Raw genomic sequence first — 115343 nt, 5'->3', positions numbered from 1 at the left:
CAATATCTTTGCCGGCCTCACGGTCGGCGTTGTTGCCCTGCCCCTTTCCATGGGACTGGCCATTGCCAGTGGAACCCCGCCGCAGCACGGCCTCTACACGGCCATCGTGGCGGGCATCGTCATCGCCCTCAGCGGCGGTTCCAAAGTCAACATTTCCGGCCCAACCGCCGCATTTGTCGTCATCCTCCTCCCCATCGTTCACGAACATGGGATGGGCGGCCTCCTCCTGAGCGGCTTCATGGCCGGGTGCATTCTCGTGGGGATGGGTTTCCTCCGCCTGGGCGCCCTGATTCAGATTGTGCCCTATCCTGTCACCGTAGGCTTCACTTCGGGCATCGGCGTAGTCATCGCCACGCTCCAGATGAAAGATTTTCTCGGCCTGGAAGTGGCCGCGCCCGGCGAAGACTACATCGAAAAAGTGGCGATCCTTTTCAATGCCCTGCCGACGATGCGCTGGGAGGAGGCGCTCGTAGGCTCATTTACCCTCGCCGTCATCCTCTTGTGGGCGCGGATGAAGTCCCGATTCCCCTTCCATCTGGCGGGAATTCTTGCGGGCTCCATCGGCGCCTGGGCCGCCACCCACTACGTGCCAGGATTCGAAGTCGCCACCATTGGTTCACGCTTTCACTTTGAGGTTAATGGCGTTCAGGGCAGCGGAATACCTTCGGTGCTCCCCCAACTGGTGCTGCCCTGGGCACTCCCCGGTGGTGGTGTGGATCCTGGGCCGGTTGGTCTTTCTTTCCGCCTGATCCAGGAGTTGATCGGTCCGGCCTTCGCCATCGCCATGCTGGCCGCCCTGGAATCCCTGCTCTGCGCCGTGGTGGCCGATGGGATGTCGGGCAAACGCCACAACCCGAACGATGAGCTGATCGGCCAGGGCCTGGGCAACATGATCGTGCCCTTCTTCGGCGGGATCCCGGCCACGGCGGCCATCGCGCGCACTGCGGCCAATGTGCGCGCCGGGGCCACCATGCCCCTCGCTTCCGTGGTTCACTCGATCTTTATCCTGCTTTCCATACTCGTTTTCGCCCCGCTGCTGGCTTATGTTCCCATGGCCTCCATCGCCGCCCTGCTTCTCGTAGTCGCGTGGAACATGAGCGAGGCAAAGCACTTTCTCCGTATCGTGCGCGTGGCCCCCAGCCGAGATATTTTCACCCTGCTGAACTGTTTTTTTCTCACGGTGCTCTTCGACATGCAAATCGCCGTCGCCGTGGGAATGGGCCTCGCCGCGGTGCTCTTCGTGCGGCGCAGCATTGAGGTGACCGGTGTGGAATTGATCGCCCACAAGTCCAATGACCATCCCCGATCAAGGGACCTGCCGGATTCAGTACTGGTCTACGACATTGACGGGGCCATGTTCTTTGGCTCGGCGCAAAAAGCCCTGAAGGCGCTGACCGACGTGCAGGGCGACATACGGGTCGTGATCCTCGAAATGTCCGATGTGCCCATGATCGACATGACGGCCATGGTGGCCATGGAATCCATTATCGACAATTTCCGCAAGCAGAAGATTAAACTGATCATCAACAATCTGAAACCGGAATTGATTCAGGTCGTGGCGAAGGTGGGGATACGGGAAGAAGCGGGCGTGCTTAAGTTCACCCAGTCCATGGACGATGCCGTGGATCGCGCGCTGCTGGCCGTCGCGGCGTAGACGGGGGCAAAGCAACAAGGACCCCTTGTGCACGACATGGTAATGCAACAGGCCCGGCGTACTTCGCGAGAACGCCGGGCCTGTGTTTCTTGCACCGAGTTGCTGCTACGACCGTCGATCCAGAGTGCCGAATAGAGTCAGGGTGGTCACAGACAGCGCGAACAGGAACAGGTCACCCAGGCGAGCCCCGGAATTGCTCGCCGAGGTGAGCTTGGAGCCAGGACAACCGCCGGGAGTTTCGCCTTCACCTTCACCTTCACCTTCACCTTCACCCTCACCCTCACCCTCACCCTCACCTTCGCCTTCACCTTCACCTTCGCCTTCACCTTCGCCTTCTCCTTCGCCTTCTCCTTCGCCTTCACCCTCGCCTTCACCCTCGCCTTCACCCTCGCCTTCACCCTCGCCCTCGCCTTCACCCTCGCCGGCCGGCACCAGATCGCTGATATCCCACAAGTTTGCGGTCTCGTCCCACGCCCCTGAGAGCACCTGTCTGCCGTTCGGCGCGAAGACCACTGCATTCAGCCAATCCGTATGCGCGGAGAAGGTTCGGAGCTCTTCACCCGTTGCAACATCCCACAATTTCGCGGAGTTGTCGCGCGAGCCCGTGAGGGCGAGCGCGCCATCGGGCGAGAAGGCCACGGACGTCACATAATAGGTGTGGCCCGTAAGGGAGAGGATTTCGGCGCCTGAATCCACATCCCACAACTTGGCGATATTGTCGTTTGACCCGGTGAGTACCTGAGTACCGTCGGGTGAAATGGCGACGGAATTCAACGCATAGGTGTGCTCAAACGAACGAACCTCGTCGCCCGTGGCGACATCCCATAGCTTCGCGGTGTTGTCCGTAGACCCCGTTAGCACCTGCGCCCCATCGGAAGAGAAAGCGACGGACACGACCGTGTCCGTGTGGGTGAAGGTCCGCAACTCCGCGCCGGTAACCCGATTCCAAAGTTTCGCGGTATTGTCGTTCGATCCGGTGAGCACCTGGGTTCCATCGGGTGAAAACGCAACGGCGTTAACATCGAAAGTGTGACCGGAGTAGGCTCGAAGTCCTACGCCCGTATCAACGTCCCACAGGATGGCCGTTGCATCGCGGGACCCGGTAAGGACTTGTTCGCCGTCGGGCGAGAATGCCACCGCATAGACCGGCAACGTATGGCCGGAAAAGGTCTGAAGCAACAGGCGGTTGGACTTGTCCAGCAGCACGGCGCCATCATCGGTGCTGAGCAGAACGGCCTCGCCGTCGGGTGAGAACGCTATACCGCCGCCGTTAAACCCCGAACCGAATTCCCGCAAGGAATCCGTCACGGTGTCGGCATGCCCCCGGGGAGGCAGTGACAGCACTGCCGCCAGGATGCCCAGCGCGGCGATCACGCGCACGAGCCGCCGGCTGCTGATGGATACACGTCGCTTGTTCACTTCTTGGCACAGGCACATAGAATCGGAACCTCATCCAGGTCGAAACACTGGCTTCTTGTTTGCTCCGGGCTGGAGCGTTTCCCGCTGCTCACCCCCGGCAGTCCTGTGGCTGATCGCCGACAAGCTCCGCCGTCAAGTCGGCGGGAGTGTATACTATGGATTACTTTCCCCTCAAGAACGAAACCGGCTCAAAACTGGACGCGGCACTTCTGAAAGCGTCTGGAAACAGGTCGAGCGCCAGGCGACCCTGGTGTGGATCGCCATGGCGCTCGTCGATGGATTCGATGGGATAGGACTATGGTCGTGTGGTTGTGACGATAAGGCTATTCCATCTTGAACACGTAAGCGTGCTTGCAGGGCGCCTCGTCCACCCCCAGCGCGGGAACTTGAATCACGACGCTGGGGCCGCTCTGAATGAAAGCCACGGGCTTGTCGTAGCCCAGAAGCGAGACTTTGGTCACCGTACCCGCCACGGGCAACTCCAGTGTGGCGCCGGGCCATTTCAGACAGATCGCATAGGTCGCCTTGTCTTTCGCCGTGAAGCGAACCTGCTCCAGCTTCGGCGCGTCGGCCAGCCCATGGGTACCATAAATCGCTTCGCCGTTCACCGAGAGCCATTCGCCCATTTCCAGCAGGCGCTGCTCCATGACGGTGGGAATACGCCCGTCCGCGGAAGGCCCGATGTCCAGGAGCAGGTTGCCGCCCCGGCTCACATTATCAATGAGCAGATGGAGCAGCTCCGTGGTGCTGCGATAGTTCTCGGCGCGTTCGTTGCGGTTGTAGCCGAAGGACTTGCCCATGCCCTGGCACTCCTCGAAGCGGCTGTTCTGGATAAGTCCACCCTCGGGAATGTGGCCGTACTCGGGCGTGGCGAAACCGCCGTGAACATTGCGGCACTCCTTGCCCCAGCGATCATTGATTACTACGTCCTTCGGCGCTTTACTTTCGTTGAAGAGCCAGGCCAGAAACTCGGTGCTGCGCCAGGTGCTGCTGGGGTGGCCCCACTCACCGTCGGGCCAGATGATATCGGGCTGGTAGCGCTGGACCAGATCTTTCATCTGGGGCAGCATATACTCGTCCACATAGCGATCCACATCCGAGAGATAGAGGGGATTGAACCATTCGTACATGGAGTAATAGAAGCCCATCTTGAGCCCGGCGCCGCGTACGGCGGTCATGAGATCGCCCGCCAGATCGCGATGGGGCCCGATGTCCATGGCGTTCCAGTTCCAGTTGGTGGGATCGGGCCAGAGGCTGAAGCCCTCGTGGTGCTTGGAAGTCAAAACCACGTATTTCGCGCCGGATCGCTTGAAGATGTCGGCCCAGTCTTCGGGCGCGAAGAGCTCCGCCGTGAACTGGGGGGCAAAATCCTGGTACTTGAACTCGGGGCCGTAGGTGGCGTCGTGAAACGCCTTCGTCTGTCCGTCGCCCTCGATGAGATCATGCCAGTACCACTCGGAATAGCGATCCTTTGGTCCCCAAGACGGTACGGAATAGACGCCCCAGTGGATGAAGATGCCGAACTTGGCGTCGCTGAACCAGGCCGGATTGGGGCGCTGGTCCAGAGATTCCCAGGTGGCCTCATAGGGCTGGGAAAGCAGGGTGAGGGGTGCCAGGGCGGCAAAGAGGAGCGCATTCATGGGATTCTTCCTTTCCGTGGCGCGGAGGGATGGTGTACCATCGGCCCGGACCCGCGCCGGAATGTGGTTGGAGCGGTCTCGTCCATTATCATATTCCTTTGCTTGTGGAAAATACACGCACGGAGCGTTTTTTGATGAAAGCCGTTGTTTTTGCCGCCGGAAAATCCACCCGAACCTATCCCCTGACCCTGACGCGGCCCAAACCGCTGCTTCCAATCGCCAACAAGCCCATCCTGGCGCACCAGATGGACGCGCTGCCGCCGGAGGTGGACACGGTCGTGCTGGTGGTGGGCTACAGGCACGAGATGATCCGCGCCGCCTTCGGCGAGGAATATCAGGGCCGAAAGCTGATTTATGTGGAGCAGACCGAACAGAAGGGCACGGGCCACGCGCTGCTCCAGTGCGCCCCCCACATTGCGGAACCCTTCATGGCCTTCAATGGCGATGATCTTTACGCGGCGGGGGATTTCGCCCGGCTCGCCCGGCAGCACCAGGCCGCGCTGGTGAAGACCGTGGCCGACCCGCGCCTCTTCGGCATCTACGAAGTGGCTGAGAATAACAAGGTCATCCGGCTGGTGGAAAAACCGACCGAGGTCTTTTCAAACCTGGCCAACATCGGAGCCTACAAGTTCACGCCGGAAGTGTTTGAAGTCCTGGAGCACACCGCGCCGTCGGTGCGCGGGGAAATCGAAATTACCTCGGCCATCCAGACGCTGGCGGACATGGGTGACTTCTTTGCCGTACCGGCCGAGGGCCACTGGCTGCCCATCGGCTATCCCTGGGACCTGCTGGACGCGAACCTCTTCATGCTGGAGAATTTCATGCCCAGCGAGATCCACGGCGAAGTGAGCCCGGCGGCCCACGTGAACGGCCCGCTGTATGTGGGCCGGGGCAGCGTGGTGCGGCCGGGCGTCTATATCGAGGGGCCGGTATACATTGGCGAAGGATGCACCGTTGGCCCGAACTGCTATTTGCGCCCCGGCACCGTGCTGGGCCGCGGCGCCAAGGTGGGCCAGGGCTGTGAAGTGAAGAACAGCATCCTCTTCGACGGGGCGGCGGTGCCCCACCTGAGCTATGTGGGCGACAGCGTCATCGGCGAGAAGGCCAATCTCGGCTGCGGCACGATCACCGCCAACTTTCGCCACGACGGAAAAAACCACCGCAGCCAGGTGAAAGAAGATCTCGTGGACACCGGGCGGCGCAAACTGGGCGCAATCATCGGCGACGGCGTGCACACGGGGATCAACACATCGATCTACCCCGGCCGCAAGCTGTGGCCCCACACCTCTACCCTGCCGGGGGCCGTGGTGGGCAAGGATATCATCGAATGACAAAACCGTCGGTCCAGACCTTGTTTGCCCCGGATGGCCTGTGCCATAATCCCGAGAATGACCGCCCGTCCGTACAGGTTGGCAGTGTTTTGGCCTGTGCGGCAGGGGCTTGACGGATTCCGCACACCATCACATTTCGACAATGTTACAGACCCACCACGGGAACGATGTATGGCCTTGCATGTTGTAAAGAAAGGCCTTGATCTGCCTGTTACCGGGGTTCCGGAGCAGGTAATCGAGGCCGGTTCTTCCCCTCGACGCGTCGCAATCCTCGCGGATGACTTTCATGGATTGAAACCTTCCTTCAGGGTGCAGCCGGGCGATGTTGTGCGTCGTGGCCAGGCCCTCTTTGAAGACAAGAAGACCCCCGGCGTGCTCTTCACCGCGCCGTGCGCCGGAACCGTCACCGCGATTCACCGCGGTGAGCGCCGTTCCTTCCAGTCCCTGGTCATCGAAGCCACCCCCGGCGGCGGCGAGCAGGTGAGCTTCCAGTCCTACACCGGCAAGAGCCCGGTCGCCTGTGATCGGGCCGAGGTGCGGGAGTTGCTGGTGGAATCGGGACTCTGGCCCGCATTTCGCACCCGGCCGTTCACCCGCGTCCCCCAGTTGAACTCGGCCCCCTACGCCATCTTCGTGACGGCGATGGATACGAACCCCCTGGCCGCGGATGTGGACCTGATCGCGGGTGAGCGCCTTCCGGACATGGAGGCGGGGCTGCTCGTATTGGGCAAGCTGACCGACGGCAAGGTTCATTTCTGCAAGAAGGCGGGCGGCGCACTCCAGCCCACGAGCGCCTCGGGCGTAACGGTGCAGGAGTTCAAGGGCCCCCACCCCGCCGGCACGCCGGGGCTGCATATCCACCTCATTGCCCCGGTGGGACACCACCGGACGGTCTGGCACATTGGAATTCAGGACGTGCTGGCGATTGGACGCCTCTTCCGCACCGGTGAGCTGGACACGGAACGCGTAATCGCCCTGGCCGGCCCCGTGGTGAAACGCCCGCGCCTGCTGAAAGTGCGCCTGGGCGCCTCCCTGGACGATCTTACCGCCAACGAACTGGAAGACGGTGAAAACCGGGTGATTTCCGGCTCCATCCTCTCCGGGCGCAAGGCCAGCGGCGAGATCTTTGGCTACCTGGGGCGCTACCACTCCCAGGTAAGCGCGCTGAAGGAAGACCGGGAGCGCGTGTTTCTGGGATGGCTGGCCCCCGGCGCGGAGAAATTCTCGGTCGTGTCGGCGTTCGTATCCAGCCTTATTCCCGACAAGAAATTTGACCTCACGACCACGACCAACGGCGGTGCCCGGGCCATGGTGCCCATCGGCACCTACGAGCGGGTCATGCCTTTTGACATCCTGCCCACCTTTCTCCTCCGTTCGCTGGTTGTGGACGATATCGAGCAGGCGGAAGAACTGGGATGCCTCGAATTGGATGAAGAAGATCTGGCCCTGTGTACCTTTGTTTGCCCGAGCAAGTACGATTTCGGACCTATTTTGCGCCGCAATCTGAACACTATTGAAAAAGAAGGATAATCGAGCGGTCCACCTATGAAATTCCTTCGCGACTTACACGATAAGATTGAGCCCCACTTCCACAAGGGGGGGAAGCTCGAAAAGCTCTATCCCCTCTATGAAGCTCAGGACACCCTGCTCTTCACGCCCGGGCATGTGACCAAAGGGGCGTCCCACGTGCGCGACGCCCTCGATCTCAAGCGGATGATGGTCACGGTGGTCATCGCCCTGATTCCCTGCATTCTGGTGGCCATGTACAACACGGGCTACCAGGCCAACGCGGCGCTGGCGGAAGGCGCTTCGGCCTTCGGATGGCGCGGCTGGATCATGGATCTCCTCAGTTTCGGCTACAACGAGGCCAACCCGCTCGCCTGCATCTTTCACGGAGCGCTCTACTACTTTCCCGTGCTCATCGTGACCTTTGTGGTTGGGGGCAACCTCGAAGTGCTCTTCGCCGTCGTGCGCAAGCATGAAGTGAACGAAGGGTTTCTGGTTACCGGCATGCTCTTTCCCCTGATTCTCCCTCCGGCAATCCCCCTGTGGCAGGTGGCCCTGGGCATCGCCTTCGGCGTAGTGGTCGGCAAGGAGGTCTTCGGCGGTACCGGGATGAATATCTTCAATCCCGCCCTCACCGCCCGCGCCTTCCTCTTCTTCGCCTACCCGGCCCAGATTTCGGGCGACAAAGTATGGACCGCGGTGACCGAAGCCAATCACATTGACGGCTTCAGCGGCGCCACCGCACTGGGACGCCTGGCCAACATCGCCGGCCCCGCCCCTACCGACGCTTGGCGCGGCGCCATCGACAGCATGGGCATTACGTGGGTTGACGCCTTCATGGGCCGAATCCCAGGCTCCATGGGCGAGACGTCCACACTGGCCTGTATCATCGGCGCGGGTATCCTGATTGCAATGGGCATCGGCTCCTGGCGCATCATGCTCGGGGGCGTGCTGGGCAGCCTGGCGGTCACCCTGCTCTTCAACAGCCTGGGCTCCGAGACGAATGCTCTCCTTAACGTGCCCTTCCACTGGCACGTGGTGCTGGGCGGCTGGGCCTTCGGCCTGGTCTTCATGGCCACGGACCCCGTTTCCGCCCCCTACAGCGACCGGGGCCGCTTTATTTATGGTTTCTTCATCGGCGTCTTTGCCCTGCTGATTCGCGTGGTGAATCCCGCCTATCCCGAAGGCATGATGCTCGCCATCCTCTTCATGAACATGTTCTCCCCGCTTCTGGACTGGATGGCAAAACGCGCCAATATCAAGAGGAGACTGGCCCGCAATGCAGCAGTTTAGCACCAAGTACACCTACATCTTCTCTTTCGGGCTCTGCCTCATCTGCTCGATCCTCCTCTCGGTGGCCGCCGTCTCCTTGAAGGATCGCCAGGCCGGCAACATGCAACTGGACAAGCAAAAGAGCGTCCTGATGGCCTGCAATATGGTCAAGCCCGGCGAGTCCGTGAGCGCCAATCAGGTGCGCGAGATGTTTAGCGCGATTGAGCCCGTGGTAATCGATCTTGCCACCGACGCGGTGGCCGAGGGGGTGGATCCATCCACCTTCGACCCGAGCGCGGCCCCACTGGTGATCCCGCCGACCAACGCGGCGCAGATCAAAGAGATGCCCGGCCAGGTCCAGATATTCAAAGTGATGAAGGACGGCAAAGTGGACATGCTGGTGCTGCCTATCTTCGGCAAGGGCCTCTGGGGCACGCTGTATGGCTTTCTGGCCGTTGGCGAGGACACGAACACGGTGGAGGGCATCACTTATTATGACCATAAAGAGACTCCGGGTCTCGGCGGTGAAGTGGACAATCCCACGTGGAAAAACAAGTGGCCCCACCGACAGATCTATGACAAAGACTGGAACGTCGCCATCAAAGTAATCAAGGGCCACGCGGGCGAGCCCGCAGGCGACCCCCACAGCGTGGACGGCCTCAGCGGGGCCACGATTACGAGCCGCGGCGTCACCAACATGCTCGATTTCTGGTTGGGCGAAGAAGGCTTCGGCCCTTACCTCAAGACCTTCCGTGAAACAGGGAGTGCATAAGCCATGCAATTCGGAAAGAAGGAACGCGAGGTCGTTCTCGACCCCTTGTTCAACAACAATCCCATCGCCCTCCAGGTGCTGGGCATCTGCTCGGCCCTCGCCGTCACCACCAAGATGGAAACCGCATTGGTCATGTGCCTCGGTGTGACCGCGGTTACCGCGTGTTCAAACTTCGTCGTGAGCCTGCTGCGCAACAACATTCCCCCCTCAATCCGCATCATCGTGCAGCTCTCGGTTATCGCCACCTTCGTGATTCTGACGGATCAGATCCTCAAGGCCTACGTCTTCGAGATCAGCAAACAGCTCTCGGTGTTTGTCGGCCTCATCATTACGAACTGCATCGTGATGGGCCGCGCCGAGGGCTATGCCATGCAAAATGGCCCCCTGCTCAGTTTTCTCGACGGTCTCGGCAACGGACTCGGCTACAGCGTGGTCCTCATGAGCGTGGCCTTCATCCGCGAGCTTTTCGGATCCGGCTCCGTATTTGGCGTCACGCTGCTCAAGTCCGTAAACGACGGCGGCTGGTACACCACCAACGGCCTGATGGTTCTCTCACCCGGCGCCTTCTTCCTCATTGCAACCTTCATCTGGATCGTCCGCACCTGGAAGCCCGAACAGCAGGAGGAGAGCTGAGTCATGCTGCAACACCACCTGAGTTTGTTTACCACCTCAGCCTTCCTGGAAAACATGGCCCTCGCCTTTTTCCTGGGCATGTGCACCTTCCTCGGATGCTCCAAGCGGGTGGATGCCTCTTTCGGTCTGGGCTGTGCCGTAGTCTTCGTACAGGCCGTCACGGTTCCCCTGAACAATATAATCTACACCAGTTTTCTGGCCCCCGGCGCCCTCCACTGGACCGGTATTGCTTCACTTGCCGAAGTGGACCTGAGTTTCCTCGCCTTCCTGACCTTCATCGGCACCATCGCGGCCATGACGCAGATCGTGGAAATGGCGCTGGATCGCTACATCCCCTCCCTGTACGCATCGCTTGGTATTTTCCTCCCGCTGATCGCCGTGAACTGTGCGATCCTGGGCGGCTCCCTCTTCATGCTGGAGCGCTCCTACAATTTTGCCGAAAGCGTTACCTACGGCTTTGGCTCTGGATTCGGCTGGATGATGGCGATTGTCTCCATGGCGGCCATTCGCGAAAAAATGCGCTACAGCAACGTGCCGGCCGGCCTGCGTGGACTGGGGATCACCTTCATGCTGGCGGGATTGATGGCCATTGGCTTTATGGCCTTCTCCGGCATCCAACTTTGATGATTTTTATGAGGAATTTCGCCAGGGAGTTCATGCGATGACAACAATTGTCATGGGTGTTTTCATGTTCTGCGCCGTCATCCTTTTCCTCGTGTGGGTGGTGCTGTCGGCCAAGGCCAAGCTTGTCGCGGCCGGGGACGTGACCATCACCATCAACGGGGATCAGGATTCCGCCATCACCACCGCCGCCGGCGGCACCCTGCTGGGCACCCTCGCAGCCAACAAGATCTTTATCCCCTCCGCCTGCGGTGGCAAGGGCAGTTGCGGTGTGTGCAAGGTCAAGGTCAAGTCGGGTGGCGGATCGTTGCTGACCACAGAAGAGAATTGGATTACACGGGGTGAAGCCAAAGAAGGCTGTCGTCTCTCCTGTCAGGTCAAGGTGAAAAATAATCTGAACATTGAGATTCCCCCCGAGGTGTTCTCTGTCAAGAAATGGAAGTGCAAAGTGCGCTCCAACGACAATGTGGCCACCTTTATCAAGGAACTCGTGCTCGAACTGCCCGAGGGCGAGAGCGTCCCCTTCCGCGCGGGCGGCTACATTCAGATCGAATGCCCGCCCCACCACGTGAAGTACAAGGACTTCGACGTGCAGGAGGAATACCGCCCCGACTGGGACAAGTTCAACATCTGGCAGTATGAATCCAAGTGCGAAGAGACCGTCACGCGCGCATACTCCATGGCCAACTATCCCGAAGAGTTTGGCATCATCATGCTGAATGTGCGTGTGGCCACGCCCCCGCCCCGTACCCAGGGTATCCCCCCGGGCATCATGTCTTCCTACATCTTCAGCCTGAAGCCGGGCGACGAAGTGACCATCTCCGGTCCCTTCGGCGAATTCTTTGCCCATGACACGAATCGCGAGATGTGCTTCATCGGCGGCGGCGCCGGCATGGCGCCCATGCGCTCCCATATCTTTGATCAGTTCCGGCGCATCCACACCGATCGCAAAGTGACCTTCTGGTACGGCGCGCGCAGCCTCCGCGAAATGTTCTACGTTGAGGACTTCGACACGATCCAGGCGGAAAACCCGAACTTCACGTGGCACACGGCCCTTTCCGAACCGCTTCCGGAAGACAACTGGACCGGCTATACGGGATTCATCCACCAGGTGCTGCTGGAAAACTATCTCAAGAACCATCCCGCTCCGGAAGATGTGGAGTACTACCTGTGCGGACCTCCCATGATGCTGGCGGCCGTGACCAACATGCTCCACGACCTCGGTGTGGAAGATGAAATGATCGAGTATGACGACTTCGGGTGACGCCCCGTCGATTTCCCGCCGGTTTCTGGTGAAGAGCGTGGCTTCGGCCACGCTCTTCCTTTGCCTGGCCGCCGGATGCGCGCCTCCGCCCTCCCCCGCGCCGAATCAGATCGAATTCACCGGCGCCATCATGGGAACCACCTACCACATCAAAGTGGCGGCAGTGATGACCGACCCGGAATCCACGGAAACCGCCAAGGCCATCGAGAATGCCCTCAAAAACGTTGATGAGAAGATGTCCACGTACAAGCCGGACTCCGAGGTTTCGCGGTTAAACGCGTCGCCGGCAGGCGTGCCCGTTACCCTTTCGAACGAAACCTTCGCGGTATTCGAGAAAGGACTGCAAGTGAATCGGGAATCCGATGGCGCCTTCGATATCACCGTGGGACCCCTCGTGAATGCCTGGGGCTTTGGGCCGGACGGCCCGGCGCACTCACCCGGCGACGAAGAACTGGCCGCCCTTCTTGCGCTCGTAGGACCCGACAAGATTTCCCTCAATGCCGAAACGCGCACCGTCACCAAGGCCCTGGATGGCGTCTACTGTGACCCCGCCTCGGTCGCCGAGGGCTACGCCGTTGATCAGGTGGCGGAACTCCTCCTGGCGCGGGGCTATGGGAACTACATGGTAGAGGTGGGTGGAGAAGTCCGCACGGCCGGAAAGAACGCCAGTGGCGCCCCCTGGAAAATCGCCATCGAAAAACCGGTGGACGAGGGCCGGTTAATCCAGCGGGTTGTCGGCATCTCCGACGTCTCCCTGTCCACATCGGGCAATTATCGCAAGTTCTATATCGTCGACGGCCGACGCGTGTCCCACGCGATAAATCCGAAAACAGGGCGCCCCGCGGAGCACAGCCTCGCATCCGCGAGTGTGATTCACCCGAATTGCGCCCTCGCCGATGCCTATTCCACCGCCATCATGGTGCTCGGCGAAAAGGACGGTCTCGCCTTCGCGGAAAAGCTGAAGCTGCCGGTGCTGCTGCTGATCCATGGGGAGCAGGGCGAGATCATCGAACGGCAGACTCCGGAGTTCGGGTCCTACCTGCTGGAAGAGTAAGGCGGAAGGCGTTGTCATCGGCCTGAATTTCCGCCCTGAAATCGGCTACACTAGGGGCACCCCACAACCCATTTAAGAAAGTGCACTACCCATGAGTTCTATAACCTTCGGTCGCGGCGATGCCGTTGGCCTCCGCGCCGCGGTGAACAATGCGGTGAACAAGACCGCCATCACCGATATCCACACCCACCTCTACGCCACCGACTTTGGCGGGCTGCTCCTGTGGGGTATCGACGAGCTGCTCACCTATCACTACCTCATCGCCGAGTTCTTTCGTCTTTCCGACATGTCCTACGACCAGTTCTGGTCGCTGTCGAAGAGTCAACAAGCCGATATGATTTGGGAAACGCTGTTTATACGCAACAGCCCCCTGAGTGAAGCCTGCCGGGGCGTGATCACCGTGCTCGACTCCCTCGGGCTGGATGTTTCGGCGCGCGATCTGAAGGGCTACCGCGCGTGGTTCAACGCCCAGGAGACTGGCGCGCATGTGGATCGTGTCTTCGCCACGGCCAACATCAAGTGTGCGGTGATGACCAACGACCCCTTCGACCCCCAGGAGCGACCGGCCTGGGAAGCGGGCTATCAGCCGGATGACCGATTCTACGGTGTGCTGCGCATCGATCCCCTGCTCAACGGATGGGCCGGGAGCTATCAGTATCTCCAGGGCTGGGGCTACGACGTGGAAGTCACGCTGAACGACAAGAGCAAAGCCGAAGTGCGCCGCTTCCTCACCGACTGGGTCAGGCGGATGAAGGCCCTGTACATGGCTGTGTCGCTGCCGCCCGATTTCGCCCTGCCGGAGCAGTCCGCCCGGGCCACGCTGATCGAGGAGTGCATCCTGCCCGTTGCCCGGGAGTTTAATATTCCATTCGCCATGATGATCGGCGTCACCCGCCAGATCAATCCACTGCTGCGCCTCGCGGGCGACAGTGTAGCCCCCTCCAGCATGAAGCCGGTCGAGTACATCTGCGCGAAATATCCCCAGAACAAATTCATGATCACCACACTCTCCCGCGAGGATCAGCACAGCCTCTGCGTCACCGCGCGAAAGTTCCGCAATCTTCTCGTCTTCGGCTGCTGGTGGTTCCTGAACAACCCCAGCCTGATCCAGGAGATGACCGAGATGCGTCTCGAATTGCTCGGCCCCTCCATCATCCCTCAGCACTCCGACGCGCGCGTGCTCGATCAGGTGATCTACAAGTGGAAGCACTCCCGCGAGGTGATCGCAAGAGTCCTGCGTCATAAATACGCCGACCTCGTCGAGTCGGGGTGGAGCGTTTCGGAGGACGAGATCAAGCGCGATGTTGAACAACTGCTGGGCGGCAATTTCTGGCGATTTATCGACCTGAAGCTTTAACCGGAATTTTCGAAGCGGCGGCAATCGTTGCCAGCGCGTCAGTCTTGCTGCAAGCTCGCCGCCCGTCGCGCGAGGGCGGCGCGGGAGACTTTAAGTCCGACCTCGGCGTGCTCGTCCGGCCACGGATAATAGTGGCGCGGCACCTTGAACCGGGGCAAGATCCGGAGCAGGGCGTTGGAAATTTCCGCCGCGTCCAGCGGGCCTGAGCACGCCACGAAAGCAACGGGCGTCGTCCCGAACTCGGGGTGGGCCACGGGCACCACGATGGCCTGGATGATACCGGGAAGCGCACACAGGGCCCGCTCGATTTCCTCGGGTTGAATGTTTTCACCGCCTGCTATGAAAACGTTGTCTTTGCGACCCGTTACATGTAGAAAACCCTCGTCGTCCAGATAGCCTTGATCGCTGGTGGTAAACCAGCCCGCGTCGTCGAAGGGGCGCTGAAGCGCGCCATCGCGCCAGTAGCCCAGAAAGCGCGTCGGGCCCGCCACCTGAATACAGCCGTCCTCATTGATGCGTACAGCGCCCGCAACCAGGGGACGACCGGACGAGGCCAACTGCGCACGGTTTGCACCCGGCGGCGTCGCGGCGATCTGACTTGCCGTCTCCGTCATACCATAACTCGTGTGAATTGGCAGACCCGCTGCCAGCGCGCGATCAATGAGCGGCGCGGGAATGGCGCTGCCGCCGAGGAGGAGCGACTTCAGTCTCTCCAGGTGGGCATCGGCACCCAGCACCTGGGCAAGCTGTCGCGCCACAAGAGAAATGTGGGTGGCGCCGGAAGCTTTAACTGCAAGGGCCAGCGGTGCTCCCGGCTCTGGCAAGGCAATGGTCGCACCGGCAACCAGGCAACGAAAGAGGACGCCAAAGCCCGCCACGTGATGCATCGGCAGCGAAAGGAGCCAGGTATCACCCAGCGCCAGGGGAATGTTGGCGTTAGAGATACGCGCATTTTCGAGATGATTACGCAGGCTGAGCACGGCGGCCTTGGGTGTCCCCGTGCTGCCCGACGTGAAGATGATCGTGGCTGCCGGGTCGATGTGCCAAACCGAGGCCGTCGTCTGAGGCGTGGGTGGTTGAGACAGGGAATCGCCAGCGCCGCTGGTGTATACGCCCCCTGCCCCCCCGCAAGCGGGGGGAAGCGGAACGTCAAGCTCATGCCGGGAGTTCGAGGTCTCACGCGAACCAGCGAATCCTGGAAGCCCATTCCCCCCCGCTTGCGGGGGGGTAGGGGGGGTAGCTGCCGTCACGGAAGCACCAAGTCCCCAATTGTCTCCCTGCTCTTCTCCGATCACCAGTGCGCAATCCAGGTCCGCCAACAGGCCCTCTCGATAGTCCGAGGGAAACTGGGGATTCACGGGGCATGCAACCGCCCCGATGCGATAGAGAGCCAGGAGTGTGGAAAGCAAGTGCTCTCCGGCGGGCATGATAAGGCCGACGCGGGTACCACGGGCAGCGCCCGCCGCTCGCAACTGCTTTTCCAAGTGCCCGATTCGCCCGTGCCACTCGGCCCAGGTGATCTCAATGGCTTCACGCCGCAGGGCGATCCCGTCCGGCGCGGCCGACGCCCAATAGGCCACCCGACACGGCACGAACGCAGGTTCATTCATAGCGGCCAGATCCGCTTGAGTCGCTCCCCGTCCACGGTGCGAGCCGCCTGGTTGATCGCGTGGAGATCGACGGTGCCGCCATTCAGAGGAAGCCGCTGCTGGAGCACATCGGGCACCATCCAGGCGTAGGTATCAAGACCGGCGGGGGTATCGGGTGCGGCGAAGAGCGCCGCATAGTTGGCCAGCGCGGCAATTCCCACGCCGCTTTCGAAGGCCGCACTGATCACCACGCGGTTGGAGTGGCCATGGGTCACGTCACGGAAGAGCAACTGGCCCAGGATCGGCGTGTGAACGAGCGTGGGTTTCCACACGAGCGCGGCAGCCCCTTCAAAAACGTCAGCGACTATCCGTTGCGCCAGCGGCGGCGAACTTCGGCCATGAAGCATGTCGTGCAGCGCATGGATGGACTCATCGATGGCGTAAGGTATTCCGGTCTCGCGTCGAAACGCGGGCAGATCGACGGGGGCGCTGCAAGGTTCCTCAATGTAGGCAATGCCCGCATCTGCCGTGGCCTTTCCAAAGAGCACGGCGTCGTCCAGGCTCCACGCCTGATTCGCATCGAGCCGCAAGGAAACCTCGGGGCCTACGATAGAACGTACTTCGCGCACCAGCCGGATATCTTCCGTCATGCTCTCGCGGCCCACCTTCAGCTTCACCGCGCGATAACCCAGGGCGGCGGCGCTCACCGCCTTCCCCCGAATCTCATCGGGCGTTCCTGCAAGCAGGGCATTCAGGTGAAGGGTCGCGTCCCGGGATGGGTCCTTGCGGTGCCAGGGAGACTTGTTCTCCGAGGCGTCCACAAGCAGGTGCCACGCGGACTCGACGGCAAAGTAGGCTGCGCTGTGGGCCGTCTTTCCGCTGAACGCCTTCAACCGTCTCGGGAAGTCGGAGTCCAGCGTGTCGTCTTTATCGAGTAGATCGGCCGCGGCCGCAAAGAGGGTCTTGCGGCATTCCTCCGTCGACTCTCGACTGAAGCCGGGGAGGGGTGCGGCGTCACCCCAGGCCGTGTGGCCTCCCGTGGAATACAACTTAAGAAGAAACCCGGTACGCTCGTTGAGCAGACCATCCCGCAAGGGTATGGGTCGCGCCAGAGGCAGGGTATATTGAAAAACTTCGGCTTTGGCGATTCTCACACGGCCCACCCGACTGAAAAGAGTACGCTGAAAAGCAGCAGCACCTTGCCCGTACCCGCCAGGGTATTATTGAGCACCACCCCGTCGTTGCTTGTGAAAACATTGCGCACCAGGGGAACGGCGGGCAACAGGGCCGCGCACGACGCCAGCGCAAACCAGTGTCCGCCCGCCTGAATGCAAAGATACACGGGTAGAATCGCCCCCGCCACCACGATGCAGAGCAGGTACTCCCACCGGGCGAAAGTTTTGCCAAAGCGGACCGCAAGCGTGCGCTTACCCGTGCGCACGTCGGTATCCGCGTCGCGCAGGTTATTGACGGTGAGTATTGCTGTGGAGAATAACCCCGGCATCAGCCCGGCGATGAGCACGTCGTTGCTCAGGCTCAGAGCCTGCACGTAGCAGGTCCCTCCCACCGCCACGGGGCCGAAGAACACGAGCACAAAGAGATCGCCCAAACCGAGGTAACCCAGGGGAAAGGGGCCGCCGGTATAAAGCACGCCGCAGATGACCGATACGATACCGATGGCAAGGATGGGCCATCCGCCGCGATACACCAGATAGGCGCCCGGCACGAAGGCCAGCGCGAAGACCAGCACCGTGGCGAAGAGCATCGTGCGGGGCGACACAAGACCCGCCTGCGTGGCCCGCTTCGGCCCGATGCGCTCTTCGGTGTCCGTTCCTTTTACGAAGTCGAAATAGTCATTGGCAAAGTTGGTGCCTATCTGGATCAGCAACGCGCCCAGCGCGGCGCAGAGGGCCGACGCCAGGTGAAAACCACCGGCGGCCCCGGCCATGGCCGTCCCGATGAGCACGGGCGTCAGACCGGCCGCCAGGGTCTTGGGCCGCGCGGCCATGAGCCAGATTGTCACAGGATGCACAGAAAAGCTTTCATACTCGTGAAGGTGAAGGGCATCTTCGGACTGATCGGGCGGATCAGACTCACCTGATCGGCCCGATCGGTCCGCTCAGTCTGATTCCTCACGGATTCCTCGGAAACTTCGAGAAATCCGGCTTGCGCTTTTCGTTAAAGGCGTTGCGGCCTTCCTGGCCCTCTTCCGTCTGGTAAAAGAGCGAGGTGGCGTTGCCCGCCAGCTCCATCAGGCCCGCCTGGCCGTCTTCGTCGGCGTTAAGCGCCGCCTTCAGGCAGCGAATGGCCGTGGGCGAATTGGCCAGTATTTCACGGCACCACTGGACCGTTTCGTCTTCCAGTTGATCATAGGGCACGACGGTATTGACCATCCCCATATCGAGGGCTTGCTGGGCGTTGTATTGACGGCAGAGGAACCAGATTTCGCGAGCCTTCTTCTGGCCGACCATGCGCGCCAGGTGCGATGAGCCGTAACCCCCATCGAAAGAGCCAACCTTGGGTCCCGTCTGGCCGAAGATGGCGTTGTCCGCCGCGATGGTGAGATCGCAGACCATGGCGAGGATGTTGCCGCCGCCAATGGCATAGCCCGCGACCATGGCGATCACCGGCTTGGGCAGGGTGCGGATCTGGCGGTGCAAATCGAGCACGTTCAACCGGTGCACGCCCGTCCCGCCATCCTTGTACCCCGAATCACCGCGAATCTTCTGGTCACCGCCGGAGCAGAAGGCTTCCTTGCCCTGGCCGGTCAAGATGATCACGCCAATGGAGGCGTCGAAGCGGGCGTCGCGCAGGGCATCACTGATTTCGTCGTTGGTGGTGGGGGTAAAGGCATTGCGCACGTGGGGACGATTGATGGTGATCTTTGCGATGCCTTCAGCCTTGTGATAGAGGATCTCGGTGTATTCCCCGGCCACGGTCCATTCGATGGATGCCATGCTGATTCCTTCCTGAAAAAAAGCCCGTGGTCGCAGAAAAAGGAACGCGGGCCATGGTGATTGACATGATGGGTAGTACCCTTAGTTTAGCAAGAACCCGCCCCCCCTCGCACGCACCAGCTCAGTTTGCGAGCAGGAAGGCCCGAACGACCGTAAGCCAGGCACCGGGATTCTCCAGATGGACATTGTGCCCACAGCCGCTGAAGACTTCCTGCGCCATCGCCGGGCAGGCGCGGCACATGTCCTCCGCGATGATGGAGAATTTCCGGTCCAGCTCGCCGGTGATCAGCAGGGTCGGTGTGGCATACTCCGGCAGCGAAGGCCAGAGATCCGGTTGAACGCCCGTGCCGAGGGCGCGGATGGACCGGGCCAGCAGCGCGGGCGAACCATGGGCGTGTCGCCGGGCGATCAGAATCGCCAGGGTTTCGGGATGCTGCTTCAGGGTCGCGAAGAGGGGCTGTTCATACCATTCTTCGAGGAAAGCGCGGAATTCGGGGCTGCGCGGCGCCATGGCTGCGAGGCGAAGGGCCATTGCGGCATCCTGGGCGGCCCGGGTCTTTCGCTTCTCTGGAGTATCGAGGCCGGGCGAAGCCGATTCCAACACCACGCGGGTGAAGCGCTCGGGATAGTGCACGGCAAGATAAAGGGCGAGGCGCCCACCCATTGAGTAGCCCGCAAGGGCAAGCCTATCAAGGCCCAGAGCGTCCAGCCCGGCGACAATGCCGGCGGCGCAGGCGGCCATGCCCTGGGCCTCCACGGCCCAGCCCCGCCAACCGGGACCATGACCGGGCAGATTGACCGCGAGCACGTGAAAATTACTACCCAGGGATTGGGCGACGGCCATCCAGTCTTCCGTTGCGCCGAGAAAGCCATGGAGCAACAGCAGGGGCGGCTGGTCCGCCGTGCCCGCCAGTGTTACGGGGACGATGGGCTCGAGGCCGCGCTCGCCCGGAATCTCCCGGCGGTTCATGGCTTCGCGCAGACGGGCATGAAGGGCCTCGTGAACGCCGCGCGACGCGTAACGATCGGTGGTAATTTCAATCAGCGTGGGGCCCGAGGCGGCAACGGCCTGATCGAGGGCCGCGCTGAATTCCGCCAGATTGGAGGGCCGCCGGTAGGGCAGGTTGAACATGGTGGCCGCACCGGGAAAGCTCAGGCCGTGGGGCGTGCCGAAGCACGATTCAAAATACTCTTCAAAACGCGCGATGGGCAGATGGTGAAAAATACCTCCACCATCATTGTTCAATATGACCACTACAAAAGGGCTATCGATCTGCTTGATCAGCGCGAGGGAGTTGAGGTCATGAAGGGCCGTGAGATCACCCAGCAACGCGATGGCCGGTCTGCCGGACGCGAGGGCCAGACCCGCGGCGGTGGCAAGGTTGCCATCGATCCCGCTGGCGCCCCGGTTGGCCACCATGGCCACATCGGGATGGGGCGGCAGACCGTAGCTGTCCATCAATCGGACCGGCATGGAATTACCCAGGAACAGGAGCCCGTGGGCCGGTGCCTGCTCCGCGATAAGCCGGGCCACGCCGATTTCGGAAAGGGACTCCTGCCCGGCATGCCACGTGTTCAGGGCCGCGCGGCACTGTTCATCGCGCCAGGCCAGGGCCGGGGGCAGCGCAGCCGCAGGCGGGTCGTCCAGCGCGGTAGCCAGGCTGGACACGAGTGCACCCACGGAAAGGGGAATGCGAACGGAAACGAGATGCCCCGGATCGAGACGATCCGAACCGGGCGCGACCCGCACATAGCGAGGCCGGATCCGGGCGATGAAGGATTGGAGACGTTTGGAGGTGACGGGGCCACCCACGTGGATTACCGTCGATGGTCGCCAGTCGTCCTCAAGCGAAGAATCAAGAAGGAGGAGATCGCCACACGCCAGAAGGAGGGGCATGTCCAAGTGGCCGCGCAGCCCGGCGCAGGCATCGGCAAACACGGGCCAGCCCAGTTTTCGGGCCAGGGTCGCGGCCTGCGTGGTTTCCCCGGCATGATTCAGCGCGCCCACCACCAGTAGTCCCGACGAGGTGGTCCGGATTGTGGCGAGCAGCTCGGCGCGGGTGGATTCTCCCAGCGCTCCCGGCGCGGTCAACACGCGGGTGTAGGGGGATCTTCCGGCACGCCAGAGGGCCAGAGAATCGGAATAACCTGGCGGAATCGAATCATCGGAAATGGGCGCCAGCGGTTCACGAAACTGGATATTGAGATGTACGGGTCCACTGTCGGGACCAAGGCAGCGGGCATGCGCCTGATCCACCGTGGTCAATAGAAAGGCCGGATCAATCTCCGCGGTCGGACACGGAATCTGGGCGTCCCAGCGCGTATAGCGCCCGAAAAGCCCGGTCTGCCGGATGGCCTGATTCGCGCCGCAGTCGATCAATTCCGGCGGACGATCGGCGGTTATGACTATCAGGGGTACCCCGGAAGCTTCCGCCTCCACAACGGCCGGCCAATAGTTCGCCGCAGCGCTGCCCGAAGTGCAAATCAACACGGCGGGTCGCCCGGATCGGCGCGCAAGACCCAGAGCCAGAAAGCCCGCGCCCCGTTCGTCAAAGTGAACCCAGTGGGGTACACCGCTTTGCCGGGCGGCGCTCAGCATGAGCGGAGAATTTCTGGACCCGGGGGAAAGCACGAAACCCGACACGCCCAGGCGAACAAACTCCTCCACCAGCAGCCCGCTCCACGCATAGTTGATGTTGGGCCAATCAGGCGGATTCGTCATAGAGGGCCTCCAGGAAACTGCTCATCTTGGCCTCAATCTCTTCCCATTCCGCAGCGGCGGAGGAACCAGGCACGATACCCGCACCGGAATAAAGGGCAAGGGTGTTACCTTCGATGAGTCCGGATCGAATCCCCACGCAGAATTCGGCGTCGTCAAAGCCTACCCAGCCCACGGGCGCGGCATAGACGCCCCGGTCGAAGGGTTCGTGGGCCGCCAGCCAGGCCAGAGCCTTGTGGCGTGGCGCGCCCCCCACGGCGGGCGTGGGGTGAAAAGCCTCAATCAATGCCGCGTCGGCGTCATGATTCTTCAGGATGCCTTCAATATAGCTGTGCAGATGCTGCACCTTGCGCAATAGCATCAGCGACGGAGCCAAGTCGTAGCTCATGGACGAGCACAAGCGACCGAAGTTCTCCCGCAGCATGCGCACCACAAAGCGGTGTTCGCGGAGTTCCTTGTCATCGCCAAGGAGCTCCTCGCCCAGCGCCGCGTCTTCATCCGGCGTCGCGCCCCGGGGCCGGGTGCCCGCCAGGGCCTCGCTCTGAAGATAGACATTGTTCCTGTGGTACAGGCGCTCGGGCGAGGCCCCCAGAAAGGCACGGTCCGGCTTGGGGTGAAAACAGAAAAAGTAGGCCTGAGCAGAATGGGCGACGAGCCTGCGCAGCATGCCCACGGCGTCCAGAGGCTCCGTGGTGTCGAACTGAAACTCCGTTTCCCGGGCCAGCACCACTTTTTCCATTTCGTGCCCGGCCAACGCCTCCAGGGCGCTGTCAATCAGGGTATTCCAGCCCTGTCGATCCGGCAAGTCGACGCGGCCCGACAAGGGCGGTAGAAAGCAGCGGGGTGGGTTTTCATGGCCCCCCCATTGCCTGGCCAGGGCTTCGATACCAAGAAGCGCTTCAGCATCGGCCTCAGGTGTTCCTTTGCGCACGGTGCAGGCGAGCCAGTACTTCTGGTCACAGCGAATAATTTCCACGAGCGGTGCGATGAAGCGGTAGGCCTTGAAGTTCCGCCAGCGCCCGGAGGCCTCTTGAACTTCTCGAAATCGAAAGCCGCCATAGTAACGCAGATTCGGCCACTCGATGGACAGGCACCGGCGCATCTGGGCAAAGAGCCCCGGCAGATCCACCCGAGACTCGGGCACGAGCACATGGGCCTCGCCTATGCCGGCCATTTCAAATTGACCATCGCGACTCGCCCAGTAATAGTGGCTGGTATTCTGTTGGGCGTGGAGCCATTCCAGGGGGGCCAGCGGCGCGACCCGGAGTTCCGCGCGCACGAGCACGCCGGGACCGTCATGATCTGAAACGAGCCGATCGCGCAGGCGGGCGGTCAGCTCCAGAAGCGCGACTCCGGAGGCGATACAGTCCACACCTTCGGCATCTTGAAATGTGGTCATGGGCACGGAAAGGGTATGGACTCCGGTCTGGAAGGGGTACAGGGATTGGCAGTTGTACCGACGCGGAACGTGCGGTCGTATTCCAATTGTAGGTCATGCCCGCCGGAGCGCGCAACTCACCCCGGACCTTCGGCAAGGAAGCGCCACCGGTTTTTTGTCTGTTTTTGACTTTTTGGCCCCGAAGCCGGTATAATTTTGAGTTCTATGGACTCTGCAAAAACGATTCAACTCACCGTGCTGGGCGGCGGTGGAGAGGTGGGAGCTAATTGCTTTCAGCTCTCGATAAATGGCCAGCACCTCTTGCTCGACTCCGGCACCCATCCCAAGAAGGATGGACTCGGAGCCCTGCCTGATTTCTCCCTGATCCGGCGCGCTCCCGAAGTGCTGCTGGTGACCCATGGGCATCAGGATCACTGCGGGTCCATCCCCTATCTGATGCGCCAGTATCCCGGTATCACCGCCCACGCCACACACCCCACGGTGCGCGTAGTGGATCGCATGTTGCACAACTCCGTGTCGGTCATGGGGCTCCTCGCCCGGGAACGGGGCGTGGCGGACTATCCCCTCTACGAGCACGAAGACGTGGACTACGCCATGCAGCGCTTCGAGGGCCACGATTTCGAAGAACCCTTCAAGCTGCCCCTCTCCACCCCGATTACGGCGACCTTCCGCCGTGCCGGCCACGTACTGGGCGCGGCAAGTATCCTGCTCAAGGCGCCGGGACATACCATCTACTACACCGGCGACATCTGCGAGACGGCCCAGGAGCTGATCGACGGATTCTCCCCGCTCGACCCCTCGGTGAAAGTGGACACGCTCATCATCGAAGCCACCCATGGCGCCAGTGAACATGCGGGGGTGCATCAGTATCAAGATGAAATTTACCGCATGGGCGAGGACATCAACGCCGTGCTGGAGCAGGGGGGCGCGGTCCTGATTCCCAGTTTCGCCCTCGGGCGCACGCAGGAAGTGCTCAACTTCATGGCGCGCCTCCAGGAGGAAGGCCGAATTCCCCAGGTACCCATCTACGCCTCCGGTCTCGGCCGCGCGGTCTATGAGCTCTACGACAAGTACTTCGAGTATCTGAAACCGGGCGCGGTCCTCCGCCCGTTGGACGATTTTGATCGAATTGGCAACGTCTGGAAGCCGGGTGTGGCGAAGAAGCTCGTCTCGGAGCCCTGCGTCATCGTGGCGACCTCAGGCATGATGCTCGAAAACACCCCCTCCGCCATGATCGCGGAAGAAATGGTCCAGTCCACCCACCACGGCATATTCTTCGTGGGCTATCTGGATCACGAGACGCTCGGCTATAAGCTGCTTCATTCTTCGCCCGGCGACGAGCTCCTATTTGGCTTGGAAAACGCCCGCGTTCCCGTTTCGCTCACCAACATAAAGCGCTTCTCCTTCAGCGGCCACGCGCCACGGGAGACCCTGCGCGGCGTGATCGAACACATCAAGCCGAAGAATGTAATTTTCGTCCACGGCGATCGTCCCGCGATTGATTGGATGAAAGAGCATGCGGGCGCCGGTTACAACGCCTACGCGCCCGGTATCGGCCAGTCGATCACACTGGAGGCCTGAGTCCATGGAGCGCCGAAGGAATCCCCTCACGGGGGCCCTCGCCGCGGGCTTCACTATCGTGTTTCTCCGCGTCTCGCGATGGCTCCCGCTCCGCTTTAATCGAGCCCTGGCTGTGCCGGTGGGCCGCGTTCTAGCCCGGCTCGTTCCCCGTGTGCGCACCGTCGCCATGGCCAACCTCGACCTCGCCTTTGGCGATTCCATTTCGCGCGATGACAAAGAGCGCATTTATCGAGGTGTCGTGGACAATATCTCCCTGATCGCAGCCGAATTCTCGCACATAGCCCATATCGCGAGTGGCAAAGCCGACGAGGTCGTCGAAGTTCAAGGTGCCGATTTCCTGAAAAAAGGTCAGGGCTACGTCTGCGTCGGGGCCCACCTTGGCAACTGGGAACTGATGGGGCCGGCGATGGCCGCCCATGGCTTCAAAGTGGCCGCCGTCGTGCGCGAATTCGACAATCCCCGGGTGAATCGCCTCATCGACCGGATTCGCCGGGGCGGCATGGTCACCACGATCCCGAAGGACAATGGCGGCAAGGAAATTGTTCGTCAATTGCGCGAGGGCAGCCTGGTGGGCATTCTCATCGATCAGAGTCCCCGCGAGAACGGCGTCCCGGTCACCTTCTTTGGCGCGCCCTGCTGGGCCACGGTGGCGCCCGCCATGATCGCCGTCCGGGCCAAGATGCCGGTGGTGCCCGTGGCCCTGACCAGGAAGCCGGGTAACGGCGGTTACTTACTTCGCTTCTACGAGCCGCTTTCCATGATCCGCACCGGGAATCTGCGCGAGGACCTGGTAAACTATTCTCAGGCCTGCCAGGATGCCCTGGAGCGCATGGTGCGCGAAACCCCCGAACAGTGGCTCTGGCTGCACCGCCGCTGGAAGGCCCGCCCCCAGCTCGCCGCCGAGTGGGACCGTAAGCCGGTCCATGAACGAAAGGAACCAGCCTGATGACCCGTCTTGGCCCGATCACGCTCGGCGGGCGCCCGGTCGCCGCCATCGCAATTCAGGACATGGTTGACCCCGCGCAGATTCGCGCGGCCGGGGATGTTGTGGTGGAGTTGCGGCTGGACGCACTGGCCGATCAGTCCACGGGGGCCCTGGTCGCCTTTGCCGGAAATTTCGCGGAGTTCCCTCTGTTGGCCACGATCCGCCGCCGCGAAGAGGGCGGCGGATGGAAAGGTTCGGAGGAGGAGCGGCTGGCCTGCTATACGGCCGTATTGCCCCATGTCCATGCGGTGGATGTAGAAATTGGTGCGGAAATGATCGCCCCCCAGGTGGTTTCGGCGGCGCGGGCGCTGGGCAGACTCAGCATAGGCTCCTTTCACGACTTTGCGGCGACACCGTCGCGGGAGGAACTGGAAAGCGTCCACGCGCGGGGCCGGGCGCTCGGCGTGGATATCGTCAAGGTCGCCGCACGATGCAACTGTCGCGAGGACCTGCAGCGCCTGGCCTCCTTCACCCTGGCCCACCGGGATGAAGCCATCATAACGATCGGCATGGGCGGTCACGGTCTGGTTTCCCGTATTTTCTTTCCCGCCCTGGGCTCTCTATTGACCTATACCTTTCTGGGTGATCCGACCGCCCCCGGACAGTTGAATTGTACCGACACTCTCAAGTATCTTGGTGACTTCTACCCAGAGGGGTGCGGTTGAATCCCGGGGTGCACCAAACACATTGGCCAGTCTTGGCCTGGATTTTCAGGAGGTAGCATGCAGCGCGCGTTAATTATTCAGTCCAACGGCTCGGGAAAGCACGATCTGGAGGAGTTGCTTCAGAAAGGCTGGAAGGTGGTTTCTGTGACGGCCAACAATGGCCAGAGCTATAACGATTTCCTGGTGATCCTGCAGGAGGGCTGACCCTTCGCTTCGCTTCGGTCGCACCGTCATCACCAGGTCACGAAATGGGCGCCGGTTACCCGCACGGGTGACTGGCGCTTTTAAGTTTACGCCAGGACGTGGACGCTTTTGAAGCGGCTTGGCCTTCCTCCGCGCCAAAACAAGAATGCCCTTCCCCCACGCCTGGGAGAAGGGCATTCGGCTGAATGATCCGAATCAAGAGGCCAGCTTCGCGGTCCCGGTGTTGTTCTCAACCAACGTCGATTCCTCAAACTCCTCCAGGAAGGCGTCAATCTGGGCCTGGTTGGCGCCCGCGAGCTGCCCGTTGGAAAGACCCACGACACCGCCCACATTCTCGCTCACCACGGGATAGCTCAGCGCCAGATCGCCGTCTTCGGCACCGGAGACGAAGAACTCGGCCTGGAAAGAGTTGCTGGTGTTGCCCACCAGAATATTGGCAAAGGTCACCACAATCTCATTGTCGAATATCTGATACGTAACGGTGCCATTGTCATTCGTCGCGTCCACCGGAAGGAGGGATACCTGGGTGGCGCGGAAATGGTCCACCCCGGTGGCGTTGCCCGTACCGGGCTCTCCGAGGGCGATGGATCCGTCGCTGGATATGAACAGGCGATCATAGATACGACCGTAGTAGATGATCTCCAGGCCCTCGTCCAGCACCACCTCGAAAGGATCGGCCTCCGAGAAGTCCACTTCCTCCGCTTCGTCGGGAGATACGGGGAACTCGGTGACGCCGTCGATGACGGTCCGGCTGTAGAAATTGAGACTACCGTCGGGCATAAAGTAAAGGGTCTTGCCCTGTAGTTCGTTCTCGCCGGGGGTAATGACTTCCGTGTGATTGTCAACGGCCGGCGGAAGAGGGCAACCCGCCAGTGTGGCCGACGCGAGTAGCGCACCGGCAAGGCAGTAGCCCGAAATTTTCTTGAACCCAAGCGCGCGCATTTCTATGTCCTCCAATGGGGGTGCATCGTTCCAAATTGCCGGAGCCCTCTGAATGAAATGCCCCTGACCGTCGCCGATCTTCGACGAGTCATTATAGGGGAAAACAACGAGGCATAGTCAAGCGGTTTGAGGGGATTTCGGGACGCGGCGCGTACATTCGCCCCGGCTTCGTCTGGCGCGGCGCCACCGAGATCGGCGCGGCATGCAAAAAGGCCCTTCCTCCGACAGGAGGAAGGGCCTCAATTATTCAGGAGCTATTACTTGGCGGTGTCCGTGTTGCGGGAATCTTCGTTCAGATTCGAGCTGCGGAAGCGACGAACAAACTGGTCAATCTCGTCCTGAGAAGCGCCAGCCAGTTCGCCATTGGACAGACCGACGATACCTTCGGCCGTCGTGGCAACCTGCGGGTAGCTCAGGGCGATGTCGCCATCGATACCGCGGGTCTTGAAGAACTCAACCTGGAAGGCGTTGTCCGTCGTCTCGCCGACCGTAACGTTGTTGAACGTTACAACCACGGAGTCTTCGAAGTTGCCAACCGTGACGGTTCCGCCAGCGGTCGCATCAACAGGAAGCAGCGAAATCTGGGGCGAGGCGAAGTGCTCGGCCAGCGTAGCGTTACCGGCACCGGGGGCGCCAAGGCCGACGCTACCGTCGGCGTTGATGAAGATCATGTCGTAGTATTCACCGAAGTAGAATACGCCGCCATCGCCAAGATCAACCGCCACGGTGCTCTCTTCAGCGAAGCTAATCACCGTGTGGCCGGAGGGATCGGCGGGCAGTTCGGCAAGGTCGGTAGCCGTGATAACGCGGCTGTAGAACTTGTCACCGGCACGCTTTTCCGTGTCGCTCGGGACGAAATAGATCTGCTTTCCGTCGATCGAGTTGGGGCTTTCAAGTACTTCAGTGTTGTAGTCGGTCGCAACGGGGCAACCGGCAAGGGTAGCTGCGGCAAGCATGGCGGCCGCAACCGTGTAACCAGAAAAATTCTTCATCCCTATCCCTTTCATAAGCGAATCTCCATTCCTATTACGAGCTGAGAGACCAATACAGTAGGGCGCTTGCCCCTGCCAACCAACTCAACCGTTTACATACCGCGCAGTATATGCTAACGGAATGCACGTTGTCAAGAGTTGACATCGTAGTAATCTCTGTACAACAAACCCTGCACAATACCCCGACAATCGGGGCTTATACATCATTATACTTCGTACAACCGAGAGTGTTACACTCCGAAACCCAACGCCTTGTCAACCATATACCTGACCTGACGTTGCGTCATCATACCCTAAGCCCGACCCGGTGCGCAAGCAAAAACAAGTTCTCAAGGAGATTGCAATGAAGGCCGCTGGTATCACCATGCACGGCGAGTTGGACCAACTCAGAATAATGGAAATACCCGAACCCGGTGCGAGGCCCGGCGAGGTGGTGGTCAACGTCAAGGCCGCGGCCCTGAACCATCTCGACATCTGGATGCGGAAAGGACGCGCCGGCGTGGCCCTGCCCATGCCCCATATCCTGGGGTCCGACGCCGCCGGTGTGGTTCACGCCGTGGGCGAAGGCGTCAGTGCGTGGAAACCCGGTGACGAGGTGGTGATCAATCCGGGGCTGGACTGTGGCGCCTGTGAGTTCTGCCTTCGCGGGCAGCACAGCGAGTGCCGCGCCTTCTCCATTGTGGGTATGGGACGCCATGGGACCTTCGCGGAACAAGTCGGCGTTCCGGCGCGAAATCTACAAGCCCGCCCGGCCCATCTGAGTTGGGATGAAGCCGCCGCACTCCCCCTGGCCTATTTGACCGCCTGGCGCATGCTCATGACCCAGGGCGGACTGCGGGCCGGGGAAACGGTGCTGATCCACGGCATCGGCGGCGGTGTGGCGGTGGCGGCGCTGCAACTGGCCAGCCTGGCCGGGGCGCGGGCCATCGTGACTTCATCCTCCGTGGACAAGCTCGCGCGCGCCGGTGAACTGGGCGCCGCTCACGGCGTCCTGTACCGGGGCGGCAACGTGGTGGAGTCGATCATGGACTACACCGATGGCCGCGGTGTGGATCTGGTAATTGACACGGTGGGCGCGGCGACGTGGAATACCAATGCCGAGGTCCTGCGTAAGGGCGGTCGGTCGGTTCACTGCGGGGTCACCTCGGGCCCCCACGTGGAGGTGAATTTCTCCGCGGTCTACTGGAAACAGCTTTCCATCATAGGATCCACCATGGGCAGCCACGAGGACTTCCGGGCCCTGCTGGAGGCCGTGAATGCGGCGGGCCTCAAGCCCGTGCTGGACAGCGTCATGTCGCTCGATGAGGCCCGCGCGGCTCAGGGCCGCATGGAATCGGGAGCCCAGTTTGGAAAGATCGTGCTGGCGGTTTGAGGTGGGCCGCGTAGACTGTGCCGGGGAAGGGGTGTGCCGTCGCGGGGCGATCCTGGCTTCCCAAAAAAAAGAGCGTCGCGAACGTTGTCCAATTAACGTTCGCGACGCTTATTTACCGGGCGGGCCTCCGCGCGGGGCGGAGACGGCCTCTTATTTCGAGAACAACTCTTCCACGGTTACCGTGCGGACCGGGGCGATTTCCCCCAATTTGTCCAGCCCGATTTTGGCGCCATCGCCTACGACCGAAATGATCTTGGGTCGTCCGGTGATGACTTCCTGGTGAAACGCCAGCAGATTGGGCAGCGTGCCCGCCTGGATGGACTTGTACTGGGCGACACGGGGGTCACCGACTAAGCCCAGCTTCTCCCAGGCCTGGACCGTCCCGGCGATGCCCCGGAATCCGATCTTGCCGGTGCGATAGCGATTGATGAGCGCTTCCCGGGTCGTGGCAAAGCGCTCCTCGGAGACGGGCAGGTTGTCGAGCAAATCGATGAAGGCTTTCACCGCCTCTACCGTCTTGTCGGTCTGGCTGCCAATGACCCCCACCATGATGTTCTGCTCGTCCAGTTCGCCGCCCTCAACATAGCGCGCGCCGACGGCGTAGGCCAGGGCGCGGGCTTCGCGAAGTTCCTGGAAGACAACGCCGGACATGTCGCCCGCGAAGTAGTTGTTGTACAGCTCCACCGAGGGGCTGAGTCCTTCGGAGAAGTAACCGCTGCCGAACTCGAGGCGGATCCGGGCCTGAGCCGCTTCCTTCTGAACAAAGAGGATCTCGGTGGCGCCGGGTGCGCGCACCGTGCGCTCCGCGGGCTCCGGCGCTTCCTTAACGGGACCGCGCCCCTGATAAAAGGTCTTGAGGGCCTCTGTCACCGTCTCCAGGGGAAGTGAGCCGATGTAGGTGATGTTCTGGGGATAGTCGAGCAGGGACTGCACACCGGCATAGAGCTGATCCGCCGTGGCGGCCTGTATCTCGTCGCCCGTCATCCGCGTGAGGAAGTCCGATTCCTCGCCGTAACGGGCAAACTGGGTCAGGGCCGCCGCGATACCTTCCACCTGCTTCTGCGCGTCCTCCCGCTGGGCCAGGGTAATGGCCTTGAGGGCCTCCAGCGTTTCCGGCGGCGCCTGGGGGGCGCGCAGAAGCGACTGGAGCAACTGCAGCGAGGCCGCGAAGTTTTCATCCAGCCCGGCCAGGTCTATCGAGGACTCCTTGTCGGCCGCACCGATGGAAATGCTGGATCCGAGCTTGTACCACTCTTTCTGGAGATCTTCGGAACTGAACTCCTTCGTTCCGGATTTGTCAAAGAGCATGGCCGCGAGATTGAGCGACTTCTCGGTCCGGGTTCCCACGGGAATGCCGATGGAGAGGCTGAAAAGGTCGTTCATCGGATTGGGAACGTAGTAGAGTCGAAGCCCCGGGGCGGGTTCCGTGATGACGAGGTCCTTGTCCCGGTTGATGAAGGCGGGCTCAATGGGCTCCACGGGCATCTGCATCAGATTCACGGCAAAGGTCGAGACACGTTGGGGATCTATGTCGATGGCCGCCAGTTCCGGCTTCTCTATGTTGGGCACTTCATGGGGCGCGTCCTTGCGGAGGCCGGCCACGTAGTCGCCGCCGAAATACTGATTGGCAACGCGGACGATATCGGCTTTGGTCACCTTTTCCATACGTTCGAACCGGGCCACGTGGTGATCCCAGTCGGAAAAACTGATCCAGGAGGAGCGCATATCGTCCACGCGGGCGGGATCGGACTCCAGACCCGCCTTGGTGTTCTTCTTGAAGTCGTTGATGATGGCGGGCACCAGCCAGTCTTCAAACTCGCCGCGTTTGATAATGTCCAGTTGCTCCAGGAGGAGCGCCTCCACCTCGGCGAGGGTCTGGCCCTCTTTGGGAATACCCCAGAGGAACTGGGCGCCGTAATCGTTGTAGATTCCGGGGTTCGAGCCGGCCTGGCGCACGCGCTGCTGCTGGTTCAGATTCAGGTTGATGAGTCCGGCAGCGGAGTTGTCGAGGATCATGTCGATCAGGGTGAGCGCTTCGTAATCCGGGCTCTTGTTCGATGCGGTGCGGAAGGCGAGGAGAACATATTCTTCGCCTTCGTAGGTCGTCACCACCTCTTCGCGCCCTTTGAGAGGCGCCTCTTCCCACGATTGGGCGGCGGGCACTTCGGCCGGCACCCAGGCGGAAAACGCCTGGTCGATAATGGTCATCGTCTCTTCTTTGTTAATGTCGCCCGACAGGAAAATCGCCATGTTGTTGGGCACGTAGTAGCTCTTGAAATATTTCCCGATGTTCTCCAGCGACGGGTTCTTCAAGTGCTCCACCTTGCCCAGGGTGGGCTGCTGGCCATAGGGGTGAGTCTTGAAGAGCTGCCCCTCTACCGCGTAGCGGATAATCCGGTCCTTGTTGTCCAGGGCGCGGTTCATCTCTTCATAGACCGTCTCCAGTTCGGTCTGGAAAAGGCGAAATACCGGACGGGCAAAGCGCTCGGACTCCAGCGCGGCCCATTGGGCCAGCCGGTTCGCGGGGAGCTCCACCTTATAGACCGTCTCTTCGTGCCAGGTGTGGGCATTTACCATGGAGCCGCCCATGGCCTTGTAGACCCGATCCAACTCATTCGGCACGGCGAACTCGGCCGCCTTTACGGACTCGGCGTTGATCTGGGCATAGAGCGCCTTGCGCTTTTCCGGATCGGTCTCGTTGAAGTGCTGCTGGTAAAGCGCCTCGATCTTCTGGATATGCTCCCGCTCTTTCGCGTAATCCAGGGTTCCCAGGTTCTCGGACCCCTTGAACAGGAGGTGCTCCAGGTAGTGGGCCAATCCGGTGGACTCCGCCGGGTCGTGCTTGCTGCCGGCGCGCACGGCAATCTCCGCGTAAAAACGGGGCGTGTCGTGATTCTCCGTGAGATAGACCGTCAGACCATTGTCCAGTTGGTAGATGGACACCGCCATCTCGTCCGATGGGTTGGGGGTATTCACCTGCTTGAACCCCGCCATCGCGTGGGGCGCGGCCAGCAGCAGCGCGGCCACTATCATCCATTTGAAAACTTCACGTTTCATCGGCAATCTTCCTCTAACGGCCCGGGGCCGCTCCAGCCTGGAATACATCGTTCCTATATTTGCCCGCCGCGTGATCCCGTGTTGCGCCAGGCGCCAAAACCAGAAGAAAAGCGCCGTTCCCGCCAACCCGAACATCGCCCGCAAGTATGGCAATGGGTTGAGGAAAATACAAGGCTTGGCGCGGGAAACGGCGGGAACGGGGCACGAGCGCGACAGTACACGGCTCAAAAGGTAATTAATTGACAAAATAGTGGGCCCGGTGTAGAATTCGGGCAATTCGGTACCTTTCTTGTTATATCCACCTCGGTGATAACAACGCAGGGTACCAGCGCCGCACCTCGGTCAATGCTAAAAATCCGGATGGATACCTGGGGAAAGGTAGTCCATCGTCTCAGGTGCGGCGCGCCCCGTCCCCCTTTCCCGGGGCGGGCACGGGGAATATTCATGTCGTAAGTAACGGTCGAGACTGGCGCCACTGCCGGTCGGGCAGTGTTCCGCGTCGGCGTACGCCGTGCGTTCAGCCACGCTGGGACCATGCCTGCTTCAGCCAATATCAGATTCTAAGACCAGGCCAATACCGGTCCGGATGGGAAACCAGGTATGAGTAAACTCTCCCTCAGTGCGAAAATCGTGGTGCTCGGAATCGTCCTCCCCACCCTTCTCGTAGCCATTTTGTTTGTTTTCTACTATTTTGGCGCCCGCCAGGCGGGCATCCAGGCCATGCTCGCCGAAGCGCGGGACGTGTGCCTGGCAACTGAAGCCGTGCGCGAGGGCATGGAGGACAAATGGCAGCGCGGCGTTTTCAATGCGGCGGATCTGCGCAAGTGGGCGGACGCCGGTGAAATGGAGAAGGTGCTCTCCGCCGTGCCGGTGGTGTCGGCCTGGGAAGCGGCGAAGAAGAAGCAGGAGGAGGCGGGCTATGAATTCCGCACCCCCAAGAACCAGCCGCGCAACGCCCGCAATACGCCCGACCCCTTTGAGGCGGAAGCGCTGGCCGCGCTGGAAGGGGGCGCGGAAGAGTACTGGGGCATCGACAAGGATATGAACGCGATCCGCTATCTCCGGCCCATCCGGCTCACGGAGAGCTGTATGTTGTGCCATGGCGATCCGGCAACCTCGCAGGCGCTGTGGGGCAACTCCGAGGGGAAGGACCCGACGGGCGTGACGATGGAGAACTGGAAGGTCGGCGAGGTACACGGCGCGTTCGAAACCATCTTTTCCATGGAGGATCTGGATCGCGACCTCCGCGCGACGGTGATGACAGGCGCCCTCATCGTGGTAGTTGGCCTTGTACTCATGTCCGTTATCTTTGTCGTCGTGATCCGGCGCCAGGTTTCGCGCCCGGTCCTGGATGTCTCGGGACATCTGCTGACCATGGCCGATGGCAATTTCACCCACGACTTCGATCCCACGATACTGGAACGGGGAGACGAGATGGGCGCGATGGCCCGCGCCATGGCCAAACTGAATGGCGATCTGAGGAAGTCCCTCGGTGACGTCCGGAACGGGGTTTCGACGCTGGCCTCCGCTTCCACCGAACTGACAAGCATCGCCCAGGGCATGACCCGGAGTTCGGCGGACACCTCGGAGCGCGCGACGATGGTTGCCGCGGCGGCGGAAGAAATGTCGGCGAACTCCATGTCCGTCGCTTCAGGCATGGAACTCACCGCCCACAATCTTCAGAGTGTGGCGGCGGCCACCGAGGAAATGACGGCGACCATGGGCGATGTTGCGGGCAATACTGAGAAGGCTCGGGGAACGACGGCGCAGGCGGTCCAGCAGGCGGCGCAGGTGACGACTACGATGCGCGAACTCGGTCGGGCGGCCCAGGAGATTGGAAAAGTCACGGAAACGATTACCAGCATTTCCAACCAGACGAATCTGCTTGCACTAAACGCGACAATTGAGGCCGCCCGTGCCGGCGCCGCCGGCAAAGGGTTCGCCGTGGTCGCGACGGAGATCAAGGAACTCGCGCAGCAAACCGCCATGGCCACGGAAGAAATCAAGGCGAAAATAACCGGCATCCAGTCCTCCACCCGCGGGGCGGTTTCAGATATCGAAGCGATTTCAAACGTGATCCGCGACGTGAGTGAACTCGTAGGCGCAATTTCGGCGGCCATTGATGAACAGTCCGTAGCTACCCGGGACATCGCCATGAACATATCGCAGGGCACGCGCGGGGTGCAGGAAGCGAATGACCGCGTAGCCCAGACCGCCGAGGCGGCCCTTTCCGTCGCCCGCGATATCGCCGGAGTCGATCAGGCGGGGCAGGAAATGAACGAGGGAAGCTCCCAGGTGCACATCGCCGCGTCGGAGCTTTCGCGCCTGGCCGAGCAGCTTCAGGCGATGCTTGCCCGCTTCAAGGTATAGTGGGAAGGCCACGGCGATTTTCCCCCGAATAGGAGAAGGGCAGACAGATCTAAAACCTGTCTGCCCTTCGTACTTCCGATTGGAAACCTATTCTGTCGGCCCGGTACCGGCCTTTCTCCACAGGACGAGCGTGATGGAAGCCAATCCCATCAGGAAAAGATTTCCCGCGCCGCCGCGTCCGGGGAGTCCGGCGCTTTTCAGCGACAGGGGGCACCCACCTTCGCCTTCGCCTTCGCCTTCGCCTTCGCCTTCGCCTTCGCCTTCGCCCTCGCCTTCGCCTTCGCCTTCGCCTTCGCCTTCACCCTCTCCCTCCGCGCCTGCCCCGTAGTAAAGCTGGACATGCTCCCAGGCGCGAAGTCCGACATCGTGCCCTATGAAACGCCCCGGAATATCATCCTGACGCGGATGGATACCACCATAGATGCGTGACAGGCCGGATTCGTCGGCCGCGTCGTAGTAGGTCGCCCACTGGAGATGCACATCCTCCGTCGGCCCCTCCTCGAACACGAGAAACTCGTTCTGGGGCGCGAAAAACTCGCCCATCCCGCCCGGGAAGAACTCGGTGCCCGTTATCGCCGTCAACACCTCGGCGGCAGCACGGCTGAAGGTGCTGTGACCCGAGATATAGCCGGAAAACGGTGGCGAGACGAAAGTTGGCCGCTGATAGGGCACCCAATTGAGCGCGCGATGCCACCGCACGCCGCTGTACTCGGTCTCTGGATTCTCCGGCGCTCCCGGCCAGGCGTACACCGCGAGTTCACCTTCGAATCCGGCAAGGCCGGCGTGACGCTCGCCGGTCGCGGTCGTTTCCGCCGTAATGCGTTCTATCAGCCCCGGCACCAGGGGAAGACCGAGGGGATGATAGTCGTCCGCCTCCGTCTCGGTGGACTGGCCCAGTCCTGCCATGTAGCGAACTTGTGAAATTGGTCGGGAAGTATCGTAAAAACCCTTTGCACCCCAGGCGCAGATGGCGGCGTCATGAAGCGCACCGTTCAGCACGAGGTACAGCTTGACGTCCCACTCCAGATCATTGAGGATCGGGCCTTCACCGCCGAGGCGCTTTTCAAACAGCGGGTGATCGGAGACATAGTTCGCGACCGTATTCCAGTGTCCCGGTGGGGTCTCGGAGTCGGGACCATCGGCCCAGAATTCGGCCAGGATCCGCGCGTAGTCGCCGCGCTTTACCAGATTCGGGGCATAGACCTCGCCCGTGACCGGATTCAGATCACGACCGGGTCCGTCGTAGGTTCCGAGGGGCGCATTGCCGCGACCGCCGGGCGAGATATCAATGATCACGCCATCGTCGGGATCGAGGTAGCTGCTGACTTCGATGATGTGGACGACGTTCGCGATGAATTCTTCGCTTCGCTCGCCGCCCAGAAGGGGTGGCGAACCGGGATCGAAGTGGGTATTGGGCGACCGATCATCCTCGGTGAGACCGAAAGGAGTCACGGCGGTCCAGTGGGGTGTGAGGTGGGGCGGATAGGGCCCCAGAACGATCCCTGATTGGTCGATAAAGAACTCCAGCGCCAGGGGTTGCCAGCGGTTGGGATCGACCATCACCGTACCTGGCAGGGCCACCACGCAGGGTTCGTTTACCGGCAGGTAACCATTGGTTGCCGCGAAGCCATTCTGCTCGTTGGAGCCGTCGCTCAGGCCAAAATCCAGAACGGCGGCCGCGATGCGGTTGCCAAGGGCGGCGGGAGAATCACCCACCGTCGATTCGAAGGTCCGATCATAGCCCTGTTCGTCCATGGTGGCGTCGAACTCCGCCAGGGAGGTCGCCGCACCCGGGGACGTAGCAAAACGCGCGCGCAAAATGCGATACGCCGCATAGCTCAGCGCCTCGGCGCGGTCACGATCAGGATCATCTGAACTGAGTTTCTCGTCAATGAGGTAGTTCCTCGCCTCCGGATCGTAGGCCGCCCACGCGTCCCACATGGCCATGGAGACGTGAAAGAGATTGCGTGCGTGAACCGTGGGCCGGGCGCGATCACGCCGGATGGCAAAGAGCATCTCTTCGTTCCACATACGGGCGGCGGAGTGCTCCTGCGCCTGAATGGGGAAAAGGGGCGCGAGGAGGCCCGCGACCAGCATGGCGCTATTCAACAGTCTGAATCTTTTCAACGTCTAATCTCCCTCATTGGTATTGCTTTACCGCTGCTTACCCGGGAGCCCGACATTCTGGCGCAACATGACGCCATAAACAGGGCTCCAGTCATCCGAAACCATGGCGAGCATCCAGGGTGTTGCCTCCCAGTGCCATGCCGACTTGGCGGGGCGCTGGACTACGCCCCCCCCTGTTTCATTGAATACCACCAGCACGGGGAAGGTGGCGAGCGCGGACAGGTCGACCAGCGACCCGGCCTCGGATGCGCGGAAGGTATTGTTGTAGGGGGTGGCCGGGTTGAGTGTAATCGTGTCCAGGGCGGAGAGATTCACCGCGGCGCCCGTTGATGCCGACACCGTGAAGCCAACGCAGCCGTTGGGGCTGAGGAAGCTCATCGCCGTCAGTGCGGGTAGCGACACGAGACTGGGCGCGCTATCACCGGCGCGAACGCCCGACGAACCAATGATCTGCTCGCCACACGACACATCGAAGGTGAAGGCGGTCACCTGGGGAAGCACGAGCGAGGCGCCCGTTGCCGCGAAGAGCCGGACATTGCTCAGGCTGGACAGCACCGGCGCATCAAAGAACCCGTTGGCGGTGACGCTGATGTAGCGGGTGGCGTTCGACGCGCCGGCCATGCTCGCCAGCTTGGGCGCGTCGAACTCGGCGTCGCCGTTGATGGTGATGTTGGAACCGGCTATGGTCAACAGCTCGGGCACGGCCAGGTTTCCGGTTTCGGACATGGTTACGGTGGTGTCGGCGATGGACGTGAGTGCCGGCAACGCCAGCGAACCGTTGACGTTCATGGTAAGACTGTCGATGGTGGTGGCCGAGGGCAGGCTCACGGAACTCCCATTGAGGATCGTCACGTTGCCGAGCACCGAGGCGATGCCGGGCGCCAGCAATTCGCCGCCGCTATCGATGTAGAGGGCGAGGGCCGCATCCAGCGCGGGCAGGGCGGAAATGTCCACCACCGACCCCGCACCCGACGCGCGGAAGGTGTGGTCGTAGGGGTTGGCGGGATTGACCACCACCGACGTGAGGGCGGAGAGATCGATCGCGCCGCCGGACGATGCGAGGATGGAGAAGCCCACGCACCCGTTGGGCGACAGGAAGGTCATCTCCTCCAGAATCGGCAGGGACACCAGACTGGCCAGCGAATCGGAGGCCCGCACGCCGGAGGATCCGATGATCTGCTCGCCGCACGACTGATCGAAATAGAACTCCGTCAGCCCCGGCAACTCGAGGGCGGCGCCGGTGGCCGCAAAGAGCCGCACATTGACCAGCGAGGCCAGCATGGGCGCATCAAAGAACGCGTCGTTGCTCACGCTGATGTAGCGCGTTCCATTGGCCACGCCCGACATGGTGGCAAGCTTGGGCGCCGAAAAGACGCCGTTGCCGGTCAGGGTGATGTTGGAACCGGATACGTCCAGCACTTCGGGCAGGGACAGCGCGGCCCCTTCGGAAAGGGTCACGGTGGAATTGGAAATCGCGGTGAGGGCCGGCAGGGAGAGCGCCCCGGCCACGGTCAGGGTCTGGTCGCCCAGATTCGTCACGCCGGCCAACTCGACCGTGCTGCCGGAATAGACGTAAAGATTGCCCAGGACCTCGGCGATATTCGGCGCAAGAATCTCGCCGCCGGAGTCGGCGTAGAGGGCCAGCCCCGCATCCAGCGCGGTCAACGACGACAGGTCCACCAGTGAACCCGCGCCCGAAGCCCGGAACGTATGGTCGTAGGGATTGGCGGGATTGAGTACCGCGGCGGTGAGGTTGGAGAGGTCCACCGCCCCGCCCGAGGACGCGAGAATAGTGAAGCCCACGCATCCGTTCGGCGAAATGAAACTGAGCGACTCGAGCGCCGGCAGTGAAACAAGGCTGGGCTGGCTGTCGCCCGCGCCCACGCCGCTCGAACCGATAATCTGCTCGCCGCAGGACTGATCGAAGGTGAAGGCCGTCAGGGCCGGCAGTGTCAACTCGGCGCCGCTTGCCGCGAAAAGACGGACGTTCTGCAGTGAGGACAACAGGGGCGCGTTGAACGCGCCATCGGCATTGAGACTGATGTAGCGTGTGCCGTCCGGCGCGCCAGACATGTTGGTCACCTTTGGAACCTCCATGACACCACTTCCGCTGATCGTGATGGTGGACCGGGAAATGGATGGCAACTCGGGAAGAAGGAGTTCGCCGACATCCGAGACGTTTACTGTGCTGTTGGAGAGGGACGTCACGAGGGGCAACTCGAGGGTTCCATTCACCGTCAAGGTCATGTCGGCGATACTTGTGGCCGCCGGGAGGCTTACCGCGCTGCCCGCGTACACAGCGACATTGCCCGTGACCTCCTCGATGGCGGGGACTAGCAGGTTGCCGCCCGAATCCGCGTTGAGCGCCAGGGCGGCGTCCAGACCGGGCAGTGCGGAGAGATCGACCAGCGAACCCGCGCCCGAAGCCTGGAAGACGTGGTCATAGGGATTGGCGGGGTTGACAACAACCGAGGTCAGCGCGGGAAGTTCCACGGTGGCTCCGGAAGCGGCCCGAACTGTGAAACCCACGCAGCCCGTTGGCGACAGGAAGGTCAGCTCCTCCAGCATGGGCAGCGCTATCAAACTGGGCTCGTTGTCACCCGAGCGAACGCCGCTGGCGCCAATGATTTGCTCGCCGCAGGACTGGTCGAAAAAGAACTCCGTCAGCCCGGGCAAGACCAGCGAGGCGCCGTTGGCGGCAAAGAGTTTCACGTTGACGAGGGAGGACAACAGGGGCGCGTCGAATTGGCTGCTCTCACCGAGACTGATGTAACGGGTGGCGTCCGCCGCGCCGGTCATGGCGGTGAGCTTGGGCGCATCCAGCACGGCGCTGCCATTGAGCGTCACATTGGAGTTCGCCATACTCGTGACCTCGGGAAGATGGAGCTGGCCGATATCCGACAGGTAAATGGTGCAATTGGTTATGCTGGTTATCTGGGGAAGATCCAGGACCCCGCCCACATTCAAGGCAAGGTCTCCCAGCAAGGTTGCGACGGGAAGCGTAAGCTCGCTGCCGCTGTAGACCGACAGCGTACCGTAGATCTCCTCCACGGTGGGGACATCAATTGTCCCCCCGGTTTCCGCATACAGCGCCAGTCCCGAATCAAGCGCGGCCAGCGATGAAAGGGAAACCACGGAACCTTCGCCGGAGGCGCGGAATACGTGGTCGTAGGGGGTTTCCGGGTTGAGCGTCACGACTGTCAGCGCCGAAAGATCGACTGCGCCGCCCGCGCTGGCCCAAATGGTGAATCCGCCGCAGAAACTCGGCCCGATATACTCGATTTCCGTCAATCCCGTGAGGGCGATCAGGCTCGGCCGGTTGTCCGATGTGCGCACGCCGTAGGAACTGATAATCTGCTCGCCGCAGGCGTCCGCGAAGCTGAACTCCGTCAATCCCGGCAGATCGAGTATGGCGCCATTGTTCGCGAACAACCGCATGTTGTGCAGGGCGGTGAGCATGGGAACGTCAAAGACCGCCCCGTCGTAGAGGGTAATGTAGTGGGTCGTTTCGGTTGCGCTTATGGCGGCGAGTTTCCCCGCGCTGAAGGAACTGGTTCCGGCGATGGTGAAATTCGTGTCGACGCAGGTCACCAGCTCGGGAACGAGCATACTTCCCGCACCGGAAAGGTTGACCAACGTGCCGTTCAGGGAGGTCGCCGCGGGAAGGTCCAGGGTGCCGAACAGATTCAGATTTACGGCGCCCACGCTGGCCGCGAGGGGAAGCGAGAGCACGGAATTCTCGAAGACGGATATGGGTCCCAATACGTCGGTCACATTGGGGGCGCTAATCGTACCGCCGCCGTCCGCATAAAACGCAAGTTGCTCGCCCAGGGACGTCAGCCCGGGAATATTCATCTGCGCATTTTCCCCCGAGGCGCGGAAAACGTGGTCGTAGGGGTTGTCGGGATTCAGCGTGAGCTCGGAAAGCAATGGCAAATCCACAACACCACCATACCCGGCAAAAATGGAGAATCCGCCGCAGAAGTTGCTGCCTTGATAGCGAAGGGTGGCGAGCATCGGCAACGAAACCAGACTCGGCCGGGAACCCGGCGACTGCACACCGCTGGAGGCGATGAGCTGGTCGTTGCAGCCGACGGTGTTGTCGAAGGCCGTCAAGAGGGGCAATACGATCTGACCGCCATTGCTGGCCGAAAGGCGCATGTTTTCCAACCCTGTCAGCACGGGCACGTCAAACTGACCGTCATCCGCGACCTGTATCCAATTGCTCTGGTCGGGCGCGCCCCGGAGGGTCTCAAGCAAGGGCGCATCGAAATGGCCGCCGCTGTAGATCGAAACATCGGAGGCCGAAATCTCCTCGGCCAGGGGCAGGTGGAACGTGCCGCTGACGGAGCACTGGAATTTTTCAAGACCGGTGGCCTGGCCGATGGTGAGCCGCGATCCGGCATCGAGAACCGACAGGTACATTAACTGGTCCGACGACGCCGCGATCTGAGCAATATCCACCTGCGCACCCGCGGTCACGTTGAGCCGCTGGCCGCCCTGAGAGGTACCGCCGGTGCGCTGAATCTCGCCCGACAGGATAAAGGACGAAGTTACGCCCGTAACCGACAGCGTTCCCTGGCTCTGAATCAACAGGGTGCCTTCGTAGCGGGACTGACCAGTGACGTTTACCGTGGTATTGCTGGCAATCGTGACCAGATTCTGGCCGGCGCGCACGCGCATGTTTTCCCAGTTGGTGAAGGAGTCCACCGTAATGGTGCGCGGGTCTCCACTTGAATTGATGAGCACAATGGAGCCCGGGCCGGGCACCGCCCCCCCACTCCAGTTTGCGGCGTCGTCCCAGGCGCCGTCGTTGGCCCCGGTCCACTGCACAATCAGGGACGGATCCACCAACTCCAACACGAGAATACCGGCATCCGTGACGCCCTCGGGGGACAGTTCCACAACGCGGTTCGCACTGCCAAAGGAATCGCCTTCGTTCCAATCCACAAATATCGTCACCGTCGAGGCACTGGCCGATACCAGCGCGTCGAGCGCGAAATAGCCTTCCGCGTTCGTGGTGGTGTTGCCAAAAGCGGAAGAGACTTCAGCACCCGCCGCGGGACTGCCGTCCGGCTGCTGCACAAAGCCCACCACCTGCACCTGGCGACTCTCGTCGACCACTTCGAAGCGTTTTACCGCCGTGGCGCCTTCGTTGGTGGCGGTCACCAGCACCACGCCGGGCGCGAGGGCCGTCAGCACGCCCTCCGTGTCCACCGTCGCCACGCTGGTGCTGCTGACCCGGTAGGTGGTCCCGTCGCTCACGGTGCTGAGGTCGATCTCGTCGCCGCCGAGGAGCACGCCCGTGGTCGTGATCTGGACGGTGGTCCCCGTCTCGATCAGGGTTGCCGGCGCGCTCATGTAAATGGACTGGGGAATCGGCGGCGGCGTATCGGAAAAGATGAGGTCTTCCGTGGCGATCTCGATGGACTCGCCCTGCGTGATGCGGAAGGGATTACTGTATACATAGCGGTTGCCGCGAACTGTGGCCGAAACGCCCACGATACGCACAAACTCATCGCTGATGAAATCCGGGCGTGTGCCGGGGCCATCGGGACCAAACTCATCGGGGGCGGCCACATTGCTGAAGCGGAACACGCCTGCGGCGTTGGGCGTCACCACCTGGCCGTTCAACGTGAGGCGCCAGGTGTCGTCGAGGCGGTCGGGCAGGGGCGGCTGCTGCGCGATGGTAAAGTCGAAGTCGTTAGTGCCGTCACCGTCGGTATCGGCCACAAAGGGATCGGTTCCCATGAGGAATTCGTAGAAATTCGGCAGGCCATCGCCATCGGGATCCGTGAAGGCATCGGTCGGTGAGGTGGGATCAAGGCCCACTTCAACTTCCCAAACGTCGGGGATAAGATCTTCATCCAGATCGTCGTAGAGCGGGGCGGGATCGCCCTGCTTGTCCTCGTGCGGTATCGCCGTCTTGCAAAGGCCGCACTCTTTGAGGCGGTCCTGGGTGCCATTGTAGGCATCATCGCCAAAGGAAGCCACGGCCGCCGTGTACGCCGCCGCAACAAGGCCACAACGGCTGTTCGCCAGGACGTCCAGATCGGAAATATTGTCGTCGCATTGCTGCAACAGGTCGGCATAAAACTCGAGATCGCAGGCCGACTTGGACTTGCCACAGGTGGCGTAACAGTTGTCATGCTTGTCGCACGCGGGCGCGAGAGGCACATAGTAAATAGATGCGAGTCCAGGCACGTACACGTTCTGGGGGATCGGGAAGGGCGTGGAGACCGTGGGCGATCCGCAACCGTTTGGTTTGAACTCATCCGGGGGACATTCTTCGTCGACGTCACCGGTAACCGAGTAGGGCGGGCAGTTGCAGCCCCAGCCCGACAGGGTCAATCCACTGCCGGGGTCGGTGGTAATCACGCTGCCGTCTTCGCTCACGGAGCCGGAGGCTACGATGTCGAACTGCTCGTTGTCGTGATTGTAGCTAAGGAAATAGGCCACGGCGCCGGGGGCCAGCCCCGTCATGTTTGGATAAGTCACTGCCACGGGCGGGTCAAAGGTGGAACCCGCGGGCTGGAGCGTCCACGCGAAGGGCGGCGACACGCCGTCGGGCATGGGCATGGGCACGTCGTCGTGGTGCACCTGATTCAGCGACATCACCTGCGGATCGGAGGGACTCGGGCGGGTGCCGTCGCGGCGGGTCATGCTGCCCGCTTTAATGGTCATTTCCAATCCTTCAACGCCCTCAAGCGTGAGGGTAATATCCTGCGTACCGTCGTAGGTCACGGCGTTCGCGGGATTCAGCGGCGGCAGCTTGACCGGTGCGGAAAGGCCATTGGCGGCATTGGGCACGATGACCTGATTGAAGGAAAGGCCGGGAAAGGAGCCGGGCGCCACGGCCACACCGCCCACGGCGGTTGCCTGGAGTCCATCCAGGAAAAACTGCGCCGGCCCCGGGGGCACGTCACCAAAGAAGAACTGGCCGTCGGCTCCTGTCGATACGTCGGAGAGTACGGTGGTGTTGTTCACCACGAGCGTACAGGCCACGCCTTCAATGGGCTGGCCCCCGTTGTCCTGCACGATCCCGCTGAAGGTCGTGGGCAGGAAGGCCTTGCGCTCCAGGCCAAAGGCGTCGAAGGTGACCGGCAGCCCCGGGTTGCCCTCGTAGTCCGCCGTAACAAGATTGTTCCCGCCCTTTGGCCCGAGCTGGAATTCCACCTGGGCGTGGCCGGTCTCGCCCGTCTCCACGGTCACACTTTCGAGACCGTTTACCAGACCGCCGCCTTGCGTGACCGTGAAGGTCACCGGAATGCCGCTGATGCCGTTGCAGTTGTCGTTCACCCAGGCACGAAGCGGATCGGGCACCTTCGCGCCCGCCTCGCCGCGCTGGCCCGTGCCGCTGCCGAGGTTGATCTGCTTCGGCAGGCCCGGAAGCGCCGTCGCGCAGAAGAAGGTCGTGCCGCTAATGTCGGTGCTGGTCACTTCGACACGGTTGTTGCCGCAACCCGCGTCGCTCCCCATCCAGAAAAAGACCCCCGCCTCGCCATTCGCATCGGTTTCCAACTGCACCTGGCGCACGCGGGCCTCCAGGTCATTTTCCACCGCGCCGAGCAGGCCGTTGCTCTTCACAACGCTAAAGGTGACCAGCTTGCCGGCAAATGGGTCCCCGTCGGGGTGGGTCATGCGAATGCGCAGCGGCTCGGCGAGGCTGTTGTAGACCACGGCACTCTGGCCGTCGCCGGAGAGCACGGCCATGCGCGGCCCCGTGGGTTCCGCACGGGTCACGGTAATCGTTTTCTCAATCGTGTTGCCCAGGGCATCCGTGGCCACGGCGGTGAGCACATTCTCGCCGATGGACAGGGACACGGCGGGGCGTTCATAGGTGCCGTTGGTGCCGATTCCAATGGCCACGGCCGCTTCCGTTCCATTGACGGTCACCCCGAGGCCCAGGAAGCCGCTGAGGGTGTCCGACACGCGCCCGGCCACCGTGATGGACTCGTTGGTCAGCACCGCGCCGTCCTCGGGAAAATCGATAAAGAGTCCCGGAGCCTGACCGTCCTGCAGCACGTTCACGATACTCGGCGCACTCTCTTCACCCTCGCCATTGCGCGCCGTGACAAAAAGCTGATTCTTCCGGTTCGCCCGAAGGTTCACCGTCACCTCGAAGAGACCGCCCGCGTCGGCCTCCGCGGTTCCCACGGAAGCCCCGCCGTTCACGCGGATGGACGCGCCGGGCTCGGTCTCGCCCGTAAGCACCACCGTGGTGGATGCCGTTTCGGACGCGGACGCAGTCACCACGGGCGGTGCGGGCACCTCGCCTTCACCCTCGCCTTCACCCTCGCCTTCACCCTCGCCTTCACCCTCGCCTTCACCCTCGCCTTCACCTTCGCCTTCACCCTCGCCTTCACCTTCACCTTCACCTTCGCCTTCACCTTCGCCTTCGCCTTCACCACCCGGATCGGGCCCGAGGGATACGGTGATGCTCACGGAGGCGTTAGGGGAGACCTGCGCGCCCGCACTCGGACTCTGGGAAATCACCAAATCCACCGCCACGGTAGCGCTGTGGGCCTCATTTACCGTGCCCAGCGAAAGCCCCTCCGCTTCCAGCGAGGCTTCCGCCGCCGCCTCGGTCAGTCCCCGCACATCGGGCACGGTGACTTTCTGGGGCGGGCAGCCCTGGATCAGGGCCGCAGACGCGAAAAGAAGAAAAAGAGATGAAAGGGCGGATACAGTCTTCATGGGATTGCCTCGCCGACACCAATCCCGTGAGCGGTGGCGGCAGTTGCTGGAGAAAGATTGAGGTACGGGCCCGATTAGCCCATGTCACGAAGATGCGCGAGCACGATCACGCACTTCGTACTGTCTGCGGAAATTTCACGCCTGGAGTTGCTACCGTCATCCTTGAAATCTTGGTTGCTTCAATGCCGCCAACTGGACATTAGCACGCCTCGGGCAATAATGCAATAGGACTTTTGCCCATTACACGCCATACACTCCAATCGACAAATTTTCGGCACTCTATAGTGCGGTTCGAGAATTACTTCCGCAGGGCGGCTTCCGCCTCGTGGGTCTTGCGCAGGGCCTCGTACTGGCCGCGGGCTTCCTGTACGCGCGCGCGCAGGGCTTCGGCTTGGAGGGCCAGCTCTTCGGCCCATTTGTTGGTGCCGATTTCGCCTTTCGCCTGCTTTTCCAGACCGTCGGCGATGAGTTTATCGATTTCGTCGAGACTGGCCACGCGCTTGGCGAGGAGGGCGTCGACGGCGGCGTAGTCCCAGAAGCGAAGCCCGTCGCGCACGAGGTAGACGGGGGTGGTGTGAGCGCGGTAGCCCTCGGTGGCCTCGACGCGGGCGGCGAGCCAGCAGCCGTCCCCCGGCTCCATTTCCAGGTCGAGTTCCAGTTCGTCCGCCCCGCCTTCGGGCGCTTCGACGGTCTGAATCACCTGCCCGTGCTTGACAATTTCGAGTTTCACGGGGGTGGTGAAGCCCGTCGCGCCCCAGGTGCGCGCGCGGACGCGGACGGTCTTGCCTTCTTTAATCGCCAGTTCATCGCCGGGGTAGGCCTTGTCCACGCGGAAGTCGATCATTGGGCCATTGGTGACGAAGGTATTGCCGCGCTCAAGCGCCGCGAACCACTTGTCGGCCGTGAAGGCGCCGCGGCCGGTGTGTGCGTAGACCCGCACCTCGCCCACGGTGCCGCCCCAGGGCACGTCGGACCCGGCGGACGCTGTCACCTTGAAGCCGAGGTTCAGGAAGTCGTAGTAGAGATCCGTGCCCAGATTGGCAAACTGGAGCAACTCGACAAAGTCGATGAGGTCCTTCGGCGCGGCGAGGGTCATGCCCCGGTGCACGTAAAACAGATCGGTGTTGACGTGGGCAAAGCCGGAGAGCCCGCCCTGGGCCGCCACGTTTTCAAAGATCCAGTCGTACTGGTAGTAGCGCGCGGTGTCGCGGACCATGTCGGTGATGTTCAGGGAGATCGTGTGGCCGAGCTGGTCATGGGTGCGGGGACATTCCTGACCGGGCACGAGGATATAGCCATCCTCCTGCACGCGATGCTCCGGCCCGAAGCCGCGTTGCTCGAACCAGGTGCGGTTCATGTCGCCCATCTTGAGGATATTGCCCAGGCGCACATCTTCCGCCTGGATCCAGGTCATCACCTGGCGGGTGTCCACATCGCTGAGCATCTGAAAGTGGATATGGTCGTCGCCGCTGTACCATCCGGACTTGCGCATGTCCACCCAGCGCTCGGGCCGATAGGTCTTTTCGATGGTTTCGCCTTCGGTCACGGTGAAGGTATCTATAATCGGCACGTGCTCCGTGCCGCGGCGGATGACCACCTCCCACTCGCCGGGGGGCAGGGTCATGTCGATGGGATCGGGCACGCACCAGTAGTTTCCGGCGAGCTTGCCGTGGAGATTGGCGCGGCGGATGCCGGTGCTCGACCCCTGGGTGTCGAACTGGGGCGCAAATTCGAGGGCGTTGCGCGGTTTGTACTCGCTGCCGTTGGTCTTCCACAGCAGCCGCAGCATGGCGGGCGCGGGTTTTCCGGTGTCGTCGGACAGCACGGCGAGCTTCAGCCGCCCCTGTTTCGGCGTGGTAATTTCGAGCGGAAGGGTGTAGCGCTCACGGCCCGGAAAATTAAGAAAGACCCGTACGGAGACGCTCCGCGCGGGCACATTGCGGAGGGAAATCAACAGGTAGGTCGTGCGCGCGGGGTCGATCCCGTCCACGTCGACCAGATCGCGGCCGCCGGAGAAATCGAGCTCGGCCAGAGCACACTGGGGATTACCCAAGCCCGCATTGATGCGATAGAGCAGGGCACCCGAGTCGCCCGGCAGGGAAACCGTCACCTTCGGAAAAGCCTGAGGGGTTGGAGCCAGAGTGAGGTCGGCGAGGGCCGGGACGCCATCGAGAAGTTGGATGAGCGCCGCCGCTTTCTCTTCCCGCTCCTTCGCACCGTCCGCCTTGGCGGCGTCGTCCGGGCCCCGCTCCATGTTGCGCTCGGCACGGCGCAGTCCCCGGTTGACCTCGTCCAGCGCGGTGCGGGTCGCCTCATCGAGGAGGTACCCATGATATTGGCTGAGGGCGGCGGACAGGGCCGAAGCGCCCGGCACGCTGGTGGAGCCCTGTGCCCCCGCGACGGACGCCAGCATCAGCGCAATTCCCCACACGGCGATTTCCAAAAGCCTTCCCACTTGCTTCATGGTCTCTCTCCCTTTCTTAGCGCGCCGGGGTGCTCCCGGTGCTTTTCCCATTCCCACCCAGTTGGGCCTCAAAAATCAGCGGTGCGTCGGCCCCTTCCGCCCGGGGCCGTTCACGCCCCCCGTTGGCCGCGCTGATCTGAATCCCGTCCTTCGCGGCGACGCGAAGGGACGCCATTGCCGGAACATCGGCATAGAGGCTGTCGTGCACTTCCAGCGCGGCCTTCCCATCGGGCAGCGCGGGCAAATCGGCAAAGAAATGGAGGCGGATCTCGAAACGCAGGTGGGCCTCGCCGCCGGGCGGAACCGCGCAAGCGATCTCGGGATCGAAGCGGGGCACGAGTTCGAGCGCGGCACCGTCGACGTGCAGGAGCAACGCCTTTTCCGCTTCCGCCATGAGCGCCTTCTCGAAGGCCGCGCGCTCTTCGGCGCTGAAATCTCCGTCGCGGTTCACATCGAGCGCATCGCGCCGGGCCTCCGCCTCGTCGTCGAAGAAGGTCAACTGGACCGTCAGGTCAAGGTACGTTTTCGATGCCTCCAGAAGCACGTCATGCTGGACATAGGCCGATAACGTCGAATGGGCCATGGCGAGACCGCAGGGAACTGCGAGTCCAATTGCCATGACCCATCGAAGTAACATCGGGACTATCCTTCCTGCCTCGGGCGAAGCGCCCTTCGGCTCAAAGTCCTATAAGCGAAATCTCGCCCCAGTAGGCGGCTTCGCAGAACCAGCCCGTGGGCTTGTTCAGCAGCTCGGCCTTCACCATCTGGCCCGCATAGGGCGCCAGATCGACCTCCACCGTCAGCCAGCCGTCTGTCACGGTATCGGCACTGACCGTCTGATTGACCACTTCCTTACCGTTCAACTTCACGACCAGATCCCAGTCGCCGCCGTCGTGGTGGCTCACCACCAGGCGAAGCTTGGCCTTGGACCCGGCGGGCAGGGTGCCTTCGCGCCACAGAACGCAGGGCGTCTCGCCGTCGTCGGGATGGGTGAGGAGCACGCGCTGGCGCCCGCGGAAGTCCGCGCGCATGCCGGGGTCCATCTCCAGGCCGCAGTCTTCCACGTTCCAGCCTTCGGCAAATTCGGCCACGATGGGCTTCATATCGGTACGGCCATCGGTGAGTTCGGTCGGACGAATTTTTTCGGCCATTTCTTCAGCCGTGTATTTGCTGTTGGCAATCGGGCCGGGCGTCCAGCTCTGTTCAAGGGGGCGAAGCTTCGGGGCCTCGCGCTTGATCAGCAGCATTTCCCTGCCGCCTTCCGTGACAATCTTACCGCCCGCGCGCACGATGGCGTCGCGACCGAGTTTCTCGCAGATCTCCAGCAGACCGGCAAAGGTGTAGTCCGTATGAGTGAACTTGGTCTCCAGATCGAGCTTGGACGTGAACTTCTCGGGAATGTTTTCCAGGCCAAGCGAGGTGAAGAGGATGCCTGCCGCACTGGAGGGATTGCAGTCCGAATCCTGGCCGCCGCGCGTGGCGATGATGATGGTCTTATCGGGATCGCGCTGGCCGTAGAGCAGGCCCATGACGATGTAGGCGCCGTTGATCTTGGCGTCGATGTTGAAGGTCTTCTTCTTCCCGCCGCAGGAAAATTTCCGGTAGTCCAGGTTCTCGTTGTACTTCGCCTCGATCAGTTTCCAGGTCGCTTCCCAGTCGTTCGGATTTTCTTTCCACCAGGCGATTACATCGCGCATGCATTCGGCGTACTGACTTTCAGCGGGTATACACTCAAGGCCCGCCAGCACGATCTTTTCCGGGTCCGTCTCGAAGAAGGCTGCGGAATACATGCCGCCCACGAACTGGCCGCCGTAGATGCCGTCGCCGTAGTTCACCAGCCGACCGAAAACTTCCCCCAGCGCGATCGGCACATTGGGCATGCCCGGCGCGATGAGGCCGGAGTAATCCGCCTCGATCTGATAGTCGATATCGTCCGCGTGCTTGTTGAATTCCGGGTGGCCCGAATCCGGCGGCGCGATGCCCGCCCGCAGGTTCTTCCGGCCCGTATCGTTCGCGTGCCAGAGGGGATAGCCGCTCCGGGCGAAATCGATACCCGCCTGCTTCAGCGAAACGTCCCAGCCGTAGACTTCCAGGCTCTTGAGGAAGGTCATTTCCACATACAGGTCGTCCTGCCAGAACTGGTTGATGATCTCCGGGCGCCATCCAGGCATCTTGTCCTCGGGCACGATCACGCCGTTGTACTGGAACTCCGTCGGGCCGCCCCAGCCCACCCCCGCCATCTGTCCAATCCAGCCCGCCTTCATGCGGCTCAGGAATTCATCTGCGGGAATGCGGAGCATGTCATCCTGCGCCGCCACGACGCTGCAGATGCCCAGGGAGAGAGAAAATACAAGACGCTTCATAGATACCTCCGAAGCCGCGCGGGCCTGACACCCGAGGAAGGGAAAGGCTGCACCGCGCGCAGATGATGGCCAATGTGGACTGCCATTTGAACAGATATGACCGCAGCCGGTCAAGGAAGCAGATGCCGCTGGAAATGGCGCTCGCATTGCTCCGCAAACGGAAAAGTCAGCGAATGGACCCGCGCTCGATTCGCTCCACGACTTTCACGGCCAGTTCTTTGTGGCGGTCGTACTGGTGGACCACATGATAGGGCTCGCCGGCCTGGTTGACCACGAGATCGTCCTCGTTGAGGTGAATCGACTCCGGCGCCACGTAGTTCAGCGTCAGTATGGGGCCTCGTTCGTTGGAGTAGAGGCGCGTGCCCGGAAGCCCATCGGAATAGAGCAGATAATTGTGGACGCATTGATCGATACCGGAGATGACATGCATGATATTCGGCGTGCGCTCGTCGATAGCGCGCAGCCCGGCGCACATGGCGGCGAGATAGTCGCGTACGGCGGCCCCGGTTCCGATGGTGGTGCCGGAACAGGAAATCTTGTGCCGTCCGAGGCGACCGAGCACCTCCTTGCCATAGGCGCAGGCGAGCCATCCGGAATTCGCCAGGCAAGTGGCCAGGGTCATCTCGTCACTCTCCAGAAAACAGCAGAGTCCGTCGCCCAGGTCGATCTCAAAGGGGTTCCGCTGAAAAACAACATCGCGCACATCCGCCAGAAGGATCTTGTCCGGCAACTCCGCGAGTCCCTCGAGATACTGTTCATAGATGAAATAGCGGAGGGCGTTGATCGGCGTGGCGGTGAAGGTGTTGTACTCGTCCACCGTGAGGATTTCCACACCCAGATCGTCCAGCGCCTTGCACGTGGGCTGGCTCGCCTGACCGACATAGAACACGACCTTGCCGTCAAAACCGGTCTGATACAGAGAATGGAGAAAGGGCTTGAGCTCGTCGTACTCCAGACCCTTGATGGCACCAAACACGAGATTCATGACGTGCGAGTTCCTTCCTATTGGTGGGAAGCGCCCATGATAGCAGACTGGGCGGTGCGGGAATGAAAGTACCGCACGAGGAGGTCGCTCCCCACGCGCTTGAAGTCCGCCCACCGCAGGTGTACGCGATAGCGCCCGACTCTGTAACCTGGGAACACCGGCCCCGCAAACTGACGTTTTCACCCTCGACACGGTCCCTTTTATATACAATGCAATGGGCCTGCAAGGCATGAGGGACTGACGATGCAAACCGCCGATCAATTGTTGCTGGAGCGCTGGCGCGCCGAGGGGGACGCCGCGGCATTTCGCGAGATTACCGCGCGCTACGCCGGGCTGGTGTATGCCGCCGCGAAGCGGGTGTTGAAAGACGCCAGCGATGCGGAGGACGTGGCGCAGGAGTGTTTCGAGGCGCTGGCTTTGCGGCGTGATGCCGCACCGGCCTACCTCGGGGCATGGCTGCATAAAGTGGCGACGAATCGGGCGCTGAACTACTTGGATTCCGCACAACGGCGGCGTACGCGGGAACAGCGGGCTGCGGCAGCAACTCCGGAATATACGAGCACCGAATGGGACGACCTCTACGAGCATGTGGATGCGGCAATTGCGGAATTGCCAGAGGAACTACGCGCCGCGATTGTGGGGCATTTTCTCGAAGGCCGGAGCAAGGCCGACCTCGCTCGCGTGCTGGGCGTGAGCCGTCCGGCGATCCACTACCGCATCGACAAGGGCCTGGAACAGGTGCGGCACGCGTTGCGGCGGCGCGGGGTGACGGCGAGCGCCGGGGCGTTTGCAGCCGCGATGGCCGCGCAGGCGAGTCAAATGGTTCCGGCGAGCCTGACGGCGTCAGTGGGCCGGATTTCGGTTGCGGGTGCTGCTGCCACAGGTGCGAACCTGCCGACAGTTGTTGCCTCGACGCTTCCGGGCAGCTTCGCGTTGAAGATGATTGCCAGCTGTACGATCATTGCTGCAATGGCCGGGGTTATCGGCTTCGCCGTGCAACGAAACCGCGCGGCACTCTCCGAAGCAGTGCAGCCCGCAGTCGAGTTGACGGCGGCGAGTGACGGAGAAAGAGGGCGGGTTGTCAAGCCATTGGAGACGCATACATCCAAAACGTCCAATGAAGAAGTTAATATCGTGAAAGTCGTCCCAGCCAGAGCGACTCAAAAGGATGTCAGTGATGCGGGCATGGGCGACCTGGTAATCTCGGGGCGCGTCTTGAATCGCCGAAATCAACCGCTGGAGAGGGCACAAGTGCAGGTGTCCGGGCAAGGAGCGTCGGCCATGGTGTTTACCGGCGAGGATGGCGTCTTTCGCCTTACCGGCCTGCCGCCCGGGATCTACAGTGGCAGCGTGGATCAGAGCGACTACACGGGACAGGCGCTGCGTGATTTGGAGGCTGGCACCGAAGGTTTGGAAATTGTTCTGGATGATCTCGGCAGTGTTGAAGGGGTGGTCGTGGACGCTGCGACCGGCTTTTCCATCCCCCGATACTCTGTTTCCTTGCAGCGCGGTTTTGCCAGCGCCGTCCAGACGGGTAGTCTGGGAGACACGATCAACGTGGACGATACGCTAGGTCAGTTCAGAATGGGACGTGCTTCGCTAGGCGAAAACACCCTCATCATACGCGCCGACGGGTACAAGACAGCCTTCACCCCGGTAACCCTTGAATCCAGCGATCCGCTGCTTGGTGTCCGGGTCGAACTGAGTGCCGGAATCCGCGCGGAGGGGCGGGTGCTCGACAACGAAGGGAATTCCGTCACAGGCGCAAGGCTTTATACGCGGGCTTGGGCGTTAGAAATGCAATTTATTCCGAATGGAAATGAGATGGGACCGAGAGCCGCTGCAGCCACGCTGGCGGACGTTACGGGGGAAGACGGCACGTTTTCGATTGGCTCACTGGACGGCAGCGAGGAGGCGATCTACGCGTTTCATCCAGAAAAAGGTAGTGGAAAAGTCGCACTCGCGTGGGACGACGCGCTGTCCCTTCAAGGTTTGGATATCACATTGGAGCGATCCATAGGTGAAGCGGAGGTTTGGGTGACCATCGGCGGTCAACCTGCGGAAGGTTCCTTTGCGTTTGCCGCGCCGCTCTATGATCCGCACGGAAGCACTTACCAGAGCGGGCGAACGGATGCAAGCGGGCGCGTGCATTTTCCATCGCTTCCATCGGGCGAACTCAGGATAGTGGCGGGCATTCCGGGGGAGGACGGGTACCGCCGTCGCATCACGGTAAAAGTAACCATCGAAGCGGGTAAGACGATCTCCGTGCCCATAGCGTTTGTAGCGCCAAGTGCCGCATTGGAAGGTCTTGTGCGCCTTGGCGAGCAGTTTCCGACGGGGGGCGGCATTACGCTTCAGATGCTACGCGGAGAGGACGAGGAGGTGCATATTGCTGCCATTCTCACCGGCGGTACGTTCAAGATCGATAACTTGGCTCCGGGTGAAGCGACCATGAACATTAATCCCACCTTCGGCGAAATCGGCCATTGGAAGTCGATTCCCGTAACGATCACTGAGGGGACAAATCCGTGGATGGAGATCGACTTCGCCGGGGGCGGTGTGATCGAGGGTGTCGTTGAGGGCATTCCGATTACGGCGCACGCCCAGGTGAGCGCAATTCACGGGGAGGTGGAATTCACAGAGGCGTCGGCCCACGCATTCGAAGGTCTTGCAGGTCAAGTGGAAGGATCTGCGGTAGTTGACGCCGCAGGTGGCTACAGGATCGAAGACATCGCACCGGGCCAGTACACCCTGCTTTGCTTTGTGACTACGACCGCGCACACAATTCGATTTGAGGGTGCTCGTTTTGCCACGACGGTCGTGGAGGTAGTCGATGGAGAAACGAGGACGGCGGACTTTGACGTGAGCGAGTAGCAAGGCCATTGTCTGTGGACGGCAGACCCTTTCTGTAAGGCAGTTATTCGGCCATGCACAGCAACTTCAGGTCAACGTCGAGCGCCAACGTGGTTTAGCCATCCACAGAGCCCACTTCAGTCGCTGGCGGACCTTGCGTATCGTTGGCGGGCGAAAGTCGAGAGACAAAAAAAGGGCCTCCTAATATGTGGAGAGCGCTCTGTCTCAGCCTGGAAGGCTAAGCCACGGTGGTGCGCTTCCGAGTTCAATTGGGCTTCGCGAAATCAGGGATTGCCAATATATCCGAACTGTCAGAAAGGAAATGGCACTGATTTCACCACTGCACATGGAGCGACCGGCACACGAATTCTCCTGCGGCGAATCGTCGATGCTCGTTCCTGGCAATCGTATGGCACTTCTGGTTGGTAAGGTGTCACGCCCACAGGTAAGCAAGACGGCCCGAATCCGGGTGTCACCCTCTCGGTTTATTCAGCAAATGCTTCAGCCGATACAGCATGTCATGGGCCTCACGGGGTGACAGCGCGTCGGGGTCGATGCCTTCGAGTTCTTTCTCAACCTTGCTGGGTTCGGCGGCGGCGCCCGTGGGGCCGAAGAGGTACATCTGCTCCGGCAGACCGACGGCGGCGGTGTTGCCGGATTCGAGGCCTTCGAGGATTTCCCGGGCGCGGGCGAGGAGGCTGGGGGGAAGGCCGGCGAGTTTTGCGACCTGGATGCCGTAGCTGTGATCCGCGCCGCCGTCCACGATGCGGTAAAGGAAGATGACCTTGTCGCCGAGTTCGCGCACGGCGACGTTGACGTTTTTCGCGTGCTCCAGCTTGTTCCCCAAGTCGGTGAGCTCGTGGTAGTGCGTGGCGAAGAGGGCCTTGGACTTGCTTCGGTCGTGGATGAACTCGGCGACGGACCAGGCGATGCTGATGCCGTCGAAGGTGCTGGTGCCGCGTCCGATTTCGTCGAGGACGAGGAGGCTGTTGGCCGTGGCGGAGTTGAGGATGTTCGCGGTCTCGATCATCTCGACCATGAAGGTACTCTCGCCGCGCACGAGGTTGTCCGACGCGCCGACGCGGGTGAAAATGCGATCCACCACGCCGATGCTCGCGCGGGACGCGGGCACGAAGCTGCCCATTTGGGCCATAAGGGTGATGAGGGCCACCTGGCGCAGGTAGGTGGACTTGCCCGCCATGTTTGGGCCCGTAACGATCTGGAGCGTTGAGCCCTTGCGATCAAGGATCGTGTCGTTGGGCACGAAATCGCCGCGCGGCATGAGGTCCTCCACCACAGGGTGGCGCCCTTCGATGATGGTGATCTCGCCGTCGTTGGTGATCTGGGGTTTGTTGTAATTCTTGGTGACGGCCACTTCCGCGAGGGCGACGAGTATATCGAGCGTGGCGATGGCGTCGGCCGTCTGCTGGATGCGACGCGATTCGGCGGCGACGCGCTGACGCAGGGCAACGAAGAGCTGGTGCTCCAGGGTCTGCATCCGCTCCTGTGCGCTGAGGATTTCCTCTTCCTGTTCCTTGAGGCGCTGGGTCACGTAGCGCTCGGCGTTCACCAGGGTCTGCTTGCGCTCGTAGTCGTCGGGCACCATCTTCGTGTTGCCCTTGCTCACTTCGAGGAAGTAGCCGAAGACCCGATTGTAGCCCACTTTCAGATTGGCGATACCCGTGCGGGCCCGCTCTTCGGCCTGGAGCGTGGCGATCCAGTCGCGCCCGCCGCGGACAAGCTGATGGAGCCGGTCGAGGTCCGCGTTGTATCCGTCTTTAAAAATATTGCCTTCCGTGACGGCGAGGGGCGGGTCATCGACGATGGCTTGGTCAATCCACGACGCCACGTCGGCCAGCGGGTCGAGTTGCGTGCGCAACTGGCACAGCAAATCCGATTCCGCGTGGGCGAGGGCCTCCAGAATCGCCGGGAGCCGATTCAGAGAATTGCCGAGGGCCTTTAAGTCGCGACCGTTGCCCGACTGGGCCGTAAGCCGCCCAAGCAGTCGCTCCAGATCCGCCACGCCCTTCAGTCCGTCGCGCAGGGCCATGCGAAGCTGGGTGTCGTCGAAACATTCCTCCACGGCGTTGAGGCGCTCCTGGATCGCGGCGACATCGAGCAGCGGATGGAGTATCCACTGGCGGAGCTTGCGCCCGCCCATGCTGGTGAGGGTCTTGTCGAGTACGCCGAGGAGCGTGCCGCGCTTGGATTTTTCCACCTGCGATTCAATGAGCTCGAGGTTGCGCTGGGTGTTGCCATCGAGGACCACGAAGCCGCTGGGGTTGTAGCGCCGGGGCAGTTGAATCTGAGGCACGCGCTCGCGCTGGGTCTCGCGGATATAGGCGAGGACGGCCCCGGCGCAACTCGTGGCCAGGGGCGCATCGTGAAGCCCCACGCCCTTGAGGCTGTTCAGCCCGAAAAGGTGGATGATCTGTTCCTCGCCCCAGGCGCGATCGAAGTCGTCCGCCTTGCGCGTGGTGAAGGTGAGCTGGGGAAAGGCGTAACGGAGTTTTTCGAGGAGCGGAGCTTCCATGTCGGACGCCACGAGCACCTCGGAGGGCGCGATGCGCACCAGCTCGTCCACGAGGATGCGTTCGAGGTTCACCGCGAGGGTCCCCGCCTCGCCCTCCACCTGGGCCGTGATGAATTCGCCCGTGCTCACGTCCACAAAGGCGAGGCCGCCGACGGTGTGATTTACCGCAAGCGCGCCGAGATAATTATTGGTCCGCTCGTCGAGCAGTTCGGGCTCCATCACCGTACCGGGGGTGACGGTGCGGACAATTTCCCGCTTCACGATGCCCTTGGCGAGCTTTGGGTCTTCCATCTGATCGCAGATGCTGACCGTGCGCCCGCGCTTGATGACCTTGGCGATGTAGTTGTCCACCGCGCGCACCGGCACACCGCACATGGGAATGCGGGCGTCCTTGTCGGCGCCATCGCGCGAGGTCAGGGAAAGCCCGAGCAATTCCGCCGCCTCTACGGCGTCCTCGAAAAAAAGTTCGTAGAAGTCGCCCATGCGAAAAAACAGCAGGGAATCCGGCGCGAGGGCCTTGGCCTCCATGAACTGGCGCACCATGGGCGTCACCTGATTGGGGGAAATTTCGCTGAGCTTTAGCCATGTGTGGTTCATGGCGGGGATTTTAGCAGTTGACAGTGGACAGTTGACAGTTGATGACGCGGCGCTATCGGACGGATACGACCGATAGGACAGATTGGATCGACGATATCGGTCTTATTCGTCTTATCGGTCGTATCCGTCAAGTCCCGAACGGGCAACTGGACCCCATCTTCGCTGTCCACTGTCCACTGTCAACTGTCAACTGTCAACTGTCAACTGCCCTGTGCTACACTTTGCCCTCAATCTGGAGCGGTGTATCCGCCCGCAGTGTGAAGCCCCCTAAGAATCGGCCGTCGCCATGGTACGCAAACCAAAATTAACCGAAGTTGTCGCAATCAAGGCCCTGATCGACGCTGCAGTGGCCCAGGGCAGCGTCTTGCCCCGCGAACTTTCGGAGCTGTATGAAAACGTTCGGGATTTCTACGTCTATATCGATGAGGAAGGCCTGGGCGGCTGTGTCGCGCTGCACATCGACATGGTGGATCTGGCAGAGGTGCGTTCACTGGTGGTGGCGGAAGGCCGCCGCGGGCGCGGCATTGGCGAGCAGTTGGTAAAGGCGGTGCTGGGCGAGGCGCAGGGGCTGAATATAGCCCGGGTCTACGCGCTCACCCGCGTGCCCCAGTTCTTTCTCAAAATAAACTTTCGCGAAGTGGACAAGCTCGAGCTGCCCTACAAAGTCTTCAAGGACTGTATGCGGTGTCGGCTTTTCCCCGGATGCGACGAAGTGGCCATGGTGTGTGATTTGCCCGTCACGAGCGAATCCGCGGAGGCGGCCGGGCTTACGCTGGCGGCCAGGGAGTAAGGTACGTTGATTTCGGAAACCCTCGGATTTCTGGGTTATGGCAACATGGGCGCGGCCATCCTCGAAGGGCTCATCGGCCTGGGCACTGTGGACAAGACCCGCGCGCTGGCCTATGATCCCTCCCCCGCGCGCTGCGCGGAAGCCGAGCGCATCGGCGTGACCCGCGCCCCATCCCTCTCGGAGCTCGTCTCCCGTTCGGGCGTCGTCATTCTCGCGGTGAAGCCTCAGGTTATGGGGGCCGTGCTGGACGAAGTGAAACCCGCGCTTAAACCGGGCACGCTGGTAATTTCGATCGCGGCCGGAATCTCCATCTCCTTTATCCAGTCGCGACTGGCCACAGGCACACCCGTGATCCGCGTCATGCCCAACACCCCCTATCTGGTCCATGCCGGCGCTTCCGGCATGGCCCCCAGCGCGGAGTGCGGCGCCGCACAGATCGAGATCGCGCGCGAAATCTTCGCGTCCATGGGTATCGCCGAGGTGGTGGAAGAATCCGCCATCGACGCCATTACCGCCCTGAGCGGCAGCGGTCCGGCTTATTTCTTCTACATGGTGGAGTGTCTGGTGGAGGCGGCCGTGGCCCAGGGCCTGGATCGCGCCATGGCCGAGCGCCTGGCAGGCCAGACGCTCTACGGCGCGGGAAAGCTCCTGAAGGAAACGGGAGAAGCCGCCGGCGAACTTCGAAAGAAGGTAACGTCGCCCGGTGGAACTACTGAGGCCGCGTTGAACGCTTTCCGGGCCGAAGGTCTTGAAAAGACGGTCGGCGTGGCGGTGTCGGCGGCGGTGAAGCGTTCCCTGGAGTTGGGGGCGTAGAAGGAATCGGCGACCTGGCGCGGGGTTGCAGGGACGCTGGGATGAATCGAGCCGAGTCATTCTGCTGTCCCTGTAGTCCCTGCCGTCCCTGTGATTTCTCAGGTGGTCATGCGGGTTCTAAATAGAACGAAACATTTTCAGCGAATCACGGATACACTATGGAAAAGAACAACATCATGGACGAGGTGCTGGGCGATACCCTCACCCTGAACACCAGCGACTTGTACAGCGCCGATTTCCGGACGACCTTCCGCGGTTTTGACAAGACGCAGGTGACCTCCCTGCTGGAGCGGGCGGCGGACGCCTTTGACCAACTCCAGCGCCAGGTGGAAGAACTGAAGAAGACGACGGAGGCGCAGAAGGAACAGATTGTGCGCTATGAGGCGATGGAGCAGACGCTGGTGGAAGCGCTCGCCAACGCCCAGAAACTGGGCGAGAACACCATTGAGCAGGCGCGGCGCGAGGCGGAGCTGATCCGCGAGGACGCGCGTCTGGCCCGCGAGGCGGCGCTGAATAACGCCGGGGCGGTGCCGGAAGCGCTCCGCGATGAAGTGAATCACCTGCGGGCCATGCGCAAGCGACTGAAGGCCGATTTGCGGGCGGTGCTGGATATCCACGGCGCGCTGCTCCGCGGCGACGGCGAGTCCAAGCTGGAGTTCGAGCGATTCGCTCCCGCGGATGGCGCGGCCTATTTGATCGGTGGCGGTGAATACGATCAGGAAACTGCCCCGGCACACGGCCACGATGCGGACATCACCGTGATCGAGCCCGACCACGAAGAAACCGGCTACCGCCGGGAGGAGTAATCCATGGGTGCAGCCCTGTTAGTCCTGGCGGCCTCGCTTTGCGCGGACCAGCCGGATTTCGACGCCTTCTTCAAGGAATTTGCGGCCAAGCGGGCCAACGTTCAGGTCCTCCAGGCGGATATTGTGGAGTACACTTCCCAGTTTGAAGAGGTGACGAACCGCAATGGTCGCGTGGTCTTCGGCAAGCCCCGCCGCATCGTCTTCCGCTATACCGAAGAAGATCCCGTCATGCTCATTGATGATCGACGGGTCTATGAGTTCGATCCTCAGGAAGAGCAGCTCCAGATCTATGATATCGAAGACAGCCCCGAGGCCAGCATTTTCTTCCTGGGCTTCGACAACGACGCGGGTGCACTGCGCGAGGCCTACGATGTCCACCTGTTTACCGTCGAGAACGAACAGGGCAATCAGGGCATCAAGATAACGCCTTTCAAAGAGAACATGGACAACGCGCCGTTCCAGGAGGTGAGCATCTACCTGCGCACGGAGGACTTCCTCCCCTACCGCATCCACATCACCTTCGACGATGAAACACGCATGTGGACGGAGTTCAGCAATTACAAGGTGAACAAAGGTCTGGAGCCTTCAGAAACCCAGATCCGCATCCCCGCGGGCACCCGCGTGATCGAGAATGGCGAAGTGACCATCCATTCCGTGCCCGACGGCGGCCAGTTGATGCCGCCCGAGGCCATCGACACGGGCAAGCCCGCCGATGCGCCCGCCGATGCGCCCGCCACGCCCGACAAAGCGGAGCAACCCGCGACGACGCCCCCCGCGCTGGTACAGGAAAAGGAACTGCCCGCACCATGAGGCCGTTAATCCTCGCCTCTGGATCACCCCGGCGCCAGAGCCTTCTGGGCGCCCTCGGGGTGGAGTTTCGCGTTGTCACCAGCAACGCCCACGAACCCAACACGGGCGACACACCGGCGGAAATTGTCATTAAGAACGCCATCATCAAGCGGGACGATGTGGCGGCAACGACCTCGGAACCCGCCATCATCATCGCTGCCGACACGCTGGTCTTCTACGAAGAACATGTGCTGCCCAAACCGGTGGATCTCGACGACGCGCGCCGCATGCTGCGGCTGCTTTCGGGTAAGACGCATCAGGTTCTCACGGGGCTGGCCCTTGTCGATACGGTGACCGGCCAGACCGTGGAAGGTGCCGAGACGACCGATGTGACCTTTCGCGACTTGAGCGATGACGAGATCGAACATTTTGTGCACATCGTGGAACCGCTGGACCGCGCGGGAGCCTACACGGTGGACGGACCGGGCACGCTGATCGTGGCGTCCTACCGGGGATGCTACCAGAATGTACTGGGACTGCCCATGGTCCGGCTCTACGGTCTCATGGGCAAGCTGGGGGTGGACTTGTTCGCCGCGATGGACAAAGAAGGCGCAAGGTTTCTTTAGCCCCGGGGGCGGGTCCATGGAGACCCGCGACAGGGATCCCATCGTTCATGCCCCCCGAAACCGCCCTCCGCGTGCGGCCAACCCGCGCCCCATGCTATGCTACGCATATTTCTGTGGAAGGCATTCGAGACAGGAGACAGGCGTACATGGAGCTGCATACAGACGAGATCTGGGAACGGGTTCGCGCGGAAGCCACGGCGGACGCCCAGTGCGAGCCCATGCTGGCCAGCTTCATCTACTCCATCATCCTCAATCACACGTCGCTGGAGGATGCCCTGAGCTTCCAACTTGCGGGCAAGCTGGAAAGCCACACCCTCACGGCGGTTTCGCTGCGCGACTTGATCGATGAAGCCTTTTACAACGATTCAGATATCGGCGCGGCCATCCGGGCCGACATGGTGGCCGTGTGTGATCGCGATGCGGCCTGCAACAAGTACTCCACGCCCCTGCTCTATTTCAAGGGCTATCAGGCCATCCAGGCCTATCGCGTGGCCCACTATTACTGGAAGCAGGATCGCCACGACTTGGCACTGTTTCTCCAGAGCCGGATTTCGGAGGTTTTCGGCGTGGATATCCACCCCGCCGCCCGGATCGGGCGGGGCATCCTGCTGGATCACGCCACGAGCGTCGTAATCGGCGAGACCGCCGTGGTGGAGGACAACGTCTCGATGCTCCACGAGGTCACGCTCGGCGGCACGGGCAAGGAGACGGGTGATCGCCATCCCAAGGTCCGTCAGGGCGTGCTTATCGCGGCAGGCGCCAAAATCCTCGGCAACGTGGAGATCGGCGAGGGCGCCAAAGTCGGCTGCGGCGCCGTGGTCCTCGAAAATGTGGCGCCCCATACCACGGTGGTGGGTGTCCCCGCGCGGCCCGTCGGCGTCACCCTCTCCCATTCACCGGCCCTCGACATGGATCACCGTATCTATTATGAGGATTTTGAGGCCGGGCACGGGATCTGACCCGCCCCCTACAGCAAGGGCGACACAAGCCTGCAGATGCCTTCCGCCCATTCGCGCGCCAGGGTGAGCGGCTTGGGTAGCCAGGTTTCGCATTCTGGAAACATGCCTTCAAACCAGCCTTCGATCGCCCGGATCTCGTCCGCACTGTGATGAAACAGCGCGATTTCGAAGTTCAGATACATGCTCCGCATATCCAGATTCGGTGAGCCCGAAACAGCGAGGGATGCGTCGAAGAGCAACAACTTGGTGTGAATCATCCCCCTCGGATACGCGTAGACCCGCGCACCGGCTTCGTGCAGTCGCCGCAAGGAGGGACGACGCGCCCAATCGGCGATTCGATGATTGGAACGCCTGGGGATGACGATTCTGACATCCCGCCCCATTCTCGCCTGAAGGGCCAGCGCTTTCAAAAGATGCTCATCGGGAACGAAATAGGGCGTCACGATCCAGACGCGCTCTTCCACCCCGCCGATGGCGCTCACCAGCGCATCGTGCATCGTGTCGTCGGGACAATCCGGACCACTGGCGGCCACCTGCACAATGCTCGAACCTTCCACCGGGCAGGCCGGGAGAGAAACCGCTATGCTCTCCTGCTCCACGCCCGTGGCATACTGCCAATCATTCAGGAAGATGTCCTGCACGTCGCAGACGGCCGGCCCGCTCAGGAAGACACTTGCATCGCGAAAACGGGTGGGGCTCGGCTCGGGCCCCATGAACAGCGTACTCAGATTCATGCCACCCACCATGGCCGAGGCGTTGTCCACCACCACCAGCTTGCGGTGGTTGCGGAGGTTGGCCGACCAGCGGCGACGCACAGGCAGCACGGGCAGAAAGTGCCCCACCGCGCCGCCCGCTTCAAGCAGGGGCTTCACAAAACCGCGCCGCGTCCACGTGGACCCCAGGCTGTCCAGCAGCAGACGAACTTCCACCCCTTCCTGGGCCTTGCGGGCGAGCACGTCCACAATGGCCCGCCCCACCTCGTCCCGTCCAAGTATAAAAGTCGTAACATGGATAGAGTGCTTCGCGCGCTCCATCAGGGCGATCAGTTCATGAAACGCCGTTTCGCCATTGAAATGAATCTCCACCTGATGACCGGCTCGCGGCGGGGGCATGGAGCCCGATCGCAGCACGCGATCCGCCAGACACAGGGGCGCCATGGGCACGGACGGTGTGCCCGCACCCGCGTCGAAGAGGTCCGCTTTGCGCTCGCGTACCATCCGAAACTTGCGCCCGCCAAACAGGATGTACAGTGGCACGCCCACATAGGGAATCAGCACGATGGCCATGGCCCAGGCCATCGTGCCGCTCGGCTGTCGGTTATTCCGGAACACATCGGTCAGCAGCACAATCGCGAGAAGGAAACTGACCACGGCGATGGAATGTTCGAGAAGGTATATCACGCGGGGCCGCCTGGAAAGATGTCGTTTAACTGCTTCGGGTTCATGCCTTGAAGTGTAGCGCCGTCCGCGCTTTGAAGCAATCCCGCCCCCTGTGTTGTAATATGCTCCACGCCAACGTGTGGGAGTCGCGCATGAATTTCAGCCGCATCAACAAGCATACGGTCCTCTCCAGCGGCCTGCATGATGCCGATATACGCCCTCCCGCGCTCATGAACGAGTTTCGACGCCTTTCCGTCCGGGATGCCGCCGCCTTTTTTCCCATCGAACTTCGAGAAGCCGTGCCCTGCCCGGGATGTGGAATCGACGCGCCTCAGCCGGCCTTCGAAAAAGATGCCTTTACCTGGGTTCAATGTGCCGAATGCCGTTCGGTCTACGTCTCCCCCCGCCCCTCCGCGGCGCTACTTGACGATTTCTATGCGAAGTCCGAAGCCAGCCGCTTCCGAAAGGGCCAGTTTGCCGATGGGAGCGCCGCCCAGCGACGTCATCACCAGCTTCGCAACAACGCCCTGTGGATGGCTCAGTTGGCCGAAGCCCAGGGCCTGCCCCCGCAGTCCGATTATGCCGACTTCCGCACCTACATTCCCGCCCTGTTTGAGGAAGTGGCCGCGCTCGATTTCTTTGGCAGGCTCTACAGCATCGAGCCCCAGTTCGGGAACAACGATTCTGTCGCACACGTCACAAGCCTCCATACCGCGCCACCTCTGGATGCCATCAGCGCATTTGAGAAGCTGGAGCACCAGCACGCGCCCGGCGCCTTTCTCGGCACGCTTCACGAGCGGCTCAAGCCCGGCGGACTACTTTTCGTTACCACGCGCACAAGCTCCGGCTTCGACCTGCAGTTGCTGTGGGACAGGGCGCCCTATATCTTCGCGCCAGAGCACCTGAACCTCCTTTCCATCGAGGGTATCGAGCGGACACTACAACGGAGTGGCTTCGAACTGATAGAATTAAGCACCCCCGGCCAGTTGGATGTTGAGCTGGTGCTGCAGGCCTGCTCGGCCGATCCGAGCATCGTGCTGCCGCCCTTCGTCAGCGAACTGCTGGCCCGGCGCGACCGCTTCGCCCACGCGGACTTTCAGGCTTTTCTCCAGAAACACCGCCTGAGTTCCCACGTGCGGGTGGCGGCGCGAAAGGTTTAGACCAGCCCATATACTTAAGACATAAAAGACCGAAAAGACGTAAAGGATATCTCACTCCCGATGAGGCTGAGTCGAACAGTCCCTTAGGTCCTTTCCGTCCTTTATGTCCTATAAACCCGCAATAAGGAGTATCCCTTGTACAAGTTAGCCGAAATCCACGCCGGTGTTTCCAGCGTGCAGGAATATGTCAACGCCTATTCGCAGCGCCTCTTCGACATCATGAACCAGCTCGACAAAGACGCCATCGCCGCCACCGTCGCTGCCGTTGAACAATGCAGCAAGAACGGCAATACCCTCTTCAGCATGGCCAACGGCGGCAGCGCGGCCTCCGCGTCCCACTTGGTCAATGACCTCGTCGCGGGTTGCTTTATCGAAGATCAGCCCCGCCTGCGCACCCTGTGCCTCAGCGACAATATCGCCACGGTCACCGCCCTGGGCAACGACGCCGGCTTTGACCACATCTTCTCCCACCAGCTTCGCGTCCACATGCGCCCCGGCGACGTGGTCATCGCCATGTCGTGCAGCGGCAACAGCGAAAACCTGATCCAAGCGGTGGACTACGCCAACGCCAACGGCGCCACCACCATCGGCTATTGCGGCTTTGACGGCGGTCGCCTGGCCGAAAAGTGCCAGATCAAGGTGCTGATCCCCGCCACGAAGGACGAGTACGGTCCTGTGGAAGATGTGTTCAATATCCTCGGCCATATCCTGATTACCTGGATCGCCATGTCGCGCGGGAAGCACCTGCACCACTGACCGGGAGTCCAAGGAATGTGGCACAGCTCAACGACGCGCATGGGCGGGCGTCCCGGCTGTGATTTACCATACTCAGGGAACTGGGCCACACATGACCGCAACACCCCAAATACGCGCCGCCATCATCGGCCTGGGCAAGATGGGCCAGCTCCGCACGCGCGAACTGCTCGCGCGGGAAGACGTGGAAATCTGTTGCGGTTATGACCCCGCGCCGGAAAGCTTTCGGGCGCAACACCCCGGTATCCCGTGTGTCTCTGCAATCGAAGATATGCTCACGCCGGGCGTGGATGTCGTCTGGGTTTGCACGCCCAATGCCATCACGCCCGGCATGGTTGTCGCCGCGCTCGAAGCGGGCAAGCACGTTTTCTGCGAGAAGCCTCCAGGCCGCTCGGTGTCCGATATCCAGCGCATCCGCGAGGCCGAAGCGGCCCACCCCGGCCAGAAACTCGCCTTCGGCTTTAACCACCGATTTCATGCCGGCATTCTGGAAGCCCACCGGCTCGCATCCAGCGGCCGTCTGGGCGAAATCCTCTGGATCCGCGGAATCTATGGCAAGGCGGGCGGCGCGGATGCCTGGCGTGGTGATCGCGCAATGGCGGGCGGCGGCATCCTCCTCGATCAGGGCATCCACCTCCTCGATCTCTGCGAGATGTTCCTGGGCGACATCGTGGAGGTGAAAAGCATGGTCGCCAGCACGGGAGGTGCCAAGGGCATGGAGGACAACGCCTTTGCTTTGCTGCGGGATGGCAGCGGGCGTATCGCCCAAATCCACAGCTCCGCCACGCAATGGAAGCATCGCTTCAGCTTCGAGGTTTATCTGAGCGGCGGTTACCTGTCCGTCAACGGCATCCTCACGAGCACCCGCAGTTACGGCGACGAGACGCTCACCGTTGCCCGGCGCTCGGCCCTGCCGGGACCACCCACGGAAGAAACCATCTACTTCGATGAGGACCCGAGTTGGGCGGCCGAGATCGACGCCTTTCTGCGATGTGTTCGCGACGACAGCCCGGTTATTTCGGGCAGTTCACTGCAAGCCCTGCGTGCCATGGAGCTCGTCCACGACATTTACCGCGGCGACGAATCGTTCGCGAATAGATAAAATCGGTCGTATCGGTCCAATCCGTCCTATTCCAAGCTATACCCCGCCCGCGCCCGCTTGCTATACTTCCCCTGCAGGGCCTCGCCCACACCATCCAACGCTTTTCCCCCGATTCGAAAGGGTTCTTTTCATGCGTATTCTCGCCGCTGGTGGCGCTGGTTATATCGGTTCCGTACTCGTGCCCATGCTCCAGGAGCATGGCTATGATGTTGACGTGGCCGACCTGCTCTGGTTTGGTAATCACCTGCCCGAAGGTACGCCCATCATCCAGAAAGATCTCTTCAACATGACCGATGCGGACCTCAAAGGTTACGATCAGGTCATCTTCCTGGCCGGTCTTTCCAACGATCCCATGGCGGAATTCAATCCCGCCATGAACTTCATCCAGAACGGCGCCCTTCCGTCCTATCTCGCCTTTCAGGCCAAGCGCGCCGGTGTAAAGCGCTTCGTCTATGCGTCTTCCTGCTCGGTCTATGGCTACACCGTCAACGAACTCTACGATGAAGACGCGCCCGTCACCTGCGCCTATCCCTACGGCATTTCCAAACTGGCGGGCGAGCATGGCGTGCTGCAACTGCAGGATAACACCTTCTCCACCATCGCCCTGCGCCAGGGCACGGTCTGCGGGCACAGCCCCCGGATGCGCTTCGACCTCATCATCAACACCATGTTCAAATGCGCGATCCTCGACGGCGAGATTACTGTGAACAACCCCTCCATCTGGCGGCCCCTGCTCGACGTGCGCGACACCGCGAGCGCTTTCCTTCGCGCTGTGCAGGCGGACAAAACCATCAGCGGCGTCTTCAATGTGGCAAAGGACAATTTCACCGTGGGCCAGGTGGCCGACTTCGTGAAGGATGAAGTGGAAGCCTGCACGGGGAAAAAAGTGAAGATCCGAATCAAGGATATCCAGGACTTCCGCAACTACAAGGTGAGCTGCGAGCGCGCCAAGACCTATCTCGGATTCCAGCCCAAGTACGCCATCACCGACATTACCCGGGCACTTTACGAGAACCTCGCCAGCTACGGCGATCTCGGCCAGAAGAACTATTACAATATCGAAGTTTTTAAAGGGCTGTAGATCGCGAGCGCGGGTTTTCTTACCCGCGTATCTTGCAGCGTAGTGGCACGTATAAAACGGACAGAAAAGTCCGTTTCCGCTTTTACGCGCCGTCCCGCAGGGACAGCAGCGCCTCGGCAATCTGGAGATCCTCTTCGGTTTTGATGATGTGCCCCGCAAGACGATCCAGCACAAAGAAGCCCACACGCCCCGCGTAGGTCGCCGTGTTTCCCGCCTCGAAAGCAGCCAGATAGGCCTCGCGCCGCCAGCCGGTGATGCTCCAACAGATTCGCTGGATAGGCCTCAGCTCCTGGGAGTTGGTCTTCTCCGTGAAGCTGAAATTCACCGGTACGCCGTCCAGCGCGCACTCAATCTGTTCGTGGGTGCAGCTCAGCAGGGTGTCCTCGCCGCCCTGCGCCATCGCCGCCACGAATTCGCACACCTGCCCCGCCGTGAGCAGGGGCGCAATCGAGTGGACTTGAAAGACCCGCTCGCAGGGATGGGCCAGCAGAAACTCGTGGACAAATTGCTCGCTGGTGGCCGTGTTATTGGCCAGGGCCTCGGGGCGTTGGTGAAAGCCCACCCCCTCGGCCGCAGCAAGTTCGCCGAATGCTTCATGCTCCGAGTTCACCCAGATTTCATCAAAACAGCCCGCCGCCCGGCACTTGCGGATTGCCCGTACTATCGTGGGAACGCCCCCGAGCTCCCGAAGGTTCTTCTGCTTCAGGCGCTGGCTGCCCATGCGCGCGGGGATCATGGCGATGTTCATGGTGAGTGCAATACCCGAGTTACTGTTTTGGAGTTGTCCGCGAAGGCGGGCGCGCCGGCTGGGTCAAGGACATAGAGGACACAAGGGACATAAAGGACCACGATGGTAATGGACCGGCGCCGATTGCTGGAAACATGGAGCGGAGTTGCCGAAGTCCTTTGGGTCCTTTACGGCCTTCGTCCTCAAAAGCGCATCACAGCGGCCTAACGCATGACAATTTCACCTTGATCACCACCTTGCGCACGTTTTCCGAGACGCCCGTCGCGCTCTTCTGCGCGGTGTGTCCGTCCTCCGGGAAAAACACCGAAAAGTAGCGGGGCCGATTGACCACGGTACCCGTCGGTTGTTCCGGCCGCACATACAGGGCGTAATCCAGCTCGCTGTTGTAGGGCGTGTCCACCGCCAGGCCGTCCAGAACGAACCAGTCGATGGCTTCCGTACCTTCCAGCGACATCTGAATGTCCACGTACTTCTCGTGGGCCTCGACGGTCGTGCCTTCCATTCCGCGCGTGGGATAGCTCATCACGCGATAGAGCAACTCGTCGCCTTGGATGGACTCAAGCCCGGTCCCGTCGGGACTGTCGACAGGGAGTTTCTCCAGAAACTCAAAGGCCGCGGTCCAGGTGGGCCCGGTGAAATAATTCCGCCAGAGGGAAAGATCGGCAGCGATCATGATGCAAACTCCGGGAGACCCAAATCGCGCAACAGATTCCGCACCGCCTCGGTCTCCATCTGGAGGCGGCAGCGTTCCGTGTAGGTGCCCACGTGGGGCGTAAGAAGGACCTGCTCATAACGGGTGAGCGGCCCGGTGTAGGGCTCTTCCCAGAAGGCGTCGAACCAAACCCCCGCTACCTTACCCGAATCCAGCGCGGCGAGCAAGGCGGCCTCGTCCACGAGCCCGCCGCGCGCCCCATTGAGCAGGAGAACACCGGGCTTCATCAGGTCGAAGGCACGATCGTCCAATAGGCATGCTTCGCCACTGGCATGGAGCGAGACGATGTCGGCCCATGGCAGGCTGGTGGCTCTATCCGTAAACCGAACGCCTCTGGTGAGTATCGCCGGATCCATGTCCAAATCGAATGCGCGCACCTCGGCGCCAAAGGCGAGGAGCAGGTCGCCCACGCGCTTCCCAATGCGCCCGTAGCCGATGAGCAGCACCTTAGCGCCGCGCAGCCCCATTCCGATGGATTTCGTCCATTCACCCCGGTGCAAGGCCGCGTTCGTGGGGATAAGTTGCCGCGCCAGACAGAGCAGCGCCGCCATGGTCATCTCCGCCACCGCGTCGATCGGCCCGTCGGGCGTACTCGAAACCGCCACGCCAAAGTCCCGCGCGGCGTCAAAGTCCACATTGGCCACGCCAATCCCCACACGCGCCAGCGCCTTCAGGCGCGGACGTGCGGATTCCAGCACCGCGCGATTCAGCGGCTCCAGCCCGGCGATCAAGCCGTCCACCCCTTCGAGGTGCGCGATGATCTCGGATTCCGTCAGTCGACGCCCAAAGGGATTGGGCTTGATGATGCAGCCCGCCGCTTCCAGCATCCGCAGCGGGGTGTTGTCCTTCTCCGCAAAGCTGGAGGGACCTATGGCAACAACTGGAGGCATGGAGAATCCTTCAGGGACAGAATATGGTTCCGCCATCGTACGACACATCCTTTACCTGACGAAAGTGGAAACTGTGCCACTGCGTCGATTGGCTATTTCCTCGACGCGTGATATTGCCAGGTCATATTTACCGGCAAGCCCAACTGCGAGTTCACGCGCGAGCACGCGGTCTTCGACAATTTCTGCCAGAATACACTCCGCTCTGAGAATCGACTGGGTGCTTGCGATTCGCATGTATTCCGCCAGTTGCTTGCAGGGTTCTCCACGAAGGAGTATCTGCCCGCTTTGCCCGAAGAAGACTATATGGTCTTCGGACAGGAGCGATTCGATTTCTTCCGCTTTCTTTAAGTCCGCGGCTGCCTCGCCATCTTCACTGGCTTCTTGAGGAGCCCACACGCGACCTGTAGCGTAGTCATAATTCTCTGGAAAGATTCCCTCCTTCGTCGTCCGATCTCGATACCTCACCGCGATATTCCTACCGTACATCTGCTCGTCATCTACCACTTCTGCAATGATTGATTGTGTCTTTAGGAACTCTAAGACCGCGTTCCTGCTGATTTTCGCGGAACTTGCGCGCAACGTCTCGGGATAAAGTCGAAATACCACATAGTCCCGAAGCTCCTTTGTTGTTTCAAACTGACCGGTCTCAGGAAGTGTCGGAACCGTTCTCTCCGCCAGTTGGGAATCGAGTTTTGAAATCTGCACGGGAACACCGTTTACTACAACGGACCGAATGCCAACTTCGTCCCGCGTTACCGTTACGGAATATGGAGGCGACACGAGTTCCCCATTCAAGAAAACCAATCCCTTGTCAATCCCGCCTTTCGCTGGAGGCGCGACTGGTGGCACTTGACGGACCCAATTCGACAGGTCCGCCTCCGAAAGCTCGGGCCTATATGTTGGGTGAAGGGATAGTTGATATACATGCCAAGCCCCATCCTCTTGGAGTTTGCAGTACAGCGATCCACCGAAACTGGCGATATACTCCATCCAGGATTCCAATGATGCAACTCTTGTCGGATGCAAAATCGAAACGAATGTGTTACAGGAGACATCAAAAACGACGGGCTTCCCAGTCTTTTCTGCGACCTTCTCCAACAGTTCTCGTGTCTCAACACATCGCGCGAGTATTCGATAATTGCCATCGCTAACGGCCGTGATTTCGAGGTGGCCTATGGGCAAATCTCTCCTGAGATCAGCGTACGCAGTGCCCACTGCGAGCCCAACGACCAAGAGCCCGGTCAAGCACGCTAGCAACGCACATGACAGGAAGCTTTCGGAATCCAAGCCCCGCCGCCTCCTGGGGTTGCTATTGTTTGTTTCCGGCGAACCTGGTGCCCGATTACAGATTGGCGCTGGTTGCATTGTTATCCGTTTCCTTCTGAAGTTGAACGATAAGCAATACCATCACATCGACTAAGAGCGTCTATGTTCGAAACTCCTGACAATAGGGAGCATTAGTCGACTCAGCAACTACAAGGAGCCCCACCGAAATGCTAAGTCAAAGTCTCCATACCGCCGTTGATAAACCACGGGTACCTCCCTGCGTCCCTACAGCCGCGCTCCGAAATACCTCATGTTTCCCTCCACCCAGCCGCGTACCAGCAGCTTGGCATCCCGCCATCGTCCGGCCAGACACCACGACACCACCCGCGTTTTCAGCCAGATCCCATTCCCCAGCGTAAACACCGTCATCCTCACCCAGTCCCCCTCGTAGCCCTTCAGCATCGCATAGACGCTATGGGCCTCCTGCAACCGAATCGCCTCGCCCCGCTTCACCTCGCTGCCGTGGTGCCAAAACACCCCGTCCGCCACAAAGCAAAACTTCGCCTCCGCCCGCTTCGCGCGGATGCACAGATCGCTGTCCTCGAAGTAATAGGGCAGTTCCTCGTCGAAGCCCCCCAGCGCATCAAACAGCGTCTTCGGCATGCCCAGATTGCAGCTCGGCCCCGTGTTGGCCCGCTCCTGCCGGCACCGCAGGCTTTTCCCCAGAAAGGTCGAACGCCGGGGCACCGACTGCACGCGCCCGCCCAGGAAATCCACCACATTCCCCAGCAGCACGGTATGGCCATCGTCTCCCGCCAGCATGGCCTCCAGCCAGCCCGTCGCCACCTCGCCATCCGCGTCCAGAAAGAGCAAGAGCCGCCCCGATGCTATGCACGCCGCATGATTTCGCGCCGCCGACGGCCCCAGGGCTTTCTCCGTCACATCCAGCCGAACCCAGGGATACCCCTCCGCCACGGCCGACGCTGTGCCATCACATGAGGCATCGTCCACTACGATCACCTCCACATCCCCGCGCCCGCGCAATTCCCTCGCAAGCGAATCCAGCAACGCGCAAAGAAGCGTACGCCGATCGCGCGTGGGGATAATGACCGAGGCAAGCATGGCGCACCTTCGTTGGCAGAGAACAGTGGAAAAATCGGACGGATAGGACCGATAGGACGGATTATATCATATCGGTCGAATCGGTCCTATCCGTCCTATGGGTCGAGCCACGCTCGATACCCTTTGTCAATTGTCAATTGTCAATTGTCCATTGTCAATTGCAAAATGCTATGCTCTTCGTCGGACGCCATCCCCGGCGTCCGCGGAGACGAAACGCTGTGTACGGCCATCGCGGCCGGACGGGACTGCAACGCGCGCCGCGCGCCATTCGATCAGCCTGGCGGCGCCTGGGAAGACCATCATGAATAAGAACGATACCATCTATCTCGTGTCCAACGGAGACTTCCGCGACGCCCCCTGCGAAGTCTGCTGGCCCATGCAGGACACCACCCTGAAGGAAGTGCAGAAAGCCTTCAAGAAGCTCGGTTACAAAACCGAGATCGCCACAAAGTACGATGCGAAGAAGAAGCACGGCTTCATCCGCCGCCAGTCCGAAGGCGCGGCCGTCTTCTCGAAGATCGACCCGAAGGCCCCCGTGGTCATCGTGCTGAGCTGCTGGGCCTATGCCCACCACGTCTGCGGCCCGCTTCAGTCCCACGAAGGCCCGAAGCTCCTGCTCGGCAACTTCGACGGCACGTGGCCCGGCCTGGTGGCCCTGCTGAACCATGCGGGCACCCTGGACCGCCTCCACGTGAAGCATTCGCGCATCTGGACCGACAGCTTCCTGAAGGACGACTACTTCATGGAGAAGCTGGGCGAGTGGTGCGCGAAGGGCGAGATCAAGCATAGCACCAAGCACCTCACCGACGCGGACAAGGCGAAGCTCAGCAGCGCCGCCGATAAACTCGGCAAAGAGCTCGCCGCCGACATCAAGAAGAACCGCCGCATCATGGGCCAGCTCGATCCGGGCTGCATGGGCATGCTCAACGCCGTCATGGACCCTGCGCACCTTGGCAAGATCGGCCTGCCCATCGAATACCTCAACCAGTCCGACCTGGTGGCCGAAATGGCGCTGGTGAGCGATGAAGAAGCCCAGAAGCACCTCGACTTCCTCGTCAAGAAAGGCGCATGGTTCGACTGGGGCACCGATCCCGCCAAGAACCTCGTCCACAGCCAGGTCATCGAGCAGATGAAAATGTACGCCGCCGCCTGCCGCTTCGTCGAGCGCTACGGCCTCGCCGCCATCGGCATCCCCTACCAGCTCGGCCTCATGCGCGTCTGCGCCGCCTCCGACCTCGTCGAGGGCATGCTGAACAACATGGACCGACCCGATGTGAAGGATCCGGAAACGAAGAACGTCGTGAAGAAGGGCAAGGCCATCCCCCACTTCAACGAAGGCGACATGGGCGCGGGCGTGCCCCAGTTGCTCATGCACGACATCCTGGAGCGCAAGGGCCTGCCGACGGAAACGACCCTCCACGATGTGCGCTGGGGCCGCGACTTCGACGGCAAGTTCGTCTGGGTCTTCCTCATCTCCGGTGCTGCGCCCCCCGCGCACTACGGCGGCTGGAAGAAAACCAAAGTCTTCCGCCAGGCCGCCATGTACTTCCCCAAAGGCGGCGGCACCTGCTCCGGCGTCTCCAAGCCCGGCGTCATCACCTGGGCCCGCGCCTATGAATCCTTCGGCGAACTCGGTATGGACGTAGGTCGCGGCGAAGTTCTCGAACTGCCCGAAGCGGAAGTTCAGGACCGCCTCAACAAGACCACGCCCGTGTGGCCCATCGCCAACGTCCACATCCCCGGCTACGACCGCAACGAGATGATGGCGACCCACATGTCCAACCACATCGTCATCGGCTACGGCGACATCCTGGAAGAGCTCATCGCCCTCTGCCGACACCTCGGCATCAAGACCCGCATCGGCGGCGACGCTGGCAAGGAATTGGCGAAGTAAATTAAGTGATTAGTATTGGCCCGGACGGGGAAGCTCGTCCGGGCCTTTTTTGTGGGTTGAGTGTTGGTGCCTGGTTGCAGGCACAGCAGGGACATCAGGGACGATAGAAAAAATCGAAACCGCATCGGCGACCGAAGGTGGGCTCACCGTTCGTCGCCCTTCCTCGTTGACGAAGAACAGATCCGACACGCCGACAGGTTCGGTAATTATCGATAGCGTTTGAGCCGGGGCCAGAGTTCTTCCAGCGGCGCGGTTGGCTTCTTGCAGAGGTAGATTGGACGCGTCGTCGAGCCGTCCTTCGCTTCGTTGCGCCGGGGCAATTCGCCCACGCGCCGGATTTCGCCAAAGCACGTTTCGAGCACCTCTTCTTCGTAACCGAGGACGATCATGCAGTCCGCCGTGTTGCCCTGGGGGCCCCAGAGGTAGTGGGAATTGCTGCCGCTGATGGCGGGGGGCAGGTCCTTGCCGAGCAGATGGATGGTCGATACGCTGTCGTATTCTCCCGTGAGGATGACGGCCTTGTCCCGTTCCTCGGGCGTCAGCCCAGTGCAGATCTGTTTGAAGGTGGCCAGTTCTTCGGGACGCCCGATTTGAAAGCGAAAATCGAAGGTGAGCATGGTCGGATCACCGAGGACACGCCCGCTGTAGGCTTCTTTCCATTCCAGGGTGCCGATGGGCGCCACGATGGGAAGCAACAACAGCCACATCCCTGTCATGGCTGCGCATAACGCGACGCGCTTGACCTTTCCCCGGAATCCAATCCAGCGCTGCTCCAGCCACACCGCCCCGCCGGCATAGAGCAGCGGATAGGCCGGCAGAAGATAGTAAACCTTGGATCGCAAGATCAGCAGCACGACCAGCACGACGACGAATATCCAGGCGAGCATCCGGTGGCGTCGACCGACGGGATCCCGAAAGTAGAAAATTAGCCCCGCGCCCAGCACGCACCAACTGAGCAGATTCATCAGCACGAACTGGCCGAGTACGAATACGAGCCGGGAATCCATAACCTCGGCGTTAATGTTTCTGACAAATTCGAGGGTGGCCCAGTCGTTCCGGTATTGCCACACCAGATTGGGCAGAAAAATGAGGAGCGCCACGACGCCGCCGAGCCACGGCCAGGGCGTCTGGAGATCGCGGCGGCGGTGGGTCATGATGAGCCCCACGGCAACGCCCGTGCCCAGAAACAACGTCGTGTGCTTGTTGAGCAGCGCCAGACCGCATACCGCGCCAAAGGCGAGCCACCATCGCCCGCCGTTGCGGATCTCGATCGTCACCAGAAGGTGCGCGGCAACAAGCCAGAAGGTCAGTTCGAAGCTTGGAATGTTCAGAAAGGCCCCGACGCGGGTAATCATCGGCGCCATCACGAAACAGAAGCAGGCCAGGAACTCGCCAATGCGCCCCGCGCCCAGCCGCCGCGCGAGCCAGCCGGTCAGCAGGCAACTCAACGCCAGCGACAGGGCCGGAAAGAAACGGAAGGCGAAAAGATTGATACCAAAAAGCGAAGTGGCAACACGCGCGACAAGCGGCGTGAAGGGCGGGTGATCCACGTAACCCCAGTCCGGGTGGAGCCCGCAATCCAGAAAGTACAACTCGTCCCCGTGAAATCCATACTGGCGATTGACGACGAGATGGAAAATGAAAAGTCCGATACCCATCAGCAGGGCGCAGCCCGGAAAGCCGGAGCCGAGCAGACGCTCGATTCGACCCACCGCCCCGCTACTCAAGCGAGACGCTCGCGAAGGACACAATCCCGCCCGAGGGATCGGGCGCGTAGCCGTAGTAATGCATCGTGCCCGGACCCACGGCGCCATCGAGCGTCTTCAGCGTCGCATAGATGCAATTCAGCCCGCACACCTTGCGCTCGTTGAGGTCCTTCATCACCGATTTGTAAAAGCCGTCCGCGTCCATCGGCCCCTCGGTAACATGCGCCAGATCTTCATAGTCCCGATCCGCCACGTGCTGCACGACCGTGTCGTCAATTTCGAAATCGTCGCCGAAGCACTTCCCCACATGAGCCAGATCCGCCCCGGCAATCACCGCCACTTTCCGGCCCGGCTCCGCCGCAATCGCGCGGCAAGTCTCCAGGAATCGCGCCGTAGCAGGATTTTCTCCCGGCGCGTCGTCTTCATAACTCGCACAAAGCGACGCACAGAGAATGGGCACAATTTTCACGCCCGGTCCGTAGTGCCACGCGAGCATCACCGCCTGAAATTCGATGGAGTGCTCCGTGCGGTGGCGCCCCTCCCATGCGAAGGGGTCCCAGGTACACGCATCCGCCAGCCGCGACACGATCGCCTGATCGGTCTCCAGCGTGCCGAAGGGCGTCTCGAAGTGCTTGCGCGTGAGGATGAAGGGCACCGGTGCGCCCGCGTGGGCCACGCCGAAGATAAACACCACGTCCGGCTTCTCTCGCGTAAAGAGTTCGCGATAGCCGTGGGCATAGCCCTTGTGCCCCCGGTGAAAATCGATGTGAGGTACAATCAACCCCGGCAGATGACCGTTCGCCACTGCAACCGTTTCCGCGTGGAGCGCCCGATCATCGGTAAAAAATCCGTCAATCATCGCCCGGAGCTCTCCGGCGTCATCGGGATAGCCCCGCCCCGCCAGCCAGGCCGGTCGCGTGGTGGTTGCGGCAAACTCGCCATCGATCCGCGCGCGGATGGCTTCAAACTGGCGGTTCTGCAGAAAGCCATGATCGTCCAGATACTCCACCACCTCCCGGATCTGCTCCTCCGACACCCGCGCGCCGCCAAACTGGCGCCGACACGCCTCCTGAATATCCCCCACGCCTTTCCGGCCATCGAGCAGCGAAGCGATGAAGAAGGCCGCGGGCGACAGCACAAGTTGCTCTTCCACGTAGCCGCTGGTGTCGCGCAGGACAATGAATGTACTGCCCTCGTGCTCCACGGGGGCGGCGTCGATATGTCTCAGGGGGGCCAGTGCGTCGATCATGCCCCTATCATAGCCCCCGCGACGCGGCGTCGCAAGATGTCATGAATATACTCTCGCCCCCTGCGTCTATTGGGCAGAACCGTTCGTCATGAAATATTGGAAAATCCGTGGTAAACTAACGGAAAGACGGGCCGCAGTCGCAGTGATGCTGCCCCGGAGCAAAGGTGGTAAAAATGAAAAAGCTAACAGTACTCGGCCTCCTTGCCGCGACAACCCTCGCCGCAGGCTGTAACACGACCCCCACGCAAGATGGCGCACTCCTCGGCGGCGCCCTCGGTGCCGGTGCGGGTGCGATTATTGGCAACCAGTCCGGCCATGCCGGTGAAGGCGCTCTGATCGGTGCGGGTGCGGGCGCGCTCACGGGCGCCATCGTCGGCGATCAGGTCGATGAACGGCGCCAGCGCCGTTACCCCCAGAATGTGCAGACCGCCCCGGTCCGCACGCAGAACGGCCACTATGACGTTCGTATCGTCCGCACACCTTCCGGCGAGACCTACGAAGAGAGAGTGTGGGTGCCCTATAACTGAGCGGCGTGATTCCATACTCAATCAGCGCGCCTGGCGACGCATCGGCCTGATCAGTCTGGCCGTTTGCGGCGTCATGGCCTGGTCCGGCACGCGGTCGGGCGTGACCAGCCTCGAACCGGTGTATCAAATTGCCTATTGGGGCCTTTTCCTCGTGTCCTTGCTGGTCGCCTTGTATATGGCCCTGCTGGACCTGCGCTACATTCGCATGCAATACAGCCTGGGCGAAAAGGAGCTTTTCGAGGACACCCTGGGCAGTGAAGAATTCCGGGCGGCCCTCCGAAAGGCCCAGAATCGACCGGCCCCACCCGAGGATGAGCGCCGGGGCGAGTAAGCCCCCCATGCGTTCCTGGCATGTTCCCGCCCCCCTCCCCCGCCCCCCGGCACACGCCCGGACCGACTTGCGAAACTGGACGCCGTTGTGGTTTGATCCTTCGATTATAGTCTTGGATTCATTGAACGATCGGGAGTTACAGACCATGAAATTGATGGTAGCGTTGACAGTATTCGTGCTGGCTTTGAGCGGCTGCGGCGAAGAAAAAGTAACCGTTCCCCCGGCCGCGGACGGCTCCGCCGCAGTGAAAAGCCCCGTCGTATCGGACACCGAGAAAGTCGACGTGGGTGATGCGGAGGCAAAAGTCTCGCTGGAATTGACGCTGGAAGGCGGTCCGGTGCCGGGTATCGCGGTGGAAGAACTCCGAAACGCGAAGCAGCGATTGAACAGCGTCACGCTGAATCTAAGCGACCCGAAGCCGGCCGAACTCTGGATCAAGGTTGCGCTCAACAGCACGGATAGCTTCGCCTCGCGCCCCGTGGCGGTGCGCGGGACGGTACATCGCGAAATAGTCAAGGGAAGCAAAGAAGAAATCCTGAGTTTTCAGACTATCCTCGATGCCCACACGGCCCCGCAGCACCGGCTGGCCGATGGCAGCGGATATCCGATGGAATTTCGCGTGGATGCGATCAAGGGCCTGAGCGAACTGCCGTCCACCATGCTTATCTCCGCGACCGCGCAGGTGATCATGTCGCCCACGGGGACCGATCCCGCCACCATCGATCCCGCCACCTACACGGGGGCTGCGGAGGACACGGGCAACCTGATCGGCAATGCCTTCCGCATCAACTACACCGCTGGCCCCGCCGCAGCGCCTGAGTTGCCGGCGCCCACGCCAGGCGCACCCGCGGCCGATCCCGGCAGCGCACCCGCCGCACCCGATGCCGCATTGGCCCCGCCGGCGGACGCCCCGGCCGCCGAAGCGGCACCCGCGGAGCCCGCGCCCGCCGCAGCGCCCGTGGAAGCACCTGCGGCGCCGGCGAATGCCGCGGCCACGGAAGCCATCGGCGCCGCGCAGTAACACCCATGAATATCGTTTGCTTTGGCGCCCATCCCGATGACGGCGAAGTCTATGCCGGCGGAACCCTCATAAAATGGGCCCGGGCGGGCCATCGTGTCCTGCTCGTTTCCATGACCAATGGTGATATCGGCCACCACGAAATCAGCGGGGGCGCGCTGGCCGTTCGACGTCGCGAAGAGGCGCGACGTTCCGCCGAAATCGGCGGATTTCACGAACTGGTTCTGGATCATCACGATGGCGAACTCATGCCCACCATGGAACTCCGGCGCGAGGTGGTCCGAATCATCCGCGAGTGGGAGGCCGACGTCGTCCTGACCCATCGCCCCTACGACTATCACCCCGACCACCGCTACTGCGCCATCGCGGTACAGGATGCGGCCTACATGGTCATGGTGCCCAACTTCTGCCCCCATATTCCCGCGCTGAAGAAGAACCCGGTCTTCCTCTACATGATGGATGACTTCACGCGGCCCTCTCCCTTTCGAATGGACGTTGCCGTGGATGTGAGCGACGTGATGGACGTGAAGTGGGCAATGCTTGACGCCATGGACTCTCAGTTTTACGAGTGGCTGCCCTGGATCATGAAGTCTCCCACCAGCCCGCCTTACGATGCCAACGGCAGGCTGGCGTGGTTGAAGGAAACCTGGGATCCCTATTTCAAATCCCGCGCCGAGAAGTCCCGCATTGCGCTGGCCGATCGCTACGGCGCACAGAAGGCGGACTCCATCACCCACGCCGAGTACTTCGAGCTTTGCGAATACGGGGAGTGCCCAGATTCGGAAAACCTCCGGGCGCTGTTTCCGTAGGCTTCGCATCGTGCCCCGATGCGGGGAAGGGCACCATTATCCGCCGCACCGTTGACGGCATCGAGGGAGCGATACTTCCACCTCTATTCCCCTATTCGTTCCCGCCCGAACTCCCAACGGTGGTCGTCCCCATCGCGTAAGAGCCAGGTCACTTCGCTACCCGCTTCGCAAGCCGAAATCGCGACGACATCGCTCGGCACGTTCAACAGCGTCTCCGCCATGCCGCCAGGTGCTACCCGGACAATTCGGCCTCGATCCCGGTCCCCAACGGCACAGACGGCCCCTCCCATCGGCTGCGCCCCGGAAATCGCCAGCGGCGGGCCCGATTCGAAGGCGCCAACAATTGTCCACGCAGCCTGGCCCGTCGCGAGACGCGAAACCACGCTGGTCGCGCTGTCACGGTCGACCATGGCGAGGACTTCATCCGCATCGATCGCGATCTGCGCCCGATCACCTTCGCCCAGGGCAAGCTTAGCCGGGTTACTCGCCAGGAGTCGGCCTCGTTCATCCAATTCCACCAGTTGAAGGTCGAATCCCCCTCGTTCATCCGCACGACGCACGCCACACACCACGGCGCCATCACCGCGCGTGGACAGCGCCATAGCGGAAGTAGCGGACGCATCATCAAGACGAAACTCCCACAGGAGTTCGCCCAGCGCATCGAAACGCCCGATCCAGGCGGTCTTGCCCATTTCCCCCGCGACATAAACCGTCCCGTCTCCCGGGGCGTGCACCCCGTGAAGCGTCATGCGGGCCTCAGGCTCCAACGCTACGCCCCATCGCTGCCCGCCCTCCGGGTTCATGCGCAAGACGATGGGTGACTCCGCCGAACCTATCGCCCAAACGTCGCCGCTGGCGTCGGTCGCGATGGCCGTAAGCACGGCGTCCCCGAGCACTTCCTCTGGAACCATCGACTTCGCCACCGGCGCGCCAAAGAGATTCTCTTTGATCAGCACATTCTCCGCGATGACCGTGCGCACCGTGAGCGAAACATCTTGCGGAACCGTGTCGAACAAGGTTCCGGGATAGGTGACCGTAGGGTTCGCCTCCGCGGCGGCCTCTTCGGTGGCGATGGCGGATTCTCCAAAATCCCACTCCTGATTCAAGATCGGCGCGTCGCCGGGGAGGGCCATGCTCACATAAGAAACCGTCACCGGGTCGGCGGGATTGCCCCCCCGGATCACGGTGTGGCTAAAGGCCGCGGTCGGACCGCGCTGGGCCGTGATATAGTCCGCGATGGTCTTCGAAAACTCGCCGCCATTCGTGATTAGTGTAAGCGTGACCGTGTACTTGCCCGGCGTTTCGTAGATATGAACGGGGTCCTTTTCCTCGCTGGTGGCGCCATCCCCCAGCTCCCACAGCCGACCCTCCACGGCAAAGGCGCCCACCTGCGTCAGGTCCAGCAATGACGCCTCGAAGGGCGCGGGGCCCGTGGGCTGTACCACGCCGATGACCACCTCGGGACTTACCAGAATCAGAGCCTCCTTGACCGTGGCGCTTTCACCCTGGCTCGTGGTGACCGTGAGTCCGACATCGAAGAGACCCGGGGTATAGTCATGTTGTGGATTCTGCTCGTCGCTTGTCTTGCCATCGCCAAAATCCCATTTCCAGGACGCGATCTCAAGTGTACCCGGGTCGGTCTTGTCCGTAAAGGCCACGGAAAGCGCGCCGGTTCCGGCTACCTTGTCCGCGGAGAAGTCCACCCTGGGACCAACGCGAATGAAGCCCGCCTTCTCGATACGCTCGTCTCCTATCGCGGTGGTGATCGTCAAGGCCACGTCATAGGTGCCGATCGCCTCATAGGTGTGGGTCGGATTTCGCGCCGCGCTGCTCGCCCCGTCGCCGAAGTCCCAGTGCCATCCGAGAACATTCAAATTGCCCGCGTTGCTGGTGTCTTCAAAGGCCGCCGTAAGAGACCCCTGGCCCGTGGGGGAATCCACGGCGAAATCTACCACCGGCTTCACCTCCACCAGACCCGCTTTCTGTTCCGTATCGACACCCGCCGCCGTGGCGGTCTGAAGGGCGACCGTGTAACGACCCGGCACGGTGTAGGCGTGGCTGGGATTCTGCTCGGTGCTTGAAGCGCCGTCGCCGAAGCTCCAGCTCCAGCCGGAAACCGTAATAGCGCCCTGCACGGTCTCATCCTTGAACACCACGTTGAGGGGCGGAGCACCGCTCACGGGTGCGGCCGAGAAGGCCGCGTCTGGACTCACGGTAATCATGCCGGGTCGAACCGAGACGCTCTCCCCCAGCTCCGTTGTGATCGCCAGGGTCACGTCATAGACGCCCGGAGCCTCATAGGTGTGCGTGGGGCTGGGCTCCGCACTGCTCTTGCCGTCGCCAAAGCTCCAGGCATAGGCACTCGCAGGGTACTTCCCCAGGTCCGATTGATCGGTGAATTGCACCGAAAGTGAACCCGTGCCGGTGGCCGGGTTGGCGCTGAAGGCCGCCGCGGGTGTTACGGTGACGTATTCGGGCTTGAGCAGGGTGTCTGTCCCCGCGGGCGTGGTCACGCGCAGGGAAACATCGTATTTTCCCGGGGCCGTATAGACGCGCGTGGGATTGGTCTGGGTGCTCAGCAGTCCGCCGTCGCCGAAGTCCCACTGGCGGCGCGTAATCGCCTGGGTGCCCGGTGTCGATTCGTCCGTAAAGAGAACCGACAGGGGCGCCGGACCGGCGAGGGGTGTTCCAGAAAACGCGGCGTCCGGTCCCTGCTCCACCGTGATGTACTGGGCCTTCGTCACCTTGTCCGTGCCTGCCGTGGTCTCCAGGGTTAACGACACGGAATACACGCCGGAAGCAGTGTAGGTGTGAGAGGGATTTTGCTCTGCGGACAGACCACCATCGCCGAACTCCCACGCGCGGGACAGGACTGTGGCCGTCCCGGTCGCGGAGGCGTCTGTGAATTTTACAGTCAGTGGAGCCACCCCCGGGCTGAAGTCGGAGGTGAAGTCGGCCACGGGCGCACCGGCCACGTTGACGAACTGAACCTTGGTCTCTTTGTCCGTCCCGGCCGTGGTGGTCACCGTCAGCGAGACGGTATAAAGCCCCGGCGCGGTGTAGACGTGATTCGGGTTCTGCTCCGTGCCGATAGGGCTCCGATCACCAAAGTTCCATTCCCAGGCCGTGATGGGCGCGGAGCCCGGCGAGGATGTGTCGGCAAAAGAAACCGTCAGGGGAGCCCCCCGGGAAAGAGGGAACGCGGTAAAGTCCGCATCGGGCTTCTCCACGACCTTGATGTAATCCCGCCGGAGCGCCGTGTGGGTACCCACGCTGCTGGTCACCGTGAGAGACACCGTATAGTTTCCCGGCGCCGTGTAGATATGGCTGGGGTTCCGGAGCATGGAGGTGGACCCGTCGCCAAAATCCCACTGCCACTCCGTGATATTCGTCGAGCCCGCCTCGGAGGCATCCGTGAAGAGCACGGTCAACGGCGCTTCTCCGGCGGTGGGCGCTCCCTCGAAGGCGCTTTCGGGTGCATCCAGAAACTGGTTGAGGAGCGGGCACCCGCCCAACCACAGGACGGAAGCCATCAAACCCATATATTGTAATGACTTACGCATCTTGAGTTCCGGACGGATTCCTGATCTAGACACCCTGAATGGCCGGCGCGGCAGTTGCCTCATCCCGGCTCGAAGGGTTTGGGGTTCTGAACTATCATGCGAATAGTGACATTTGAGCGATACTGCGGTAATATCTTACAGACACTTCCCTATTCAGGAGTACCGTCATGACTCCGATTTACCAGCGGATCAAAGATTCCTTCTTCACGGAGCGCGATCTCATCCCCGCCGCCGAAGAAGACGAGATTTTACTGTCTTATGTAATTCCGCGCGTAATCGCCGGCGCGGGCCACCAGTGGCTCTGGCTCAGCGGCAAGTGTTACTTCGGTCGGACCTGATTCAGCTTCGCTGCCGATAGCGTTTCATTGCCCGAAGCGGATCCTGTTTTAGATCCCGCTCATAGGCCACGGAAGTGAGCACCTTGTCGCCCAGGGCTTCCGTGAGGGGATCGGCGCTTTCGTCACAAAATCCCAGGTGTGAATGGCGACGCCAGCCCTCGGCATAGGCGAAGACCGTGCTCCAGCGTCCCACTTCTTCCGACATGCTCTCCATCGTGTCCAGGTATGAATCCACGCCCTGGGTTTTGTCCAGCCACTCTTTCTGGCTGCGATGGCAGGCGAGCGCGGCGCGCTTCTCTTTCAGCACCGAGGTGATGTCGACGAACTGCCCGGGACGAACCACCCGCCGCATGCCGTCGCGGAGGCCATAGGGCAGGGCATGATAGAGCGTGACGGGCTGGGACGTGGGATTGCGGGGCGGCGCGGTCAGGAAATTGGGCATGCCACGCACAAAAGCCGCCGTCACCGCGAGGCGGCTCGACGTCATGTGGTCTTCCATGTAATCTTCCGGTGATGGCAGCAGCATGATGGTCGGTCGCGCAACGCGCACCACGGCGCACATCTTCTGGATCAGCTCCTTGGTGTAGAAGACCTCCAGATCATCCGCGATGGGGTCGTGCAGCTTGGCCCCCACCACCCGGGCCGCCTCCCGAGCTTCACTCAGCCGCCGCGTGGCGATGGTCTGGCGGTTCTCGTCCATCGAACCGCAACAGCCCGAAGCCAGGTTGATCATGTGGAGTTTGTATCCGGCCTGCCCCAGCAGCAGTAGTGTTCCGGTCATCATGAATTCAATATCGTCGGGGTGGGCGGCAACCGCCAGGGCTACGGGTTCAGACATGAGTGGTTCCTACATGGGGGCGAAAACCCGGACGCGCCGACGCGTGGAAGAGATCGCCCGTACTTCCAGAGGCACTACTGTATAGGGCCACTCCACCTATTTCAAGCCATCACGCGACCCCGTCACCCTTCCGGACCGGTCTGCGGCGGGGGCACGCGCCAGGCCGGAGAAAACAATTTCAACAAGCTGATACACTGGCTGCCGGATCCCGTCGTCTCATAGGCAATCTGGTCGAAACACCGGTTCATAATATAGAGGCCGTAGCCGCCCTCCCGCCGCTGTCTGGGATCGGGCAGGGGCGTGCTCCGCGGCCGGAAGGGGGTTCCGCCATGGACGATGTCAATGCTCAGGCGATTGCGGGAGCTGCGGAGCTCTATGTCGATGCGCTTCTCCGCGCCCCCGCCGAAAGAATGCTTGATGATATTCGAGAGCGCCTCCACAAAGGCCAGCACCACCCGGCTGAAGTCTTCCTCTCCACCCAGCAGCGCGGCGTGAGCCGCCAGATGTTCTTGAATAAAGGTCCGGGCGACGACCAGTTGCTCTGGCACCGCTTGAATGGCTAGGCGCACCTTCACCGTTCGGGCGTCCGCAAGAGGATCCTGAATCCGCACGGTCACGCAGGTTTGATCGTCTCCGGGCGCGTCCACGCCGGAGAACTGGCCCACCAGCTCCACCACTTTGTGGGTGAGATCGGCGGGATCGAGCGACGCGTGAATCCGTATGATCTCCTGCAGGCGATCCACGCCAAACATGGCCCCTTCCAGATTCCGGGTTTCGGTCAAGCCATCGGAGTAGAAAATGAACAGGTCGCCGGGCATTAGATCCGTCTCGTGCTCTACATAGTCTTCCCCTTCGAGAAAGCCGATGGGCACGTTGCTCCCTTCCAGCAGCAGGCACGCGTTGGTTCCGGGGCGGTACCGAATCGTCTTGGTGTGGCCGCAATCCACATACGTCACCCGGCCGGCATCGAGATCGAAGCGCGCGTAACACAGGGTGAGAAAACAATCCAAATCGATCAACTGGCGTGTGATGTCCCGGTGCACCGCCTCCACCAGATCCGCCGGCGAGGGGTGGCGGTCGCCCTGCGCGCTGGCCAACTGAGTGGCCAGTGCGCGCAGGAAGCGGCTCTTCGCCCCGGCGCTCACCAGCGCCGCGAAAATGCCCTTCCCCATCACATCGCCCACGAGCACGTCGAAGCATCGGGGATTCAACGGGATGAACTCGGCAAAGTCGCCATCCAGATGCTGATTCGGCACGGTAATGGCCGCGATTTCCACGCCATCGAGATGGGCCGGTGGACGGCCGCGCAGGAGTGTTTCCTCAATGCGCGTCTCGATTTCCCGCTCATAGGCCCGTGCTTCGGCGATCGCCTGCTCCGCCGCTTTGCGCGCGCTGATGTCCTCCACAATGGACCAGATGTATTCCTTGCCGTCGGCCCCCTCCACGAGGCAGCCGTTCAGGAGCACGGGGATCAGCCCGCCGCTCTTGCTGATGTAGAGCTTCTCGTAGGGACCGTAACGGCCCGTGGCGCGCATCGACTGGAGCTGGGCCTCTTCCTGGGCGGCAAAGCGCGCGGGGGTAATGTCCAGATAACGGAGCTCGCGGATCTCCTCCTCCGTGTAACCCACGATCTTCAGGTACGCGCGGTTCGCCTGGACAAAGGCGCCGTCCATCGCGCAGAGCGCCAGGCCCAGGGGCGACTCTTCGTACATGAGCCGGAAAAGCTCCTGGGACAGGCGCAGCGCCTCTTCGGTTTCCTTGCGCAGCGTAATGTCGAGGTGCGTGCCCGTGGCGCGCAGCGCCCAACCGTTTGAATCCCGCGACACGACTTTGCCCTTGCTCAGGATCCAGTGCCACTGGCCGCTGCGGCTGCGCATGCGCGCTTCCACCTCGTAGAATGGGGTCTCACCTTTCAAGTGCGCCAGCATGATCGTGCGCAACCGGGGCTTGTCGTCGGGATGGATGAGGTTCTGCCACGCGCGCGTGGTGGGCTCCAGATCGTTCAACGTGTAGCCGAGCATGGCGGCCCACTGTTGGTTGAATACCACCTGGTCGGATCCGATATCCCAGTCCCACAACCCCAGATCGCCCCCTTCGAGCGCCAGATCGAGGCGCTCGTTGGTCGCCAGGAGCGCCGCTTCGATGCGTCGCTGGTGGATCGCCGCGCCCAGCGTTCCCGCCGCCGTCCTGAGTGCGTCGATCTCCGAGCGGGGCCAGGCCCGTGACGTCTCGCAATCCTCAAAGGCGAGAAAGCCCCACCACGCCTCCTGCACGAATACCGGCAGGACGAGAATGCTCAGAACGCCACGGCGGTGCATCGCCGGCCTCTCCTCCGAGGGGAGGTCGCGGTCGAGACCCTGGACCGGCTCGCCGCGGGAGAGGAGCCGCTCCCAGCGGCCGAGACCTTCGGCGCCGAATGCCGCGCCCTCCCAGGACGCCCCGTGCCGCGACGACGGGAGCGTTGGCGACATCCAAAGGTAGCGCTCGCGGATAAGCGCGCCGCCGGCCGCTTCTTGCTCGATCTCGCAGATGCTGGCCCGGCTTACGCCCAATGCGTTTCCCAGTGTCATCAGCAGCTCGGCCACACCGATGGCGTCCCGGCCGCCATTGAGAAAGTGCTCCGCGGTATAGGCCAGCGAGCGCAGGATCGCGTCCCGGCGCCGCAGTTCCTTCTCGATGCGCTTGCGCACTTCGATTTCGTGCCGCGCGTCCGAAAGATCCAGCTCGGTTCGGGCGCTCTGATGCAGCAGCGCCATGACATGGCGGGGTGTGATCTCATAGTGGTGGCGGCGCGACTCCCAGATCACGTACAGCGTGACTATCGGAGCGACACACACGGTTAGAACGGCGCGGCTGATCAGATTGCCCGTCAGAATTCCGTTGAAATCGGGATCCCCCCAGAATGCGCCAACCGAAAAGAGGAAGGCATCCAGCCAGTACGCCGTAAGAAGGCAGGTCGCGATACGAAACAGGTACGGCAGCCGGCTCCAGCGACGCCCAAGGAACTCCCACACCATGGACATACAGAGAAAGTCGATGACCATGGCCGCCGTCGATGCCACATAGACCCGCGCCGGGCTGAGTACAATCCGCTCCGCCTCCTCAGGTCTTATCTCCATGAGCTGAAACTGGAAGATATTCGCGACCGCCGGCGAGAGAATGGAGACCGACACCACGGTGTAAATGCCGATCTGCGCCGCCTTAACCCCGTCAAAGAGATAGAGCAGAAATACGCCGAACAGGATGGACGTAAAAAATACCACCGAACCAAGAATTAGGGTCAGCGGTCCCACTTCGTACTCGATGCCCGCATCCGTGGTCCAGCGGAGGGTCGCCGCGAGTACGCCGAGGAGCCCATAGTACGGCAACAGGGTGAAGCGGTCTCGCGTGGCGTGAACCAGAAAAACCAACCCGTAGACCGTAAGCGCCTCTATCAGAAGCAGAGCCAGTCCCGGGGACATGGGTTCTCCTTTCTTCCGCGTTGCGTGCCTCGCCACATGGGACTAGCATACGGCGCGGGAACATGAAAGTACAACGGCCCAAAAAAAAGAATCCGGGCCCGTGTGGGAGACACGGGCCCGGAGATAATTTCAAGTGAGTGGGGCAAGCCCTTGCGGCCTACTTCGCTCCCAGACGCTTGCGCACCGCGAGGAGGCCGGCGCCCATGCCGAAGAGGACCATCGTGGCCGGTTCGGGTACGGGATTCTGGGGCGTCGGGGGAACCGTCGAAAGGGGGTTGGTGTCGTAGACGTTGACGTAGTCGTTACCGCACGCCATCGTCCAGTGGAGGCCGATGCCGCCGAGGGCGATCAACTGTTCCAGGTTGCCGTCCAGATTCAGGCCGACTTCCAGGAAATTGTGGGCCGAGCCGGGTCCTACACCGGTGTCCCAGTCCACCTGGGCATTCGTGTAGAAGGTCGCGCCGGGCTGGGTGTCACGAACGCGGTAGGGGCTGCCCGCGGAATGGGCCGGGATCACAACACCGCTGGTGGACCAGCCGTTGTTCGACCAGACGTCGGAGAAACGCGAGTTGGACTCGGTGCCCGTCGCGATGGCCAGGTCGTAGGTCGTGGGACCACCGGTGTAGCCGAGATCGATGAACATATCACCGGCGCGGTAGGTGGTGTTGGACGGCTCGTAACCCGTTACCATGCCGATGTACAACGTGCCACCCGTGTAGGCGTTCGCATCCAGATCCTGGTAGTAGTAGAAGATTTGCTCGATGTCGTAGTTCTGACCGCCGGAAGCGTCGTTTTCGGGATCGTCCTGGAAGCGGATGGCCGAGCTCAGCAGGGAGCCGGACGCCGAGCTCTGGCTCCAGTTTTCCGCCGAAGTCCCGGCATAGCTGAACCAATCATTCCACTGTCCGTCAACGGTTATCGCCGACGCACTGCCCGCAGCCATCAGGGTCAGCATACCGACATTCAAGTACCGCATCATTCGTTTCATTGCGCTTTAGTCCCACATTGCCCGCGAGGGCATTCTACCGAGGTTCTCGCCCGCTCCGAAACCGTTCCGCAGGGGCTGTCCTCAATAGAGCATGGGGCGTGCCAAATTTTCGTCACCCCGTCGTGTCACGTGAAATTTCTCGCACCAATTTGGCAATTGTGGCGCGTGGTGCCGAAAAACTGCCGTTTTTCGCGCATTTGCGCCCCCGGGTTGATGCCCCCGAAGGTTAGCGATTGACAAAATACCGTCGGCCAACACCTCGATTTTATGGATTCTGGAACGGTAAAAACCGAATATGATGCAAAAATGACCAACTCAAACGGCAAAAGTAATCACATATGACAACTTATTGATGGCATCAATTATTGTGCTCCCACGGGCCGCTAAGAACCCACGGCAATGTGGAAAATACCCCAATTTCCTGTTGTCGCTGGAAACCTCGGCTCCCGCTGTGGCTCCGGGCCCCCGCACTCAAAAGACGACGGGAGCGCTGGCATATCAGCGCTCCCGAAGATTGCGTCGAATTTTCCCCGCATCAGGCCCAGGTCATGGCGCCCTTCTTCTGGAAGATAATGCACTGCTTCAGGAATTCCACCGCCTTGGTGAGACCTTCCTGGCTGGACATGTAGCTGTCTTCGTGCTCAATGCTGATGGGGCCGTCGTAGCCCACCAGACGGAGGGTGGAGAAGAAGTCCTTCCACCATTCGAGGCTGTGGCCGTAGCCGCAGGTACGGAAGACCCACGAGCGGTTGGCCTCGTCGCCGTAGTGCTTGCAGTCGAGGACGCCGTTGATGGAGCCGTTGCGCGCGTCGACCTTGGAGTCCTTGGCGTGTACGTGGAAGATGGCCTCACCGCCGATGGCCTTGACGGCCTCGATGGGTTCGATGCCCTGCCAGAAGAAGTGGCTCGGGTCAAAGTTGGCGCCGAGGTTCTTGCCGCAGGCCTTGCGGAGTTTCAGCAGGGTCTCGGGGTTGTAGACCACGAAGCCGGGGTGCGCTTCGAAGGCCACGCGGACGCCGTTTTCCTTGGCGAAGGCGGCCTGCTTGGTCCAGTAGGGGATCACGACCTCGTTCCACTGGTAGTCGAGGATTTCGAGGTAGTCCGGCGGCCAGGCGCAGGTGACCCAGTTGGGCTTGGTAGCCTTCGGGTCGGAACCGGGACAACCGGAGAAGTCGTTGATGGTCTTCACGCCGAGCAGGCCCGCCAGCTTGATCGTGTCCGTCTGTACTTTCGCATGTTTCTTGGCGAAGTCCTTGTCGGGGTGAAGGCAGTTGCCGTGGCAGCTCAGGGCGCTGATTTCGAGTCCTTCGCCCTTGATCAGGGCCAGCAGCTCGTCGCGCTTCGGCTTGGAGCCCAGCAGTTCCTGCAGGGGGGCGTGGGGATCGCCGGGGTAGTTGCCGGTGCCCAGTTCCACGGTGTTCAAGCCCAGAGGCCGGATGATCTCCAGGACTTCTTTGAGGGGCTTGTCGCCAAACATGGCGGTCAATAAGCCTAGTTTCATGTTGTCTCTCCTTCGTTAGTTGTTTCGCGCCTTCGGGGAAGACGATGTTAATAAAAGGGTATTTCGCGTGTTTTCAGGGACAGCAGTGACGGCAGGGACAACAGGTAAACCAAATTCCTGCTGTCGCTGTAGTCCCTGATGTCTCTGAGACATCGCAAAGCTACCGTTTTCGATGGGAGCGCGTTTCGCTTAGTACGGCACCGCGCACCTTCCATTCAATTTTACAGGGGCAAGTCGCGCTGACCGGCCGACTTCTTCATCGACACGAGCACGGCAGCGATCTTTTCAAGATGGGCGGTGCGCTGGCGGTTCAGCACCAGATTTTCCTCCGCGATGGCCGCGAGGCGCTTGATGCCCATAACATAACGGATAAAGTAAATGAGCGCGATGATGGGTAGCACATACATGACCAGTGCAAATCCCCAGGCCACCAGCAACGGCCACCAACTCGCCAACACATAACCGGTTGATTCCATAGTGCAACTCCCTCGTTGTGATAGTTCCCCTGCTCGATGAAAACATCTTAACTATTCCTGCCGCCCGGGGCCACCCGTCCCTACAATCGGCTGTATGGGGGAGCAACGGGGGTAAACGTATTCAATTCTTGATCGAGCGAAGCTCGAGATTCTCTCTGATGGCCTTCAGCAATGCGATTGTCTCGTCGCCCTGTTCAATGAGCCGCGCCTGTTGAGCCAACTTTTCTTCGTCCAGCGCCTGTTGTTTGTTCACGCCTTCGATTACCTGATCAAGAGCCGCGAACGATTGCTGAATACTGTCTCGGCTGTTTTTGATGCTTCGGAACGGGTTCCCAATAATCATCAGGAGGACGATACCGAATATTATCATCACGCTCAGGTATTCAATCATGTATGCCTCCCTTATTGCATAACGTCTCGCGTCGGGGCGCCACCCGATGGATGGCGCCCCACGCGGTATCGTCTCGCTATTACTTAACTGCCACCCACTTCTTGCTGGCGGAGGCTTTCTCCACCGCGTCGAGGACCTTCTGGCACTGAACGCCGTCGGCGAAGGTCGGGTAGGTGACCTTTTTCTTGTCGAGCTGGCTGAGGAAATCGTAGACCTCGTGTACGAAGAGGTGTTCGTAGCCGATGTTGTGGGCGCTTGGCCACCAGGCGCTGGCGTAGGGGTGGGCCGAATCGGTGGCGTGCACCGTGCGGAAGCCCTGGAGGTGCGCCGGGTCGTCCATGTTGTAGTACTGGAACTTGTGCATGTCTTCCTGATTCCAGACGATGCTGCCCTTGCTGCCATAGATCTCAATCCCGTGGAAATTGCGGCGGCCGGGCGCGAAGCGGGTGGCTTCAAAGGTGCCGAGGGTGTTGCAGCCCTCGAAACGCGCCAGCACGATGGCGGCGTCGTCCACGTCCACCTTGCCCATCTTCTTTTTTCCGGCGGCGGAGCGCTGCTTGTTGGCGATGGTCACCTGGCCCTCTTCCATGGGGCGCTCGGTGATGAAGGTCTGCATGGCGGAGGTCACCTCGGAGATATTGCCGACGAGGTTCTGGGCCATGTCGATGATGTGGGCGCCGATGTCGCCCAGGGTGCCGGAGCCGGCGGTGGCCTTCTGAAGGCGCCAGTTCAGGGGAAATTCAGGGTCCACGATCCAGTCCTGAAGGTAGCAGGCGCGGATGTGGAAAATGTGGCCCAGCTCGCCGCCCTTGATCATGTTCTTGATCGTGGCGATGGCGGGATTGAAGCGGTAGGTGAAGCCGCACATGTTCTTGACGCCCGCCTTCTCCACCGCGGCCAGCATGGCCTTGGCTTCGGCCAGGGTATTGGCCAGGGGCTTCTCGCAGATGATGTGCTTGCCGGCCTTGGCCGCGGCGATGGCCATGGGCGCGTGCAGGTAGCCGGGCGACGCGATATCGATTACATCGATGTCATCCCGCTTGACGACGGCTTCCCAATCGGTACTGGCTTCTTCCCAGCCGAACTTCTCGGCGGCTTCCTGGGTGCCCTTGGGATCGGAACCACAAATGACCTTCATTACCGGGTCGGCCGGGAGATCAAAAAAGCGTCCCACTTGGCGGAACGCGTTGCTGTGGGCTTTACCCATGAATTTCGTGCCGATAAGGGCCACGTTGACTTTTTTCTTCGCCATGCTTGTTTCTCCTTCCAGTGAAAAGTGCAGCGACACACAGGGCGGTATTATAGAACGGAGGTGGTGAAAAGCCAAGATTTTTGGTGGGTCAGTCTGGAGCGTATTGGGTCTTATGGGTCTTACGGGGTGTATGGGGCGAAAGCAACGGCCCCCCGCAGCCCGCAGCCCGCAGCCCGCAGCCCGCAGCCCGCAGCCCGCAGCCCGCAGCCCGCAGCCCGCAGCCTACAGCCTACAGCCTACAGCCTACAGCCTACAGCCTACAGCCTACAGCCTACAGCCTACAGCCTACAGCCTACAGCCTACAGCCTACAGCCTACAGCCTACAGCCTACAGCCTGATTTCCCCCTCCCCGATCCGCTATGCTTCCCCAATGCCAAACTTCTACGATGCTGTATACACCCTGGTCCGCGATATTCCGCCCGGTCGAGTGATGACGTATGGCCAGATTGCCACGATCCTGGGTGCGCCTCGGGCGGCCCGGGCGGTGGGCTATGCCCTGCGCGCGCTGGGCCCCGGCACGGATGTGCCCTGGCAGCGGGTCATCAACAGCAAGGGTGGCGTGAGCGCACGAGGCGATGTGGAGCGCCCCACGCTGCAATATGAATTGCTGGAGGAGGAGGGCGTGCGTTTTGGCGTGGATGACACGTGCGATCTAGAGCAGTACCGCTGGGAGCCGGCGCGGCCCGAAGACTACCACTTTACGCCGGGCGAGGACATGCCGTTCTGAAGGGACGGACACGCGCCCATCACGTATTCGATCGCCCGCCACGTTGATGCTTTAAGAGATCCGCACGCCGAAGCAGGGGCAGAGAATGCGCGGGCCTGTGCCTCCGGATGGGTACCCGGGCGGCGGTACGTCCCCCATCACTCCGAGTCAAACTGGAAGAGCCGCTTCCGCACGATGGTCTCGTAGACGACCTCGGGCACGGTTTCTTTCCAATCGGCCCGGCCCTGCCGGATGGCCTTGAGGATATCGCGCGACTTGATGTGGAGCACTTCCTCGTTCGCGCCCTTAAGCGGCACGATACAGCCGTTTTCCACGAGATGGCGGAGCAGCAGGCGTACTTTATTGTCCACACGGAGGTTTTCGAGGGTAATCAATTCATCGTCGTCCCCGATCATGGGGTAGACATAGAGCCGGATGTTCCCCGAGAAGAGCTTGCCAAAGGCTTCGAGGATGCCCCCTTCGAGGTCGGTGTAGTATTTCTCATTAAAGATATCGCGAATATTGGGCACGCCGAGGACGATGCCAATCTTCCGCTTGGTGAACTCGTTGAGATAGCTGCGGAGCCGGAAAAAGCGCAAATAATTTGAAATGAGCACGGTAAAGCCCTGTGCCCCGAGCATGTCCACGCGGGCGAGGAAATCCTGGGTATCGATCTCGCCTTCATTCATGAGATTGGCCATGGTCAACTCGGCCAGCAGCACCGTGCGCCCCTCCTCGATTTCGTCTTCCCCCAGAAACTGCTCTTTACCGCAGCGGGCCATGTCCATGTTTACATGAGTGATGGGCCGGAAGCTGCCACGAAATACGAGACAGTTCTTCTTATACAGGGCATCGGAAGGCTGGAGCACTTCACCATCGGGGGAAAACATGACGGCATTGGTCATACCCACCTTGACCAGATGCAGGGCCATGAGACGGTTGTCGATATCGTCGAAGTAAGGCCCCTGGAAATGGACGGTATTGATCTCGATGCGCCCCGGCTCCAGATTGTCCACGAGGGATTCCAGGAGCAACTTCGGATTGCGGAAATGGTAGTAGGCACCGTAAAGCAGGTTCACGCCCAGCACCCCGAGCGCGTATTGCTGCTGGCGGTTGGCCTTGTCGAGCAGGCGCACGTGAAGAATGATATCGCTGGGCGGCGCCTGGGGATAGAGCTGGAGCCGAATGCCGATCCAGCCGTGGCATTGGCCCTGGGTTTTGTAGCCCGCCGCTTTGACCGTATCGGCGATGGCGAAGAAACAACGATTCCTGGAGGAACCGTCCTGAATGCGCTCGCCGAGGAGCTTGAACTCTTTGTCCAGCATTTTTTCGAGGCGGCTTCGGCTCACGTAGCGGCCGTGCTGCTCTTCACCGTAGATCGCGTCGCTGAATTGCATGTCATAGGCCGACATGGTCTTGGCCAGGGTGCCCGCCGCGCCGCCCGCCTGGAAGAAGAACCGCGCTATCTCCTGGCCCGCGCCGATCTCCGCAATCGTCCCGTACTTGTCGGGATCGAGGTTGATCTTCAGCGCTTTCTGCAGGGTGCTGTTGATCCCGTCGGCGAGATCGGCCCCCTTCTCCGGAGTCAATTTGGGCGCCCCGTGAGAAAGCTGATTCAGGATGGAAATATCTTCGGTGGGCATCGTCGCTCTTCCCATGAAATCAACGCGAATCCGCGCTGTGATTAGTGTGAGTCCCCGACGAACATGCTGCGAGTTGGCTGGAAATCATTATGCGCGATACCCCCCGCCTAAAACAACTCGGGCAGGGCGGATTGGGGCGCATTCAGCCCGAAATGGCGATAGGCGAGCGGTGTCGCCATGCGGCCCTGAGGCGTGCGTTTGAGAAAGCCCAACTGAATAAGGAAGGGCTCGTGGACCTCTTCCAAGGTCTGGCGCTCTTCCCCCACCGCGACCGCGAGGGAGGACAGGCCGACCGGTCCGCCGCTGAACTTTTCGATGGCGGTCATGAGGATGGCGCGATCCATGTCGTCGAGACCCAGATTGTCGATACGGAGGAGGGCCAGGGACGCGTCGGCCATTTCCCGGGTGATCACACCCACGCCCTTGACCTGGGCGTAGTCGCGCACCCGGCGGAGCAGGCGGTTGGCCACGCGGGCCGTGCCCCGGGAGCGCGTGGCGATCTCCAGCGCGCCATCGTCGTCGATGGGCACGTCGAGGATGCGCGCGGCGCGCAGCACGATGTGTTTCAACTCGGCCGGCGAATAAAACTCAAAGCGGCAGGTGTCGCCAAAGCGCGCGCGCAGGGGCGGCGTGAGCAGGCCCGATCGGGTGGTGGCGCCGATCAGCGTGAAAGGCTTGAGGCCGATCTTCATGGAGCGCGCCGTGGGCCCTTTCCCCAGCATGATATCGACTTCGAAATCTTCCATCGCGGAATACAACGTCTCTTCCACCGCGTGGTTGAGGCGATGGATTTCGTCGATGAATAATACGTCGAAGGCTTCCAAACTCGTAAGAATCGCCGAAAGGTCAGCCTGACGCTCGATCACCGGCCCGGAACTCTGCTTGATGTCCACGCCCATCTCATTGGCCAGGATCCGCGCCAGGGTGGTCTTCCCCAGTCCCGGCGGGCCGCTGAGGAGCATGTGGTCCAAAGGCTCGTTGCGCCCCTTCGCGGCGGCGATGGCGATGGCGAGTTTGTCCTTGATGGGCTCCTGGCCGGGGAAGTCCGCCAGGCGCTGCGGGCGGATCTGTTCTTCGGTCAGGCTTTCGTCGCCCTGGCGGGCGGGATTGATGATGTCGTCGTGGGCCATGCGCGATTATACCTTGGCCATGGACTGCAACGCCGCCCGGACCACTTCTTCGTCCTTCGCGTCGTCGCCCAGCTTCCTGCGCGCGGCGAGGGTGGCCTTGCGGGCTTCCTGGGGCGTGCAGCCGAGGGACAGAAGCGCTTCATAGGCGTCGTCGCCCTCGGGTTCCGTCGAGACCGATTCCGGCTCGCCGATGATGGCGTTGAGATCGGGGTTCTGCTTCAGCTTGGTTTTCATTTCGAGAATGAGGCGTTGCGCCATGGCCTTGCCCACGCCGGGGATCCTGGTGAAGGCCTTTACGTCGTTCTCCAGCACCGCCTGGCCGAAGGCCTGCACCGAGAGGCCCGATAGAACGCTCAGCGCGACCTTGGGCCCCACCTTGTTGATTGAAAGCAGCGTGGTAAAGAGGGATTTCTCTTCCTCCTTGAGAAAACCAAAGATCTGGAAGGCATCCTCGCGAATGTGGCAATAGGTCAACAGGGTCACCTCCTGGTGAATGGCCAACTTCCGGTAGACGCTGTCGGGCACGGCAACTTCATAGCCCGCACCGCCCACATCAAGGGCGATGTGGCCGACGGTCTTGATGGCGACGGCGCCGCGAAGGAATGCGAACATGGGCGATGAACCTCGGTTGATGGATGAACGATCTGCGGATACTATACTGAAAATAAAAGCAGACTTCCAGCGGCGTGGATAATGCGAGCTCAAACGTACCACGCGATCTCAGGGTCAGACCAATCTTCCCGCGTGAAGCTGGCAGATGGCGAGGCCCAGGGCGTCCGCCGCGTCGTCGGGCCTCGGAATCTTGTCAAGGTTCAGCAGGATCTTGATCATCTCCTGCACCTGCTTTTTGTCGGCCTTGCCATAGCCCGTGATGGCGGTCTTGGCCTCCGTGGGACTGAACTCGCCGATGGGCAGGCCCGCCTGCACGGCGGCGAGAGCGAGCACGCCACGGGACTGGGCCACCGCGATACCGTTGGTGACGTTTTGCTTGAAGAAGAGCCGCTCTATGGCGATGGCGTCGGGCCGGTGCAATTCGATCAGCGCGACCGCCGCATCGTGGATCGTCTTCAGCCGCTCGGCGAAGTGCTCCCCCGCCGGGGTCGTGATCGTCCCATGGGTGATGTAGCACAACCGGCTTTTTTTGCTTTCCACCACACCATATCCTGTTGTGGCGGTACCTGGATCGAAACCTAGAACGCGCATGAAATCCCTGGACGGTTGGTGGTTTAAAGTGCGGGCCAATTACTGGTCGGAAGGGGAGGTGTCGGGCGCAGCACTTTCCCCGGCCACCGGCGACGCCTCCGCTGCCGGGGCCGGGTCCACCAGCACCGCGCCATGGGCCAGCGCCCACTGCACAAAAGGTATGGTGGGATCCGTGACGCCGGACAGCCGAAGACCTTCGACCCGGGTTTTGTCGTCGTAAATGACCGTGCGATAAAAACGCTGTGTATCCCAGTCCGGCAGGGCGCCGGGCACGGCCTCCGGCCAGAACTCGATCAGGCCCCCGGAGAGGTCCGCAGCGCTGAAATCCATCTGCTCGCACTGCCACACCCGAAATGTGGCCGCGCGCAGATTGGCGGAGCCAAAGTTTGTCCCGCTCAGACGTCCGCTCAGGGTGTCTCCCTCGAAGTCGCAGTTCAGGAAACGTGCGCCGGGCGCGTTGCCGGCAGCGGGCCAATGCTCCTGAGGCACATTGTCGGGGCGATCACCAAATTGGGCGGCGGAAAGGTCGGCCCCCACGAAACTGGCCCCAGCCATGGTCGCGCCATCAAACCGGGCCCCTGAAAGATCGGCGTTGGTAAAGTCGGCATGCTGCAGGTTGATGCCGCTGAAGTCCACCCCCTGCAACGCCACGCCCCTGAGATCCGCGCCGTAGAAGGTCTTGACCAGACGATACACCCGCCCGACCGTCTCGGGCGATTCGTCGGTCATCTCGGAACTAAGCGCCGTGAAGTTCGCCAGGGGAGCCTCCGCCTTGCTGACGGCGGATACGCCCTCGCGTACCCGCTTCAGCCCATTTTCCACGGCGTCCCGCGTGTTCTTGCCGCTCATCAGCGGATCGCCCGTGACGGTACGGTAGATGACCACACGCCCGTCGTTCCCCAACCCCCCAAAGGGCCACCACCGGCCCAGGCGCCCCGACAGGAGTGGCGCCAACATGACCAGGCAGAGCGCTCCGCACACGGCGGCCGTGATGCATTCCCACTTGTATTTGTCCAGAAGCGATTTCATGATTTCTCTCGTGTCGAGGCGAATACCGGAACTCCCGGGTCAAGCCGAACCAGCCGTACGTATATTCACCGGGGATGAATACGCATGCTATTCTACAGGAAAGGACCGGGCCAGGGCGCAGTTGCTCGACGCGAGGCATTGAGTTTGCCAGACATCGATGTTGAAAATCCCGGCCGAAAGCGACCGGGCGATTCAACCCCGTGGAACGGTCGCGCATGGTGTGGACCGTCTGTGGACCCAGTGTCGCAGGCGGCGGGGTACGACGCAGATAGTTCGGCGTCCAAGACCTCGGGACCGACGTAATCCGTCCCGAGACTGATCCTAAAGATTGGTCCGCTTGGGCACGAACTTCTTCTTTTTCTTCTTCAGCTCCGGCGGATCCACGGTCTCCTGAAACATCTGGCGCGAGGCCTTGAGGTGCTGGTTGTACAATTCCGCCGGAATCTCGGCCAGGAAGCGGCTGGTCTTGCAGATCTTTTCCTTGCCGCCCTTCATTCGCGAGAGACACTCGAACATGGTCACGTGTCGCTTGCCCCGCGTGAGGGCCACGTAGAAGAGGCGACGTTCTTCCTCGATATTGTTTTCCTTGATACTGCGCTCGTGGGGCATGAGGCCATCTTCCAGGCCCATCAGGAATACGAAGGGATACTCGAGCCCTTTGGCGCTGTGAATGGTCATGAGTGTGACGCCGGTTTTCTTGCGCTCGTCCTTGCCGAAGCGGGTCTGATCGGTGTTGAGGTGACTTTCATCGAGAAAGTCGCTGAGGCTTGGATTCTCCGCTTTCTCCTCGTAGTCCCCCACGGCCTTGACCACCACTTCGACGTTGTTCCAGCGATTGGTCACCTGCTGGGGCGACTTGCAGGAGCGCACGAGTTCGCCGTGATAGTCGATCGCGTTGATGAGATCCTCCACGATGGCCCGCAGGGTGCCGTCTTTCTCGCGGAAGCGCTTGCGGAAACGATCAAGCAAGCGCAGGAAGTCGCGGAGGCCCTTCTCGGTCTTCTGCTCTTTGAACTGGCGCACCCGGGCTTCGGGATCCTCCCCGAGAGCCAGTTGCACGGCGCCGCCGTCCACACCCCGCTTCAAGAGCTCCGCGGTGGCCTGGCCCAGAGACATTTTGTGGTCCCGGCAGAGCTCGTGAATCTTGTGCAGCGTCGTATCGCCGATACCGCGCCGGGGCATGTTGACCACGCGCAGGAAGGCGGCCTCGTCGCGGGGATTCGCGATAACCTTGAGGTAGGAAATGATATCGCGCACTTCGGCGCGCTCGAAGAAGTCCTGCCCGCCTACGACCACATAGGGGATACCGGCCTGACGGAGCGTTATTTCCAACGGGCGCGATTGCTGGTTGGAGCGGTAGAGAAAGGCAAAGTCGTTGTAACGCGCGCCCGTGCGATCCTGGATGAACTTCATCCATTTCAGCGCTTCTTCCGCTTCCGCCTCTTCGTCGCTGCACACGATCCAGTCGAGCTTACGCCCCGCGCCGAGATCGGACCACAAGTTCTTGTCGCGCCGCTTGAGATTATTCTTGATGACCGCATTGGCGGCACTCAGGATGGTGGTGGTGGATCGGTAGTTCTGATCGAGGGTGATCACCTTCGCATCGGGAAAGTGCTTGTCGAAGTCCAGGATGATGCTGGAGTCGGCGCCGCGCCAGGCATATATCGACTGGTCATCGTCGCCCACCACGCAGAGGTTCCGGTGCTCGGAGACGAGCTTGCGGATGAGCTCGTACTGGACCTTGTTCGTGTCCTGGTATTCGTCCACCATCACGTACTTGAAGGCTCCTCGACAGATGGCGTGCATGTCGGGGTGCTCGTTCCACAGGCGCAGGGTCAGCAGCATGAGATCATCAAAGTCCACGCTGTTTGCGGCGCGCAACGCGGAGTGGTAGCGCTCGTAAACCTCGGCGAAGTTCTCGGCGTACTTTTCGCCGGTTTCCGATTCCACCGGCATGGGCTTTGTCGGGTCCGGCGCTTCGTTGGCGTTCTTCATCAGGCTGATTTGCGATTGGAAGGTGCCTGTGTCGAAAGTCTCTGAACTGCCCAGATCCTCCACCACGCGGCGCAACAAGGTCCGGGAATCGCTGTCGCCCGCGATGCTGAAATTCTTCCGATAGCCCAGATGGGTGATGTATTTCCTCAGCACCTGGAGGCAGTAGCTGTGAAAGGTGGAGATGAAGATGGCGCTCGCCTCTTTCTTTCCCACCAACTCCGCCACGCGCTCGCGCATTTCGGTGGCCGCCTTGTTGGTAAAGGTCACAGCGAGGATTTGATGGGGCTCGGCGAGTCCGTTGTCGAGGATATGGGCGATGCGCCGCGTGATCACGCGGGTTTTGCCGCTGCCGGCCCCCGCGAGAACCAGCACGGGGCCTTCGGTATGGCGGGCGGCCTCGCGCTGGGCGGGGTTCAAGCCCTGAAGGAATTTTCTGGAGGATCCCACAATCGCGCTTTCGGCCGGTATTGAATTCGAGTCAAGAAGAGGCGGGATTGTAACAGGATGCGGGCGCGGGTTCTAGTTGACTTTGGGCATCGTGTTGATGCTGAGAATCGTGCGCTGCTGTGGCATGCGATAGCCCATGAGGGGGGTATTGCGGATCGCACCGCAACGGGGGCATTCGGCCAACTCGGGGCCGTGGATTTCATGGCAGGAGTCGCAGCGCCATTCGGGCATTAAGAGCTTGGGGGGTATGGACTTGGGCGTGACAGACACCGGAGCCGGGGGCGGTTTGCTCACGGGCACGTCGTCGCCCGCGATAAACTGGAGGAGGCGCTGGCGAGACAGGAACCAGTGGGAACCTACGCGCCGACCGGGCAATTCGCCCTCGTGCAGAAGCCGTATTACTTCGGCTTCGGACAGCGACAACAACTGGCTCGCGTCCGCTATGGAAAGAATTTCTTTTTCCATGGCCAACCTCTCTTGCAGCTTTCAAAACTCTACCACAAGAACAGGGAATTGCCAAGAACCACATCGGTCGGTCAGGGCCTTTGTCCATGCCTTCGACGTTTCAGTGCCCGCAGCTCTGATTCCAGCCCCTCGACGCCGTCCCCGTCGGTCTCGAGTCGATACCGCAACTCGGCCCATCTCCGATACCACCGGGCAAGCGGCCCGCCAATCTCCGGATCGGCCAACGCAATTTCGATTTCCCGTGCGAACACATGGGGCGTTGTGTGCGCGGCCCGCTCCAGCCGGTAGCGCCGCTTCACGGTTCGATCCATGACGCCAAGCTGCCGATGGAGCCTCCGGGCCAAGGCACCCTGGGGCAACAGGCGAACCGGACGATTGCGCCAGTGACGCAGGAACCGGAGTAGAAGGACGAAGAGCGTAAGGCCGATGACCAGGGGCAGCCAGGCCGTCTGGACGAACTGATAGAGTCCCGTGAACAGGGTGGCGAGGGCATCCACGGCGAGACTCCACGCCCCCTCGCGCAGGGCGGCCCACAGCCTTCTCAGGTGGAGCGAGAGCAGGCTCCACAGGTCGGAGAGTGCGTTTGTGTCACTATTGGCTCCGGCCTCGGGAAGCCCGCTGGCGGGGGTGGCCTCCACGAGGAACCAGCCCTCCTCCGCGTCCCACGCCTCGACCCAGGCATGGGCATCGCGATTGCGCGCCACCCAGTAGTCCGCGAAGGGGTGTTGCTCCCACACGCCCACCCCGGTCACATAGCGTGCGGGCACCCCCGCGGCGCGCAGGAGCAGCGCGGCCCCGGTGGCGAAAAATTCACAATGGGCCGCCGGAAGGGGATCGGAAAAGAGAAAATATTCCAGAGGATCCCGATTCGCAGGCACCTGAATGCCCAGTTTGTATTCATAGTTTGCTCGGAAGTACCCGGCGATGGCGGCGGCCTTTGCCACGGTATCGCCGTGTCCCGAGCAAATCGTGTCGGAGAGGGTCTTCAATTGGGGCGCCAGCGCCTGGGGTAATTGGGTGTAGTACTCGCGCTCCCGGCTGTTCAGGGGGGCGACCGGACCCGGCGCGGCCTCCACGACCTGGTAGGGTTGACCGTTCACGGGACCGGGTGACTGAACGATTCCCGCATGGTTAACCTGAAGTCCGCCGCGCCGGGCGAGCCAGCCACTTTCGAGGGGCGCAAAAAGGGCCCGATCTATCTCTGGACCGGGGAATACCGTCATGGTCTCGCCGGGTTCGCCCACGCCGGGATACACCTCGAACAGTCGGGCGTCACGCCACAGGGGAACGTAGCCCGGGGGCGTTTGTGTGGCCTCCCGTGCCGTCTCCCCCGGTGGGATGGCGGTCCAGGTGTTTTCTTCATAGCCGAGGTAGGCCTGCCCGCGCAGATAGCCCGGCGAACTCTCCGCTTCTATCTGGAGTGCTATTCGCTCCCCGTCGCGGGTTTTCAGGTTGGTGATGCTGTCGAGCCGGGACTGAAGGTTGTTGCCCAGGCCAATCCGGTCCATGTGGACCCGATCCGCCATCCACTGGGCGATTTTTCGATCACTATTCTTGAGGCCCCAGGCCGTGCCCGCGGCGAGGCCAAAAGAAAGGGTCGCACAGAGCGCGATTCCGATCAGGCGATGAATCCAGAAGCGCGGCTGGCCCGCCACTCTGGTGTCGCGCCCCACGGCGTAAAAGATGATCATGAGTACACCGAAAAGCATGGCGCAGGCGAAGGCGAAATTGGCGTCGCTCGGTTTACCCAGATATTGATCGGCGGCGTAGGCCAGCGCCAGGACGCCGAGAAGCGGGTAATAAGCGGCCAGGCCTCCCGGCGTGCGCCAGTAGAACTGCATGGCCTGAAGGGACATGAAACACAGGGCCCCGGCGAGGGCGCCGGCGTTCTCCAGCGGCTCGGATCGCAGCGGATCCAGGTCGAAGGCCTCCAGCCGGAAAAGCAGGTAGTAGAAAGCCGCAACCGCGCCCATGGCCACGGCGCGCCTGCCGATACGCCAGGAAAACTGGAGCTGGGGCATGCAGCCCAGGAGGGCAATGAGCGTAATCGCCACGCCGACGTACTTGTAGCCGAGGGTCAAGTGCAGCAGGGCCGTCTCGACGGCCAGCATCGCGATACCTGTTGCGCGCCGGAACATCACAGGACGTCGATGCCTCCCGCGCGAATGGCCGTTGGGGTCAACTGGCGCACATGGGGCGTCCAGGCCTGGATGCTTTCCAGCGGCTCGTTCGTGGCCCCTTCGCGCACGATCAGCACCTTGACGCTGCACCCGGCTTCCGCCGCCGCGCGCACCAGATGCTCCCGGGTGCGATCCCAGTCGAGAAACACACACACGACCGTCGAAATGCTATGGAGCTCATCCACCAGCGCGGGGGCCAGCCGGGCGAAGGGGTTGTCCACCGTGTGCCCCACGCCGGCCAGGATTTCCAGGATATTCTCGAAATGGGCCGTGTGGCGACCCGCCCGGAATACGTGGAGCGCCGGTCCCGCCGCAAACAGGTCGATGAGATATTCCCCCCGCGAGAGGGCGTCGGCCGCCGCCGCGGTCAGGCTGACCGCCGCCTCAAAGTCTGGAAATCCCTCGGGCGATGGCGGGTTCGCCTTGCCTGTAAATGTGTCGAGCACGAGGGCGATGCGGCAATAGTACTCTTCCTGGTATTCGCGCACGGCGGGCCGCGAAAGGCGCGCCCAGGCGCGAAAATCGATATGGCGGATGGAATCGCCGGCGACGTATTCCCGATTGCCGATGTATTCCGGGGACTCGCCAATGTTGGAGGTGAGGGCGATGCCACCGGGTTGGTAACGGGTTCCGATGGGTACATCGAAGTGATGGATCGGATGGAAGGAGGGCAGCACGAGCAGGGGCCATTCTTCCGAGCGGCCCGCCGGTGTGCGGTAGAGGTTGAGGGGGAAATTGGAAAAAGCAAGGAGGCCCGGCATCTTGTAGTGGCCCCGGCGCAGGGGAGTCAGCGATACCGTGCTGTAAACCGTTTCGCCGGGCCCTATGGCGTCCAGCACGGGAGGGTGGTCGCCCCGTTCAAATTCGATAGGGAGAAAAAAGAAGCCCAGCCCCAGGGAAAACTGCGGGCGGCGCCGGGGGTTGTGCACGCCACAGCGGATCGCGAGGGGCTGGCCGACGGCGCCACGGCCGGGGTGCTCCGCCCGGATCTCAACACGGGGTCGGAAGAGCCAGCCCAGCGCAAAGGCAATGACGCCCGGCGCGGTCCAGGCGCAAACGACCACGTAGACGGGCCGATCGATATTGTCCACGCCCATGGCGGCGGTTAGAAACCAACCGAAGAACACGATCCAGCCCGCCAGCGTGACGCGGAATCCGATGAGCCACACGCACCAGCGGTGCAGGCTGGGCAGCAGCACGAACTCATTGCGCCGCAGGAAGTGCTCCAGGTTCGTCATGACACTCCGATCGCTCCGAACCTAAGGTTAGAAGAGCGTGTAGATAAAGGGGGCGACGGCGGAGCCCTTGGCGATTACGATGAGCGCGCCGAATAGCACCATGAACAAGATGATGGGCCCGAGCCACCATTTTTTGCGGACCTTCGCGAACTCCCAGAGCTCGCGGATGATGGATGATTTTGCCATGTTTTCTTTCCAACCGGTGGTTCGGCTTTGAGCAGCCGATGGGTCTTATGGGTCGTATGGATTTTTGGTCCCTTGAGACCAACTACCCACCCGAATCAATATTGCTTCTCGCTTCGCTCGGGCGTATACGACCCGCGCTCGCGATGAATCCAGTAGCTCGACTTTGAACCCGGAGCCCACGCGCGATCCAGCAGGGGCTTGCCGAATAAATCGTTCAATCCACGCACCACGGTAAACACACCAAAGAAAAAAAGTCCCAGGATGATGCGCGACATTATGGAACCCATCACCACGGCAATCGCCATCCAGACCTTCTGAAAGGGCCAGAGGATGATCGAGGTGTCGGTCTTGAAGATCTTGTCGACGATCACCGGCGCCAGGCACAAGAATGCGACGATGAAGAAGCCCGGATAGACCCCTTTGCGCCAGGCAAGAATGCCGCCGAACAGCAGTGCGGCACAGGCGATCACAAGGCCAAACTGGTGGCGCTCGTGTCGACCGCTCTTGATCTCTTTCAGTTCCTGCAACAACATGGGGAAAATTCCTCAGATGCGGTTTGGCCTTAAACCCCTACGTAAGAGAGCTTGGGAACGGGTGAGTGAGGTCGATTGTGGCACTGTGTAGTCCCGGTTGATAATAGGTTGCTAAAAGATTGCTAAAAGATTTTTTCAAACTTAACACGTTTATTTACAGCATCTTATGCGTATGACACATCAAAGAGACAAGGCTAATCGCTGGTTTCGCTAAATGATGCTAAAAGATACTGATGCTACCCAATCATAGTAAAAACGCTGATATCCTATGGTTCTTCTTCCTGAGGCTGGGTTGGAACATAGCGCGATGAGGCCGTCTGGCCAACACGCTTCAACCACCCTCCCTCACCTGACCAACTCTTCAGCAATCGGGATACCTCAACCCGCGCTGTTCCTGACTCTCCAAGCCCCAGAAGCTCTCGGCATTCCCTCGGGGTAATCGAGCCATGGTCCTCAATAAATTGCCTGACAAGTTCCGGATAGCGAATCGAGGCAATACCCTTGCTGTGGGTATACGCCGCTTTGCCGTGCATATCCCCGGAAACAGCTTTGTTCAGATGATAGGTCGCCGCCTTCGTCCTGCCACGGCGTTCCAGGAAGCCGGTCTTTGGCAATGCATGCTGATCCAGGACCGTCCGCGCCTGTTCCCGCGATACCTGCAACAAGTCCGCCGCCGCCGCCGTATCGATGAACGCGTTATCCCGCAGGTAGGTCAGAATCAGCAACGTGTCGAGGTCCACATCGCGACCATCGCCGCGCCACTTGGCCACCAGCAGCGCCATGCCTTCGTCGAAGGCGCCATCATACACCCTCAGCGTCACCCGAGTGCCATCGGTCTCGTAGATCGGGATCCGCTTGCCAAAGGAGAGGGGCGGCATGAAAATGCGTTGCCGCCCGATGCCCGCGCGCTCCACCAGCCCCAGTTTCTGCAGCGCCTCCGCCAAAGCCCGGTTTCGCGCCACGGGTTCCTGACGGAGAATGTTCCGGGGCGTGATATTCCCCAGGAAGCCACCCGGATTGGTGATCGCGATCTCCTGGCGCTTGTGCCGCAGGAGGACCTCGCCCGGATCGGAGTAATCCCGGTGGGTCACCGCGTTCAATATGGCCTCGCGAACCACCTCGATGGAAAACGCGGGCACGCGCAGCTTGAAGAGCCCCGTCGTCAGCTCCTGCTCCGGATTCGACGGACCAGTGAAGGCCTGCTCGATCCGATCCAGAATCTGCAATAGCCCGCATTGGTACGAATCGTTTCGCAGAATGCTGTTGTTGGCCCCTTCGTATACGTAGTGCACCTGGTGCTGGGGGCACACCGACTGCAACACCTCATCCCGGCCAAATAGCAGAAGGCCCGCCCGAGCGACCTTTCCCTGGCGCAAGGCCCCGAGGGCCTGCAGGAATTCCGCGTCGTTCATTTTCGACAGCTCGGACGATGCACGAAGTCGCTTGACGATGTTGCGCCCTCGAGCGATCTCCACCGGATCCAGGTCTTCCAGCGTGAGGCCCTCGGCGGGCTGACCGCTCCAATCCACCGCCCCGGAAGCCACCTGTGATCGCGCAAAGCCCTGGGAGTCCATGGGCATGCAGTTCTTGCCGATGCGCTGCGTGAAATAGCCCCTGGCCGTTCCATAAGGCGGGTGGGCGCCTCTGGGCACCCGCAGCACCAGCAAGCGGCCCGTACCTTCCGATACCGCAATCTCGTCGATCTCCACCGCGAGATTCGGACGGGTGGCATCGAAGATGCCCCGCTTCCACACGTCGATATCATAGTTGCCGACCCCATGAATCGCCGCCGCGCGACCACGCACCTGATCGGCGACACCAAACACCACCACGCCACCGCCCGCGTTTGCAAAACACACCGCATACTCCACCGCCACGCGCATGGAATCCTTCGCGCCCTCCCAGGGCTTGAAATCCAGCCACTGCGACTCCAGGTCGTCCGCGATACACGAATCGAGCTGGTCGAGAAGCTTTGCGATGTCTTCGCTACGGGGTATCGTCACGTTCAGGACACTTTCTCTTTGCAACGGGGCGACCGCAAGAGACTGCACAAGTAGAGGACTGTTTGGGACGAGAACTCACAAGTTACGGCAGACTTCATGGAGTTCCCGTTTCGCGTCCATTCTCGGTTCACCGTCTCCACCATCTCAATCGAGCTGGAATTCTTTCCGCCAATCCGAATCCCCCTTGAGGGCGGGCTGGGCGGCCTTCTCAAGTATACAGTCTTCCAGCACGAGATAGTCCATGTCCGTACGCATGAAGCAACGGTAGGCATCTTCTGGGGTACCCACGATGGGCTCGCCGCGCACGTTAAAGGACGTATTGATGAGCACCGAACAGCCCGTCTGCGCCTTGAAGGCCCTCAGCAGTCGGTAATAGCGCGGGTTGGTATCCTCGTGCACCGTCTGGATGCGCGCCGAGTAGTCCACATGGGTCACGGCGGGGATCGTGGAACGGCTCACGTTCAACTTTTCGATGCCGAAGAGGGCCTGCTCTTCCGGGGTCATCGCCTTGCGCAACGCTTCGCGCACGTTGGCCACCAGCAGCATGTAGGGGCTCTCGCCGTCCATCTCGAAGTACTCGGCGACATCTTCGGCGAGCACGGAGGGTGCAAAGGGACGAAAGCTCTCGCGAAACTTGATCTTGAGGTTCATCGTCTCCTGCATCTTCGGCGAGCGGGCATCGCCCAGGATGGAGCGACCGCCCAGTGCCCGGGGGCCGAACTCCATGCGCCCCTGAAACCAGCCGATGACGTTCTCCTTGGCCAGATGGCCCGCCACGGTCTCCGCCAGAGCCGCTTCCTCCAGCCGGGTATACGGATACCCTTGCTTGTCCAGAAATGCGCGAATCGACTCGCTGGAATAGCGCGGGCCCAGGTAGGAGCCGGACTGGGAATCCTTCACGCCGTCCGCCGTGCGTGGCTCGCCCTTGTACTGGTGCCAGGCATGGAGGGCGGCGCCCAGGGCCCCGCCCGCATCGCCTGCGGCGGGCTGGATCCAGATGCCCTTGTAGGGCCCTTCGCGCAGCAGTCGGCCATTGGCTACGCAGTTCAGCGCAACGCCGCCCGCGAGGCACAGGTTGTCGCAGCCCGTCTCGGCGTGAACGTGCCGACCCATGCGGAGCATGGCTTCTTCGGTCACCTCCTGCACGGACCTCGCCAGATCCATCTCCCGCTGGGTGAGGGGCGATTCCGGTTTGCGCGGGGGGCCGCCGAAAAGGGCATCGAAACGGGCGTTGGTCATGGTCAACCCCGCGCAGTAATTGAAGTAATTCATGTTCATCTGGAAGGACCCGTCTTCCTTCAGATCGATGAGTTCATCCAGAATCTGCCGTACATATTTCGGCTCGCCATAGGGCGCTAGGCCCATGACCTTGTACTCGCCGGAGTTCACCTTGAAGCCGGTGTAGTAGGTGAAAGCCGAATAGAGCAGCCCCAGCGAGTGGGGAAAATGGATTTCGCCCAGGATATCGAGGTGATTGCCCTCGCCCACGCCGTAGCTCGTGGTGCTCCACTCCCCCACGCCGTCAATCGTCAAAAAGGCGGCCTTCTGAAAAGGCGACGGGTAAAAGGCCGAGGCCGCGTGGGACTCGTGGTGCTCGGGAAAAAGTATCGTGCCTTCGTAGCCCAGATCCCTCGCGATATGATCCTTCAGCCAGATCTTGTCCTTAATCCAGACCGGTATGGCCTTGATAAAGGAGCTGAAGCCCTGGGGGGCATAGGCCAGGTGGGTCTGGAGAATCCGCTCGAACTTGAGAAAGGGCTTGTCGTAAAAGGCGACGAAATCGAGGTCCTTCGCCTCCAGGCCCGCCTCTTCCAGACACCATTCAATGGCCCGTGCGGGAAAAGCCTGATCGTGCTTGATGCGGGTAAATCGCTCTTCCTGGGCCGCGGCAACGATGCGACCGTCCCGCACAAGGCAGGCCGCGCTGTCATGGTAGTATGCCGAGATCCCGAGGATGTTCATTTCGTCTTGCCGAGCAATTGATGGAGATAGGCCGCGTAGGCGCTGGCGCCCATGGACTCGGCCTCCCGGCGCACCTCGTCGGCCGTGATCCAACCCTGTTTCCAGGCAATCTCTTCGAGGCACGAAATCTTGAGGCTCTGGCGCTCTTCAATGGCCTGGACAAACTGGCCCGCTTCCATGAGGCTGCGGTTCGTTCCCGTGTCGAGCCAGGCCACGCCGCGGCCGAGCATCTCCACATGCAGGTCGCCCCGCTCCATGAAGAGCCGGTTCAGATCGGTAATCTCCAGCTCGCCCCGTGCGCTCGGCTTCAGATCCCGGGCCATGGGAACGACCTCGGGCCCATAATAATAGAGGCCGGGCACCGCGTAGTTGCTCTTCGGTGCCGCGGGCTTCTCCTCCAGGCTCACCGCCGTGCCTTCGGCGTCAAATTCCACCACGCCATAGCGCTGGGGATCGCGCACGTAGTACCCGAAAATCTGTGCGCCCTGCACGCGGGTCGCCGACTGACGCAACAGGCCCGTAAGGCCGTGGCCATAAAAGATGTTGTCGCCGAGCACCAGGCAGACCGGATCACCCCCGAGAAAGTCCGCACCGATGACGAAGGCCTGGGCCAGCCCCTCGGGTCGGGGCTGCTCGGCGTAGGCCAGCGTCATCCCCCACCGGGATCCGTCGCCCAGCAGGCGCCGGAAACTCGGGAGGTCCTCCGGCGTGGAAATGATCAGCACTTCCCGGATGCCGGAAAGCATCAGAATGCTGAGGGGATAGTAGATCATGGGTTTGTCGTAGACCGGTAAGAGCTGCTTGCTCACCGCACGCGTCAGGGGGTGGAGGCGCGTCCCCGCGCCACCCGCCAATACGATGCCCTTCATACCTTCTCCTTGGTTTGGTTCCTCCCAACCCCGCGGAATCCCCCGCCCGGATAGACGGTGACTTGCGGCGCGCCAGCATAGCACGGCGCCGGCAAACAGGTCACCCTCCGCCCGCATATTCATACTTTTCACGGAGCGGTTGGCAAGCCCCGCCCGCGAAGTGCTACAATTCCACCCGGCCTCCACGTAAAGAAGGAACCCCATGGGCGCGAACGACCATAATCAGCCAGCCAGCCAGTCGGAAAAGAAAGCGGGGGACAACAACGGGCTCTACCGGGCCCACCCGTGGCACGGCATCCACATCGGCAAAAACGCCCCCCACCTGATCAATTCGTATATTGAGATCCTGCCCACCGACACGGTGAAGTACGAACTCGACAAAGTCACGGGGCTGCTCCGCATCGATCGCCCCCAGCGTTTTTCCAATGTCTGCCCCGAGCTCTACGGCTTTATCCCCCAGACCTACTGCGGCGAACAGGTGGCCGACTTCTGCCGCATGAAAACGGGCCGCACCGATATCATCGGCGACGGTGACCCGTTGGACGTGTGCGTCCTCACGGAAAAGCACATCGCCCACGTGAACATCTACATGCGCTGCCACCCCATCGGCGGCCTCCGCATGCTCGACGGCGACGAGGCGGATGACAAGATCATCGCCATCCTTCAGGGCGACCCCTCCTACGGATACTGGCAGGACATTTCCCAGTGCCCCTCCATGCTGGTGGAGCGCCTGCGCCACTACTTCCTGACCTACAAGCAGGCCCCCGACGCCATGCACAAGGCCTGCGAGATTACCCACGTATACGGCGCGGAAGAAGCCCGGGAAGTCATCCGGCGCAGCCACGCGGACTATCTCGAAAAGTTCGAAAAGCTCGCCAAGCAACTGGCCGCCACCTTCGCCACCGCCGAAGACGACTGACCCAGGAAACGAATCCGCGCGGCGGAAACGTGGACGTTTCAGGCGGCGGAATATCGGGCGACGCCGTTACGCAACACAGACCGCTCCCCGGCTATCGACGCCATCCAGGGACTCCCCACTGCCGAATAGCTCCCGCCCCCCCACGACGCGGCGGTGTTGGAAGAGCAACTGCGCGACTGGCTCCCCACGCGGGTGGGGTGAGGGAGCGCGCGACTTGCGGCGGATATAGGTGGCTGTCCCTGTTTTTCCGGTTCATCTGCGCGTTGGCGGGCGGCGCGTCGTCCTCCTTGGCATAGGTCGCCGTCGCCGCGCTGGTTTCCACCGTGTTCCGGTTGCCCGCGCCGCGCCGGAGAGCGCGTTGGCGTAGAGGTCAAAGGTGCCCTGATGGGGTAGGTGTCAGGTGAATGCGAGGATTGTACAGACACGGACCAGTTTAAGGGGGGGGCAAAACGTATCCACCTAGCTCACTATTCTGGTTTCAAAACCTCGATAGAGATCCCGATTCTTGACGCCGCTTGGAGTACTCGTTCGGCTTTACACGGATCCAAACGCTCTATCCGAAACTCGCCACTTCTCTTTAGAGACGCCAAAATCTCACGTGAACTTATTCCAACTGTACTTTCAAGCGCTCGTGAAAGCTGAAGGGCTTGCTTCAAAACGGAACCTGAATTCTTCACGTAATAACACAGAATTATATCCCTTGCGATATCTTTGCTAGGGGTAACACCGCCGGGCTCAATAGACTTGACTCTCAACACGAATGACTCAAAGTCTTCGGTCAATTTCACAACACTCGCATCGCGCATATCTCCATATGGAGCCACATAAACACCATCATCACTACCTAGAAGTATCAGGTTCGGACCATCGTCACCTATGGCAAACGCATTGGGGAAGTATTCTCGCACGTGGTAGAGTTGATTGAACTCCTCAAGATCTTCACCCTTCCAAAGAGTCAAGTAGAGCTTGCCCGAAAAACCCTCCCCTCCGTTTCCCCATTCTAAAAACTTCAAATATGTCTCTGGAGCTTGACGAAGAATCCCTTTCTTTAGCCTAGCAAGCTGTTCCGCTTGTATGGACTCGCTCTTGTGCCACCATTCAGAAAAGTACCATTCGAATCTAATCACTTGCGAAACGCCCCTTCTCCGTCAAAGAACTTATAGGCTTGTTTCAAGGCGCGCTTACGATCAGCATCCGGGACTCCCGCATTCCGCATCCATCGGGACGCATTGTCAAACTCGGTCCTAAGCGACGTGCCATATGGATCCCTACCTTCCGAAACAAGACTTCTCCTGTAGTCATTTTGGAACCCGCTCATAACGTCATGTACGGGCTTTTCATCAACCAGAATCGCTATACTTCTCGAGTACATCCTATTCGGCAAATACCAATCGGAAAAGTTAATTTGCACCCACTTGTCTTGAATGATGGGCAAAACCAGGGACAGCCACTATTAATTTCCTTCCACAAAGCGCCAAAGCACGCCGTGATGGCACGGTGCGCTTTTCTAACTCCCCGGACCATTACGCATACCCCGACAATGGCGAGACTTTAGAGAAAGCCCTTGCCGCCACCTTGGTCTGCGCCGTTGTTACCATTGTGGTGCACCCTCACCGTTGCTTCAACTCCCTGCGACCACCGCCACCGCGATTTCCACCATAGCAGCAGGCGCTGAACAAGTCAATACCCGTCTATATGAATACGCCTCTACCGAGAAGTGTCGGCCGCCCTCCCGCTATTTGTTCCCCTTGGGACGACCATGGGGCCGTGCGCGGACGCGGCGGTGTTGGAAGAGCGCCTGCGGGACTGGCCCCGCATGCCACCAAAGGGGGTTGACCATTCCTGGTCGACACAACCCACGCTGCGATTCGCGTCGTCACTTGAAGTCTGTGGTGCAATCCGTCGGAATCGGTGGCCGCATTCGTCGGAATATGCACAACCCGCAGTTGCCTTATATGACCCCGGTGGGCCCGAGCAGGCCGGGCCCTCATCACTTCCGAACGGCTCCCGCTCCTCCGGGTGCTGTGGAACCGCAACGACCTGTCCACGGCAGCGCCAACAACCGCGACGGTGACTGTACCCCCCGCCCACGACGCGGCGATGTTGGAAGAGCGACGGCGCGACTCGCATCCCGCGCGGGGTGAGGGAGCGCGCGACTTTTGGCGGATATAGGTGGCTGTCCCCGTTTTGCGAACAATTATCAGAGACTGACTCAACCGAGAAACGTGTTTAAGGAGACTCCTCATCGTGGAAAGAAAAAAGTCGCTTAAATAAGTGCCTTTCGTGGCTATCCCCATTTTTCCAACCACTCCCTACATGCGTCCGCGCACCCTCCGCAATCTGTGCGAGCATACCGGCAAGTTCTTTCTCAAGCTTTTCTTCTTTTAGCTCATGCCTAACGACTTCAACGTCGCCCCCGTGGTTCAGCAGAAAGGCCAAATGACCTATGTTCTTCTTCTTTACAGCTGTCGTTATATTTCGTGTCGGATCGCCACCTTGCTCCACCAAGAATTCTAACATCCGCATATCGTCGTTAATCGTTGCGTAATACAACATATTCCATTCCGGATTGGCCCAGCCTCTCTTCCCTAGTTGAGGCGGCTCTGGATTTAGTTCGGCACCGTGCTGGATCAAGAGTCTCGCCATTTCGATGCTTCCGTTTCGTACTGCCAGAGGTAACAATGGCGATGTATGGACCCCAGCCGTTCCCCAGTCCTCGATTCTTCCATTATTGGGCCCTGCTCCCGCAAGATTGAACTTCAAACGACGGGCCGCTAGATCTAAATCGTTCTGAGCAACGGCGTCCTCTAACGACTTGTAGTTTGCCGCGCAGGTGCAAATCACGATAAGAATCAGAAGTATACCCGCAAGTGGACGGTAGAGACCCGGCGTGAAACGTGGCTCTCCAGACTCCGCCCAATTCTTCACTCGAAGCCGTCTCAACACCTCGAAGATGAACACGTACACCGCCGTTAAAAGACAAACAGGCGGCAAGTAGGCAAGAACTGATGGGCCGGTTAGTAGGTAAACACATTCCAGCCGCCTCACATCCCCCACTCGATCATTAATAGACCAAAAAACGACCAGTAGCCCAGGCACATACATTAAGAGCGCTATCGGAATCTTACTGACTATCCATTTGGGCAAAGTAAGTAATTGCTGAACCAGTGGAATCAAGATAGCCAATCCCAGAAGAGGTAATGCGATTTGGACTCCCATCATCAAAATGTCCTAGTGAGTTAGGCGGCAATGAAAATGCAAGGAAGTGCGGCGAAGCTTGAGGTCCTATTCGATCGGATGACGTAGCATATGTTCTGTAAATTGAAAATGCGACCACGCATTCGTTCCAATCTCGGGTAGCTAACCAAGAACAAGATAGGACTCGAACAACATGGCCGCGCCCCCCCAGTCTCTCGTATCTCAGTTTAAGAATCAACTTTCCGAAAACGGAGATTTTCTTCACGCCCTGGCGGAGGTGTTCCTTCGCGAGTTGATGGAGGAAGAAGTTCAGAACCACGTGGGC

The 115343-nt window shown here is 61.2% G+C and carries 86 protein-coding genes (1 of these 86 running past the window's edge); 35 read left to right on the top strand and 51 right to left on the bottom strand.

Features of this window, described 5'->3' with window-relative positions:
• Positions 1-1654: the 3' portion of a C4-dicarboxylic acid transporter DauA gene (gene dauA, locus JNK74_00430; protein MBL7644630.1), read on the top strand. It extends 59 nt beyond the left edge of the window; 1654 of the gene's 1713 nt are visible here — the last part of the coding sequence; its start codon lies beyond the left edge, outside the window; the stop codon is at positions 1652-1654.
• Positions 1655-1759: 105 nt separating this feature from the next.
• Here dauA and JNK74_00425 read toward each other — a convergent pair whose 3' ends face one another.
• Together JNK74_00425 and JNK74_00420 are read right to left on the bottom strand one after the other, a co-directional pair.
• Positions 1760-3073 carry a WD40 repeat domain-containing protein gene (locus JNK74_00425; protein MBL7644629.1) on the bottom strand — a complete coding sequence of 438 codons (1314 nt, stop codon included), beginning with the start codon at positions 3071-3073 and terminating at the stop codon, positions 1760-1762.
• A gap of 323 nt (positions 3074-3396) precedes the next feature.
• Positions 3397-4713, bottom strand: a complete 1317-nt coding sequence (locus JNK74_00420) for an alpha-L-fucosidase (protein MBL7644628.1) — start codon at positions 4711-4713, stop codon at positions 3397-3399.
• Positions 4714-4847: 134 nt separating this feature from the next.
• Here JNK74_00420 and JNK74_00415 point away from each other — a divergent pair, with 134 nt between their 5' ends.
• The 9 genes from JNK74_00415 to JNK74_00375 all read left to right on the top strand — a co-directional run bounded on the left by JNK74_00415 (position 4848) and on the right by JNK74_00375 (position 14523).
• The gene (locus tag JNK74_00415; GenBank protein ID MBL7644627.1) at positions 4848-6044 is read left to right on the top strand and encodes an NTP transferase domain-containing protein; all 1197 of its coding nucleotides are present in this window, start codon (positions 4848-4850) and stop codon (positions 6042-6044) included.
• Between the two features lie 177 nt (positions 6045-6221).
• Positions 6222-7574 (top strand): Na(+)-translocating NADH-quinone reductase subunit A, encoded by a 1353-nt coding sequence (locus tag JNK74_00410; protein ID MBL7644626.1) that lies wholly within the window; start codon positions 6222-6224, stop codon positions 7572-7574.
• 15 nt (positions 7575-7589) lie between these two features.
• On the top strand, positions 7590-8843 hold the full coding sequence (locus JNK74_00405; GenBank protein MBL7644625.1) for an NADH:ubiquinone reductase (Na(+)-transporting) subunit B: 1254 nt from the start codon (positions 7590-7592) through the stop codon (positions 8841-8843).
• Positions 8830-9594 (top strand): Na(+)-translocating NADH-quinone reductase subunit C, encoded by a 765-nt coding sequence (locus tag JNK74_00400; GenBank protein ID MBL7644624.1) that lies wholly within the window; start codon positions 8830-8832, stop codon positions 9592-9594. Before JNK74_00405 ends, JNK74_00400 begins: the two co-directional genes overlap by 14 nt.
• Positions 9595-9597: 3 nt before the next feature.
• Complete coding sequence (locus tag JNK74_00395) at positions 9598-10227, top strand: NADH:ubiquinone reductase (Na(+)-transporting) subunit D (protein ID MBL7644623.1); 630 nt, start codon at positions 9598-9600, stop codon at positions 10225-10227.
• Positions 10228-10233: 6 nt separating this feature from the next.
• Positions 10234-10851, top strand: coding sequence for an NADH:ubiquinone reductase (Na(+)-transporting) subunit E (gene nqrE, locus JNK74_00390; GenBank protein ID MBL7644622.1), 618 nt, complete (start codon positions 10234-10236; stop codon positions 10849-10851).
• 37 nt (positions 10852-10888) lie between these two features.
• Positions 10889-12112: an NADH:ubiquinone reductase (Na(+)-transporting) subunit F gene (locus JNK74_00385; GenBank protein MBL7644621.1), complete on the top strand. Its 1224-nt coding sequence runs from the start codon at positions 10889-10891 to the stop codon at positions 12110-12112.
• Positions 12096-13166: an FAD:protein FMN transferase gene (locus JNK74_00380; GenBank protein ID MBL7644620.1), complete on the top strand. Its 1071-nt coding sequence runs from the start codon at positions 12096-12098 to the stop codon at positions 13164-13166. The genes JNK74_00385 and JNK74_00380 overlap by 17 nt, the downstream gene beginning before the upstream one ends.
• 142 nt (positions 13167-13308) lie before the next feature.
• A complete protein-coding gene (locus JNK74_00375) occupies positions 13309-14523 on the top strand; it encodes a glucuronate isomerase (GenBank protein ID MBL7644619.1) in 1215 nt (404 codons plus the stop codon).
• A gap of 38 nt (positions 14524-14561) precedes the next feature.
• On the opposite strand, the gene menE is transcribed toward JNK74_00375, so the two are convergent.
• The 6 genes from menE to JNK74_00345 all read right to left on the bottom strand — a co-directional run bounded on the left by menE (position 14562) and on the right by JNK74_00345 (position 23193).
• On the bottom strand, positions 14562-16133 hold the full coding sequence (gene menE / locus JNK74_00370; GenBank protein ID MBL7644618.1) for an o-succinylbenzoate--CoA ligase: 1572 nt from the start codon (positions 16131-16133) through the stop codon (positions 14562-14564).
• Positions 16130-17266 carry an o-succinylbenzoate synthase gene (gene menC / locus JNK74_00365; GenBank protein MBL7644617.1) on the bottom strand — a complete coding sequence of 379 codons (1137 nt, stop codon included), beginning with the start codon at positions 17264-17266 and terminating at the stop codon, positions 16130-16132. Before menC ends, menE begins: the two co-directional genes overlap by 4 nt.
• Entirely contained in the window at positions 17263-18120 is an 858-nt protein-coding gene (locus tag JNK74_00360; protein ID MBL7644616.1) for a 1,4-dihydroxy-2-naphthoate polyprenyltransferase, read from the bottom strand. Before JNK74_00360 ends, menC begins: the two co-directional genes overlap by 4 nt.
• Positions 18121-18244: 124 nt before the next feature.
• Positions 18245-19069 (bottom strand): 1,4-dihydroxy-2-naphthoyl-CoA synthase, encoded by an 825-nt coding sequence (gene menB / locus JNK74_00355; protein MBL7644615.1) that lies wholly within the window; start codon positions 19067-19069, stop codon positions 18245-18247.
• Between the two features lie 121 nt (positions 19070-19190).
• Positions 19191-21791, bottom strand: a complete 2601-nt coding sequence (locus JNK74_00350) for a 2-succinyl-5-enolpyruvyl-6-hydroxy-3-cyclohexene-1-carboxylic-acid synthase (protein MBL7644614.1) — start codon at positions 21789-21791, stop codon at positions 19191-19193.
• Complete coding sequence (locus JNK74_00345) at positions 21775-23193, bottom strand: isochorismate synthase (protein MBL7644613.1); 1419 nt, start codon at positions 23191-23193, stop codon at positions 21775-21777. Before JNK74_00345 ends, JNK74_00350 begins: the two co-directional genes overlap by 17 nt.
• Before the next feature lie 198 nt (positions 23194-23391).
• Between JNK74_00345 and JNK74_00340 the strand changes: the two genes are divergently transcribed.
• Genes JNK74_00340 through JNK74_00325 form a run of 4 tightly spaced genes read left to right on the top strand, consistent with a single transcriptional unit; the run spans position 23392 to position 26622 of the window.
• On the top strand, positions 23392-24768 hold the full coding sequence (locus JNK74_00340) for an MBL fold metallo-hydrolase (GenBank protein MBL7644612.1): 1377 nt from the start codon (positions 23392-23394) through the stop codon (positions 24766-24768).
• Positions 24769-24772: 4 nt separating this feature from the next.
• Positions 24773-25714, top strand: coding sequence for a lysophospholipid acyltransferase family protein (locus tag JNK74_00335; protein MBL7644611.1), 942 nt, complete (start codon positions 24773-24775; stop codon positions 25712-25714).
• A complete protein-coding gene (locus JNK74_00330) occupies positions 25714-26418 on the top strand; it encodes a type I 3-dehydroquinate dehydratase (protein ID MBL7644610.1) in 705 nt (234 codons plus the stop codon). Before JNK74_00335 ends, JNK74_00330 begins: the two co-directional genes overlap by 1 nt.
• 57 nt (positions 26419-26475) lie before the next feature.
• Complete coding sequence (locus JNK74_00325; protein MBL7644609.1) at positions 26476-26622, top strand: hypothetical protein; 147 nt, start codon at positions 26476-26478, stop codon at positions 26620-26622.
• Between the two features lie 195 nt (positions 26623-26817).
• Here the strand turns inward: JNK74_00325 and JNK74_00320 are convergent, their stop codons facing one another.
• Entirely contained in the window at positions 26818-27564 is a 747-nt protein-coding gene (locus JNK74_00320) for a hypothetical protein (GenBank protein MBL7644608.1), read from the bottom strand.
• A 257-nt stretch (positions 27565-27821) separates the two neighbouring features.
• Complete coding sequence (locus JNK74_00315) at positions 27822-28556, bottom strand: hypothetical protein (GenBank protein MBL7644607.1); 735 nt, start codon at positions 28554-28556, stop codon at positions 27822-27824.
• A 343-nt stretch (positions 28557-28899) separates the two neighbouring features.
• On the opposite strand from JNK74_00315, the gene JNK74_00310 reads away from it, so the two are divergent.
• Positions 28900-29928 carry a zinc-binding dehydrogenase gene (locus JNK74_00310; GenBank protein ID MBL7644606.1) on the top strand — a complete coding sequence of 343 codons (1029 nt, stop codon included), beginning with the start codon at positions 28900-28902 and terminating at the stop codon, positions 29926-29928.
• Between the two features lie 150 nt (positions 29929-30078).
• Here JNK74_00310 and JNK74_00305 read toward each other — a convergent pair whose 3' ends face one another.
• On the bottom strand, positions 30079-32985 hold the full coding sequence (locus JNK74_00305) for an insulinase family protein (protein ID MBL7644605.1): 2907 nt from the start codon (positions 32983-32985) through the stop codon (positions 30079-30081).
• 600 nt (positions 32986-33585) lie between these two features.
• Between JNK74_00305 and JNK74_00300 the strand changes: the two genes are divergently transcribed.
• Positions 33586-35355 (top strand): methyl-accepting chemotaxis protein, encoded by a 1770-nt coding sequence (locus tag JNK74_00300; protein MBL7644604.1) that lies wholly within the window; start codon positions 33586-33588, stop codon positions 35353-35355.
• An 87-nt stretch (positions 35356-35442) separates the two neighbouring features.
• On the opposite strand, the gene JNK74_00295 is transcribed toward JNK74_00300, so the two are convergent.
• The 6 genes from JNK74_00295 to JNK74_00270 form a co-directional block, all read right to left on the bottom strand.
• Positions 35443-37482 carry a vanadium-dependent haloperoxidase gene (locus tag JNK74_00295; protein ID MBL7644603.1) on the bottom strand — a complete coding sequence of 680 codons (2040 nt, stop codon included), beginning with the start codon at positions 37480-37482 and terminating at the stop codon, positions 35443-35445.
• Between the two features lie 27 nt (positions 37483-37509).
• Positions 37510-46179 (bottom strand): PASTA domain-containing protein, encoded by an 8670-nt coding sequence (locus tag JNK74_00290; GenBank protein ID MBL7644602.1) that lies wholly within the window; start codon positions 46177-46179, stop codon positions 37510-37512.
• Positions 46180-46477: 298 nt separating this feature from the next.
• The gene (locus JNK74_00285) at positions 46478-48643 is read right to left on the bottom strand and encodes a CehA/McbA family metallohydrolase (GenBank protein MBL7644601.1); all 2166 of its coding nucleotides are present in this window, start codon (positions 48641-48643) and stop codon (positions 46478-46480) included.
• A 16-nt stretch (positions 48644-48659) separates the two neighbouring features.
• A complete protein-coding gene (locus JNK74_00280) occupies positions 48660-49280 on the bottom strand; it encodes a hypothetical protein (GenBank protein MBL7644600.1) in 621 nt (206 codons plus the stop codon).
• A 40-nt stretch (positions 49281-49320) separates the two neighbouring features.
• The gene (locus JNK74_00275) at positions 49321-51006 is read right to left on the bottom strand and encodes an ADP-ribosylglycohydrolase family protein (protein ID MBL7644599.1); all 1686 of its coding nucleotides are present in this window, start codon (positions 51004-51006) and stop codon (positions 49321-49323) included.
• A gap of 166 nt (positions 51007-51172) precedes the next feature.
• Positions 51173-51991: a hypothetical protein gene (locus tag JNK74_00270; GenBank protein ID MBL7644598.1), complete on the bottom strand. Its 819-nt coding sequence runs from the start codon at positions 51989-51991 to the stop codon at positions 51173-51175.
• A 243-nt stretch (positions 51992-52234) separates the two neighbouring features.
• Between JNK74_00270 and JNK74_00265 the strand changes: the two genes are divergently transcribed.
• The gene (locus tag JNK74_00265) at positions 52235-54865 is read left to right on the top strand and encodes a sigma-70 family RNA polymerase sigma factor (GenBank protein MBL7644597.1); all 2631 of its coding nucleotides are present in this window, start codon (positions 52235-52237) and stop codon (positions 54863-54865) included.
• A 451-nt stretch (positions 54866-55316) separates the two neighbouring features.
• Here the strand turns inward: JNK74_00265 and mutS are convergent, their stop codons facing one another.
• Positions 55317-57974: a DNA mismatch repair protein MutS gene (gene mutS, locus JNK74_00260; protein ID MBL7644596.1), complete on the bottom strand. Its 2658-nt coding sequence runs from the start codon at positions 57972-57974 to the stop codon at positions 55317-55319.
• Between the two features lie 286 nt (positions 57975-58260).
• Here mutS and JNK74_00255 point away from each other — a divergent pair, with 286 nt between their 5' ends.
• The 6 genes from JNK74_00255 (at position 58261) to cysE (ending at position 62757) form a co-directional block, all read left to right on the top strand.
• Positions 58261-58764 (top strand): N-acetyltransferase, encoded by a 504-nt coding sequence (locus tag JNK74_00255; GenBank protein MBL7644595.1) that lies wholly within the window; start codon positions 58261-58263, stop codon positions 58762-58764.
• A gap of 6 nt (positions 58765-58770) precedes the next feature.
• Positions 58771-59577 carry a pyrroline-5-carboxylate reductase gene (locus tag JNK74_00250; GenBank protein ID MBL7644594.1) on the top strand — a complete coding sequence of 269 codons (807 nt, stop codon included), beginning with the start codon at positions 58771-58773 and terminating at the stop codon, positions 59575-59577.
• A gap of 158 nt (positions 59578-59735) precedes the next feature.
• Positions 59736-60383, top strand: coding sequence for a DivIVA domain-containing protein (locus JNK74_00245; GenBank protein ID MBL7644593.1), 648 nt, complete (start codon positions 59736-59738; stop codon positions 60381-60383).
• A 3-nt stretch (positions 60384-60386) separates the two neighbouring features.
• On the top strand, positions 60387-61193 hold the full coding sequence (locus tag JNK74_00240; protein MBL7644592.1) for an outer membrane lipoprotein carrier protein LolA: 807 nt from the start codon (positions 60387-60389) through the stop codon (positions 61191-61193).
• Entirely contained in the window at positions 61190-61798 is a 609-nt protein-coding gene (maf, locus tag JNK74_00235; GenBank protein ID MBL7644591.1) for a septum formation protein Maf, read from the top strand. The genes JNK74_00240 and maf overlap by 4 nt, the downstream gene beginning before the upstream one ends.
• A gap of 146 nt (positions 61799-61944) precedes the next feature.
• Complete coding sequence (gene cysE / locus JNK74_00230) at positions 61945-62757, top strand: serine O-acetyltransferase (GenBank protein ID MBL7644590.1); 813 nt, start codon at positions 61945-61947, stop codon at positions 62755-62757.
• A gap of 8 nt (positions 62758-62765) precedes the next feature.
• Here the strand turns inward: cysE and JNK74_00225 are convergent, their stop codons facing one another.
• On the bottom strand, positions 62766-64157 hold the full coding sequence (locus tag JNK74_00225) for a PLDc N-terminal domain-containing protein (protein MBL7644589.1): 1392 nt from the start codon (positions 64155-64157) through the stop codon (positions 62766-62768).
• Between the two features lie 131 nt (positions 64158-64288).
• Here JNK74_00225 and JNK74_00220 point away from each other — a divergent pair, with 131 nt between their 5' ends.
• The 4 genes from JNK74_00220 to JNK74_00205 all read left to right on the top strand — a co-directional run bounded on the left by JNK74_00220 (position 64289) and on the right by JNK74_00205 (position 68232).
• Positions 64289-65296, top strand: a complete 1008-nt coding sequence (locus JNK74_00220) for a class I SAM-dependent methyltransferase (protein MBL7644588.1) — start codon at positions 64289-64291, stop codon at positions 65294-65296.
• Between the two features lie 135 nt (positions 65297-65431).
• Positions 65432-66052, top strand: a complete 621-nt coding sequence (locus JNK74_00215) for an SIS domain-containing protein (protein MBL7644587.1) — start codon at positions 65432-65434, stop codon at positions 66050-66052.
• A gap of 91 nt (positions 66053-66143) precedes the next feature.
• Positions 66144-67151: a Gfo/Idh/MocA family oxidoreductase gene (locus JNK74_00210; GenBank protein MBL7644586.1), complete on the top strand. Its 1008-nt coding sequence runs from the start codon at positions 66144-66146 to the stop codon at positions 67149-67151.
• A 130-nt stretch (positions 67152-67281) separates the two neighbouring features.
• Entirely contained in the window at positions 67282-68232 is a 951-nt protein-coding gene (locus tag JNK74_00205) for an NAD-dependent epimerase/dehydratase family protein (GenBank protein MBL7644585.1), read from the top strand.
• An 82-nt stretch (positions 68233-68314) separates the two neighbouring features.
• Here the strand turns inward: JNK74_00205 and JNK74_00200 are convergent, their stop codons facing one another.
• The 5 genes from JNK74_00200 to JNK74_00180 form a co-directional block, all read right to left on the bottom strand.
• Entirely contained in the window at positions 68315-68980 is a 666-nt protein-coding gene (locus tag JNK74_00200; GenBank protein MBL7644584.1) for an NTP transferase domain-containing protein, read from the bottom strand.
• Positions 68981-69173: 193 nt separating this feature from the next.
• Positions 69174-69653 carry a YhcH/YjgK/YiaL family protein gene (locus JNK74_00195; protein ID MBL7644583.1) on the bottom strand — a complete coding sequence of 160 codons (480 nt, stop codon included), beginning with the start codon at positions 69651-69653 and terminating at the stop codon, positions 69174-69176.
• Positions 69650-70582 (bottom strand): hydroxyacid dehydrogenase, encoded by a 933-nt coding sequence (locus JNK74_00190; GenBank protein ID MBL7644582.1) that lies wholly within the window; start codon positions 70580-70582, stop codon positions 69650-69652. Before JNK74_00190 ends, JNK74_00195 begins: the two co-directional genes overlap by 4 nt.
• A 51-nt stretch (positions 70583-70633) precedes the next feature.
• On the bottom strand, positions 70634-71869 hold the full coding sequence (locus JNK74_00185) for a hypothetical protein (protein ID MBL7644581.1): 1236 nt from the start codon (positions 71867-71869) through the stop codon (positions 70634-70636).
• A 264-nt stretch (positions 71870-72133) separates the two neighbouring features.
• Positions 72134-72970 carry a glycosyltransferase gene (locus JNK74_00180; protein ID MBL7644580.1) on the bottom strand — a complete coding sequence of 279 codons (837 nt, stop codon included), beginning with the start codon at positions 72968-72970 and terminating at the stop codon, positions 72134-72136.
• 301 nt (positions 72971-73271) lie between these two features.
• Between JNK74_00180 and JNK74_00175 the strand changes: the two genes are divergently transcribed.
• On the top strand, positions 73272-74864 hold the full coding sequence (locus JNK74_00175; GenBank protein MBL7644579.1) for a fucose isomerase: 1593 nt from the start codon (positions 73272-73274) through the stop codon (positions 74862-74864).
• Positions 74865-75070: 206 nt separating this feature from the next.
• Here the strand turns inward: JNK74_00175 and JNK74_00170 are convergent, their stop codons facing one another.
• Complete coding sequence (locus JNK74_00170) at positions 75071-76591, bottom strand: glycosyltransferase family 39 protein (GenBank protein ID MBL7644578.1); 1521 nt, start codon at positions 76589-76591, stop codon at positions 75071-75073.
• Complete coding sequence (gene amrB, locus JNK74_00165; GenBank protein MBL7644577.1) at positions 76584-77819, bottom strand: AmmeMemoRadiSam system protein B; 1236 nt, start codon at positions 77817-77819, stop codon at positions 76584-76586. The genes JNK74_00170 and amrB overlap by 8 nt, the downstream gene beginning before the upstream one ends.
• Positions 77820-77992: 173 nt before the next feature.
• On the opposite strand from amrB, the gene JNK74_00160 reads away from it, so the two are divergent.
• The 4 genes from JNK74_00160 to JNK74_00145 all read left to right on the top strand — a co-directional run bounded on the left by JNK74_00160 (position 77993) and on the right by JNK74_00145 (position 80504).
• Entirely contained in the window at positions 77993-78346 is a 354-nt protein-coding gene (locus JNK74_00160; protein ID MBL7644576.1) for a hypothetical protein, read from the top strand.
• Positions 78347-78446: 100 nt separating this feature from the next.
• Positions 78447-78677 (top strand): hypothetical protein, encoded by a 231-nt coding sequence (locus JNK74_00155; protein MBL7644575.1) that lies wholly within the window; start codon positions 78447-78449, stop codon positions 78675-78677.
• Between the two features lie 145 nt (positions 78678-78822).
• On the top strand, positions 78823-79698 hold the full coding sequence (locus tag JNK74_00150; protein MBL7644574.1) for a hypothetical protein: 876 nt from the start codon (positions 78823-78825) through the stop codon (positions 79696-79698).
• A gap of 5 nt (positions 79699-79703) precedes the next feature.
• Positions 79704-80504 carry a PIG-L family deacetylase gene (locus tag JNK74_00145; protein ID MBL7644573.1) on the top strand — a complete coding sequence of 267 codons (801 nt, stop codon included), beginning with the start codon at positions 79704-79706 and terminating at the stop codon, positions 80502-80504.
• 83 nt (positions 80505-80587) lie between these two features.
• On the opposite strand, the gene JNK74_00140 is transcribed toward JNK74_00145, so the two are convergent.
• Complete coding sequence (locus tag JNK74_00140) at positions 80588-84130, bottom strand: PKD domain-containing protein (protein ID MBL7644572.1); 3543 nt, start codon at positions 84128-84130, stop codon at positions 80588-80590.
• Positions 84131-84234: 104 nt separating this feature from the next.
• On the opposite strand from JNK74_00140, the gene JNK74_00135 reads away from it, so the two are divergent.
• Positions 84235-84405, top strand: a complete 171-nt coding sequence (locus JNK74_00135) for a hypothetical protein (GenBank protein ID MBL7644571.1) — start codon at positions 84235-84237, stop codon at positions 84403-84405.
• Between the two features lies 1 nt (position 84406).
• On the opposite strand, the gene JNK74_00130 is transcribed toward JNK74_00135, so the two are convergent.
• The 7 genes from JNK74_00130 to JNK74_00100 form a co-directional block, all read right to left on the bottom strand.
• Positions 84407-85243: a PIG-L family deacetylase gene (locus JNK74_00130; protein MBL7644570.1), complete on the bottom strand. Its 837-nt coding sequence runs from the start codon at positions 85241-85243 to the stop codon at positions 84407-84409.
• A gap of 122 nt (positions 85244-85365) precedes the next feature.
• A complete protein-coding gene (locus JNK74_00125; GenBank protein MBL7644569.1) occupies positions 85366-88704 on the bottom strand; it encodes a SpoIIE family protein phosphatase in 3339 nt (1112 codons plus the stop codon).
• A 157-nt stretch (positions 88705-88861) separates the two neighbouring features.
• Positions 88862-89692: a PEP-CTERM sorting domain-containing protein gene (locus tag JNK74_00120; GenBank protein ID MBL7644568.1), complete on the bottom strand. Its 831-nt coding sequence runs from the start codon at positions 89690-89692 to the stop codon at positions 88862-88864.
• Between the two features lie 535 nt (positions 89693-90227).
• The gene (locus JNK74_00115) at positions 90228-91193 is read right to left on the bottom strand and encodes a sugar phosphate isomerase/epimerase (protein MBL7644567.1); all 966 of its coding nucleotides are present in this window, start codon (positions 91191-91193) and stop codon (positions 90228-90230) included.
• 221 nt (positions 91194-91414) lie between these two features.
• Positions 91415-91669, bottom strand: coding sequence for a hypothetical protein (locus tag JNK74_00110; GenBank protein ID MBL7644566.1), 255 nt, complete (start codon positions 91667-91669; stop codon positions 91415-91417).
• A 121-nt stretch (positions 91670-91790) separates the two neighbouring features.
• Positions 91791-92060 carry a hypothetical protein gene (locus tag JNK74_00105; GenBank protein ID MBL7644565.1) on the bottom strand — a complete coding sequence of 90 codons (270 nt, stop codon included), beginning with the start codon at positions 92058-92060 and terminating at the stop codon, positions 91791-91793.
• A gap of 79 nt (positions 92061-92139) precedes the next feature.
• Complete coding sequence (locus JNK74_00100) at positions 92140-93312, bottom strand: Gfo/Idh/MocA family oxidoreductase (GenBank protein MBL7644564.1); 1173 nt, start codon at positions 93310-93312, stop codon at positions 92140-92142.
• Between the two features lie 370 nt (positions 93313-93682).
• Between JNK74_00100 and JNK74_00095 the strand changes: the two genes are divergently transcribed.
• Positions 93683-94039: an MGMT family protein gene (locus JNK74_00095; protein ID MBL7644563.1), complete on the top strand. Its 357-nt coding sequence runs from the start codon at positions 93683-93685 to the stop codon at positions 94037-94039.
• A 137-nt stretch (positions 94040-94176) separates the two neighbouring features.
• Here the strand turns inward: JNK74_00095 and JNK74_00090 are convergent, their stop codons facing one another.
• The 14 genes from JNK74_00090 to rfbA form a co-directional block, all read right to left on the bottom strand.
• Positions 94177-95571 (bottom strand): TonB-dependent receptor, encoded by a 1395-nt coding sequence (locus JNK74_00090; GenBank protein ID MBL7644562.1) that lies wholly within the window; start codon positions 95569-95571, stop codon positions 94177-94179.
• A 197-nt stretch (positions 95572-95768) separates the two neighbouring features.
• Entirely contained in the window at positions 95769-96791 is a 1023-nt protein-coding gene (gene ruvB, locus JNK74_00085; protein MBL7644561.1) for a Holliday junction branch migration DNA helicase RuvB, read from the bottom strand.
• 6 nt (positions 96792-96797) lie between these two features.
• A complete protein-coding gene (gene ruvA / locus JNK74_00080; GenBank protein MBL7644560.1) occupies positions 96798-97403 on the bottom strand; it encodes a Holliday junction branch migration protein RuvA in 606 nt (201 codons plus the stop codon).
• 114 nt (positions 97404-97517) lie between these two features.
• Positions 97518-97994 (bottom strand): crossover junction endodeoxyribonuclease RuvC, encoded by a 477-nt coding sequence (gene ruvC, locus JNK74_00075; GenBank protein ID MBL7644559.1) that lies wholly within the window; start codon positions 97992-97994, stop codon positions 97518-97520.
• A 39-nt stretch (positions 97995-98033) separates the two neighbouring features.
• On the bottom strand, positions 98034-99023 hold the full coding sequence (locus JNK74_00070; protein ID MBL7644558.1) for a pentapeptide repeat-containing protein: 990 nt from the start codon (positions 99021-99023) through the stop codon (positions 98034-98036).
• Between the two features lie 321 nt (positions 99024-99344).
• The gene (locus JNK74_00065) at positions 99345-101465 is read right to left on the bottom strand and encodes a UvrD-helicase domain-containing protein (protein ID MBL7644557.1); all 2121 of its coding nucleotides are present in this window, start codon (positions 101463-101465) and stop codon (positions 99345-99347) included.
• A 72-nt stretch (positions 101466-101537) separates the two neighbouring features.
• Positions 101538-101930 (bottom strand): helix-turn-helix domain-containing protein, encoded by a 393-nt coding sequence (locus JNK74_00060; GenBank protein MBL7644556.1) that lies wholly within the window; start codon positions 101928-101930, stop codon positions 101538-101540.
• 71 nt (positions 101931-102001) lie between these two features.
• Positions 102002-104041, bottom strand: coding sequence for a transglutaminase domain-containing protein (locus tag JNK74_00055; GenBank protein ID MBL7644555.1), 2040 nt, complete (start codon positions 104039-104041; stop codon positions 102002-102004).
• Positions 104042-104067: 26 nt separating this feature from the next.
• The gene (locus tag JNK74_00050; GenBank protein MBL7644554.1) at positions 104068-105348 is read right to left on the bottom strand and encodes a DUF58 domain-containing protein; all 1281 of its coding nucleotides are present in this window, start codon (positions 105346-105348) and stop codon (positions 104068-104070) included.
• A gap of 27 nt (positions 105349-105375) precedes the next feature.
• Positions 105376-105534, bottom strand: a complete 159-nt coding sequence (locus tag JNK74_00045) for a hypothetical protein (protein ID MBL7644553.1) — start codon at positions 105532-105534, stop codon at positions 105376-105378.
• 95 nt (positions 105535-105629) lie between these two features.
• Entirely contained in the window at positions 105630-106067 is a 438-nt protein-coding gene (locus tag JNK74_00040; protein MBL7644552.1) for a hypothetical protein, read from the bottom strand.
• A 266-nt stretch (positions 106068-106333) separates the two neighbouring features.
• Complete coding sequence (locus JNK74_00035) at positions 106334-108070, bottom strand: putative DNA binding domain-containing protein (GenBank protein MBL7644551.1); 1737 nt, start codon at positions 108068-108070, stop codon at positions 106334-106336.
• 144 nt (positions 108071-108214) lie between these two features.
• Entirely contained in the window at positions 108215-110032 is a 1818-nt protein-coding gene (locus tag JNK74_00030; GenBank protein ID MBL7644550.1) for a carbamoyltransferase, read from the bottom strand.
• A complete protein-coding gene (rfbA, locus tag JNK74_00025; protein MBL7644549.1) occupies positions 110029-110901 on the bottom strand; it encodes a glucose-1-phosphate thymidylyltransferase RfbA in 873 nt (290 codons plus the stop codon). Before rfbA ends, JNK74_00030 begins: the two co-directional genes overlap by 4 nt.
• A 202-nt stretch (positions 110902-111103) precedes the next feature.
• Between rfbA and JNK74_00020 the strand changes: the two genes are divergently transcribed.
• Positions 111104-111820, top strand: a complete 717-nt coding sequence (locus tag JNK74_00020) for an inorganic pyrophosphatase (protein MBL7644548.1) — start codon at positions 111104-111106, stop codon at positions 111818-111820.
• 467 nt (positions 111821-112287) lie between these two features.
• Here the strand turns inward: JNK74_00020 and JNK74_00015 are convergent, their stop codons facing one another.
• From JNK74_00015 to JNK74_00005, 3 genes are all read right to left on the bottom strand, one after another.
• Positions 112288-112947, bottom strand: coding sequence for an SMI1/KNR4 family protein (locus tag JNK74_00015; protein MBL7644547.1), 660 nt, complete (start codon positions 112945-112947; stop codon positions 112288-112290).
• Entirely contained in the window at positions 112944-113255 is a 312-nt protein-coding gene (locus JNK74_00010; GenBank protein ID MBL7644546.1) for a hypothetical protein, read from the bottom strand. Before JNK74_00010 ends, JNK74_00015 begins: the two co-directional genes overlap by 4 nt.
• A gap of 794 nt (positions 113256-114049) precedes the next feature.
• Positions 114050-115042, bottom strand: coding sequence for a hypothetical protein (locus JNK74_00005; protein MBL7644545.1), 993 nt, complete (start codon positions 115040-115042; stop codon positions 114050-114052).
• Between the last annotated feature and the right edge of the window lie 301 nt (positions 115043-115343).

The organism is Candidatus Hydrogenedentota bacterium (assembly GCA_016791475.1).
In the GTDB taxonomy this organism is placed as follows: Bacteria; Hydrogenedentota; Hydrogenedentia; order Hydrogenedentales; family JAEUWI01; genus JAEUWI01.
The sequence above is the reverse complement of the archived record's forward strand: the minus strand, read 5'-3'. Positions and strand labels throughout refer to the sequence as shown.

Coding starts and splice junctions, on each gene's coding strand:
- JNK74_00305 (MBL7644605.1), bottom strand. CDS start 32,985: ATGAAACGTGAAGTTTTCAAATGGATGATAGTGGCCGCGCTGCTGCTG.
- JNK74_00105 (MBL7644565.1), bottom strand. CDS start 92,060: ATGATTGAATACCTGAGCGTGATGATAATATTCGGTATCGTCCTCCTG.
- JNK74_00315 (MBL7644607.1), bottom strand. CDS start 28,556: ATGAAGAATTTTTCTGGTTACACGGTTGCGGCCGCCATGCTTGCCGCA.
- JNK74_00210 (MBL7644586.1), top strand. CDS start 66,144: ATGACCGCAACACCCCAAATACGCGCCGCCATCATCGGCCTGGGCAAG.
- JNK74_00415 (MBL7644627.1), top strand. CDS start 4,848: ATGAAAGCCGTTGTTTTTGCCGCCGGAAAATCCACCCGAACCTATCCC.
- JNK74_00285 (MBL7644601.1), bottom strand. CDS start 48,643: ATGAAGCAAGTGGGAAGGCTTTTGGAAATCGCCGTGTGGGGAATTGCG.
- JNK74_00195 (MBL7644583.1), bottom strand. CDS start 69,653: ATGATCGCTGCCGATCTTTCCCTCTGGCGGAATTATTTCACCGGGCCC.
- JNK74_00135 (MBL7644571.1), top strand. CDS start 84,235: ATGACTCCGATTTACCAGCGGATCAAAGATTCCTTCTTCACGGAGCGC.
- JNK74_00205 (MBL7644585.1), top strand. CDS start 67,282: ATGCGTATTCTCGCCGCTGGTGGCGCTGGTTATATCGGTTCCGTACTC.
- JNK74_00150 (MBL7644574.1), top strand. CDS start 78,823: ATGAAATTGATGGTAGCGTTGACAGTATTCGTGCTGGCTTTGAGCGGC.
- JNK74_00060 (MBL7644556.1), bottom strand. CDS start 101,930: ATGGAAAAAGAAATTCTTTCCATAGCGGACGCGAGCCAGTTGTTGTCG.
- JNK74_00340 (MBL7644612.1), top strand. CDS start 23,392: ATGGACTCTGCAAAAACGATTCAACTCACCGTGCTGGGCGGCGGTGGA.
- rfbA (MBL7644549.1), bottom strand. CDS start 110,901: ATGAAGGGCATCGTATTGGCGGGTGGCGCGGGGACGCGCCTCCACCCC.
- JNK74_00395 (MBL7644623.1), top strand. CDS start 9,598: ATGCAATTCGGAAAGAAGGAACGCGAGGTCGTTCTCGACCCCTTGTTC.
- JNK74_00055 (MBL7644555.1), bottom strand. CDS start 104,041: ATGCTGGCCGTCGAGACGGCCCTGCTGCACTTGACCCTCGGCTACAAG.
- JNK74_00380 (MBL7644620.1), top strand. CDS start 12,096: ATGACGACTTCGGGTGACGCCCCGTCGATTTCCCGCCGGTTTCTGGTG.
- JNK74_00420 (MBL7644628.1), bottom strand. CDS start 4,713: ATGAATGCGCTCCTCTTTGCCGCCCTGGCACCCCTCACCCTGCTTTCC.
- menE (MBL7644618.1), bottom strand. CDS start 16,133: ATGAATGAACCTGCGTTCGTGCCGTGTCGGGTGGCCTATTGGGCGTCG.
- JNK74_00220 (MBL7644588.1), top strand. CDS start 64,289: ATGAATTTCAGCCGCATCAACAAGCATACGGTCCTCTCCAGCGGCCTG.
- JNK74_00180 (MBL7644580.1), bottom strand. CDS start 72,970: ATGCTTGCCTCGGTCATTATCCCCACGCGCGATCGGCGTACGCTTCTT.
- JNK74_00070 (MBL7644558.1), bottom strand. CDS start 99,023: ATGAAATCGCTTCTGGACAAATACAAGTGGGAATGCATCACGGCCGCC.
- JNK74_00335 (MBL7644611.1), top strand. CDS start 24,773: ATGGAGCGCCGAAGGAATCCCCTCACGGGGGCCCTCGCCGCGGGCTTC.
- JNK74_00300 (MBL7644604.1), top strand. CDS start 33,586: ATGAGTAAACTCTCCCTCAGTGCGAAAATCGTGGTGCTCGGAATCGTC.
- ruvB (MBL7644561.1), bottom strand. CDS start 96,791: ATGGCCCACGACGACATCATCAATCCCGCCCGCCAGGGCGACGAAAGC.
- JNK74_00350 (MBL7644614.1), bottom strand. CDS start 21,791: ATGACGAATCCGCCTGATTGGCCCAACATCAACTATGCGTGGAGCGGG.
- JNK74_00095 (MBL7644563.1), top strand. CDS start 93,683: ATGCCAAACTTCTACGATGCTGTATACACCCTGGTCCGCGATATTCCG.
- JNK74_00120 (MBL7644568.1), bottom strand. CDS start 89,692: ATGAAACGAATGATGCGGTACTTGAATGTCGGTATGCTGACCCTGATG.
- JNK74_00400 (MBL7644624.1), top strand. CDS start 8,830: ATGCAGCAGTTTAGCACCAAGTACACCTACATCTTCTCTTTCGGGCTC.
- JNK74_00270 (MBL7644598.1), bottom strand. CDS start 51,991: ATGAATCTCGTGTTTGGTGCCATCAAGGGTCTGGAGTACGACGAGCTC.
- JNK74_00280 (MBL7644600.1), bottom strand. CDS start 49,280: ATGTTACTTCGATGGGTCATGGCAATTGGACTCGCAGTTCCCTGCGGT.
- JNK74_00160 (MBL7644576.1), top strand. CDS start 77,993: ATGAAAAAGCTAACAGTACTCGGCCTCCTTGCCGCGACAACCCTCGCC.
- JNK74_00405 (MBL7644625.1), top strand. CDS start 7,590: ATGAAATTCCTTCGCGACTTACACGATAAGATTGAGCCCCACTTCCAC.
- JNK74_00265 (MBL7644597.1), top strand. CDS start 52,235: ATGCAAACCGCCGATCAATTGTTGCTGGAGCGCTGGCGCGCCGAGGGG.
- JNK74_00045 (MBL7644553.1), bottom strand. CDS start 105,534: ATGGCAAAATCATCCATCATCCGCGAGCTCTGGGAGTTCGCGAAGGTC.
- JNK74_00275 (MBL7644599.1), bottom strand. CDS start 51,006: ATGAAGCGTCTTGTATTTTCTCTCTCCCTGGGCATCTGCAGCGTCGTG.
- ruvA (MBL7644560.1), bottom strand. CDS start 97,403: ATGTTCGCATTCCTTCGCGGCGCCGTCGCCATCAAGACCGTCGGCCAC.
- JNK74_00110 (MBL7644566.1), bottom strand. CDS start 91,669: ATGGAATCAACCGGTTATGTGTTGGCGAGTTGGTGGCCGTTGCTGGTG.
- JNK74_00100 (MBL7644564.1), bottom strand. CDS start 93,312: ATGGCGAAGAAAAAAGTCAACGTGGCCCTTATCGGCACGAAATTCATG.
- JNK74_00175 (MBL7644579.1), top strand. CDS start 73,272: ATGAATAAGAACGATACCATCTATCTCGTGTCCAACGGAGACTTCCGC.
- maf (MBL7644591.1), top strand. CDS start 61,190: ATGAGGCCGTTAATCCTCGCCTCTGGATCACCCCGGCGCCAGAGCCTT.
- JNK74_00200 (MBL7644584.1), bottom strand. CDS start 68,980: ATGAACATCGCCATGATCCCCGCGCGCATGGGCAGCCAGCGCCTGAAG.
- JNK74_00245 (MBL7644593.1), top strand. CDS start 59,736: ATGGAAAAGAACAACATCATGGACGAGGTGCTGGGCGATACCCTCACC.
- JNK74_00320 (MBL7644608.1), bottom strand. CDS start 27,564: ATGCGCGCGCTTGGGTTCAAGAAAATTTCGGGCTACTGCCTTGCCGGT.
- JNK74_00005 (MBL7644545.1), bottom strand. CDS start 115,042: ATGATGGGAGTCCAAATCGCATTACCTCTTCTGGGATTGGCTATCTTG.
- JNK74_00255 (MBL7644595.1), top strand. CDS start 58,261: ATGGTACGCAAACCAAAATTAACCGAAGTTGTCGCAATCAAGGCCCTG.
- JNK74_00030 (MBL7644550.1), bottom strand. CDS start 110,032: ATGAACATCCTCGGGATCTCGGCATACTACCATGACAGCGCGGCCTGC.
- JNK74_00360 (MBL7644616.1), bottom strand. CDS start 18,120: ATGGCCGCGCGGCCCAAGACCCTGGCGGCCGGTCTGACGCCCGTGCTC.
- JNK74_00290 (MBL7644602.1), bottom strand. CDS start 46,179: ATGAAGACTGTATCCGCCCTTTCATCTCTTTTTCTTCTTTTCGCGTCT.
- JNK74_00310 (MBL7644606.1), top strand. CDS start 28,900: ATGAAGGCCGCTGGTATCACCATGCACGGCGAGTTGGACCAACTCAGA.
- JNK74_00040 (MBL7644552.1), bottom strand. CDS start 106,067: ATGTTGTTGCAGGAACTGAAAGAGATCAAGAGCGGTCGACACGAGCGC.
- mutS (MBL7644596.1), bottom strand. CDS start 57,974: ATGAACCACACATGGCTAAAGCTCAGCGAAATTTCCCCCAATCAGGTG.
- JNK74_00385 (MBL7644621.1), top strand. CDS start 10,889: ATGACAACAATTGTCATGGGTGTTTTCATGTTCTGCGCCGTCATCCTT.
- JNK74_00240 (MBL7644592.1), top strand. CDS start 60,387: ATGGGTGCAGCCCTGTTAGTCCTGGCGGCCTCGCTTTGCGCGGACCAG.
- JNK74_00125 (MBL7644569.1), bottom strand. CDS start 88,704: ATGTCCCCGGGACTGGCTCTGCTTCTGATAGAGGCGCTTACGGTCTAC.
- JNK74_00050 (MBL7644554.1), bottom strand. CDS start 105,348: ATGACGAACCTGGAGCACTTCCTGCGGCGCAATGAGTTCGTGCTGCTG.
- JNK74_00020 (MBL7644548.1), top strand. CDS start 111,104: ATGGGCGCGAACGACCATAATCAGCCAGCCAGCCAGTCGGAAAAGAAA.
- amrB (MBL7644577.1), bottom strand. CDS start 77,819: ATGATCGACGCACTGGCCCCCCTGAGACATATCGACGCCGCCCCCGTG.
- JNK74_00330 (MBL7644610.1), top strand. CDS start 25,714: ATGACCCGTCTTGGCCCGATCACGCTCGGCGGGCGCCCGGTCGCCGCC.
- cysE (MBL7644590.1), top strand. CDS start 61,945: ATGGAGCTGCATACAGACGAGATCTGGGAACGGGTTCGCGCGGAAGCC.
- JNK74_00115 (MBL7644567.1), bottom strand. CDS start 91,193: ATGAAACTAGGCTTATTGACCGCCATGTTTGGCGACAAGCCCCTCAAA.
- JNK74_00325 (MBL7644609.1), top strand. CDS start 26,476: ATGCAGCGCGCGTTAATTATTCAGTCCAACGGCTCGGGAAAGCACGAT.
- ruvC (MBL7644559.1), bottom strand. CDS start 97,994: ATGCGCGTTCTAGGTTTCGATCCAGGTACCGCCACAACAGGATATGGT.
- JNK74_00130 (MBL7644570.1), bottom strand. CDS start 85,243: ATGTCTGAACCCGTAGCCCTGGCGGTTGCCGCCCACCCCGACGATATT.
- menB (MBL7644615.1), bottom strand. CDS start 19,069: ATGGCATCCATCGAATGGACCGTGGCCGGGGAATACACCGAGATCCTC.
- JNK74_00145 (MBL7644573.1), top strand. CDS start 79,704: ATGAATATCGTTTGCTTTGGCGCCCATCCCGATGACGGCGAAGTCTAT.
- JNK74_00140 (MBL7644572.1), bottom strand. CDS start 84,130: ATGAGGCAACTGCCGCGCCGGCCATTCAGGGTGTCTAGATCAGGAATC.
- JNK74_00190 (MBL7644582.1), bottom strand. CDS start 70,582: ATGCCTCCAGTTGTTGCCATAGGTCCCTCCAGCTTTGCGGAGAAGGAC.